Genomic DNA, 86,643 nt, shown 5'->3' on the forward strand with positions numbered 1-86,643 from the left:
CACAAGCGCCAATTGCCGAAACGAGCATTTGAACCGGCGAATATCCCTCTTCTTTTGCTAACACCCAGCGCGCTGTTTTCGTTTGTAATTCAAATTTTTCCACACCACGAATAATCGTCAAACGTTCTACCATTGCCATCTTCACTCCTTTTTACTCTTTCTTAAAAGATACTACAAAACAGCGCTAAAACAAACATTTCTAACTTCTCAACTTAGCAAGTCCTAAAAAAACAAAATTCTCACTTGACAAACAACGTAACACCTGATAATATACTTCCGTTCAAATCGTAACCATTACGATTTAGATTTTATAAATCCAAAAAGAAAGGAAGTGCCTTATGGCTAAAAAATCAAAAATTGCTAAAGCAAAAAAACAACAAGCAATGATTGCAAAATATGCGCCTATTCGCCAAGCCTTAAAAGAAGCTGGCGATTATGAAGGTCTTAGCAAATTGCCAAAAGATGCTCATCCAAGTCGCTTAAAACTCCGCGATCAAACAGATGGGCGCCCACGTGGCTACATGCGTAAATTTGGCATGTCTCGGATTCGTTTTCGTGAATTGGCTCACCAAGGCTTGATTCCTGGCGTCAAAAAAGCAAGCTGGTAACTCATTATTTCGATAAAGACAACTAGCGAGGACAGTCGCATTTGGGCTGACCTCGCAGCCCCCTTTATCTTTTATACGCAATTAAAAAAATCAAATTGGAGGACGGCACTATGCGCCAAACCATTACGTTAGCTTGCGCTGAAACTGGCGAGCGCCTTTACTTAACAAGTAAAAACAAACGAAATACACCAGAAAAATTACAGCTGAAAAAATATTCACCAAAACTACGGCGCCGCGCACTTTTCACTGAAGTCAAATAACAGGAGGAAAACTTGATGGGCATTCCAATCACCATTGTTTCTGGCTTTTTAGGCGCAGGAAAAACAACCTTAATTAACCATGCGCTTGCGCAGTCACCGTTTTCTAAAGAAGAAATTATTATTATTGAAAATGAATTTGGTCAAACAGGCGTTGACCACGCATTACTTTTACAAACCACGGAACGAATTATTCAATTAAATAACGGTTGCATGTGTTGCAGCTTACGAGGAGATCTTCTTGCCTATTTATCAGCAATCTTAGAAGTGTACCAAGAAGAACAACAACCCATTGCCCAAGTCATTTTAGAAACAACGGGCATTGCTGATCCGCAACCAATCATTCAAACAATTTTAACGACCCCGCATATCAAAAATCATTTCTATATAGACAGTCTCTTAACGGTCGTTGATGGGCATCATTGGCAACAGCAGCTTCAAGAAGCCGAAGCCATCAAACAAATGGCCTTAGCAGATCGCCTCTTTTTTTCTGTCAAGGAACCAGCAGACATCACTCAGCTACCAACGTTCCAAGAAACCCTTCGTACCATTAATCCTTTTGCTGATATTTTATCCTTTCAAGCCAACGAGCCTCTTTTGGCTAGTGACTTTTTTCAATTAAATAAGTTTACAGCAACACTTACAGAACACGAAATGACTCATTCCCCGCATGAGCACGCCCACGAGCATCATCACCATACCTTTCACTCCCTCACGCTAACGGCGTCCTCAGCCCTCAACAAACCTCTTTTCACTCGTTGGCTTGATTGGTTAATGTATACGCATCAGGAAAAGTTATACCGTTTCAAAGGGATTCTCGCCTTACAGGAGCATGACTTGGCCATTGCCATGCAAGGCGTCAACCAGCAAGTGGCCTTTCAAATGACGAATCAACCCCCTCAAGAAACGACAATTGTTCTGATTGGCAAAGAATTAGAGACAAAAAAAATTCAAGAAACCTTTCAAACCCTCAACAAAATAGCTACTCCGTAAATTAATTTTTTACGAAATGGAGGTCCTATATATAATGGAAAAAACTGACTTATCTAGCGCTTATCGTCGACTGAAAAGTCCCAACATCAAAACACGAAAACGCGCACTTAAAATCATTAAAGAACATAAGCGCAATAAACAAAAGAAAATTGCGTAATTCACTAAAGGAGCACACCTATGAAAAAATTTACTCTTCCCCTGTTAGCCGCATTATCGCTAATCCTTTTCGGCGCTTGCGGCAAAACAAACACCTCTGATAAAACCGCTGACGGTAAAGAAAAACTATCCATTGTCACGACTTTTTATCCTATGTACGATTTCACTAAAAATATTGTAGGCGATGAAGGAGACGTCAAATTGTTAATCCCTGCTGGTTCTGAACCACACGATTATGAACCATCCGCCAAAGATATGGCTACCATCCATGATGCGGATGTTTTCGTTTATCACAATGAAAATATGGAATCTTGGGTACCAAAAGCTGCTAAAGGCTGGAAAAAAGGAGCCCCGAACGTCATTAAAGGTACCAAAAACATGGTCTTACTTCCTGGCAGTGACGAAGACGGACACGACCATGACCACGAACATGGCGAAGAAGGCCACCACCATGAATTAGACCCGCATACTTGGGTTTCACCCCATCGTGCCATCCAAGAAGTTACAAACATCAAAGAACAATTAGTCAAACTTTACCCTAAAAAAGCCAAAACATTTGAAACAAACGCAGAAAAATACTTAACAAAATTAACAGCCTTAGACAAAGAGTTCCAAACAGCTTTGAAAGACGCTAAGCAAAAAAGTTTTGTTACCCAACATGCTGCATTTGGTTATCTTGCCTTAGATTACGGCTTAAAACAAGTGCCAATAGCTGGTTTAACACCTGAACAAGAGCCCACTGCAGGGCGTTTGGCAGAGTTGAAAAAATATGTCACAGACAATCAAATTCGCTATATTTATTTTGAAAAAAATGCCAACGATAAAATTGCTAAAACGTTAGCTGACGAAGCAAATGTTCAATTGGAGGTCCTAAACCCGCTAGAAAGTTTGACACAAAAACAAATGGACAATGGCGAAGATTATCTTTCTGTAATGAAAGAAAACTTAACTGCTTTGAAAAAAACAACAGATACAGCTGGGAAAGAGGTTCAGCCAGAAACCTCTGAAAAAACAGAAAAAACCGTGGCTAACGGCTATTTCAAAGACAGTGAGGTGGCTGAGAGAACACTGACAGATTACGCTGGAAATTGGCAATCCGTCTATCCTTTATTAAAAGATGGTACATTAGACCAAGTCTTCGATTACAAAGCGAAACTGAAAAAAGATAAAACACCAGCCGAATACAAAACCTACTATGATGCCGGCTATCAAACCGATGTCGACCACATCAACATCACTGATTCCACCATTGAATTTCTGGTCAATGGCAAACCACAAAAATTCACCTATAAAGCAGCCGGTTATAAAATTTTAAACTATGCAAAAGGCAACCGTGGCGTCCGTTTCCTTTTTGAAACAGACGATGCCAATGCTGGGCGGTTTAAATACGTCCAATTTAGCGACCACAACATTGCACCAACGAAAGCCGCTCATTTCCACATCTTCTTCGGCGGCGATAGCCAAGAAAGTCTGTTCAATGAAATGGACAACTGGCCAACGTATTATCCAAGCGACTTAAGTAAACAAGAAATTGCCCAAGAAATGATTGCGCATTAAACATTCAAAAGAGAGGAGGTAGCATTAGCTAAAATGCTACCTCCTCTCTTTTTTTATTTAGTCAAGCACACCATGTTCTGCTTCAAACGTCGCTAACAACTGGCGCACTTCATCCGTTGATTTTGTATTCATTAATTGTGCTCTTAAATCACTGGCACCTGGAAAGCCTTTGACATAAATTTTGAAGAAGCGATGCAGCCCAACGATGGAGCGAGGCACCAATTCTGCATACTTGTCTTGCAAATCCAATTGTAAACGTAGCAAGCCCAGCAATTCTTGTGGCGTATGCGTTTTGGGTTCTTTTTCAAAGGCATAAGGATTTTTAAAAATCCCCCGGCCAATCATGATGCCATCTACACCATATTGTTCTGATAATTCTAGGCCCTTTTGACGATCGGGAATATCCCCATTAATCGTAATTGTCGTTTGCGGTGCGACACAGTCCCGAATAGCCATAATTTGCGGAATGACCTCCCAATGAGCATCCACTTTGCTCATCTCTTTTCGTGTTCGCAAATGAATGGATAGATTCGCAATGTCTTGCTCTAATAAATGCGTGATCCATGCCTCCATTTCCGCCATTTCAGTAAACCCAATGCGTGTTTTGACACTAACAGGTAAGCCACCTGCTTTGGCGGCGTCAATCAATTCAGCCGCGACTTCTGGGCGCAAAATTAACCCGCTGCCTTTTCCACGCTCAGCCACGTTGGGCACAGGACAGCCCATATTTATGTCTAACCCTTGAAAGCCCATCTCCGCTACGCCGATACTCATTTCACGGAAAAATTCCGGTTTATCCCCCCATATATGTGCCACCATCGGCTGTTCATCTTCTGTAAAAACGAGGCGCCCGCGCACACTGTCTTTCCCTTCAGGATGACAATAACTATCTGAATTAGTAAACTCTGTAAAAAACACATCTGGTGCCCCAGCTTCTTTCACGACATGACGAAAGACCACATCAGTGACATCTTCCATTGGTGCTAAAACAAAAAAGGGCTTTGGCAATGTTGCCCAAAAATTCTTGCTCATCTTCATATACTCCGTTTCTGATTTTTTCTTTATTTTCAACGACAATTGTCGACATATTCTGGTGCGAAACATTGCTATTATACAGGGAAATGCACGAAGAATCAAAAAAGGCATACTTAGAAACAAGAAAACTGTCTGAATCTGCTCGCTAGAATGAGTGATTCAGACAGTGTAATCTTTTTACGGCTTAACTACGTAAACCACGCCCTGTTTCTACAAGGTACCAACAAATGCCATATAAAACGACAATAAATAAGATTAAAATGGTCATAGAAATACCAATTGGCACATCTTGAACCCCTAGGAAACCGTAGCGGAACCCAGAAATCATGTAAACAATCGGATTAACTTTCGAGACAGCTTGCCAAAATGGCGGCAACATGGAAATGGCATAGAAAACCCCACCCAAATAGGTTAAAGGCTGTAACACAAAGGTCGGCACAATCGATACATCATCATAGGATTGCGCAAAAATACCATTTAACAAACCAGCTAAAGAAAAAAGAATCGCTGTCATCAATAAAGTCATGATGACCATCAGCCAAGAAACAACGTGCAATGGCACAAAAAATAGAGAAATGATGGTGACTAACGCACCGACCAAAATACTACGACCAACGCCCCCAATCACAAATCCCCAAATAATCACATGAGTTGGAACTGGCGCCACGAGAATTTCTTCGATATTTTTCTGGAATTTTTGTGAGAAAAAGGAAGATGAAACATTGGCGTACGAACTTGTAATGGCTGACATCATAATTAAACCTGGCACGATAAATTCCATATAAGAAAAACCGCCCATGTCGCCAATTCGCCCGCCAATCATTTTCCCGAAAATCACAAAATATAAGGACGTCGTAATTACTGGCGGTACCAGTGTTTGGACCCAAATCCGTAAATAACGGTTGGTTTCCTTCACAGCTAAACTTTTTAAAGCAGTAAAATACAGACTAAACATGTTGATCCTCCCTTTGGTACGTATCCTCGGTAATCTTCAAGAAGAGCTCTTCCAAACGGTTGGACTTATTCCGCATTGACAATACTTTGATTCCTTGTTGACTTAGCTGTTCAAACAAGTGATTGACTCCTTGGTTTCGTTCCACTTCCACCGCTAACGTTAACTCGTCCTCAAATACGCTTTGATAGCCTTCAATAACTGGCGCCTGCGTATAAGGTGCTAAATCAAAAATAAACGTTTCAAATTGTAATTTTGCTAACAAGTGCTTCATGCTGGTGTTTTCAATCAATTCACCAGACTGAATAATCCCAATGTTGCGACACAACATCTCAGCTTCTTCTAAGTAATGGGTCGTCAAAATAATCGTGGTTCCCTGCGCATTTAACTCTTGTAAAAAGGCCCACATTTCACGGCGCAATTCAATATCGACACCTGCAGTTGGTTCATCTAAAATCAATAACTTCGGCTCATGCATCAGCGCGCGAGCAATCATCAAGCGACGTTTCATTCCGCCAGAAAGCATTCGCGCCCGTTCGTTCCGTTTTTCCCATAAATTGGATTGTTTTAAATACTTTTCACTCCGTTTCATGGCTTCTTTACGAGACACCCCATAATAGCCCGCTTGATTGACCACAATCTGCTGGACCGTTTCAAACGGATTGAAGTTAAACTCCTGCGGCACTAACCCAATCTGTTGCTTCGCCCGCACCATTTCCGTATCTAAATCATACCCAAAAATTTTGACTTTCCCCGAAGTCTTATTAACTAACGAGGTCACAATCCCAATCGTCGTTGATTTTCCTGCGCCATTCGGTCCCAAAAGAGCATAAAAATCGCCTTCTTCGACTGTTAAATCAATCCCCCGCAACGCTTCAACACCTGAAGCGTACACTTTGCGTAAATCTTGTATCACAAGAGCATCAGTCATTCGTAACTCTCCTTAATGTATAAATATTCATGAATATTATTGTAACACTTCTCGATAAAAACGGGGGTTATTTTGATTAAATTTCACAGTTTTGCTTAGCTATTTTTCAACAACAAACTAGCCAACGATTAACGTGTTTATTTTGACTTGAAACTGTTTAAACAGTTTCAAGAGCGTCAAAACCCTTTCAAATCAAGGATTTAGAGTTCTCTTTTTTTGGCACAGAACTTGCTTTATATAAAAGTGAGGTGAAAAGAATGAAAAGAAAATTTTTAATTGCTAGTCACGGAAACTTAGCGAAAGGCTTCCAAAGTTCCTTGGATATTCTCGCAGACAAAGGAAAAGAGCTGGCGGTCATCAATGCCTATGTGACTCCTGAGGACTACACGCCAATTATTCAAACGTTTCTTCAGTCCCTTGGCGCAGAAGAACAAGCTATTATTTTAACAGATTTATATGGTGGTAGTGTCAATCAAAAAATTGTTCAAGAAGTCATGACGACAAAACCAGACAATGTTTTTATCATTTCCAATGCCAATTTAGCCATTGCCTTGTCGCTGATTTTCTTAAAAGAAGGCGAAAAGCTAACCAAAGAAGATATTCAAGCAGCAATTGCTGAAGCACAAATTCAATTCGTTGAATTAAACCCATCAAATGAAGAAGAAAACTTTTTTTAGGAGGAAATTAAAATGATTACACAAGTACGAGTAGACGACAGATTAATTCACGGCCAAGTAGCCGTAGTTTGGACCAAAGAATTGAATGCCCCCTTATTAGTTGTAGCGAATGATGAAGCAGCCAAAAACGAAGTAATGCAAATGACGTTAAAAATGGCTGTCCCTAATGGCATGAAACTATTAATTCGCTCAGTTGATGATGCGATTGATGTCTTCAATGATCCTCGTGGCAAAGACAAACGAATTTTTGTAATTGTGAACAGTGTAGCGGATGCTACTAAAATTGCGAAAAACGTGACAGATATTGAAAGTGTGAATGTTGCCAACGCTGGCCGCTTTGATAAATCAGATCCAGCCACCAAAACAATGGTTTTCCCAAGTGTCCAATTAAACCCTGAAGAGTTAGAAGCTGCCAAAGAATTAGCCAGTTTGACTCACGTGGAAAGCTATAACCAAGTCCTGCCAACCAACTCAAAATTAAGTCTAAAACAAGCCGTCAATTAAAAGGAGGAAATGAACAATGCTTATGCACGCAACAATGGCAGCCTTAGCTGTATTTATCTGTTTTGCTGGGAATTATTTAACTGGTCAAAGTATGATGGAACGTCCCTTAGTCGTTGGATTAGTCACAGGAATTTTAATGGGCGACATGAAAACAGGGGTTCTAATGGGGGCCTCTCTGGAAGCAATTTTCTTAGGAAATGTTAATATCGGTGGTGTTATCGCAGCGGAACCTGTAACTGCGACTACTTTAGCCACAACGTTTGCAATTATTTCAAATGTCGAACAAAAAGCCGCCATGACGTTAGCCGTACCAATTGGGATGTTAGCCGCTTTCGTGGTGATGTTTTTAAAAAATGTCTTTATGAATATCTTTGCTCCTTCTCTTGACAAAGCAGCACGTGAAGGCAACCAAAAAATGGTTGTGACACTGCATTACGGAACGTGGATTATTTATTATTTAATCATCGCTTCGATTTCATTTATCGGAATTTTAGCAGGAAGCGGGCCAGTAAATCTGTTTGTTGAAAGCATTCCACAAAATTTGATGAACGGCTTAAGCGCAGCTGGCGGACTTTTACCTGCCGTTGGGTTTGCTATGTTAATGAAACTGTTATGGGATAATAAATTAGCCGTCTTTTACATTTTAGGCTTTGTTTTAACCGCATACCTACAATTACCAGCCGTTGCGGTGGCGGTTATCGGGACAGTAATTTGTGTCGTGAGTGCCCAACGGGATGTAGAATTCCGCGACATTCTAAAAAGAAAACCTGCGGCGTCTTCTGCGGTTGAAGGCAGCGCAAAAGAAATCGAAGAGGAGGACTTTTTCGCATGAAGTTAAAAGAGAATTTATCTAAAGAAGAGAAAAAAATGATGCGCTCTGTTTTCTGGCGTTCTTGGACGATGAACGCTAGCCGGACAGGAGCTACACAATACCACGCAGTGGGTGTCATGTACACTTTACTCCCAGTTATCAATCGTTTTTATAAAACCAAGGAAGAACGGGCCGAGGCATTGGTGCGTCACACCACTTGGTTCAATGCAACCATGCATATCAATAACTTCATCATGGGGCTCGTTGCTTCGATGGAAAAACAAAACAGTGAAGACGAAAATTTTGATGCTAGCTCTATTACAGCAGTTAAAGCCTCACTAATGGGGCCACTTTCAGGCATCGGTGATTCCTTCTTCTGGGGCATCTTGCGTGTCATTGCTGCCGGTATTGGGATTTCATTAGCCAGCACTGGTTCGCCATTAGGGGCGATTGTCTTCTTACTTTTATACAACGTTCCTGCGTTCCTGATTCACTATTATGCGTTGTATAGCGGCTATTCAATCGGTGAAAGTTTTATCCAAAAAATGTACGAATCAGGCGGAATGAAGATACTCACAAAAGTATCAAGTATGCTAGGCTTAATGATGATGGGCAGTATGACTGCTTCAAATGTAAAATTCAAAACGATTCTTGAAGTTTCCGTTAAAGGAAGCGAAGACGTAGTTAAAATCCAAGACTATTTGGATCAACTATTCGTCGGTATCGTACCATTAGCCGTGACGTTACTTGCTTTCTGGCTATTACGCAAAAAAGTCAATGTTAACGTGGTGATGTTTGGTATCATGTTCTTAGGCATCTTGCTAGGATTACTAGGCATCTGTTAAAATTGAAACAATAAACATTTAATTATTAAACACTTAGAGCCTGAGACAAAAATCCAAAGTGATTTTTATCTCAGGCTTAAAAGCTGATAAACGGCGGGAACAGAAGCAACCCCTGTCCCGACCTCTCTTTTGGAAGGACGATGAATCATGCGCTTGGAGACCTACCAACACTTAGTTGATATTTTAGAAACCAGCAACACCCCGATGAGCACACAAGAAATTGCCACAAAAATTCAATTAAGCCGCTCGGTAACCAGCTTATACTTAAATAAATTATTGGAAAAAGGTGAAGTCCAACAAACGGGAAAAAAACCCGTTTATTGGCAATTAACCCGTGCAACAACCCCCACGACCGATGTTTTTCGACAATACATCGGTAGCCAAGGCAGCGCCAAAAAAGCCATCGAACAATGCAAAGCCGCTATGTTGTATCCCCCATTGGGTATGCCTTTATTAATCCATGGAGCCAGTGGCGTCGGCAAAAGCTTTTTGGCAAAGCTGATTTATGAGTATCTGAAAAATGAACAAATCATTGGCCTGGAAAAATTCTACACCTTTAACTGTGCCGATTATGCCAACAATCCCGAATTACTGTCATCCATTCTCTTCGGCCATACCAAAGGCGCATTTACTGGAGCTGAATCAGAAAAGCAAGGACTCTTGGCCCAAGCCAATAATTCCGTACTCTTTTTAGATGAAGTACATCGATTATCCAACGAAAACCAAGAAAAACTCTTTCAGTTTATGGATACAGGAACCTTCCGCCCTATTGGTGAAGAAGGAAAAATGGTGCATTCCAAGGTCCGGCTACTATTTGCGACCACCGAAAACCCGAAAAAAGTCTTATTACCAACCTTTTATCGCCGAATTTCCGTAATCGTCTCACTTCCGAACTTCAAAGAGCGCCCCATTCGAGAACGGATTGCGATTTTAAAAAACTTATTCCACCGAGAAGCGAAACGAATGACCAAAGACATCAACGTGGACGAAGAAATCTTTACGGCATTATTAGAAAATGACGAACCTGGCAACGTGGGAAGTTTATCCAACAAAGTGCAGCTCCTTTGCGCGTCGCAATTACGAAAAACTTTGCCCAATCAACCCGTCGTCATTGGCGATGCGACTCAACCAATGATTGCGATTCCTTTAGACAAAGAAGTGTTAGAAGAAGACACACTTTCTTCCGATATTTTCGCAACATTTGAAGCCTTATTTACAAAAGAAAAAACACTGGCCCACTTAAAAACTGAACTGACACAATTCATTAAATATTGTTTAGACGATGAAATAACCTTAGAAAATGATTACTTTTTACAAAACCTAGTCACGGAAGTCCAAACCAAAAACAAACTAATTATTAACCAACCTGAACAAACTGAAAAACCGATGAAAGATGTTGCTAAATTGCTGAAAATTTTACCGCCAACATTTAACGAAACAATGCTCCTTCCAGTCCAAGCACAGTTAAAAGAACACTATCCGCGAACGGTTTCCCTCGTGAAAAACTTAGTCAGTCCGCTGCCAGAAGAATACCGTTTCTTGACAGAGGTACTCTTATCTGTATTACTCAGCGGGGAAATTTCTGAAACGATTCCTTACCAAGCGCTCCTCGTGGCGCATGGTGAATCGACTGCCACAAGTATTCAAGCCGTTGCCAACAAATTATGTGGTACCTATATTTTTGATGCGATTAACATGCCCTTAACCTCTTCGGTCAGAGATATCGTCGCCGAAGTTAAAGAGTGGCTTTCTCAGCGGGACACATCACAAGGCGTCATTATGCTCGTCGATATGGGTTCCCTGACACAACTTTATAAAAGTTTGAAACCGCAAATTCTTGGAGAACTCTTGGTGATCAACAACCTGACCACTGCCTATGCGTTGGAAATTGGTCATCAATTAATGAACGAACAACTTTTCTATGGTATTGCTAAAACCGCTGAAAAAAAATTTAAAACCGATGTACAGTACTTTGAAGGCTTTTCAGTGGAAAAAAATATCATTGTCTCTAGTATTTCAGGTCTGGATATTGCCAAGCAAATCAAACAAATCTGTCAAAAATACCTGTATACTGACATTAAAGTCATTACCTTAAAATACAAAGATTTGGTAAACACGTTAGACATTGCCAACGCCGAAGAAAATTATTTAAAAGAAACCTCGCTCATTTTGACGACGTCCTACTTAGACAATCATACGAATGTTGCTAGCGTGAATCTCTTAGACATGTTAGACGAAGATGCAGGAACCCAGTTGATGGAACCTTTCCAAAACTTGATGCATCCCAATAACATTGATAGCATGATTAACGAATTTGTTCACTTCTTCTCGAAAGAAGGCTTGTCAGAAAAACTAGAATTTCTAAATCCTGACGTCATTATTAAACAAGTCGAAAACGTTACAAAAAACATTGAAAAACGCTTCGACCTCACACTCAGCGGCAAAATGAAATTTAACTTAATGATGCACAACGCGCTCATGGTAGAACGGACAATGCTCGGCGTTGAAGACTATGAAATCCCTGCTAACCTAGAGGAACTAACCATTAACCAAAAACCATTTTTCCAAAATGCTAAAAACATTTTCTATACCCTAGAACAGTTTTATCGAATAGAGATTTCCAACTGGGAACTCTATGTGATTTATGAAATTTTGTCTTCTCGGTGATTGAGGGAGATGGGAAAGAGCTTGGGCCGTAAGTTATTTCGACTTATGGCCCAAGCTCTCTTTACTAAAGGATCTCAATAGATATCCTTTTTATTTTTCTTCACTAACAGCAAATCACCGATTCAAACTTTCTCCATTTGTAGAAATAACCTCTTTATACCAATGAAATGAATCTTTTTTACTTCTTTCAAGCGTTCCATTCCCTGCATCATCACTATCCACGTAAATAACACCATACCGTTTAGACATTTCAATGGTTCCACATGAAATGATATCGATGATTCCCCACATAGTATAGCCTAAAAGCTCTACACCATCAGCAATTGCTTCACTCATTTGTTGTAAATGCTTTTCTAAATAGTCAATCCGATAAGAATCATGAATTGCGCCATCCTCTTCTACTTGATCATAAGCACCTAACCCATTTTCAGCAATAAACAGCGGCAATTGATAGCGATCATACATCTCGTTTAGAGAAATTCTCAAACCAATTGGATCAATTTGCCATCCCCAGTCACTTGTTTCTAAGTAAGGATTTTTCATCCCACTTAGTAAGTTTCCGCTGGTAATTTCATAATCAGGACTGACACTAGTTATCATTGACATATAGTACGAAAATGATAGGAAGTTTACTTTATTCTCTGCTAATAATTCTAAATCTCCAGGAGCGACTTCTATCGTAATTCCTAACTCATCAAACATTCGCTTTGTATAGCTAGGATATTTCCCTCGTGCTAAAACATCCGTATAAAAATAATTCTTATAGTTCTCATCCAAAATGCTTTGCATTACATCTTCTGGCTTACAGGTCGCAGGATATGTTGTAAATCGTGCAATCATTCCACCAATCATTGGTTCGCCTAATATTTCTTTTGCAGCTTTAATTGCTCTTGCATTTGCCACGAACTGATTATGTCCTGCTTGAAAAATACTTTGGTTATAGTTTTCTTCTTGATCTTCAATAACGGCACACCCATTGTACGGATTAAATCTATTACAGTTAATTTCATTAAAAGGTAGCCAATAGTCCACTAAATCACCTAAACGCTCAAACAATGTACGTGCATAGACTTCAAAAAAATCAATAGTCTTTCTACTTTTCCAACCACCATATTTGGTCACTAAATTAACTGGAATCCCATAGTGAAGCATTGTAGCAAAGACTTTCATTCCTCTTTTTTGGCATTCAGTAAATAGATCAACATAAAATTGTATTCCTGCTTCATTAGGTCTCTCGTCATCCCCATTTGGATAAATGCGCGACCAATCAATGGATGTTCGGAAAATATTCATCCCCATTTCTTCAAACAACGCTAAATCCTCTTTATATCTATGATAAAAATCAATTCCTCTTCTAAAGGGATAATTGCGATCGCCTTCTGCAACTAGTGCTTGCTCGAAACGCTCACTGGTCATATTAATATCTCTGTTTCGATTCCGTTCTTCACGGTTCCAGTTAGGGTCAAAGTAACGCATTGATTGTGTATCCACACCTTTGCCATCTTCTAAATAACCACCATCTGCTTGACCACTCGAAATAGCCCCGCCCCATAAAAAATCCTTTGAAAATGTGTAAGTCATTTTACTTTTCCTCCAATTCATTACGTAAATACTGGTCCTTATAAACTAGACCACTCGTTATAATAAAAGCTAAAATAAAACTAGCCACTGCACAGACAATTGCAAAAATAAAATTCCATTGATTCGTTGGATCAATAAAAATAGGCAATGTCGTAATTCCTGTTGGCGCAAAAGTCATTCGCTTAACATTCAGAAAACCCGCAAGTAAACCACTTATTGCACCAGCAATAATCACTGCTAAAAACGGTTTTTTATATTTTAAATTCACGCCATACAAAGCTGGTTCGGTAATTCCTAACAGTGCAGTAAATCCTGAAGAAAAAGCCAACCCTCGTACTTTCTGACTCTTTGCAAAGCGACCTACAGCAATTGCTGCGCCTGCTTGAGCAAAATTAGAAACTAAAAACCCAATTCCTAACATATCAAATCCATTGGAACTGATAGATTGTAAAACGAGAGGAATTGTTACCGCATAATGCATGCCAGTCATAATGAAGACTGGCGATAACGCACCAAAAATAAATGGTAGCACCCAAACAGCATAATTTTGAACTAAATTTAAGACAATTCCTAATCCTTGTCCAACCCAACTTCCTAATGGACCAATAATTCCCAAAGCTAAAGGAATCATAATAAAAAATGTCACTAATGGCCGCAAGAAAAACTTTACTGACTCAGGACAAAAACGTTCGACATAACGATCCACATAGGAAGCTACCCATATAATTAAGATAATTGGAATCACAGTTGAACTATAATTAGCTAACGTAATTGGTAAAAAGCCAAACATCTTTAATGGTTTACCTTCACTTACCAATGAAACAAAGGTCGGATGTAGCAGTAGCATACCTATAATTGTTCCTAAATAAGGATTCAAACGAAACTTTATTGAGGCAGAATAAGCGACTAAAACAGGCATAAAATAAAAAGCAGTATCGCCAGCAAATGTCAAAATTTGATAAGTACCACCTGCAGGATCAATTAAATGGAACAAATCTAAAAGCACCAGTACTGTTTTTATCATTGCTGCAGCGGTGATTGCAGGTAACAGCGGTGTAAAAATACCTGTAATTGTATCTAATACTTGTGGAATAATCCCTTTTTTTGATGGTTTACTTGGCTCGGCCATTTCTTGATGACTCAGATCACTTTCAGACTCAGTTGACAGCAACTGAGTAAAGTGTGCATAAACAGTTCCGACACTTTGACCAATAATTATTTGATATTGTCCTCCGGTAACAATACTGCCCATTACGCCGTCTAAATCATTTATAGACTCTTGCTGTATTTTCTCTTCATCATTTAACGTTAAACGCAAGCGAGTTGCACAATGAGTAACACTTTTCACATTTTTGGCTCCGCCTATGTTTGACAAAATGCTTTGACATAATTTTTGAACATCCATCAATAACCCTCCTATTCAACTTGTATTTCAATACTTGTACAAATATCAATCACTAGTTATACTTGAATTATACAATTATAAAAAACGCTTTCAATAATCGTTTTCCAGAACATTTATAACAAAAGGTAAGGTGATAAAATTGTTAAATCAACTCCCATCAGACTTATTTCTGTTAACCCACAGCGAACACCATTATTTAGAGGATCCCAATTATCATAGCCCTATTTATGAACAACTAGACAAAATTCTTTTGCATGATCAAGAAGTCTATCAGTTTCAATTACCAAATTTAAAACAAAACCTTATTGAAATTAGAAGAGATTCGCGATTCACAGATGTACCATTACATGTACATACTAATTTAAATCTTAATTATGTCTATTCTGGAAGCTGTCATTATCAAGTAAACGGAACCGAGGTATTACTAAAAGAAGGAGATTTATGCATTGTTGATCGGCATGTTCTTCGCTCAAAAGGCAGACTAAGTGAAAAAGATATTGTCTTTAATATTAGTCTAAGCAATGACTTTTTTTCACGAGCATTTATTATGGGCTTAGGTGAAACAAGCATTTTAAGTACTTTTTTATTTTCAGCAATTACTGAAAATAACCACCATGACGGCTATATGATTTTTCAGAATAACCATAAGAATACAATTGCTTTTCTCAATCAACTAATTTGTGAATATTTCCAAAATGATACTTTTAGTAAACATGCGATAGAAGCACTCTTTTCATTAATTTTTATTCAGCTTATCCGTGATTATCAGAAAAATTCCACAAAGAAAGTTGCCCCTATTAGCAATAAAACCAGCCATATGTTAGAAATTATCGATTATATAGAAAAAAATGCTCGCACCTGTACATTAAAGGAAACCGCATTATTATTTAATTACCATCCAAAATATTTATCTCAGTTAATCAAGCAGACTTTCAATAAAACCTTTAAAGAAATTCAAACAGAACAAAGGATGAAAAATGCGATACAATTATTGCGTTATTCAGAATTATCAATCGCTGAAATCTCTCAAAATGTTGGTATTTCAAACGTAAGCCAATTTTATAAAAATTTTTCAGCTCTCTATACACTCTCTCCTAATGAATATAGAAAAACATTGACGAAACACTGAAATACTCACTTACTCCATTAATGGTATAAAAAAACACTTTCTATCAACAGAAAGTGTTTCAATAAATATTTCGTTTAGGCAGCGCCATTTCCTGTAGTGTAAACGAACAGGACAGTGAACAGGATGGATACGCCAACCATTATTAATTTTTTCGTTTTGTTGGGGTCCTCTTGAAGTAGCCATTTAATCAACAGACTGCCTCTAATCCGTTGACTTGCCTTCTCTTTTTCAGTCGCTGACTTTGTATAACGCCAACCACAAAAGTGCCAACGAAGTAAATTGGCGTACCAAGCTCGATAGTTATTAGATAGAAAACCACCACAGATGAACAAAGCTCCTAATAAAATATCCAAATACAACCAAACAATAAATGTTAACGGAATATCGATTAATGAATAATTCTTCACTTCAATCACTTGATCTTTCAAACCAAATTGATGAATAATCCGTTCTTGGTATTCAGAATCCGTCTCCGCTTCTTCTTTTCCCCCAACAACTTTTATGGCTGACTCGACGCCCATACCTTTTATAAAAGCTTGTTTGGAATGACAATACTTACATTCCACCACTTGATCAGCGGTATCATACCATCTAAACGCATTCGCCCCACAACTTTGACAAACCACACTACTCATTTTTTGCCTCCGATATTTGTTATTTTTTATGGTTATGTTTCATTACTTAATAATACCATTTTTTGGAGAGGGTTGGGTTAGAGAGATTGATAAAAAAGACACTTTCTCATTGCGAGAAAGTGTCTTGAAACATTGTAATTGATTGGTAAGCGAACACGTTCGCAACGACTCCAAGTAATTAACGTTTTGAGAACTGTGAAGCTTTACGGGCTTTTTTAAGACCTGGTTAGCCCAACCATTTTTCCAAACAGCTTCACAATGCTTTAATAGCAACGATTTAGAGAGACTGAAACATGAAAAATTTTATTGACTTTCATTTTATTTGAGAGTAGTGGTGTCAATTTTTTGCGAGCCGATTCGATACTATAAAATACATATACCTATATTATGGACAATAAATAAAGGTCTCTCATATATGACTGATGAGTCTCTGTAAATCAGAGTTTCCCAATAGATTAAAGTACTTGATTCTGATAAAAAGCTCCTCAAAAAATTTACTAATTTCTAACAGTAGTATGTTTATAGGCTTTTGTTATCGATTGAATAATTAGCCATTACCAATATAGCTTCAGATTTTTCAACAGTAGCAATCCGTTTTGTTGGTTCATTTTTATTAATTCGTCCACTGTTCAATTCAATATTCTGTAAATCAAAAGCGTCGACGTATTCCTCAAAATTCATCCAAAATTCTTGAACATCATTTGCGATATTTTGAACATAATCATATAGATCACTGTCTGAATCAATAAACTCAATGCGCTTTGCTAACTCCTGAACTTCTTTACCAGATAAACCAAAAGCTTCAATTTTTGATTTAATTGTTCCCCTTAGTTTGGGATTTTTAATACTATCTATAATATTAGATGCAGCTTTCTTAGAGGTTTTATCGGCTATACCATCAAAATTATCTCTTGTTTTTTGATTATCAGCATTGATTTTTTCAATATGCCGCTCTAAAACCTGTTGGAATTTTTGACGATAATCACGTATTTTTACCTCGGCTTTAGCTTGACTATATTCCTGTGTTGAATAAACACTCACTGCTTTTGATTCATTCAATCGTCGCTCTGCATCAGAAATCGTGCATTCTTTAATTTTATCCATATCAATAATAATTGTTTCATTACTGATGTCCTCACCATTAACATCACGATAAATCATTTTTAAAACAACGATAGCATTACCAATATTTTTTGAAAAACTGATATCATCATAAATTGGATCAAGAACTCGATGAACTCCTTGTTGAACAGTATCGTACATTCGTTTATTCGCCATATCATAATCAGCAGAATGAGAGTCAGCAGATAAACCAACATTCATGATTTGTTTTGATTCGTTATCCAATACCATTTTTTCCGTGGCTTTGGAAGCTTTCGTAGCATTTTTCTCTTTCAGTAAAGCTTCAGCATATTCTCGATACTCAGGCAGAACAAAATCATCAAATTCAGTATCACTATAAATACCTTTCATCTTTTCCCCTAAGCGCTGTGTCATTTTCAAAATTGATTCAATTGCTGAATAAGTTGGGAAAGTGTAGATATCAATCTGTTCTACTTGACCATACTCACGAGGACGATCGATTCGACCGATTCGCTGTTCTAGTTGCATTGGATTGTATGGCACATCCAAATTCATTAAAACAGTCGCATCTTGCAGATTTTGCCCTGTAGAAATCGTGTCTGTTCCAAGCAAAATATTGATTTCGTTTTCTGAATTAAATAATTCTGTCTGCAATTTTGATTTTGGTGAAAAACGATTTAAAATAGCATTCTTAGAGTAGTGATCCATGCCAATTTTATTATCATCAGGATTACCAGTTACTACACCGATGTTCTCTTGGTCAAATTTTTTCGATTCTTTGATCTTATCAGCGTAATACAGAATTGTATCGCGGAATTGGCTTACTAAAATGACTTTATGACCTTTTTCTCGCTCAATGATTAAACTTTGTAAAACCGTTTCAAATTTTTCATCTTTACGTAAAAAATTCTTTTCAACTTCATCAATCATGCTTTGCAAAACAGCCAAATCCTTAACTGCATAAGCTTTTAGCGTATTAAAAACTCTCTTAGAAGATTTAACTGTCAAACTTTCTATTTGACCAGTAATTCGCTCGATATATTTTCGACGATTTCGATTTGATTTTTCTTGAAATTCACGAAATTGATTTGGCAGTTGATCTTCGTCTTCTTCATTCTTAATGTTCAACAACAATCCCAAATTATTTGAAAAATATTCATCTACCTTATAAGCATGGGATAGATAATTTTTCAATCGATCTAAGTACTTGCCGGATGTTTCAATTGCGTCAAAATCCTTAACAAACTGCTGAGTCTTAGTTTGAATCGCCTTCAAAGAATTTACGAAAGACAGCCAACTAGAATCAGCACGTTTTAATAGCATTAATTTCAATCTGCCTGGCGTCAATTCATTATTACTATCTTGAACAAAGAAACGTAGTGTATCCATATATGGGAAATGTAGATTATCGATTCTTTCAAAGTTATTGCTGAAAATTTGTTCTTTCACCGGCTCGAAGGGAACTTCAATCGTTGGAAAAAAACGTTCAGCAAAAGTAACAGATTCGCCACCGTATGTTTTCCTTGTCCGCTGCAAGAATAAATCTTCCCAAAATTCAGCAAAGGCTTTATTATCATTTGCCAACGCTTTAACTGCTTTTCCACGTGCTCCGAAAGCAAAATAAGTACGATAAGCACGATCAAGTGGGATATGATCTACTTCTAGAAATAGTGAACCGATATTAATCACATCTTCACGCTTGTTGTTCCAAGGTGTCGCCGTCAACATGATTCCTTTCATATTATGAGCCGAATGCGAAAAGATGTATTCCGCATGACGATATGCTGCAGTAGTTCTATTTTTAAATCCTTGATGCCCCTCATCAATTACAATCATTTGATAAGTTGCAGCAATCAGATCCAACTCAGCTGGTTTCATTAGAGCAAATGTTTCCCGATTGATGAATTTAAAATTACTGTAGTCAACATCTACAGCATCTAAATCCGCTTGCCATTGTTCATGTAATTTTTTATCTGCAATAATGATCACTTTTAAATGAGGATTAATTTTTTTCTCTAAGCGGATTACGCCAGCTGTTGTTCGTGTCTTACCTAACCCTACACCATCGGCTAATGTTGCAGTACCAAACTGCATCAGCTTGTTCTGAATTTTTAAAATGCCTTCACGTTGATGCGGATATAAAGTTTCCCAAATTTTATCGTCATCTAATTGAGCATATGGACGAGCAAACATATTCGCAAAATCATAATAAGTTTCAGAAACTGATTTATAGCGTTTAGATTGCTGTATATCTGGATAGATTTGTTTGATTGTCTTGATTAGTTCATCTGAAAAAACATCGACTTCATCTGAGAACCAAATCGATTTGAACCACTCATGCAAAGCATTAAAACTATCAGCGGAATAGACATTTAATTCGGTATTGCCTTGTAAACCATTTCTAGAAAAGTTTGAAGAACCAACTAACGATTCACCAGAGTAGTCATTTTCTTTACCATAAAACATATAACTCTTCGCATGGAAATAATTTGCTTTACCAGTATAAACTTTGACTTCAATCCGCTTTTGTTCCAGCCAATCAATAAATTTCATCAAAAACAGCTGATCCTCTTCGTTCAAATACCGAATTTCGTCTTGAAACTGATTTTTATAGTCATTTTTCAGTTCATCATCATTCAGTTCACTGATATAAAAACCAGCTTGAACAGTATTTTTGGTCAGTTCATTTGTCTCATTTCCCATCAAAATGCTCATGTGACCATCACGTACTTCCATAAACTCAGTGAAAGTATCTTTGATTAGTAGCAAGCCGGATATATAAAAATATCCGACTGCTAAATCAAACCGATCAACTTTATTTTGGCTGAGTAAATGATTGACCGCAATTTCCATGGAAACCTTGCGATTATCTACTACTCGATTTTTGTATATCTCGTAGAGCGCTTCGTTTTTTTCTGTCACGATGCTTCACCTACTTTCAGGCGGTCATATACTTCGATAATGCGTTGAGCTTCTTCTTGGACGGCTTGCTTATGATTAGCTGATTCAAAAGTTCTAAGCAAATTAATTAATTCGTCACGATTTAAATCGAATCCAATCGCTATACGAGCATTTAGTTCTGCCACTAGTTGATTGTAATTTTTCCTTTTGAATTTGGTACCTAAAACCAATGAATCCAGTTCTTCAAATCCGTTATCATTCAACATCAACAATTCTTTTGTAATCTGAATCAAATCATCTTCATATACGAATTGGCCATGCGGAGGTATCGGTAGCTGTTTTAAAAATGTTTGGCTGACGTGTTTATCAATTAATTTACGCATAACAAAATCCAAAACATATGAATTAAGCATTGCTAAGTAAAATAATCTTGCCAATAAAGTCGTTTCATTTGCATTGATCTGCATAAATAAACTATTAGCAGCTACTGCTTTACGAGGAAATATTGTGGCAATTATCGTCCTTCTATTAGTAGAACTGCTGATATCGCGGTAACCAATCCGATATTCGTTCAAGTCGTCTCCTAGTTTCTTGTATGCATCAACTTGAGTAACACCTTCTTTGGGAGCTGCAACTAAACGAAACTGCCCTATAAGTTTTCCTTCATAAAGCGGAACATCACCTAATTGATACTCCTTAAAATACTTAGTATCATTTGTTCGATGAAAATCATTAGACATCTTGAATAATCTTGTTTCTCCCAAAGAAGGATACTTCAATTTAATCTTTTGATACAAGTCTAATTCAACTTGACTTCTTGGTGTAATTAGGTTGTATTTTTCAGGTTCCGAATCAATAACTAAAGAAAGCGGATAATCAAGTTTTATTTCTTCCTTTTGTAAATCACTTAGAAATTTTTTAGAAAAGAAAGCCTTAAAACTATGCCAATCGCGTTTCCCATTCTTTATTGTAAGGATCGCAAATTTATAGCTTCTATGAACGACAGGGAATATTCCTTTTGAATTTTCAAATGATAAGAATTCAAAAACTTGCATCTCATCAAATATTAAGTGTCTTAATCCTGTAGAACCTAAATCTGTCATCAAATTTTCTGGCATTAAAATCGATAGTATAGATTTACTATTTATAAGTTGAGAAAAGCGCTCCATAGCAATTTTATACAAGTTTAAATCAGATCCTGTACTTCTTCCCTCTACTTTCCATGATTGATAACAATAATTTTTTATATTTCTAAAATATTTTGAGCCTTTTTTGATTCGATTGTTCATTTCATTCCATTTCTGTTCAATTTCTGGGAATTGATTAAATAATTTTTTTTGAATAGCTTCTTTTGCTTTCTTATTATTCACAGCCAAATAGCTTTTATCGTATTTATAAAAAAATTCATCCGAGTTCGGTTTCCATATTTCCCAAGGTGGATTTCCAATTATACAATCAAACCCAGCATTCTCTTTCAACTTGCCATTTTCACCAAAGAATACTTCAATCAAATTAATCTCCAAAGCCTCCACATTCAAAAAGTGTGTCTCACCATTCAAAATTGGCTGTACGTATTGCAGCAAAGTCCGCTGAAGCTCTTGTCGTTTGTTTTCAAAATTTTGTGATTGCTCACGTTTCAGCTTCAAAAGTGTTTTGATTTCCTTCTGATAGTTCGCATAGATCTTTTCACGCTCATAAAACGGTACAGAGTTCATCAAAGAGTTTTGATGGATCAAAGTATTACCGATTAATTCAGGTAGTTTTTGGTCAATAGGACGATGTTGCAACGATGAAAGCATTAGAGTCAGTGAAGAAATTAAAATTGCTTTATAGTCGATATCAACGCCATAGACCATATTGTGCAGAATATATTTTTCCCAAGCAAAAGTGCCCTCGTCACCAGCTTGCATCATCGGATATTTTCCTCTAATCGTATCAGTTACTTTTAATCCAACAAGTGCATCATGCTTATCAGCCAGCTGTCTAAAAGCACCACGTAAGAATGAGCCCCCACCAGCCGTCAGATCTGCCGTTTTCATGTCAAACATATGATCCAAGGTTTTGATAACTTCAGATTCATTATCTTCTTTGATAGCTTCTTTGACAGCTGCGATGCGGTTTTGAAACTCAACTTCAACGGTCTGCTGTACCATGTACTGGACGAATTTTTCGTCAGTATAGTAAGCTCCTTTATTCTTCTGTTCTTGCAAATCTTCACCATAGAACACAATTGGCTTACCATCTTCAATTTTTATTTGGACATTTTGCGACATGGAATTTTCGTATTGTTTTTCCAACGCTTCCGGTGGCACATCTTCAAAGCGGAAAGAATAATTTTCACTCGATGTATCGATCCAAAACTTCGCCCACATTTCAGCATCATGTTCAACAATTAAGTTTTCAATCCTTGTTGTTACTTCACCAATTGACGAAGCAAACAAATCGCCACCATAAACTGTTTGAAATTGTCGGGTTGCTTTATCATGTAGTTCAATCAGACGTTTTTTGCTATCATCTTTCATTTTGATTTTACTAGTAACATTATATTCATCTTCATCAAATAAGCTAATTTCAACATAATCATCGTATTTCTCAATTACGCTTTTCTTTTTGTTCAGCTTATTGATTGCCGATTCAGTCGAGTTAGTCAAATTGGAATAAATCTCAACCGTTTCTTTGATTGCTTCATCTAACGTACCTCGCCCAACACCTAAGGCAATACCACTTAATTCAAAAGGATGTACTTCATCTTTACCATAATAAGCTTCGATAAAACGTCTCATCAACTGCCGCAAAATTATCGTATCAACCACATTTGACAAGACTGCTGTATAGGACTCATCTTCTACCAACTGTGTTAAAGCATTTTTAATAATATATGCTCGAGCATTATCAGAAACCAATGGAGATAGTTCGTTTTTATAAGGTTTAGATGTGATTAACTCTGATAATTTTTTTCGATACAAAGCTACCATCATCAAGAAGTGATTCGTTAGTTCACGTTTGAATACATCTTTCAACCCGTGAATAACATACTCACCCCAAAAAGCATCTTGTTCAACTGTGATAGAACTATTTTTCAGCATATTGAAATTGTCTAGATATAAGACTTTCTCGATTGTTTCTTCATTAAGATCCAACCGTTCATCACGATTGCCGTTTCTCAGCCGAAATAATACAATTCTTTTTTGTCCGACAAATCCGGCAATTTCCGCATCAAACGATCCACCAAAACTCACTGCAAGTTCCTCTACTCGTTTATGCAACTTCCGAATATCCATTGTTTTTGTCTCTAGAGTCAAGTCAGATACAGTTTTTAAAGCCAATACCGCGCTTGTTTTATCTGGGATTTTATCAGTAAATAACATACGCCATTCACTTTCTGGTTCGTTTGGATTACGTCCTACCGAGTAACCCAAGTAATCGGCAACTATCTGTATTGATTGCTCATCTGCGGTCAAACTTTTTAACATATCCTCGATTTCCATTTTTAGTTTGCTCCTCTGCTCCTATTCGTTCAAATAACTTTCAAATTTTATTTTCTGGATTACCTATCTTTATAGCTGGCTATTCCCAGGTCAGATTTCTTACCACATCCTATGGTCAACCTTGAAGAACTTAATATTGAGTCGAATTGTAACTTCCTCCTGAGGCAGCCCTATCCGTTGTCGGGTTAGCCTCGATTGATTTCCTAGCGACATATCATCAATCCCTAATTTAAATTAATTATACTTTTCAAACCAATCCTCAAGCTGATCAGCACTAATTTTATTGGACAGATTAATTAACGCTGGTCTTAACGTCTGAATCGTTTCTACCAACTCTTCCCCACCAAACAATCCTGTAAATGGCCTATCTGTCAACTCTTCAGATAAATGATTGATTAATTCGCTGGTTTTTTGTTGATCTCCCAAGATATTAATTAGTTTCCCCACTAAATACCGATCTTCAAAATTACTATCCGCAAAAAAATCGTACTTATCGATTTCTCGCTTAACCATTTTAATCATATCATCTTTCTTTTCATAATTGTACTCGCCGGCTACATCCAGGTATTCGATGATACGACTCGTAATAACAGTGACTGCCTCCTCTTTTTTCTGTTTAGATAATTCATCAATAATCGATAATTTTTTTATCTGATTACGTACCATTTTTTGAATTTCTTCTTTAATGACTTCTTGTTGCAGTTCATAAAAATAATCATCCATAAACTCTTCACATGGATAACCAACTTCATTTTCCCAGGCAGAATTTTTAAACTTCCCAGTGTAAAATTCTTCTTTGATTGCTTTCACAACTTCTGGATGTTCTTGCACAATCCTATCCTGCCCTTTTAACTGCAAGTAGTCCGTAATATATTCTTCAATATCACCAAAGTAAAACCAGCCTACCGGTTTCCCACTGATACTAGACAATTGGTTAATGACACTTTCAGGGGCTAGCGCATAGCCTTGAACATAGGAGCTGATTGTTGGTTTCTTTATCCCCAAGCGATTCCCCAACTCCGTAAAGGACAAATTCATACTCTCTTTGATTTCCTTAATTCGTTGTCCTACCTTCACTTTATCAGGTTGTAATAAACCAAACATAGATTACTTCCTCCTTGTCATTTTTCTCCATTATACCACTCGTATAAAATTCCGTATATACCTTTCATTAAAACTCTTGACCTCGTATAAACAAGCGTATAAAACATAAATTGTAGATGGCCGTCTATATTTTTTTAAACTTATCGTATAAAATATCGTATATCAAAAAAAGGAGGGCTATTATGCCAATTAAAATCAACGATCTCACTTTACCAAAAGAAAAACTTGAAAAAGAATACCAAGTTGTCAATGTCACTCGCTGGCAAAAGGATGGCGATATTCTAGGTTGGAGTTATGAATGTATACTACCAAAACTTCGCTACGAAAAAATCAGTGTCAAAGTCAAATCTGAAAATCCCGTAATTACCCCGGAAGAACTTACTCAACAAGGTTTGGCCATAGTTACATTTACCAATTTGGTGATTGCACCTTGGGGACGATCAAACGGTCAATTCGTCAGTTATGGCTTATCGGCCACGGCAGATGTAGCAACTTTGATTCCGAAAAAACAAGGTAACACTGCACAAAACTAATTTTCTATGGATTTGTTGGGTGGTTAGGACGAAACGGCGGGGCAGCGCCATAGAGCCGCTTCTGTCCGTTAAGACCACTCAAATAAATCCATAGGCTGGAAGGACTGCTTTGCAGGACTTCCCTTTAACTTGATTTATAGAACACTATCTGGCGAAAAGCCAAATGTTTTACCCTCGTTCTTTGATAACTGAATAATCAGTAAGAACACTCAATTTCTGTAGTAGGAGTGATTGCGATTGCCGTATGGATACAATCAAAAAATCATTGAAACTCCTGCGTACATTGAAATTTGGGAATACGAACAACTCATACGAGTGAAAAGAAAAACGAATACGGATGAAAAGAAAGAAAAACCTGATTGGCTAAAAAGTACAAAACAAACATTTGATAATTTAAATGCACAAGGACAATATGATAGCTTAAAACGAAAACAAAAACATTACAAAAATCAACGCTTTGTCGTTGCTCGACTGATTGATACGAACTTTGATGACCAAACGAAATTTCTAACCCTAACCTTTAAAGAGAATATAACCGATATAACCCACACAAATAGTGAGTTCAAAAAATTTATGAAACGATTAAACTACCATTTATATAAGACAAAGAAATCCCAAATTAAATATTTAGCTACGTGGGAGAAACAAAAACGTGGCGCTATTCATTATCACGTTGTTTTATTTAGCTTTCCCTATCTATCCCATAAAGAACTAACAGCAATCTGGGGGCATGGACTAATCAAAATCAACAAAATTGATGTGGATAGCGCTGAAAATAGAGGTCGGTATGTCAGCAAATATTTCGATAAGGATTTAGAGCTAAAGGAACATAAGAAAAAAGCTTTCTTTAAATCTCAGAATCTAAAGCAACCGATCGAGATAAAAAATCTAACAAACCAGCCTTATGAGGTAAAAGACCAAGAAGTCTTATTTACCAACACCTATGTAAGTAAACAACCTATCTTCTTTCAATCATGGGATGAGCAAGGTATTCCAAACAAGGAAATAGGCTTTGAAGAACAAAATATTCGTTACACAAAAATCAAAAAAAATGGAGGAAATCATAAATGAACGAACTCACTATTTTACTGTCCGACGCTCAAAAACAAGGGTTACAGGAAACCATACACCAGTTATTAAAGACTGAAATTACACACTTTGAAGATGAGTTAGGATTAAACAAGCGTTACATCAAAAAGTGTCAATTGTGCCAATATCTTAATCTGTCCAACAATACCATTGATAAATTAATTACAGAAGGACTACCCAAAATTAACATTAGCGGTGTGGTCCTTTACGATAAATTAGAAATTGATAGCTGGTTAAAAAATTATGTTCAACCAGCTTAAACCATGCTACACTCAAAAAATAGTGTTCTCATATTCTGATGTGCAAAAGAAAGTGAGAAGATAACATGGCTATACAGGAAATGGATAATGGAAAATACAAAGTTAATGTCTACATGGGAGCAGGCTTTTCAAGGTTTGTTTCCTATGCAGATACTAAAAATGAAGCTTTAATTATGGAACAGGAAGCAAAACTTCAAAAACTAAAAGGAGAAGTGAAAAAGAAAAAAGGTGATTACACTTTTGAAGAAGTTTATAAAATTTGGTGGCAGAAAAAATATATCGTAACTAAGCACCATGAACAAAGTACACTCGATCGGACAGAAAGCATTTTCCGTCTTCACATCCTTCCATATCTAGGAACTAAAAAAATAAAAGCTGTTTCTTTCGATATCCTAGAAAGCATTCAAATCCTATGGGCTTTTGGTGATAAAGAGAAAAAAATTAAGCCTTATACTAATTTCAAATTTTGTGTCTCTTACACAAAGCAAGTAATGAAATATGCGTTACTAAAAGGATATATTTCTAGCAATCCTTACGATCTACTTGAAATGCCTGTAAATGAAGCTCTTAAACGGAAAAAGGAAAATAAAAGACAACAAAAATATTATTCTGTTGAAACTGTTCAACAATCACTAGAACTAATGAAAAAGGAACACGGCTTCCAAAATTACGTTCTGTTAGCCTTGACCTACTATCTCGGTGCAACAAAAGGAGAAATTTATCCTCTTGTGTGGGCTGACATCGACTTCAAGAAACAGCTAATCTCTTTATCTCACAAGTTAGTAAAGAATCCAGAAACTAAGCGATATGAGCGTGTGAGAGGCATGAAAAATGGCTATCGTTTTCGTGACGTTCCGATTAATGAAACCATCGTAAATTTATTGAGGGAATGGAAACAAAAACAGGCTGTTGAGTTAAAACAATTGAATATCAAACAAACGCAACAGCAATTTTTATTCACTTATGTAAATCAAAAGGGTGACGTTAATCAACCGCTTCACACAGATTGGTTAAACAACAAATTGAATCAGTTAGAGAAAAAATATAGCCTTCCGCATATCATTCCTCATGGTTTAAGACATACTTTTGTATCAGATTTACTAAATCAAGGAATCGATGGCTTAATTATCAAATCTCTCGTGGGTCATGCAGAAACTTCAAATATGATTCGAGACGTTTACGGACACACGAACGACCAGACAAAAATAGACACGCTTAAACTCTTAGAAGAATACAGAAATGCCAATCAAAATGAATAGCTGGTTACGAGGTACGAAAAAAGTCGTCACCAAACTCGTTACCAAACAAAAAAAGACACTCTCCAAATGAATGGAAAGTGCCCTGAAATCCTTGATATAAAAAGGATTAACGTTTTGAGAACTGTGAAGCTTTACGGGCTTTTTTAAGACCTGGTTTTTTACGTTCAACCATACGTGCATCACGAGTAAGTAACCCAGCGCGTTTTAAAGCAGAACGGAAGTCAGGATCTACTTGTAACAATGCACGAGCGATTCCGTGACGGATAGCTCCTGATTGTCCAGCATAGCCACCACCGTTTACGTTTACGATTACATCGTAAGCGCCTTTTGTTTCAGTTACGCCAAATGGTTGGTTGATAACTTCACGCAAGTCAGCATGTGGAATATATTCTTCTACGTCTTTTTTGTTTACAGTAATTTTACCAGTACCTGGTACTAAGCGTACGCGGGCAACTGCATTTTTACGACGGCCTGTGCCGCTATATTGTACTTGTGCCAATGAATTTCCCTCCTTAAATTAAGTTCGTGATATCTAATACTTCTGGTTGTTGTGCAGCATGTGGATGCTCAGCTCCACCGTATACGTTCAATTTAGTAAATTGTTTACGTCCTAAAGTGTTTTTAGGTAGCATACCTTTTACAGAAGTTTCGATAAGACGGCGAGAGTTTTTGTCGCGTAATTCACCAGCTGTCACTGATTTTAATCCTCCAGGATACATTGAGTGACGGTAGTAAATTTTGTCTGTAGCTTTTTTACCTGTTAATTTTACTTTATCAGCGTTAATTACGATTACGAAATCTCCAGTATCCACATGTGGTGTGAATGTTGGTTTATTTTTACCACGTAGTACAGAAGCAACAACTGCTGATAGACGTCCTAAAGGAACATCTGTTGCATCTACTACGTACCATTTACGTTCTACTTCGCCAGCTTTGGCCATATATGTTGTACGCACGTTTCTTTCCTCCAATTTTGTTTTCGATGTTTGACATACACTTGAGTTTCCGGGGCTCATTGTGGGGCAAACAATACCATTTAATATTTTACCTTCAATCACTGATAAAGTCAATGTTTTTCTGCGCTTTCAGAAAATAGATTTTCACTTATTTTTTTGTGCCTTTTAAACAGAAAAAAACCGCCAACGTCAACGTCAGCGGCTTTGGGAGTTGTTTTAAATTATGCGTCAATACCAGGCGCTTTGCCAAGTTTGGCTTGTAACATCCAAATATTTTTTTCGATGTCTGTTTTGTTTGCGATGAAAATGTCTTGTGTGCAGTCGTCGCCTTCTTCACCAGAAACTTCGATTCCTTTTGCGTAAAGGTCTGCTAAGTAACGGTAGCCTGCTACTAATTTTTCCATACGTTCTGGAATAGTGCGGTCCCAGTTACCAATTTCATCTTCAATTTTTGTATTTTCTGCGAATTCACGCAATGTTGAGAATGGAGAGCCGTCCAATGTGATTAAACGTTCTGAAACAACATCTAATTGCTCATTGATTTGATCCATGTATTCATCCATTTGTGGGTGAAGTGTTAAAAATTCAGGTCCACGCATATACCAATGTGTTTGATGAATTACCACGGAAAATTGGCTTAAATCTGCAACGAGTTGGTTCAAAATTTCTTTTGTTTTTTCAAATTTCATTCTTTGTCATCCTCCTAAATATTATTTCTACACTCTTAGTGTAATATGAATTGTGAAAAAAGTACACTGAAAACCTTTCTTTTTTAAAATTATTATCAAATTATAATAATTACAATTAAGAATCTAATTAATTTCCTGAAATCGCTGTTTTTTCATCCGCAGTGACGACTTTTTGTTCCGCTTGAGTGAGGATCGTGTCGAGTGCCTCTGTCAACTGGTCAGTATCTTCTTTTCCTGTGACGAAAGCTAAAAAAAACTGATTCAGTCTCAGTTGCTCCACTGCCGGCAAGTACCATTGTCCTTCTACTTGCTTAACCGTTAATGGCAGTTCAACTGGCTCATGGCTGACATTGATTTGTTGGATTTCTTTTTTTAAAACGGCTAACGTGTGCTGCATGTCTAGCGCTTGTGTCGCCTGTTGCGTTTGCTGAAGAAGAGCAGTGGTTGTATCTTCAATCGCCGTCACAAAATCTAAGCCCTTAATCTGAAAAGTGATTGTCGCTTGCCCATTCAATTCTTTCGTGGCTACTAGTTGATATGACGCTTTTTTCTTCACTTGAGCCAGTAATTCTGCGCTAAGCTTCTGGGCTTCAGTCTCGGTGACTTCAGCGTTCATTTCTTTTAAGCTATTGAAAAATTGCTTCTGGAACTGTTGACGGCTCATCTGCAAATGCTCCGCTAAGACTTTCGGTTCACGAAAAGTTTGAGAGAATGTCTCTGGCTTTTCTTGATAAATAAAGTAATCTACCAACTGTTGCGCTGCTTTTTCGCCGGAACGAGACGGTGCACTGCAGCTTGCTAACGCCCCAATGAATAACAGAAATAGTGGTAGTAGCTGTTTCTTCATTCCTCATCCTCATTTCCTCAAGTCTTCGTCTCTCTTCTAGTTAAGCAACTTCTCAGCCATTTGTCAAAGCTATTTACTATCAATTATTTGCGGAATTCTGCTAATTTTTGATAACTTTGTGCTAAAATTTGTTGGGTTTCTTGAAAAACAGGATACAGTTCTTGATAAACTAGCAATTGATCCGCTCGTGGCGTGACCGTTTCATGAATCAGCACCTGTTGCGCCGCTGCTTGTAAATTTGGTAACTGACCTAAGCCTTGCCAACCTAGCAAAACAGCGCCTAATGCCGAAGCTTCGGTGCTATCAGTGAACGATAACGTTTCTCCCAGCACATCAGCCATGATTTGACGGAACACAGGGGAATCAGCAAAGCCGCCTGTCGCCCGAATCTCCTGAACGGGTCCAACGAGTTGTTTCAAATCCTCTAAAATAGTTTTTAAATTGAAACAGATTCCTTCCACCACCGCTCGAGCTAAATGTCCGGCGTGGTGATTTTTGCGCAAGCCAATAAAACTTGCGCTCGCCTCTGCATTCCACAGCGGTGCTCGTTCACCTAGCAAATAAGGATGAAACAGTAAGCCATTTGCCCCAGCTGGCACGGTTGCAATTTTGGCCATAATTGGGTCATAGAGATTGGTCCCGTTTTGGATAGCTTGCTGACGTTCTTCTGCAAAAATCGTTTGGCTCGCCCAATCTAACGCAACTGCACCATTACTACTTGCGCCACCAATCACCCAGTGCTGTTCATCTAGAGCAAAACAAAACGTTTCACCTTGCGGATGCAAAAAAGGTTCTTCGACAATATACCGAAGTGCGCCGCTCGTACCAACGGTCAAAGTCGCTACACCCATTCCTAGCGCTCCCAAACCTAAATTAGACAACGGGCCATCCGCACCACCAAGAACTAAAACCGTTTCCTCCTCAACACCAAGCATCTCTTGCCAAGAAGGCGCTAACGCTGGAAAAATGAACGTTGACGGGGCAACTTTTGGCAACTGTTCCTCCTCAATAGATAAATACGCCAAAATCGACGATTCCCATTGCCGCGTGTGAATATTAAATAAACCCATCCCCGAAGCACTACTATAATCTGTCCAGTATTCGCCAAAGAAACGGTAAAAAATGTAGTCCTTAATCCCAATAAACTTGGCCGCGCTCTGCGCAACGGCTGGCTGATTTTCCTGCAGCCAGCGAATCTTGTACAATGGCGCCATTGGATGAACTGGCATGCCTGTCAATTGATAAAACAATTGGGCCGCTGGCGTTTCTTTTAACGCTTCCGCATAATCAGATGCTCGTGTGTCAGCCCAAGTAATCACTTGGGTCAATGGGCGTCCTTGCGCATCCATGGCAATTAAGCCATGCATCGCTGAAGCAAAAGAAATGAGCCCAATTGGTTGATTCTTCACTTGTTGTGTGACGGTTCGAATACAGTTCACCACAGCTTGGAACAGCGTTTCTGGGTCTTGCTCCGCCATTCCTTCAGTCTCTTGAATTAATGGATAACGCACATAGCTAGAAGCTACGACTGTGCCATTGGGTTGAAAAGCCACTGCTTTGGCTTGCGTAGTGCCAACGTCGACACCAATCGCTAATTTTTCCATTTGATTCCCTCATTTCTTGTTTCTTTTATTATTCCTAACAAAAAAAGATTTGTCTAGTCAAACGAAAAAGTTTAAAAAAAGCGTAGTTTATTTTTAAGGAGGTAACCTATGTTTTTCTTGAGTCTCTTTTTGATTGGTGCCTGTTTCGGTTCTTTTTTATGCTTAGTGGCGGAGCGCTTACCAATAGGGCGTTCTTTGTGGTGTCCCCCTTCCCACTGTCAAGGTTGCCACCAGCCTCTACAACTCTATGAATTAATTCCAGTTGTTTCGATTTTGCTGCAGCGCTTTCGTTGTCGAAAGTGTCAACAGCCAGTAGCTAAGAGTTATCTTTTAGCAGAACTTGTCATGGGCGGGTTAACCGCAAGCTGTTTTTCAGCTGGCCTGACGATTGATGCTTTGATTCTCTGGTGGTGGCTGACGAGTGCTTTCACATTATCTTTGATTGATTACTGGTATTTAGTGGTTGAACCGAAGATTCTTTATCCTAGTTTTTTTGTGCTTTGCTTACTGAAAGTGGCGGGTCAGCATTCGTTTTACTTACTGACTGGTCTTTTTTGTTTTTGTTTTTTCCAAGCCGTCTTACATTATTTTCCGGAAGCCATGGGGCGAGGGGATCTTTTGTTACTGGGTTTGTGGGGCTGTTTTTTACAGGTACCTCAGTTGCTGATGCTACTATTTTTTGCCAGTAGTTATGGCCTAATCTATGGCTACAGCTGTAAATTTTTGGGGTATCCAGTTGAACAGACACTTCCCTTTGTCCCCTTTTTAAGTTTGGGCTTACTCACAATCAGTTGGTTATAGCAAATAAAAAAAGCCGCAAGGAGCATGCTCCTTACGGCTTTTTAGGGTTTATTTATTGATGTTTTTCATCGCATCTTCAGCAGCCATTTGTGCTTCAATGTCTGAAATACTATAAACGTTTTCGCTAGCTACGCCAACTTCTTTTGGTTCCATGTTACGGTAACGAGCCATACCAGTACCAGCTGGGATGATTTTACCAATGATAACATTTTCTTTCAATCCAAGTAATGGATCTTTTTTGCCACGGATAGCAGCATCTGTTAACACGCGTGTTGTTTCTTGGAAGGATGCAGCAGATAAGAAGCTGTTTGTTTCCAATGACGCTTTGGTAATACCAAGTAAGACTGGACGACTAGTAGCAGGGACGCCACCAGCAACTAATGTGTCGTAGTTACGGTCTTTAAATTCTGCGATGTCCATTAATGTTCCTGGAAGGATTTCAGTGTCACCTGGATCCATTACGCGGATTTTACGTAACATTTGACGAACCATTACTTCGATATGTTTGTCGCCAATTTCTACCCCTTGCATACGGTAAACACGTTGTACTTCACGTAATAGGTAGTTTTCAACAGATAAAACATCACGAACTTGTAATAATTGTTTTGGATCAATTGAACCTTCTGTCAACGGTGCACCACGGTGGATGATGTCGCCTTCAGCAACTTTCATACGTGCAGTGTAAGGGACAGTATAGGTACGTGTATCTGTTTTTCCTTTGATGGTTACTTCTTTTTGACGTGTGGCAGGATCTTCAGAAATATCGATAACTTCACCGGTTACTTCTGTAATCACTGCTTGCCCTTTCGGATTACGTGCTTCAAAGATTTCTTGGATACGAGGTAAACCTTGAGTGATATCGTCACCGGCAACCCCACCGGTATGGAACGTACGCATGGTTAACTGTGTACCAGGTTCCCCGATTGATTGAGCGGCGATTGTACCAACTGCTTCTCCGACTTCAACGTCAGAACCAGTTGCAAGGTTACGTCCGTAACAGTGCTTACATACACCATGTTTTGTGTTACATGTAAAGACAGAACGGATGGTTACTTTTTCAATACCAGCGTCCACGATTTCTCTTGCAAGATCTTCAGTGATTAATTGATCCGCACCAATGATGATTGCACCAGTTTCTGGATGAACAACTGATTTACGTGTATAACGACCTAATAGACGTTCGTCTAATGGTTCGATAATTTCGTTACCTTCACGAATTGCTTCGATTTCAAGACCACGGTCAGTGCCACAGTCGTCTTCACGAATGATTACGTCTTGGGCAACGTCAACTAAACGACGTGTTAAGTAACCTGAATCGGCTGTCTTCAAGGCCGTATCGGTCATCCCTTTACGAGCTCCGTGAGTTGAGATAAACATTTCTAAGACAGAAAGTCCTTCACGGAAGTTTGAGATGATTGGTAATTCCATGATTCGTCCATTCGGAGCGGCCATCAAACCACGCATACCAGCTAACTGTGTAAAGTTGGAGATGTTACCACGGGCTCCAGAGTCAGACATCATGAAGATTGGGTTACGAGCTTCCATACTTTCGATCAGTTTTTGTTGGATTTCGTCTTTGGCACCGTTCCAAACGCCGATTACACGTTCATAACGTTCGTCATCAGTAATTAAACCACGACGGAATTGTTTAGTAATTGTTTCAACTTGTTTGTGGGCAGCGTCAATGATTGCTTGTTTTTCATGAAGAACCATGATATCGGCAATCCCTACCGTCATCCCAGCATAAGTTGAGTGTTTGTAACCTAAGTCTTTCATGCGGTCAAGCATTTTAGAGGTTTCCGTAATGTGGAATCTCTTGAAGACTTCAGCAATGATATTTCCAAGATTTTTCTTCTTGAATGGTAAAACTAATTCTTGCTCTTTAATGTGTGCAGGAATGTCTGTACCAGCTTCTACGAAGTATTTATCTGGTGTTTGAACAGTTAAGTTATAGTCTGTTGGTTCGTTCAAGTAAGGGAACTCAACAGGCATGATTTCGTTAAAGATGATCTTACCAACTGTGGTGATTAAGATTCGTTCTTTTTGCCAATCAGTAAATGGTTTGTCACCTAAAAGTGTTGTTTGAACCCCAATCCGTGAGTGTAAATGCACGTAGCCATTTTGCCATGCTAAAACAGCTTCGTTCATGTCGCGGAAGATCATGCCTTCCCCTTCACGGCCTTCTTCTTCCATTGTTAGGTAGTAGTTACCTAAGACCATATCTTGAGATGGTGTAACAACTGGTTTACCATCTTTCGGGTTCAAGATATTTTGAGCAGCAAGCATTAACATACGAGCTTCTGCTTGTGCTTCTTCATTTAGAGGCACGTGAACCGCCATTTGGTCTCCATCGAAATCGGCATTGTAGGCTTCACAAACTAATGGGTGAAGACGAATCGCACGACCTTCAACAAGAACAGGTTCGAAAGCTTGGATCCCTAATCTATGCAACGTAGGTGCCCGGTTAAGTAAAACTGGGTGTTCTTGGATAACTTCTTCTAAGATATCCCAAACTTCATCTTCGCCACGTTCGATTTTACGTTTCGCATTTTTAATGTTTGTCGCAATTTCACGTTGTACTAATTCACGCATTACAAATGGTTTGAATAATTCAATCGCCATTTCTTTTGGTAAACCACATTGGTACATTTTTAAGAACGGACCAACGACGATTACGGAACGACCAGAATAGTCAACACGTTTACCTAGTAAGTTTTGACGGAAACGACCTTGTTTCCCTTTCAACATGTGAGAAAGAGATTTCAATGGACGGTTACCTGGCCCAGTAACTGGACGGCCACGACGACCATTATCGATTAAAGCATCGACCGCTTCTTGTAACATCCGTTTTTCGTTTTGAACAATGATGCTTGGCGCATTTAAGTCTAATAAACGTTTTAGACGGTTGTTACGGTTGATAACACGGCGGTATAAGTCGTTTAAGTCACTTGTTGCAAAACGACCACCTTCCAATTGAACCATCGGACGTAAATCTGGTGGAATAACTGGGATAACATCCATTACCATCCAGCTTGGTTGGTTACCAGAAGCACGGAAGGCTTCTAAGATGTCTAAACGACGGATGGCACGTGTCCGTTTTTGACCAGAAGCTGTTTTCAATTCTTCTTTTAATTGCGCAACTTCGCCATCTAAATCGACGTTATCTAATAATTGTTTCACGGCTTCGGCACCCATAGCAGCTTTGAAGGCTTGGCCATATTGTTCACGTTTTTCACGATATTCGCGTTCCGTTAACAATTGTTTTTTCTCTAATGTTGTGTCACCTGGTTCGATGACAACGTATGAAGCAAAATAAATGACTTCTTCCAATGCACGAGGGCTCATGTCTAAAACAAGACCCATTCGAGATGGAATTCCTTTAAAGTACCAGATATGTGAAACTGGTGCGGCTAATTCAATATGTCCCATACGTTCACGACGTACTTTTGAACGAGTGACTTCAACGCCACAACGGTCACAGACAATACCTTTATAACGGATACGTTTATATTTACCACAAGCACATTCCCAGTCTTTGGTTGGACCAAAAATGCGTTCACAGAATAACCCTTCACGTTCGGGTTTTAATGTACGGTAGTTAATTGTTTCGGGTTTTTTAACTTCCCCATAAGACCAGCTTCTGATCTTTTCTGGTGAAGCAAGCCCTATTTGCATACTTTCGAATTTATTTACATCGATCAAAAGGAATTCCCTCCATTTCCTTATTTAGAGAAGCTGAGTCAGCAACTTGTTAGCAAATGGCAAGCATCACTTGAAAGAAGGTCTGACGACACTTGGAACAAGTAATGGCTTGCGCAGTTGCAACAAAGTCGCAGTTGAATCAACTCATCAGAGTGGTAGCGACAAATTAGTCTCTGTCTTCGGCTGTTTCAATTTCTTGAACAACGTCTTGTGCTTCTTCTTTCACGACTGATTCTGCTTCTTTTTCCAGCTGTTTCGCTGATTGTTGTTCCGCAAATTTGGTTAGTGCGTCAACGGTGATTAAATCATCATCGTCATCGTCCATATCGCGTAACTCAATCTCAGCTTCCTCAATGTCCAAGACACGCATGTCTAAACCAAGTGATTGTAATTCTTTCACTAATACTCGGAATGATTCAGGCACACCTGGTTTTGGAATTGGTTCACCTTTAACGATGGCTTCGTATGTTTTCACACGTCCGACAACGTCATCAGATTTGTAAGTTAAGATTTCTTGTAATGTGTAAGCAGCACCGTAAGCTTCCAGTGCCCAAACTTCCATTTCCCCGAAACGTTGTCCACCGAATTGAGCTTTACCACCCAACGGTTGTTGCGTAACAAGAGAGTAAGGTCCGATTGAACGAGCATGCAATTTGTCATCAACCATGTGGGCTAATTTAATCATATACATGACACCAACGGAAATGCGGTTATCAAATGGTTCACCTGTACGTCCATCGTAAAGAACTGTTTTAGCATCGCTAGCCATACCAGCTTCACGAACAGTTTCCCAAACGTCTTCATCGGTTGCCCCATCGAAAACAGGTGTTGCGACGTGAATACCTAATTGGCGAGCAGCCATACCTAAGTGTAATTCAAGTACTTGTCCGATATTCATACGAGAAGGTACCCCTAATGGGTTCAACATGATATCAACAGGTGTTCCGTCAGGTAAGAATGGCATATCTTCTTCCGGCATAATACGGGAAACAACCCCTTTATTTCCGTGACGTCCCGCCATTTTATCTCCTTCGTGAATTTTACGTTTTTGAACGATATAGACACGAACTAACATGTTGACACCTGGTGATAATTCATCGCCAGCTTCACGAGTAAAGATTTTCACATCATGAACGATACCGCCGCCACCGTGAGGTACACGGAGAGACGTATCACGAACTTCGCGGGCTTTTTCCCCGAAGATTGCGTGTAATAAACGTTCTTCTGCAGATAATTCTGTGACCCCTTTAGGTGTGACTTTCCCAACTAGTAAGTCGCCATCTTGAACTTCAGCACCAATGCGGATAATCCCCATTTCGTCTAAGTCTTTCAACGCGTCTTCCCCAACGTTTGGAATTTCACGGGTAATTTCTTCAGGTCCTAATTTTGTATCACGTGCTTCTGATTCATATTCTTCAATATGCACAGAAGTGTAGACATCGTCTTTAACTAAACGACGGCTCATGATAATGGCATCCTCGTAGTTGTAACCTTCCCATGTCATGAAGGCAACTAAGACGTTTTGCCCTAAAGCCATTTCGCCTTCTTCCATAGAAGGTCCATCCGCTAAAGTATCGCCTTTTTCAACTTTTTCACCTAAGTGAACAATTGGGCGTTGGTTGTAGCTTGTTCCTGAGTTAGAACGACGGAATTTTGTAACCATATATTTGTCTAATGCGCCATTGTCGCGACGAACGCGAATTTCTTTTGCATCGACGAATTCTACGACACCGTCATGTTTACATAGTAAAGCAGCACCTGAGTCATGGGCTGATTTATATTCCATACCTGTACCTACCCACGGAGAGCGTGGTTGAATTAACGGCACCGCTTGACGCTGCATGTTGGCACCCATCAAGGCACGGTTGGAGTCATCGTTTTCTAAGAAAGGAATACATGCTGTTGCGACTGCGACTACTTGTTTTGGTGAAACGTCCATGTAGTCAACTTTGTCTACGGCAACTTCTAAGTTTTCACTTTGTAGACGCGCCATAACAACATCATTGGCAAATGTGCCATCTTCATTTAAAAGTGAGTTCGCTTGCGCTACGATATAATGGTCTTCGATGTCTGCTGTTAAGTAATCTACTTGATCAGTAACACGGCCTGTCGCACGATCAACACGGCGATAAGGCGTTTCGATGAAACCAAATTTATTCACTTTCGCATAACTAGATAAGCTATTGATCAACCCGATATTTGGTCCCTCAGGCGTTTCAATTGGACACATACGACCATAGTGAGAGTAGTGAACGTCACGAACTTCATAACCGGCACGGTCACGAGTCAAACCACCAGGCCCTAAGGCTGATAGACGACGTTTATGGGTTAACTCACCTAATGGGTTTGTTTGGTCCATGAACTGTGATAACTGTGAAGAACCAAAGAATTCTTTGATACTTGCTACCACTGGACGGATGTTGATTAATTGTTGTGGTGTCAATGTTTCTGTGTCTTGAATAGACATTCTTTCACGAACCACACGTTCCATACGGGCTAAACCAATACGGAATTGGTTTTGTAATAATTCGCCTACTGAACGGATACGACGATTACCTAAGTGGTCGATGTCATCGACATTGCCGATATCTTCCATTAAGTTGAAGAAGTAGCTCATTGAAGCAACGATATCTGCTGGACGAACTGTTTTTACGCTGTCGTCTGGATAGCCGTTACCAATCACATTTACGATACGTTCAGGATCTTTTGGTGAAAGAACTTGAATCACTTGGATTGTCATTGGTTCAGTTACTACCGCATCTTCACTTGGATAGTAAGTTACGCTGTTTAAGCCGTTGTCAATGTATTCGCCTAATGTTTCCATGATTTGGTGTGTTAAAACCGTGCCTTTTTCGACAATGATTTCACCAGTTTCTGGATCAACTAGCGTTTCAGCTAAGGTTAAGTTTAATAGACGTGTTTTTAAGTCTAATTTTTTGTTAACTTTGTAGCGACCAACGTTTGCCAAATCATAACGTTTTGGATCAAAGAAACGTGCAGTTAACAAGCTACGTGAGCTATCTGCTGTTTTTGGTTCGCCTGGGCGAAGACGTTCATAAATGTCTTTCAAGCCTTCTTCTGTACGAGAATCACTTGCGTTTTTGTGTAAATCTTTTTCAATTGTGTTGCGTAAGCTTTCGCTGTCGCCGAAAATTTCGAAGATGGTATCATCTGAACCGAAACCTAAAGCACGAACTAACACAGTTAAGGGAATTTTACGTGTGCGGTCAATCCGAACATAAGAAATGTCTTTCGCATCTGTTTCCATTTCTAACCATGCACCACGGTTAGGAATGACTGTTGAGCCAAAACCTTCTTTGCCGTTTTTGTCCACTTTTCCATGGAAGTAAACACCTGGAGAACGAACTAATTGGGAAACGATAACACGTTCTGCCCCGTTGATGATGAAGGTACCCATTTCTGTCATTAATGGGAAATCGCCGAAGAAGACTTCTTGGGATTTAATTTCACCTGTTTCACGGTTGGTTAAACGTAATGTTACATGTAATGGCGCAGAATAGTTGGCATCATGTGCGCGGGCTTCTTCTACTGTGTACTTTGGTTCTTTTAATTCATAGTCAACAAATTCTAAGGATAAGTTTCCTTGGAAATCATCAATTGGTAAAATGTCTTCAAACATTTCACGAAGTCCCTCATCTAAAAACCATTGATAAGAGTCTGTTTGGATTTCAATTAAATTTGGTAATTCCAATACTTCACTGATACGTGCGAAACTTCTACGTTCGCGATGCTTTCCGTATTTTACTACGTGTCCAGCCAAGCTCTTCACCCCTCTAGTTATAAGTCTATCAAAACACCGATCCGAAAAATTACATTTACGTTACATATATTAAATATATGTAACAAAAAGCATTTTTTGCAGTTTTTAAGCAAAAAAAAACCAAAAATAGAACATGCTTCCGAAAAATTTTCTGGCGTTTCTACTTTTGTTTTCCTATAAAAAACCGGAACGGACAATATTTCGCTCCTGCTTCGTCACTTTCAGATAGTTTTTGCTCTATAGATTCTACTACCTTTGTCCAGAAAAGTCAAGGGTTTCTTTAAGGTTTTCTTTTTCATAAAAAGGAGTTTTTTTGTAAAGGGTTTAAATGAAAAAAGGCGTAATAAATAATTACGCCTTTTTTCAACAACTAGAAAATATATTCAATTATTTGGTCAATTTTCGCCATATCTTTTAATGGCAAATGCTCAATTTGACTTAATTTTCTTTCAGTGAAGTCCAAAGATTTCAGTTGTGAGATCACTACTTGTCCATGGGTTTCTATGTCATCGGGCAACGTATATCGCGTGGGAATATTTTTAATGGTGGAAGTAATCGGGCAAATCACAGCAAACATGGTTTTCCGATTAAATTCATATCTTGACACGACTAAACCAGGCCGTCTCTTCTGAATCTCTTTGCCTGCAGCAGGATCAAAATCAATCCATACAATATCTCCTTTTTTGGGAATGTACTTCTTTTCAACATTCATTAAAAAAGTTCTCTCCCCTCAGGTGCAAGATCATGCCACTCATCTTTTTCATAATACTCACCTTCTGGACCTTCACTAAATGGATCCTGAATTTTAGGGACTAATGTAATTGTACCGTCGTCAGAATACATCACAATATATTCTTGGTCGACTTTTGGTTTTTTACCATTATCAGTGGGTAAAGTTAAAACGACCGAGCTTCCTTGTCTTCTTGATTTAGTTGTTAGCATGAAATCACTCCCTTCGCTTCATTATACTATGCCTTTGCAATGATGGAAAGAATTTTAAATCACACTTAATGTGACTGAGTTTACTGTATAATGCGTGTGGGACAAAGATCACTTTGGATTTTTGCTCCACGCTCAAAAACTGATAAACGGCGGGAACAGAAGCAACACTACGCGTTGCTCCGATCTCAACAACTTCTAAGGTGTTTTCTCGACATGCGTCTCGTCACAGTACAGCCTTCAAAAGAGCTACAGCTCTAAGAGTTGCGATGTTTCACTGTGAAGCATGAACAGATGAAATCATCGTACCTACTTGGTTCTCGGAGTTAAACGCTTCTGGCCCGACCTCCTTTTCCCCTATCTTCCTCTTCACACAAAAAAACGAATGCAAAGATGCATTCGTTTTTGACTAACCGCCACCTAATAAAAAGTCTAGGACATTCATGCCGCCGCTTGTTTGGCTGCGGTAAAGTTCGGTGTAGCCGCATTGGGTACAGCTAATTGTAATAAATTTTTTATTTTGAACATCAAAAATTTTCGCAAAGTTCCCACCTGTTGCTTGAAATTGGTCCGACACATAGTGCATGTTGCCACATTTCTCACAAACATATTGTTGCTTTTCCATTCCCCTCACTCCTTCTCAATAAAATAAGTATAGCAAACGCCTGCTTCATTTTCCTCCATCCTAAGATGGATTTTTTCACTAGTTGACCAAGCCTTTTCCTTTCCGCTACAATAAGTATAACGAATCGGAGGAAAAAATATGTCGACAAAAAGCCAAGTCCTAACTTTATTGATGAAACAAACGCCCGCATTCCTTTCGGGCGAAGAGATGGCACAAAGTCTGTCCTTATCTCGCACAGCTATTTGGAAAGCGATTAATGAATTGAAAAAAGATGGCTATCAAATTACTAGCGTGCAAAATAAGGGGTATCGCCTTGAAAAATCAGATGTCCTTTCTGCAGAAGGCATTCAGTTGGCGTTATGGTCACAAACACCGCCTTTAACAATTACCGTCCTAGAAACATCTGAATCTACCATGACCGATGCTAAGCGGGCGATTTTAGACCAGACGCCCGACAATACTTTGATTGTTGCTGACATGCAAGAAATGCCGCGGGGCAGGTTCGGCCGGCCGTTTTTCGCTACGCCAGGTAAAGGGATTTACATGAGCATGGTGCTTCAACCGAACCAAAATTTTGAAGAAATCGCCCAATATACTGTGATTATGGCCGTAGCGGTCGCTCGAGCAATGGATGCTCTGGCAGGCGTTCAAACAGAAATTAAATGGGTCAACGATCTTTATTTAAACGGCAAAAAAGTTTGCGGGATTTTGTCGGAAGCCATGAGCAATGTGGAAACAGGGCAGATTTCTAATGTTATCATCGGCATGGGAATTAATTTTTCAATTACAGAAACCGAATTTCCTGAGGACATTCGGCAGAAAGTGACTTCTCTTTTCCCAGATGGTGAACCGACGGCGACGCGAAATGAATTAGTCGCCAACATTTGGAATCATTTTTATCAAATTTTAGACGAACGTTCAACGAAAGACTTTTTAGAAGAATACCGACAACGCTCCTTTGTGATTGGCAAAGACGTCGCTTTTACCCAAAACGGGCAAGACTTCCGCGGCGTTGCGACAACCATTAATGGAAATGGAGAATTGATTGTCCAGTTGCCTGATGGCACGGCCAAAACGTTGTCTTCTGGGGAAATTAGTTTGGACCAGATTGGTGAATGGCGTCGAGGATAAGTGGGGAAGTTTAGAAAAAGAGCAAGAAAGCATCTGTCTAAATTTAAACAGATGCTTTCTTGCTCTTTAAAAATCAACTTCTTTTTGTGCTAACATTTCGCACAATTCTTTTGGGAAATTCGTATAGGGATTTTCATTGATTTTCATTTCTTCTAAAGGAGACAACCAGTTTTTATTCGTATTCTGAAAAGCAATAGCTACTTTTTCTTCAAGATACTTACATACTTCTGCGCCTTTAAAATTTCGATAACTGTCTTTTAAATGCAGAACTTTCTCTAATCTCCCATATAAATTTTCTCTAGTCATGTATCGATTGACTTCCTCAAAGTGAAGTAATAACCAGAGTTCAAAGCATTCATTTGAAAAAATTGTCTTGATTTCAGGACGATGTCGTTGTGCACATCTTACCGCGTTTTCAATCGATTCTGTGGTTTGTTCGTCCTTGTCATACATAACATAAAACAAATCATAATTGTCTCGCTCCGCTTTTCCCATACTCCGAATACAGGAAACGGCGTATTCGACCAACGCCTCTCCTTGACGTCTACATGTTTTTACTTTGAGTTTACTTTTAATATTGACTGCAGAATATTTTCGTTTAATCAATCTAAGGTAAGCTTCTTCTGTTTCTCCTTCGCAAAAAATCATGACATTTGGTTTTAATTTCTTTCCTTTTTTTACCCTTTTTATTTTTGGCATACCAACTTCTACTCCTTTACCTTCACTGCCTGAACGATTTCACTTCGATCAATATGAGGAACACCACCGAACAGACCATTTAAATAACGGCGATAATATGTGATATCTCCGCGACCTTTTTTTGGGTCTGCTTCAAAGTCATACAAAGCGTATAATTCGCTGGCGCCACGATAATTCTTATCTGTGAAGTAAATTTGATCCTTTCTCAATTGATTATCCATCAAATGAAGTTCATGGGAGGTCAAGATAAATTGTGTATTCGTCTCCATGGCATTGAACGCTTCTAACAATGTTCCTGACAACTCTTGATGAAACGCATCATCAAATTCATCAAAAACAAAAACTTTTTCTTCTGGATTAAATAAAATATTTAGCGCTAAGCCAATTAATTTTTTTGTCCCAGAAGATTCCAAATCATAATGAATACGTTCCTGTCCGACCACTTGATTCATTTCGTCATATTGATTATAAACAGAGTACAGCGAATACAGACTTTTCTTGACTCGACCAATTTCAATGGTCGGGTCTTTTTCTTGGATAATTCGTTCTAAAACAGCGGCTAATTTTTCTTGTTTCGAGTAATCTTCCTCTTTGTCTTTCACAGGAACCAAGTCAACCATGTTCATATCCGCAAGTTTCAAAAAGTTCAAGACTTTCTCTTTGTCTTTTTCATTGCTCAGCCGTTCAATATTCCGTAAAGACCCATCAAAAATAACTAACTGATTGGCAAACCAACGAACGACATTCGTAGCGTGCTGATCATTTTTTGATTCCAACGTATGGATAACTAACGAATTAGACTTAATTTGTGTTTGGTATTCTTGATATTTTTCTGGAAAAACGGAAGATTCCGCACCGTCTCTCTTAAAATAATAAACAAAATCATCCTGCGTTTTGTCATAAATCTCTAAAGATTCCTTAACTACTTCGCGCGCTGTGTTAGCTAACGAATAGCGATACAAGACACTGTCATTAATAAATTCAATGGTCATAACAGATGGGCTCTGTTTAGTGAGAGGGTCTAACGCAAAAGGTTCATATAATAAAGCATCATTAATCGAAGCTTGTTCTCTTAAAACTAATGTTTTTAATGCATTTAACCCACTCACTAAATTTGATTTTCCTGAACCATTTCCCCCAAAAACAATGGCACTCTTCAGTAACCTTAGTTTTTCTGGGTAATTTTTAGGTTTCACTTCGAAACGATTATTGACATACTTTCGTAAATACGCACCTGTTTGTAGGGAAAGTGTTTGTTCCTCTTTAAAAGATAGAAGATTTTTGACTGTAAAATTAACTAGCATGCTGTTCACCTCCTCGTTTTTTCATCTATTCTTTTATTATATCGTTAAAGACTGATACTGTAAAACGTTTTTCCGTTTTTAAAATAAATTTCTCGAAATAACGCTTTTCCCCCACACCTTTAAATTTATTTAAAAAACAATAAATTTTCTTAAACTTCATTGTGAGAACTGCTGCATAAATTCTATACTTCTAGCGTTAGATAAAATAACCTTGTTAGGTGAGGCTCCTATCCAAACATAGGCTATTGCGCAGAAATGTCGAAAGACACCAATGTGTAAAACAGGAATGGTCGAATTAAGGCTCTTCTAAAAATAGCTAAGAGAAATCTTTACGTTGGATAGTGCTAAAGCTCAGACGATGAGAACCGATTGGCTTGCTGTGTCCTGTTTAGTCGCAAGCGCTTATTTACGATCGATGCTGGCTTAGTCTACTCTTTCAAGGGAAAAAGAAAGGGATTCTCATGCAAACATCGAATAAAAAATTTCCACTTTATGCCCTAACAACGCTTGGTTTTACTTTCCTCACTTTGTTAGTGGCGGCTAGTCCAAATTGGTTTCAACAAATGGACGAAGCTATCTATCACATCAAATGGCAATTAAATGCCCCACTTTTAACAGCGGTCAATTTGTTAGCAAAAACAGCCACAATTGGACCAATGCTGCTATTCTTCTTATTATTGATGGTATACCTTTTACGCAAAAAAGAAAAAATCCTAGCCTTTTGGGCTGTCAGTAACCTATTAGCTGTCGGCTTCTTAGGGAGCGTTTTTAAACATGTGGTGGGTCGGGCTCGACCAAACCTAGGCGCTTTAGCTGACCGGAGCTCTGCTAGCTTTCCCAGCGGACATTCATTATTAGCAATGGCGCTAGTCTGTACGATTTTGATCATTTTGGCCTATCTTCATGTCGAAAAAACCAAAGGCATCAAAATTTTCTTACTCACTTATTTAGTTTTGATTGTGTTAGGTCGCTTAATCTTACGCGTTCATTATCCTAGTGATGTCATCGCTGGGATGCTCCTAAGTTATAGCTGGATCAACTTTTCATTTCAAATTGTTCAACGTTATTTGCCGGCACCTGAACCAGAGGAAGCAGAAGTACCGACACAACGCCGGCGCCGCCATTCTCGTAAAAGAAAAAGCTTATTCGTGGTCTTCAGTTTAACCCTTTTATTTTTAGGCACACTTTCTGTTTCAGCTTACGGCGTCAGCATGTATCGTAATTTGCAAAAAACGGCGAACACCATGTATAAACCAAGAAAATCTTCCACGAAGAGTCCCGATTTAGCCAAAGGTGAGCCGGTTAGTTTCTTAATTATGGGAATTGCGAATGACTCAAAACGCAAAACCGATTACCGCTCCAACGCCTTAATGGTGGTCACAGTGAATAATCAATTACAAAAAACTACCATCACCAGCATCCCGCGCGACTACTATGTGGAAATGGCTGGCACCAATGGCGAATACAATAAAATCAATGCGGCCCACGTTTTCGGTGGTGCCGATATGCAAATTAAAACGGTTGAAAATGTCTTGCACATCCCAATCAATCATTACTTTTCAATTGATATGGATGCTATGAAGGACCTTGGCGATGCGGTGGGCGGCGTCACTGTTGACAACGCCTTTGCTTTTGACGCTGAAGGGATTCATTATCCGAAAGGCAAACAGCATTTAGGGGGCTGGGAAGCTTTACAATACGCGCGCATGCGTTACGAAGACCCTGAAGGCGACTATGGTCGTCAACGCCGCCAACGAGAAGTTTTAATCGAATTAACCAACAAACTACTTTCTTTTAACAGCTTGCTAAAATATCAAGAAATTCTGGACGTAATCGGCGAACATGGCGAAACCGACTTATCCTTTGACCAAATGATGGCAATGCTAAAAAAATACACCCCCGCACTAAAAACGATTGAAACCGATCAATTAAAAGGCTACGATTACACTGGCGATGGCGTGACAGGGATTGAAGGTATTTCTTATCAACTTGTGGAAGAGAGTGAACGCCAACGTGTCGAAAATGCTATTAAAGAACAAATGAACCTCTCTACAAAAGACACTGAACAATCGCAATAACGACTAAAAAGCAGCGCCCCTTAATGAAAGGGGCGCTGCTTACTTTGGCTAGTTAGACGGTCATTTCAAAAATATTAATTTTTGTCACCGTTAGTAACGGCTCTACATCAGAGAGGTATGTTGGCGCATAGCTCTCTTTTCATTGCTATTATAGCACAATTACCTAAAAAAATATATTGGAAACTAATTATTTTTTTAGCCCTACATGGTATAATCTAAGTGTAGAGAAGTTATGGCGGCGGCAAGCGCACAGGAACATGCGCTTTGCGACGAGAATCGCAACAAAGTGAGAAGCGTAGGAGCAGAGACTTTCCCTTTCGGTGGTGGTGCTTATGAATGTAAGTACTAAAATCTATGAAAGGAGAGGCCTTTTGTCTATCGCAGAAGCTTTAGCTCTGATGATTAGTTTCGGTTCTTTTATCGCAACGTTAATCTTCGGAATCCTAGAGGCTGTTAAAGAAGACAATAAAAAATAACCGTCAACTTTAGCGAGCACGGTTATTTTTTATAAATCACTAAAAATCGCTACCGTCTGAAACGGCTCTACACTAGAGAGGTATGTTGGCGCATACCTCTCTTTTCATTACCATTATAGCACAACGACCCTCAAAAGACCATCAATAAAAATGCACGAGCCTTAGAAAAATAAGAGGCTCGGGCATTTTTATTTTTATGGGCCAGTCACTAAATTCCAAGTGACGGCGGCTTGGTATTGTTGGCCAGACATGCCTTGATTGGCGGGCACTTCTAGTTTGATGTTAGCAAACGTGAAGTCCAACTGATAAACGTCACTACCTGTGAACTGTTGGTTCGCGACCACCGCTGTTGCGGTATTGTCGGCGGTTAAATTCACGGTACCAGTCTTGCCAAGCGGTGTCTTGGTTTCTGTTGGTTGGTTGTAATCGGTAAAGCTGGCAGCAGCGGCCGTTCCTAGCAACAAGCGGGTCGTTGTCGGCAAGCTGTCTGTCGCTGATTTCGGTTGCGACAGTTGCGCTGTTAGGCTCCAATTCGGTTGGGTTTTCTTGATCCGCAGATAGGGATTGCGTGTGCCGTTACCATAGTAATCAGCGGCTTTTTTCAGACCATGCTGTTGCGTGCTTCCCGCTACCCCAACTTGACCAAAATTGAAGGTTGGAACACTGATGAAGCCTTCTCCAGTCGGTTCCTTTGTTTCTTGATCTAAATCTTTAATCCGGACCGTATCTGAGGCAGTCAGTTTGTTGAAGTTCCCTGTGACTTCCACAGCGGCTTTTAGCACTTGGTTTGGTTGTCCAGTAACTTTTGTTCCTAGGAGATTAATCGTTAGTTGGCCGCCAACAGGAAGACTACTGTCTAAAGGAATCTCAAAACCTGCTTCCCACTGCTCTTTCGTGATTGGTCGAACTTTCGTATTTTGACCAGTACCTAAAATAAATAGTTCCGTGGGCGTACTAATTCCAGCCGCCCAGTCAGTGGTTGGTTTAATCTTAACTGAAGTTAAAGGTGCTTCTCCAGTATTTTTTAAGAGCACTTCCCAATATTCCATGGCTGCGCCATTGTCAATGACATCGACTGCACCACGCATCGTTAAGTTAGCGCTGATGCTTGCTTCTTTGTAGACTGCCGTCATGTCGTCATTGCCATCAAAAGTTGTATTGTATGTTGGCGTAGTGCTGGTTGTTAAAGTGTTAGGCTTCGTTTTACCTTTGTACCAGCCTTGGAAAATGTAAGTTTTACCACCTGTTGTATAACTAGCTGGTAAGGCTCTTGCGCTCGTATACTTGAAAGTGTTGCTCGTCATGGGAATCTGGTTCCCCTGCGTGAAGCCTGTTGGTGGCGTGATTTTAGTGCCGTTGGTGTCCACGAAGTTTTCGGTGACTTGTTTACGGGTGACTGTGTAGACTAATTTGGATGCATTTACTGGATTTCCACTAAAAAGATTCATGGTAATTAGAGGCTTACCTCCGTCACTCGCATAACCCATCAATGTATTGAATACTCCACTACTTTCCTTTGAAAAATATACTCCATCTGTATCAAAGCCTAATAAGGCGATATTTCCAGCACTCAGGTTATATTCTGTTGGCACTTGATTAGGATCTATAATTGTGGCGCTACCACTGGTATAGTTATAGCCATACATTTTCATAACACTTTTCACCGTATCTAATTCAATACTATTGACATATTTTAATTGTTGATTGATCGCTAGTTTATCTAGAGAAAAATTAAGTCTGTTCGTACCATTAATTGGTTTGTCATTCCCATAAACTCGCAATAGCTCTGGTGATAATGGCATCGTACCATTGTTAAGACTTAGTGTGTATTGTCCGCTACCTTTGCTTTTGGAGGTTAAATCGTACAAATCTGTATAAAGCCTATCACTCGTTCTTTGCACACGATATTTACCGCTAAAAGTTAACGCTGGCGTGAAGCCAACCCCTTTTTCGTCTACAAAGTTTACATCTAATGATGGATACAACGTTGTGACTGTCTCTTCCTCATACACCACCGTCAAATCGTCATTCCCATCATAGGTCACCGCATAGCTTGGCGCTTTGGTCGTGGTCAAGGTATTTGGCTTGGTTTTGCCTTTGTACCAACCTTTAAATTTGTAGGTTTTGCCGTTGCTTGCTTTGTAAGTGTCTGGTAAGGTGCCAGCTTGTTTGAAGGTGAAAGCATTGCTGGTCATTGGTGTTTTCTTGTTTTGGGTAAAACCTGTTGGCGGCGTGATAGCTACGCCGTTAGTATCTACGAACTTTTCGGTGACTTGTTTCCGAGTGACTACGTAATTAAGTGTTTCTCGGTACGTTGCAGTGCCATCAAAACCTATTAATATTGGTCCACGTTCTACAGAATCTGTGCGCAGCATCGTTAATACGTCAGTAATTTCTGGAGCCAAAGCTAATGAATTTAGAGAAAAGATATTTGCACTATTTTTAGAAAATATTCTATCCCTCTGAGTCAAATTCTGTTTAACATAATTACCAAATTGAGCTGCTTCAGATGTTTGTTGCACACTGTATCTGGTCATGTTTATACTACCAGGCGGGGCAACAATACTGTCGACATACTTTAACGTGTTATCAATCTTTAATTGTTCAATTGCGTACAAATTATGAGTGTAACCTGCTGGTAAATTTGTGAGAAAATCGTACGGCATAGGAATCGTTGCATTGACTGCTACTCGATATTGACCACCGCCTGCATTAGAAGAAACAATTGGATATCTATCAGCGTATGGTCGCCACTGACTAGTTGCCGTGTGGCGAGCTAATTTATAATACGTCCCTGATAACGTTAAGTTTTCATCAGCAAAAGCTTTTCCTGTTTCATCAGTAAAGCCAAAGATCATTCTCGGATAAATCACTTGATCATTCGGCACCCAACGTGGCGAAATGCTCTTTTGTCGGTCATTTTCACTACTATTTTCTGGTACTGATTCTGTTGTTTCAGTTTTCACCTCTGGTATTTCTGCTTGTTTCTCTGTTTCCTGTGTTCCTTCTTCCCGACTCGTTTCAGTCGTTTCTTGACTGCTTTCCGTACTTTCTTGCGTTGCGCTACTTGCTACTGTCGGACTACTTTCACTCGTGACTGTTTCCGCAACTGCGGTCGCGCCAGAAAAGGCGTTAATCACTAAAGAACTACACAAGCCAATGGTTGCTAAGCGTTGCCAGTTAATTCTCTTCATGTCGTCCCTTCTTTCTATGTACCATTTTGATTCATGCTATTCTCTTTCTTTATGTATTGGTTTATTGTTCATTGGTATATGTACCGCTTTTAATTTTCTCCATTCTATCAAAAAAAGGTGACCTTGAAATTTCAAATTTTGCTACAGCTAAGTGACTTTTCCGACGATTCCTATTATACCAAGGTAGAAGAGTCCTTTTTTACTAGAAAAATGCGCGAAAAATCAAGAAAATCTGCCATTTTGCTTCTGATTCTCAGCCAAATTCCTTAATTTCCATAAACAAAAGCTCAAAATGTTAGTATCAGACACTAACATTTTGAGCTTTCCTCATGATAACTTAACTATTTTAAGGACCTGTAACTAAGTTCCACGTAATTGCGGCTTGGTATTGTTGCCCCTTGACCCCTTGGTTGGCTGGCACTTCAAGTTTGACATTGTTGAAGGTGAAGTCCAATTGATAGATATTACTCCCAGTGAATTGTTGGTTGGCAATAATCCTAGTGGCCGTGTTGTTGGCATTCAAACTAATGGTACTCGTAGTACCGACCGCATTTTTCAACTCGGTAGGTTGGTTGTAATTTGAGAAACTCGAAACAGGCGCCGCCCCTAATAATAAGCGGGTCGCTGTCGGCAAGCTGTCTGTGGCTGATTTTGGTTGCGACAGTTGCGCTGTTAAACTCCAATTCGGTTGGGTTTTCTTGATCCGCAGATAGGGATTGCGTGTGCCGTTGCCATAGTAATCAGCGGCTTTTTTCAAGCTGTGCTGTTGCGTGCTTCCCGCTACCCCAACTTGACCAAAATTGAACGTTGGAACACTGATGAAGCCTTCCCCAGTCGGTTCCTTTGTTTCTTGATCTAAATCTTTAATCCGGACCGTATCTGAGGCAGTCAGTTTGTTGAAGTTCCCTGTGACTTCCACAGCGGCTTTTAGCACTTGGTTTGGTTGTCCAGTAACTTTTGTTCCTAGGAGATTAATCGTTAGTTGACCGCCCACAGGAAGACTACTGTCTAAAGGAATCTCAAAACCTGCTTCCCACTGCTCTTTCGTGATTGGTCGAACTTTCGTATTCTGACCAGTACCTAAAATAAACAGTTCCGTGGGTGTACTAATTCCAGCCGCCCAGTCAGTGGTTGGTTTAATCTTAACTGAAGTTAAAGGTGCTTCTCCAGTATTTTTTAAGAGCACTTCCCAATATTCCATGGTTGCGCCATTGTCAATGACATCGACTGCACCACGCATCGTTAAGTTAGCGCTGATGTTTGCTTCTTTGTAGACTGCTGTCATATCATCATTGTCATCAAAGGTTGTGTTATACGCTGGCGTGGTGCTGGTTGTCAACGTATTCGGTTTTGTTTTGCCTTTGTACCAGCCTTGAAAGACGTAGGTTTTGCCACCTGCTGAATAACTAGCTGGTAAAGCTTTTGCGCTCGTATACTTGAAGGTGTTGCTCGTCATGGGAATCTGGTTCCCTTGCGTAAAGCCTGCTGGCGGCGTGATTTTAGCGCCACTTGTGTTCACAAAGTTTTCGGTGACTTTGCGGTTGGTTAAATGATAATAGACAGGTCCACTGATTGTTTGATATAGGGCAGTGATACTTCCAGAACTAGAATAAGAAACTGTTCTACGTAAGAAAGGTGGATACCTAACACTAGAATCAATACCTGAATATGTTTCTCTTGGTGTAAAACTCCCATCTGCTCGTTGTGTCAAGGTTAACTCAGCAATTACATTTGCTTCAGGTTGCACCGTATCATTGGATACCGAAGAAACAGTTGTCTTTACTGGTAGAGGATACTTAGGATCAATTTTTCCAGTTTTATCATAAAGATTCAACGATTTATAGTATTTAGGCAGGTTAATTGAGAAATTTGCGAATGCTTCACCATTCCAACCTACTACGGTAGGTTGTGCAATATTCTTTGCAGTTAACGTCACTTGCCGTAAATTACCAACTTTTACGCCACTCTGATTATTAGCAATTGTGCCAAATGATACCGTAGAGCCTGCTGCCCCAGTTCCTCTATACACAATACTCTTATAGTCATACGTAAGACTAATATCGTCAGGATTCACCAACTGTCCCGCTTCATTGACAAAACCAAATTGGTATGTAGTTTCTGGGAAATTGATTTCCTCATATACAACGTTCAAATCATCATTATCATCATAAGTCACCGCATAGCTTGGTGCTTTGGTGGTGGTCAAGGTGCTAGGCTTGGTTTTGCCTTTGTACCAACCTTTGAATTTATAGGTTTTTGTGCCAGCTTTATAGGTGTCAGGCAAAGTACCAGCTTGTTTGAATGTGTATGGGTCACTATCAATCCCTGTTTGTTTCCCTTGAGTGAAACCTGTTGGCGGTGTAATTTTAGCACCCGTGGCATCGACGAAGTTCTCGGTGACTTTGCGTTGAGTCAAATGATAGTAGACTGGTGCGTCCAAGCTGTAATAATAAGTATATCCTGTTACCCCTCTCCTCATCATTGGAAAAGATGAGTTTACAGGTTCTGGACTTGTTAGTGCCTCCTTATAAACATACGAATTATCCGCTGCTTTAGCTAGTGTTAACCAGCCTGGAAAAATAGCATCTGTTACTAACCCTATCACTTCTTGATTATTTGTATAATAATGTCTAGGGGGAAGTGGGTAATTGCTATCTATTTTACCTGACTTATTATAAATATTTAATCCTGTATAATACTTAGGTAGGGAAAAAGAAATATTAATCATTGCTTCCCCATTTGATTGCGCTTCCCCAACGTGTAGTGGCATACTACTTTTTGGCATGGTTATTTTTTTTAATTTCCCATCTGTAATAGCTTTTTGATTAAGATCTATTCCATTCCAAGTAGTGGTACCATTGCTCGTTAAATATCTAGAATAATCATAAGCAATTGTAATATCATCTGATTTCACTAACTGACCATCCTGATTTACAAAGCCAAATTGAAAGGTTTCTTCAGGAAATTCAAAAGCTTCCTCATACACCACATTCAAATCGTCATTATCGTCATAAGTCACCGCATAGCTTGGTGCTTTGGTGGTGGTTAAGGTGTTTGGCTTGGTTTTGCCTTTGTACCAACCTTTGAACTTATAGGTTTTGCCGTTGCTTGCTTTGTAAGTCTCTGGCAAGGTGCCAGCTTGCTTGAAGGTATAGTTATTGCTGGTAATACTGGTCTGCTTGCCTTGGGTGAATCCTGTTGGAGCAGGAATGATTGCGCCTGCTGTGTCTTTGAAGGATTCGGTGACACGTCTATTAGTTAGATAATAATAAATTGGGGTTGTAGTACCAAAAATTAAATTAGTTACTCCTGAAGCATCACCGAGGTAATACCCAAAAGAAACCGGAGATTTATCTACTCCATAGGATGTTCGATTATCATAATTTTCTCTGAAAGTATTTGGTTCAGCTGCTTTAGTTAGTTCATACAGGCTTCCTGACGAATCTGATGACTGCACAGTACCAGATAGTAAAGAAGTAGTTGTGTATACAGGTAGTGGATAGCTTTTTGAACTACTATAGTAATTCGTTGGCTTAACAGTTAAATCGCTATATTTTTTTGGAACCGTAATTTTTATATCTGATACTCCACGAAAATTTCTTGGAAAGACAGAGTTAGTTGAATACGTGTAACTTGCTGCCGCAACATCAAATTTTTTATGGTCTACTGCATCAATAATAGATATGGGTTGTCTAATAGAAGGTGAATATACACTAGGGTCTGTACCTAACGCTGTTTGGTTAAAAGTCATTATGTTAGCACTCATATTTATTAATGATGGGTCTATAAATGAGCCATCTTCGCTAACGAAGTATATCGTAAATGCTCTGTATGGCATCTGAGCTAAAGCTCTGGTCCCAGACGATCTAAGACTATTATTATCTTTGATTTGCGACTTGTTTCTTAGTTCATCTTCTCTCAATTCTTCTGGTTTCTCTGTTTCCTGTGTTACTTCTTCCCGACTCGTTTCAGTCGTTTCTTGACTGCTTTCCGTACTTGCTGGCGTTGCGCTACTTGCTGATGTTGCTTCCTTAGCGCTACTTGCTACTGTCGGACTACTTTCAATCGTGATTGTTTCCGCAACTGCGGTCACGCCAGAAAAAGCGTTAATCACTAAAGAACTACACAAGCCAATGGTTGCTAATCGTTGCCACTTAGTTTGCTTCATGTCGTCCCTTCTTTCTATGTACCATTCCCGCCAAGCCGATTAAGGATACGCCGAGAATGCTAAGATTTGCCTGACTCTTGCTCCCTGTACGAGGGAGCTGCGAGCCAGTTGTGGTGGTCTGTGTCGAACCACCACTTCGTTGATCTCCTTGCGGAGGACCAGCTGGTTCCTTGGGATCAGCAGCTGGCGCATCTGTTTTCGGTGGGGCATCTTTAGGAGCGGGTGTTCTCGGATTTTGGTAAAATTCAATCCCCACCGAACTAGAACCACCATCAGACGCTTCAACATTTATAAAAAAACTAGGAGAAGATAGTAGACACACAATCATTAAATAACGCTTTTTTTTCATTTAAAAACCTCCTTTAGATTCACTTGGATTCGTTGATCTTTTATACAAGGAATGTGTAACAACCTTTTTTCATACCTCTATAATAACAAAGAACCCCCCTTTAGGAATTGACGTTTTTTTCGCACCTCTTGCGAAAATTTTGAAAGTTCTTGTTATACTAGGGTTTACAACGTCCGTTATTTAATAATCGTTACTAAAAAAAGGCGATTTTAGTCAATTTTTATCAAAAATCCCCGACAAAAGTTTAAGGTTTCTAGCCATTTAACGAGAAAAGCTCAAAAAGTTAGTAATTGATACTAACTTTTTGAGCTTTGTGTAACACTTTTGAAGAAGTCGCTTGAAAAAAAACAGTATTTTTTTCGTATTTTCTCTACTTTTTTAAGAATCTAGCCAAGCAACGCACTAATTAATAGCCCTAAGGCATAGGTGCCATTGAAAACCATTAAGTTTTTAATGGAATGACGGAAACTTTTCGGCTGCGGCAATTCTTGTTTAAACGTTTGAATATTTTTCCAAATGACAGGCAAAGTAGCAAATGTAATTAACACTGGCCATTGATAAATACCACTAATGAAGCCGAATAAAATCACCAGATAACCAGCTAACGCTAACACTTGAAACAGCACAATCCCTGCTGGGCGCCCGATATAATAGACTAATGTATAACGGTGGTTCTCAATATCCGTGTCTAAGTCCCGTAAATTGTTGGCGAGCATGATGTTAGCAATCGAACAGACCAAGGGCAAGGACGCCACGACAATCGCAAGCACCGCCCAGAGATTGCCGTCTAAGCGAAAGGCGCCGCTAGCAAAATCGACCGTTAAGTAAAACGGCGGATTGGTGACGACGTTCAAGTAAACGGTTAAGACGAAGATGCCTAAGCCCATCGTGAAACCACTGAAAATTTCCCCCAAGGGCATGCGGGATAACGGAATCGGTCCATACGTGTAGAAAATACCGATGAAGCAGCAAATCCCGCCTAATACGAGGAAGAGCCAGCCGGTTTGAACCGTTAAGTACGCACCCACAACGGCAGTGAAGGCAATCATGGCGAAAATCATGTTGCGGACCAGTTGTGGTGAAACGCCTGATTGTCCGATAATATTTTCTTCATATTTATAGACGTCAGATTTGGCTTTTTTGAAGTCCATGTAATTGTTAATGGCGGTGGTGGCCATATCAAAGACCACCATGCCAATGAAGAAAACCAGCGTGTTGCCCCACTGAACTTCCCCGAAATAGGTCATTGAAAACAAGACCCCGATAATGAAGGGAAAGAGACTGGCAAGCTTCGTCTGAATTTCCACTACTTTTAAAAACACATTTAAAGACATTTTTAGTCGCTCCTTATTTCAAATCGGCCCGATTCCCCATCGTATAGCCAGAGTCTTTGCCGATTTCAAAGTTGCCTTCGATATCTTTGCTGATGTAGACTTTGTCGTCTTTTGTGACGAAAATGGCATCGGTTCCTTTCAGACTTTCGACATATTCTAGTCCTTTTTTGACGCCCATTGAGAAGACGGCTGTTGAGAGACCATCACCATCGATGGATTTGTCGGTGATAATGGTGACACCTGCGATGTCGTTATCAAACGGATAGCCAGTTTCACGATCAAAGAGATGGTGGTAGGTTTTGCCATCGACTTTTAAGTAGCGTTCATAAATTCCTGATGTGACTAAGGTTTTGTTGCTTTCTTTGACTTGACCTAAAACAGTGTTGCGGGCTTTATTCGGATCTTGAATCCCAACTGTCCAATCCATGTCTTTGCCACGTGGGCTGTGCCCTAAGACGTAAACATTCCCGCCTAAATCGACGATAGCGGTGGTGACACCGTTGTCTTTGAGGACTTTCACGACTTCGTCGGTGATGAAGCCTTTGGCAATTGCGCCTAAATCCAATTGCATGCCTTTTTCTTCAAGGTAAACGGTTTGCTCTTTGTCGTTGAATTTGACTTTCGTGTAATCAACGAGTTTCAAGGCTTGATCAATTTCGGCTTGGCTTGGTTTGCGTGCATCATCGAAGCCAATGTGCCACATAGAAGTGATTGGGCCAATTGCCATGTCGAAGCCGCCGCGGGAGTCTTTGCTGTATTCATAGGCTTTTTTCAACAAAGGATACAGGTCATCTGAGACTTTGACTGGTTTTACGCCTGCTTCTTGGTTGATTTCATCAATTTCTGAACCTGGTTGGTTGACGGTGATTTTATCGCCTAGTTCTTTGACACGGGCAAAGGCTTTCGGTAAGACGTCTTCTTTGCCATCATCGTAGATGCGAATTTGAACGTAGGTACCAAGCATTGTTTGACGGTCAGAGTATGGTTCTGTATTAATTTTCGCTTCTGGTTTTGAGGAACAAGCAGCTGCCACAAACAGCACTGCTAGAACACTCACCATGAGCAGAAGTTTCTTTTTCATAGGATTCCCTCTTCTTTCCTTCTTTAATTAAAAAATAAGTTCTCTTGCATAGTAGCCTTTTTTGGAAAAAATGAAAAGTCTTTCTCTTGGAAATTCACAAATTTCTGTGAAAAAAATTTGTGAAATGATGGACAGAACTAGCGAAGAAAAAGGGGCGGGAAAGTCAGCTAACCGACTTTTTCCCAACCCCTCAATGGTGTCAAGTAATTGCTGAAAAGCGTTTCAGGAACTACTTCACGATTCATTTATTATTACTTATTTTGTTACGATGTTGTCAACAACGATTTCAGTTGTGTCGCCTTTTTCAGCAGCGTTCACTAATTGTTGTGCGTAGTTGATGAATGAATGTGTGCTGTGTGTTGCACCAGTTACCACTTCAACACCTGCAGGTGAGCCGTCTTCTTCGCCCATTGCTTTAACAAATTCTTTGTTTAATGTTTCGATATATTCTTTTGGTCCAACGCCAGCAACGTCTTTCATTTTGCTTTCGTATTCAGTGTCATCTTTTTTAGATTTGCCGTCAGCGTTCACGTTATCGTAGTTAGATTCAGTCACTTTACCATCTTTCACAGTCATTGAGAATGTTGTGTGGTAGCCGTTTGAGTCATTTTTTTCTTTCAATGAGTACGTACCATCTTTCAATGTTGCCCCATTGTCGATTTCGATTGTGTCTGTGTTACCAGCTTGTGCTGCTTGGATTAATTGTTGTGCGTAGTTTTGGAATGATTCAGATGAATGAGTCGCACCAGTTACTACTTCCACACCGCTTGCGCTTTGTGCTTTAACAAAAGAATCGTTTAATTGTTTGATGTATTCTTTTGGTCCAACACCAGATTTTGCTTTCATGCTTTCTTCATACTTAGTGTCTTCTGTTTTAGATTTGCCGTCAGCATTGATGTTGTCATATTTAGATTCAGTGATTTTGCCGTCTTTTACAGTCATTTCAAAGACTGCACGGTAACCATTTTTTTCATTTTTTTCTTCTAATTTATACGTACCATCTTTTAAATCGCCACCGGCAACTTTTTTCGCTGGTGCTGATGATTCAGTTGATTTTTTCGTTTCTGAAGATGCTGCGCTAGAAGAGTTCGTTGTGTTGTCTTTCTTGTCTGCACCACATGCTGCTAAGACTAAACTTGATAATGCAATTGCCGCAAAACCTTTAACAAATTTATTCACTTTCATTGATAGTCACCTTTTCTTTCATGATTTTCACAAACATAAAAAGTTTGTGATACATTACACATTATAATGGTTTTAAAAACGTTGTCAAGACCATCCCCTAAAAATATTTACATTTCGGTCTTTTTTTCATCAAAAACTCATCGTTGGAGTAAATTTGTTGACAATTAAAATTTATATTAGACAAATTCGTGAAATACTTATATAATGTTAGTCGATTGTGTACTTATTAATCATTATCACTATTTTACTACTTACAATATTAAGGAGCGGATTGTCAATGACAAAGCAAAATATTGTCGTTGTAGGTGCTGGGTATGCTGGCGTTTCAGCTACTAAATTTCTAGCAAAGAAATTTAAAAAAGATACGGACGTAACAATCACATTGATTGATCGCCATTCTTACCACACTATGATGACCGAATTGCATGAAGTAGCAGGCGGACGTGTTGAACCAGAAGCAATTCAATACGACTTACAACGTTTGTTCTCACGCAAGAAAAACGTAAAATTGGTAACAGATACTGTTACTGGGATCGACAAAGAAAATAAAGTTGTGAAAACTTTAGCAGGTTCTTATCCATTTGACCAGTTAATTCTGGGTATGGGTGGCGAACCAAACGACTTTGGAACACCAGGCGTGAAAGAAAATGGTTTCACCTTATGGTCATTTGATGATGCAGTGAAAATTCGTCATCACATTGAAGCAACCGTTGCTAAAGCAGCCATCGAACCAGATGCTGAAGTACGCAAAGCAATGTTAACATTCGTTGTCTGTGGTTCTGGTTTTACTGGGATCGAAATGGTCGGCGAATTAATCGACTGGAAAGATCGTTTAGCGAAAGATGCCAAAATTGATCCAGACGAAATTACATTAATGGTTGTTGAAGCAATGCCAACCATCTTAAACATGTTATCTCGTAACGATGCTGCCAAAGCAGAACGTTATCTAGAAAAGAAAAATGTTCAATTATTATTGAACTCACCAATCGTTGAAGTTGCAGCAGATCACATTAAATTAAAAGATGGTTCTGAAGTACCAACGCATACGTTAATCTGGACAGCTGGTGTGAAAGCAACTTCTGATGCCGCTGACTTTGGTTTAGAAGCAGCACGTGGTAGTCGTTTAGTTGCGAATGAATACATGCAAGCTAAAGGCTACGAAGACAAAAACATTTATATCATTGGTGACTTGGTTTATTACGAAGAAACACCAAATACACCAACTCCTCAAATCGTTCAAGCAGCTGAACAAACAGGTCATACTGCGGCTGCCAACATCGTTGCAGATATTAAAGGCGGCGAAAAACACGCCTTTAAAGGAAACTACCAAGGATTCATGGTTTCCATCGGCGCAAAATGGGGCGTTGCCAACTTATTCGATAAAATTCATTTGAGTGGTTTCTTAGCCATCATTATGAAACATATCGTTAACTTGAAATACTTCTTTGATATTCGTTCTGGTTACTATATGTTCCAATACATTATGCACGAAATCTTCCATATTAAAGATGATCGTTCTGTTGCTCGCGGACATACGTCTCGTTACGGCAATGTTTTGTGGAGTGTTCCGCTACGTGTTTTCTATGGTATGGTTTGGTTAGTCGAATCAATGAAGAAAATTGTCGGCAACGGCGATTACTTGAAACCAAGCACTTGGTTTGGTGACGGTTCTTGGTTCACAGATAAAGTCGTTTTCCCATTCCCTTGGTTACAAGAACAAGTAACAACAGGTGCTTCTCAAGCAACTGAAACAGCAACAACTGCTGCAAGTGGTGCGGCGGATGCGGCGGCAAGCGGTGGTGCCGATGCGGCAACACAAGCAGCGCACTTTGGTTTAAGCTACGCTTACGGCGAAACACCAATGCAAGTGTTTGATCACATGCCTAAATGGTTCGAAAGCGTAATGAAATTTATGATGCCAAACCAAGAAGTTGCTTTGTTCATGCAAAAATTCATGACAATCGTTGAAGTATGTATTGCTTTAGCATTGATTGCTGGTTTATTCACTTGGTTATCAAGTGCTGCTACAATTGGTTTAACAATTGCCTTCTGTTTATCTGGCATGTTCTATTGGGTAAATATCTGGTTTATCTTTGTCGCTTTTGCTTTGATGAACGGTTCAGGCCGTGCTGTCGGTTTAGACCGCTGGGTAATTCCATGGATTCAACGCAAACTTGGTAAAGCGTGGTATGGTACCCCGAAAGCTAGATACGGCGGTAAGTAAGCAATCGATAATCGATTGACAACTACGAGCAAAAGCTGAGACACATGTCTCCAGCTGACTATCATAGGATTTAGTATGTGGGACAGCAGTCAAGCATGACTTTTGTCCCACATATTTTCTTTTATATAATATGGTGGCTCAACTGGAAAAGAATACTTCTTTTCCGTTCATTATGTTATGATAGACAAGAAAAAAACACCAAAGGAGAGAGAAGAAAATGACGATCAAAGAATTCATTAAGAAAAGTCGCTTGAAAACATGGGACGTTATTATTATTGCTATTTTAGTTCTTGGTTCTTTTCTGCCCCTTGTTGTTTTTGCCATGCAAAACCGTGGTCAAGAAGCGGCTACGTATCAAGCAGTCTTGAAAGTAGACAACAAAGTAATCAAAGTCTTTGACTTAAAAAAGGACGGCCCGCATTATACATATAAATACGAAGCAAAAGACGGTGATTACAACCTGATTGAAGTAGATGGTGATCGTATCCGCGTGAAGGAAGCCAACTGTGCTGACTTAGTGGATGTTCGACGAGGCTGGATTTCCAAACCTGGTGAAACCCCGATTGCCTGTCTACCCCACAATTTGTTTATCACCGTGGAAGCTTCTGATGGGAGTGAAGACGGTAGCTTAATTTATTAAGCACGACAACTATGAGCAAATTACACAAGAATATTTATATTGCTATGCTCGTTGCCCAAGGGGTCATTATTGGTTTAATCGAAAATATGATTCCTTACCCTTTCGCATTTGCTCCTGGGGCAAAGCTCGGTCTAGCAAATTTAATTACCATTATTGCGATTTTCACCATGCGTAAGCGTGATAGTTTTTTCCTGGTCTGTTTACGTTTGATTTTAACGACATTACTGGGCGGCACACTTTCGACCTTTTTCTATAGTGCCAGTGGTGCCTTATTAAGTTATTTCGGCATGTTGCTTGTCAAGCAGCTTGGGCCAAAACGGGTCAGCATTATTGGGATTAGTGCCGTTGGTGGTTTCTTACACAATGTTGGTCAGTTGCTAACGACCTCTTTCTTTGCTCATTCGTGGGCGCCGATGCTGTACTTACCATTTTTATCTCTGTTTGGGTTACTCTCAGGGATTGCCATTGGGATTGCCGCTAATTATTTACTACAACATGTCCAGACGTTACGAAAATTCCAACTGAATTATGAACAAACAACGAAACATAAGTGGAGTCAATTTTTCTAATTGAAAACCTGTCCGCCACAATTAAAGGAGTCATCTTATGAATATACATCCTATGTGGAATACCTATCCTACGTTATCAAAAGAATTAACAACTACTCTTCGCTTGATGGAACAAGCGGTTCAAATCGATAATCAAGAGATTCAAGCTGCTGTCCATGACATGATTCATTCTGGCGGCAAATTGCTACGTCCAGCCTACCAACTGTTGTTCTCTTATTTTGGTGAACAGCGGGACCCTAAAAAGGCGACAGCGTTAGCGGCTTCCATTGAATTACTGCATACCGCCACGTTAGTTCACGACGATATTGTCGATGAAGCCGATACGCGTCGTGGCTTGCCAACATTGCGTTCGCGCTTTGGAAATAGCACAGCCGTGTATACAGGCGATTATCTTTTTGTTTGCTGTTTCAAGCTCTTATCTGATTATTCTTCTTCATTAAAAAGCATTCAATTAAATTCGCGCAGTATGGAAAAAGTCCTGACTGGTGAGCTTGGTCAAATGGACAATCGCTATAATTTCGAGGTAACGATTGACCAATATTTAAAAAACATTTCTGGGAAAACAGCGGAATTGTTTGCGCTAAGTTGTTTTGTCGGTGCCTATGAAAGTGGCACCTCCCAACGTTTTGCCAAACGTTGTGGTGAAATCGGCGAAAATATCGGACTGGCTTTTCAAATTATTGATGATATTTTGGACTATACACAAACTGCCGATGCTATCGGCAAACCCGTCTTAGAAGACGTACGTCAAGGCGTTTATTCTTTGCCCTTGATTTATGCACTTGAAGCCAATCGTGAAGTCTTGTTGCCACTTTTAATGAAAAAAGAAACCTTGACCGATGAAGAAACACAGGAAATTTATCGTCTTGTCCATGAACTAGGTGGCGTAGAAAAGGCCCAACAATTAGCCACTCATTACACAGAAAAAGCGCTGAAAGAAATCAGCAAACTTCCTGAAACAAAGGCCCAAGCGAAAGAACAATTGTATGAAATTACACAAACGATTTTGACAAGAGAAAATTAAAAAAGCCGCTGGATCCTATTGAGGATTTAGCGGCTAGCTTTTTAGGTGATACCTTGGTATAATAAACACGAAGAGAGCGTACTAGACATACGCTCTCGGGTAGACCGTTTAAGACGGTAGCTTGATTTTAATACGGAAATAAACCCGTCAATCCTTGCTAAAGATTATGACGGGTTTATTTTTTGTCGTTTTTATTACTGATTTTGACAATTAATGTTGTTACTTATACAACTTAACTACTTTTGATGCTTCATTCCATCTCTAATTTGTATTACCTAGTGAATACATGTTATACTAGTTAAAAAATGGAGGTGTTAGCTATGACATCAACAAAAACAAGAAAACAAGGAAACTCATTAGTTATAACAATTCCTGCTACTTTAGGAGTTAAAGAAGGAGAAGAATTTGTTATTCTTCGCAAAAATAATGGCTCCATCGCATTGATTCCAAAAGTAGAAGATTTTTTTGAAAATACTGCTGAAGGAGAGTTTTATCTTCCTGAATTAGCGATTGATTATTCACCTAGCGGAGGAGAAGTTGATGGGCTATAAACCAACTCAAAGAGATATTGTTATTATCGACTTTGCGCCTTCTAAAGGTTATGAAATCAGAAAACGACGACCTGCTCTCGTAATGAGCAAAGACAGTTACAATATTTCAACAAATTTAGTTATTGTCTGTCCAATAACCTCGTTGGATAAGGAACGTCCTTTTCTTGTCCCTATTTATAGCGAAAAACTTCATACCTCCGATAATGCAGTAAGTAAAGTGAATACGCTCCAAGTCTATTCACTCGACTATACAGAACAGGCACAACGCAGAATAAAATATGTAGATACGTTAGACGAAGAAACATTTTACGAAATTGCTCAAAAGTTTTTACAAAACTTTTCTTTTGCTGTTTAATTCGGCTTCAACTGAACACGCATATATGATTTACTATTCGACTTTTCCGTTTCAACTTGCTATAATAAACACGAAGAGAGCGTACTAGATATACGCTCTCGGGTAGACCGTTTAAGACGGTAGCTTTAATTGTGGATAAATAAACCCGTCAATCTTCGCTAAAGGTTATGACGGGTTTATTTTTTGTCGTTTTTATTACTGATTTTGACAATTAATGTTGCGAAAGCAATCGCAAGCATCAATGCTTCAAAGACAGTCACTACTATTCCTTTCTAGGGAAAGAGCAAACAAGCAAAAACATTGGCAGTCCCCCTTTTTTTGAGAAATTGCCACCGTCATAAACTTCCTACTTGTGTAGTATAACACATTTGTACCTTCCCAGAATACGCTTACTTTCCTGATTATTCAACAGCCGCTTTCTTTTGTAATAAAAATCGCGCACCGTTTACTGGGATAAAACGATTCAGCCAACTAAAATTTTTTAGACTAAACAGACCGACCATCTTTTTTGATGGTCGGTCTGTTTAGTCTATTGCTCCGCCTTTACTCCTTCTCCGACAATGCTCGCCAGACATCAAATGTTTGTTTTAAGCCTTGGACATTATGAACACGTAAAATTTCTACGCCTTGTTGTGCTGCATACAAGGAAGCAGCGGCTGAACCAAAATCACGGTTGGCTGGTTCTGGTTCGTTCGTTAAAGCGCCGATAGTTCGTTTGCGAGAAACGCCGTACAGTAACGGATAATCTTGGTAGCGAAAGGCGTTAGGATCTTTTAACAGTTGAAGGTTTTCTGCGACAGTTTTATGAAAGCCAATCCCTGGATCGAAACAAATTTTTTCTAAGGAAAGCCCATATTTTTGGCATTGTTCAATTTTTTCTGTATAAAATTGGTGCAACTCTTCTTTTAAAGAAAGGGATTGGTGTTTTCTGGAATGCATAATCACAACTTGGACTTCAGGATATTGTGCGAGGACTTCTGCCATCCCCGGAGTGTCTAATCCTTTGATGTCATTAATCATTGTGGCACCAGCTTGGATCGCGGCTTCTGCTACTTCGGGATAGTAGGTATCCACAGAAATCGGCGCTAGAGAAGTCTCACGTATTTTTTTAATTAACGGTAATACTCGGTCTGCCTCAACTTGTGGAGAAACTTCTTCGTAGCCAGGACGTGTGGATTGGCCGCCAATGTCTAAAATATCGGCCCCCGCTTCTAGTAGATGAAGCGCATGTTGATAGGCCACGTCGACCGTTGTGTAGCTACCGCCATCAGAAAAAGAGTCGGGGGTCGTGTTGACAATCCCCATAATTTGGTAATTCTTTTTTAAATCAATCATTGTCACATTGCTCCTTTATCTGCTGAATCATCTTTCGTAAAGCCCGCATTCTAGGACTTATCTTCATTCGTTCACTCGTGGACAACTCCGCTAAGGTTTTGCCTCGATCTGGTAAATAAATAATCGGATCAAAGCCATAACCACCTGTACCGCGCGGTTCAACTAATTCACCAGTCAAAGTGGCTTCCGTTTGCAACAGTTTGTCGTCATCGAGTACATAGACCAACGTGGCTGATAAGGTTAACTCTCGGGTCGACTGTTGCCCTTCAAATAAGTGCAACAGTTCGCGGTTCTGTTCTTCCGGATTGGCTGAATGGAAAAAGCGGCTTGTATGAATACCTAATAAATCAGGAAAAGCAGTTAACGTTAAGCCGCCATCATCACCTAACACTGGGCGGCCAATTAATTGTTGGAAAAAGCGAGCTTTTAGATAAGCATTTTCAGCATACGTAGTGCCAGTTTCTGCAGGTTGTTCTTGACTGGTTGTATACTTTCGATAAGAGACAAGTTGAATAGCGGGGTCCTTAAGTCCTGATTGCATTTCTTTTAACTTACCTTGGTTATTCGTGCCAACAATGATTTCCATTTTCTAACGTATCTCCATTAAAAATTGATTTTTCCACTCTTGTTCTTTAAATAGTCCGGTAAATTGAAATGTTTTGGTGCTACTTTGTGGTGTTTTCACGCCGCGCATCGTCATACACATATGTTCCGCTTCAATGGCTACTGCAATGCCTTTGACGGGAATATTTTCTTGGAGTTTGCGGGCAATTGTCACTGTTAAATCTTCTTGAACTGTGGGACGTTTGGCACAATGTTCTACTAATCTTGGTAACTTGCTTAGTCCCAATACTTTGCCACCTTCTGGCAGATAAGCGACATGTACTTTTCCATAAAATGGCAATAAATGGTGTTCACACATTGAATAAAAGGCAATATCTTTTACTAGAACCATTTCGCCTTCATTTAAGCTATCAAATAATTTATAATCGTCAAATTCAGGTTCGGTTAATCCACTAAAAACTTCTGCATACATTTTAGCTACGCGTTTGGGTGTATCAATGAGTCCTGCCCGTTGAGTATCTTCCCCCACTGCTTCTAAGATTGTGGTAACTGCCTGCTCAATTTGCGCTTGTTTTTCCTGCTCCATCTCTACCATTCCTTTTCGCTTACTCGCACTTCTTCTTGATTGCCACTGCGCTGAATCCACGTAGCTATTGGCGCGCCCAATAGTTGTTCCTCTGCGTAAACATCACTTAAGGGAATCAAAACAAATGACCGTTTTGTTAATTCTTGATGAGGAACTTGTAAGTGGGGCAACGTGACTGACTGCCCCCCTAATAATAAAATATCAATATCAATAATCCGCGGACCCCAGTGAATTAATTTTTTACGTTTCATTGCTTGCTCAATCCCTTGGGTAACAGCCAATAACTCTTCAGCGGTATAGCTAGTATCAATTTTCAATACGGCGTTCAAAAAATCATCTTGGTCTGTATAGCCGTAAGGATCCGTTTCATAAAGTTTTGAAGAAGCCACGACCTGAATCTGCGGGTCTTCGTTTAAATAATTGCGGGCTTTCACTAAATTTGCGTATGGATCGCCGACGTTACTACCTAATGCTACATAGCCAATCATCTATACTTCTCGCTCCATTTCAATTTCAATATTGTCAAAAAGGCCGGGCATCGGCACACTATATTTTCTAATTTTAATGATAATTTTGTTCAATTGTTCTTGATAATCTGCGGAAATATCATCTAAAATAGCACTCGCTAACCCTTCGATTAAATCGTACGAGTGATTGTTTACTCGTTGGGCAATCAATTCATTCACTTCGGCATAATTGACAGTTTGAGTGACATCATCTGTTCGCCCTGCTTCGGCTAGCGACAACTGCATTTCAAGGTCGATTTCTACTTGCTGTCCTAGACGTTTTTCTTCTGCCAAAACACCATTTTTTGTGAAAAATTTCAAGTTGTTAATTCTAATTTTATCCATCCTCTAACTCCCTACCCTCTGTTTTGCTGATTTTTTTAATCATAGCATATTTCTTGGAAAAGTCAGTAGTTAAAAGATGTTATTGTTTATTTAATAGCAATTATTTGCTTATCAACCACTAGTTGATTGAAACATATAGCGGAATAGACTACTCTAAAATCAAGGAGGTAACGAATAATGTTAATCCAAACTATTTTAAAAACACGGAGAATAAATAATCACTATACGCAAGAACAAATTGCCCAAAAATTACATGTCACTACACAAGCTATTTCCAAATGGGAAACTGGACAATCCATCCCTTCAATTGATAATTTACTGATGCTTTCTGATTTGTACAATGTTTCTATTGATGAGCTAATCCAAGGTAGTCCTTATTTTAAAAAGCCTCAAGTTGTTGGAAAAATTTATAATCTAAAAAAAGGAATTTTATTTTGTATTGTTTGGACTTGTTTCTCTTTGCTACTTACTGGTTTTGGTTATCAACCTTTTTGGTTGTTTAGTGCAATCATATTTATCGGTCTACTTTTAGTTTTTCCAATCATCTTTTCAGATTATTGGATAATTAACCAACAAGATATTATGGTCCATCAATTCTCCAGAAACCCGATTCTGAAAATCATTGAATGCATAAAAAACAGTTCTACACAAATAAAAATTCCTTATTCTGAAATTGAATCCATAGAAATCATTTATACCAAAAAGATAAGAGCGTCCGCTTTTGATAGTAGTCCCGACTATTTTTACTTACTAGTCACCTATAATAATCAAACCACAAAGTTATATTTAGATATCTATGCCAAAAGATTTTTACCACAATTTATTGCGTTTTTATCTCGACAAAGAATTACTATTATAGATAAATCTGAAATCATTGAATTACTCGTTTCTGATACTTCCTTATATCAACATTTTAATGAAAAAAATGTTGCAACTGATAATAGAAAATAGCTAATTTCATCACGTTTGCCAGCACCCAATTGGTTATAAATTGAATGAAATAACTCGTGTATTCAAAAAAGAGCGTTGCTGATGCAACGCTCTTTTTTGGGGTTTATTCGCCTTTTATCGCATTGTTACAAATTCTTCTGAGCCTGTTGGATGAATCGCAACAGTATTATCAAAATCTGCTTTGGTCGCGCCCATTTTAATAGCGACTGCAAAGCCTTGTAGCATTTCGTCAACACCGATGCCGATGCCATGCAAACCGACAATTTTTTCTTCTTTGCCGACACAGATTAATTTCATGTCGCATTTTTGACGGTATTCTCCTAAAGCGAAATACATTGGCGTAAAGCTAGAGCGATAGATTTTCACTTGGTCTTTACCATATTCTTCAAGCGCTGCTTTTTCCGTCAAGCCAATTGTCGCAACTGGTGGATGGGTAAAGACCACCGTTGGTACTAAGTTATAATCCAAATATAAATCGGTTTGTCCGTTAAATAAGCGTTCAGACAGGCGCCGACCAGCGGCAATCGCGACTGGCGTTAAGTCGATTTTCCCAATGACATCGCCGACTGCGTAGATGCCATTTTGCGTGGTATTTTGGAATTTATCTACTTTGACGTAGCCTTTCTCATCAAGGGCTACTTTCGTATTTTCTAAGCCTAATTGATCCGTGTTCGGCTGACGGCCTGTCCCGAAAATCACGGCATCTGTCGTGATTGATTCACCATTTTCAAATGTAATAACGTACTCATTCTGCGCCGTTTTTTCAATTTTAGCTGGTGTTGCATTCGGATGAATTTGCATGCCCATTTCTTGATAGCGTTCTACGACTTTTTCAGAAAGCATGTCATCAAAGCTTCGTAATGGTCGTTCGTGACGGAAGGCCCAATGTGTTTCTGCGCCTAAGCCATGTAAGGTTCCTGCTAATTCGGCTGCGATGTAACCCGCACCGACAAAGACCACACGTTTTGGCATTTCTTCTAACGCAAAGAAGCCGTTTGAATCTAAGGCATATTCTTCTCCTGGAATACCTAGTTTTTTCGGACGACCACCTGTCGCGATTAAAATGTGCGGCGCCGTATATTCTGTCCCATTGACTTCAATTGTTTGCTCCCCAGTAAACGTAGCGTAACCATGGATACGTTCAATGTTGTTACTGTCTAAACCACGATTATACGCACCATGTAAGAAGTCAATATATTTTTCACGATTTTCAACTAATTGTTTAAAGCTAAAATTTTTGATTTCAACATCAAACCCATAGCCTGCTGTGTCTCTTTCCATCATTTCCATCATGCTGCTGGCTTGCCACATGACTTTTTTAGGCACACAACCAACGTTGACACAGGTCCCACCAATTTCGTTGCCCTCAATTAAAAGGACGTTGGCTCCGTGCATTCCTGCGCGGTTAGCAGAAGCAATCCCGCCACTACCGCCACCAATAACAATATAATCATAGGTTTTCATTTATTCTGGCTCCCTTTCAATTTGAACTTTCTCCTTTATTATCGCAAAAAATAGCAAAAAAAGACAGTCGTATTACTTACTTTTGTTTAGTTTTCTGCTGCTTCTGTTTTATGGATTCGTTCCATAAAAGCGCTGGGGGAAAGGAATTCAATCGTAGTATTGTCGAAGGAAATTCCTAAATCTTCTTTCGTTACGTTTGGATTCATTGTAATGACATAAAGTGTTTTGCCTAAGGAAAGTGCAATCCCAATTTCTAAATAACTTAGTCGGTCAAAGTCACCATTAATAAAAACGTAGGTTGCTTCGTGAAGATACCGTTTTATCACTTCAATATCTGTAAACATTCCGGTTTGAACACAATCTGCTAACCCGAAGTCCACACCCCCCGCACAGCCATGCTCATCTTCAAACAGCTGAGGATCTACCAAAAGGTCCGTTTGAATACGAGGGTTTTGACCAATTTGGTAGGCGAATAATTTAGCCATAGTTATTCCTTCTTCTTTTACTATAGCACAAAAAGGAAACCCTCATATGCCAGAGGATTTCCTTTCTTTTAATACATATTCCCAACCACTTTTACTCGTAAGCGGGTTGCATTTTCTGGATGATAGGCGAGTGGTGTTTCTTCCACCTCGACTAACTCGATTGTGCCAGGGACTGCACCCGCAAGTTCAGCTTGTTGGACGGCTTTTTCTTGGGCATCGGCCAACGCCGCATCCCGTTGGATTTTTGAATAGACATAAATTTGTTCGTATTGTCCGCTAATCTGAGCGATAGAGGCACCGATGGCATTCGCCACTGCTCCGTTTTCGTTGCGAATTAGCGCTTTAACGCCTGTCAATTCTTCGGGGATGATAATACTCCCACCACCAACTAAAACGACCGTCACGTCTGCGGAACTGGTCTTCATGCGATCAATCGCTTCACTGACCAATTCGCCAATTTTTTGGTACACTTTTTCCGCAAACGTTTGGTCTAAATGAGCCACTTTGCTAGGATCACCGACTTGGGCATGACCTAAGCGAACCGCAATATCAGTGGTCGTTAATTGTGTGCCGCCAAAAACAAGGGCCTCTTGTGTAATACGGTAGCCGACACTGTCGGGGCCAACTGTCACAGAACCATCTGGTTGTTCACGCACTAGACTGCCGCCGCCGACACCGATTGACACGATATCTGGCATTCTAAAATTGGTCCGTACTCCGCCAACATCAACGGCCAGTGAAGATTCTCTTGGAAAGCCATCCACTAACACGCCAATGTCTGACGTTGTGCCACCAACATCTAAAACAACCGCATCTTTCAAACCAGCTAAGTAAGAAGCGCCACGAATACTATTTGTTGGTCCACAAGCAATGGTTAAAATAGGAAACTGTTTGGCATACGTTAACGACATTAACGTACCATCATTTTGACATAAGTACACTTGGGCGTGATGAATTTTTTCTTGTTCTAAGGCTTGTTCAAAGCCTTCGCTGGTCACTTTAATTACTTTGTGCAACGCAGCATTTAAAATTGTCGCATTTTCCCGTTCGATTAAACCGACAGACCCAATCATTGAGGAGCAAGATACAGGAACATCTGCCCCTAACACTTCCTTAGCAAGTGCTTGAACAAACAATTCTTGGTCATTTTTTAAAGAAGAAAAAACGCCAATTACTGCGATTGCCTCTACTTCTCCTCGCCAAGAGGCCAAAATCCCACGTAATTCTTCTTCGTCCAGTGCAGTCAATGGTTGTCCATCATATTCGTAGCCGCCATGTGCTAAAGCATACGTTTCTGAAAGAGTGGCCACTAAATCCTTGGGCCAAGCTGTGTAAGGCAAGACCGAAGCGGTTGCTGGATAGCCCAAACGAAGGACCCCAACTTTTGCTAATTTTTTTCGCTCAACAATGGCATTCGTACATTGGGTCGTGCCCAACATTGCATGTGTGACTTTGGTTGGGTCCACTGCTGATTCTGCCAAGACTTTATTTAAGGCACCGGCAATCCCTGTTTGAATATCATCGGTTGTTGGAACTTTCACTGAATGAATCAAGTTTAATTGATGATCTAAAATAACAGCATCTGTATTTGTGCCGCCGACATCGATACCGATTTTATACATTTATTTGTCCTCCTTCGCTACTAAGTTTTCTAGTGGTTGATAATCCATTTCGTAGCCGAAATACCGAGGACCCACTGTTTCGATACCTTTTTTCGTTCGCCAAGCGGCATTCGCTTTCAAGCCCATTACTTGGACACGTTTGCCGTATTTCAAGCTTTCTGTTGTCACAGGCGTTAAAGTTTCTAAATCTACCATACAAATCAAATCAGGCGTCATCGCAATCACCTGACCATCTTTCTCGGCAATTAAATTTTCATTTTGAAAATGGACGACTGCTTCTGAACCAGCATCACTGTTTAAGCCACTCAATTTGACACGTCCCAAATTGAAGCCACCTTTTACTTCTCGTTCCACATCTAGAATTTTTCCTTGGAACAATTCAAAGCCATCCGTAACTTCTACTAATGCTTGCCGTTTTTCTTGTTCATCTGCATAGGTACCTCGAATCACTTTGCCAATTTCTTCTGATAATGTCACGATGTTGTGAATACCATAGTCTTGTAATTGTTTGCCTGTCGCGGGATAAATGCTCACTAAAGCACTGGCGCCCATTTCAACCGTTTGAACACGAGCAAGACGTTCTGTCCAAGTATTATCAATCGTTTCCATAATGCCAATATTTCCTTTTTCATCGGTAATTGCCATAGGGGTCGCTGACATCCCATTCAAATGGAACGTTACCATAGGCAATTCTGGAAAGGCCCGACCCATACCATCACAATCCACCAAGGGAATGCCTAGCTTCGCTGCAACAACAATTGGAATCATTGAATTGACGCCCCCAGCTTCCATTGGAAAGGTTCCCGCAATCGTTTCTTGGTCTAAATATTTTCCTAACTTCTCAAAGACACGGACGAATTCGTCGCCTTTGGGAAATTTTTCAATTGCGACAGATGGGGCACCCATCATTGCGGCTGGTAGGAAAAAATCCTCCGCGGCAATTTCTTCTGGAGAAACCAGTTTGACAGGTCCGTTTTCTTCGATGGCGGACAAAGCCATCATTTTACCAATATAGGGATCACCGCCACCTCCTGTCCCTAAAAAAGCTGCTCCTGTAGCTATATTCTCAATTGCTTCTGCATCTAAATAACGCATTCTCCGACACTCCTCTTCTTCATTCCATTTCTAATGATTCGGTGTTCGTCTGTTGACGTTTTGCACCGAAATAATAAATAACAAACGATAAAACAATGCCAATTAGCGGTTGGTTAGGCAATTGAGGGGCATTGGGAAAGAAACTCATAATCACCGGAATGCCCCCCACTGCAGCACCAATTAGCCATGAAAAAACACCTAATTTATTCACGCCAGGCGTTGGCTGCCATTTGGTTCGATCGCCTTTGTTAATCAACCAATAGGCAGCAATCATTACACCAGCCACTGGTGGCACCATCGCAGAAAGGACGGACATAATCGGCGTAAAGTAATTTAAAATCCCCACAACTGCTAATAAGGTTCCAATGGCGCCGGCCGCACCGACAGCGACTTTTTCTTTTTCTTTTGGAATATCAAAGACATTAATCAAGGCCAATCCGCCAGAAAAAGCATTCACGGCATTCGTGGTCCAAGTTGCTAAAATTAGCGCAATAATTCCTAAAACTGGAAAACCGAGATTCATAAAAACTTCCGTGATATCTGCGGTGTTCGATGCAATGGTCAAGACCGCACCAACGCCAATCATCAACAAGCCTGTCGGTAAAATCCCTAAGGTGGCCGCTTTGACCACATCTTTACGAGAAGAAACATATTGAGAGTAATCTCCAGCAATTACTGCGCCTAATGCAAAAGAACCGACAGTCATTGAAAGACCTGACATAAAGCTTCCTGCTGTTTGAGGGGTATATTGACTAACAGCCGCCCAACCGTTGTTTCTTAACGAAGCCACCAAGCCATAAAGACAAACCAGAACTAACACAGGAACCGCAAAATAATTCAGAATTTTCAATATTTTTATGCCATAAAGAGCCGAAATAAGCATGATAATTCCCCAGATTAAGGAAGAAAGCGACACAGGTAAATCAATGCCGTAAATTTTTAAAAAGTTCGTGAAGGCGCCGCCGCTGACATTGGCTTGCAAACCAAACCAACCTAAGCAAGCAATCGCTAGAATAATAGAAATGATCTTTTGCGAACCTTGAATGCCAAACACTTGAGAAGCGACTTTGACAGAAGGTTCTTGTAAGTCGGAACTTTGAATTCCTTGTAAAATCATTAAAATAACAATAATACCGTAACCAATAAATCCTGTTAACAAAGCTTCCCATAAAGGCATGCCTGCAACTAACGTTCCTCCAATAATTAATCCTGGCACGCTAATCATTGCGCCCGCCCAAACAAATGCTAAGCTAAGCCACGATTGTTGTTGCTCGTTTTTTAATTTCATTCTCATTCCTCCTTAATTATTTTTTCAATTATAACGAAAAATCAGTCATAGGTCTTTTTCAAATTGAAAAAAATATCGAGGAAGTTTTGGCTTAAAATAAAAAAGCAGACAATCGGCAGTAGCCGATTGTCTGCTTTTTTCATTCATTCGTGACCAAGCGATATAAGATCATCGCCAAATAGACTTCATAGGCTTCGGCGGCGTTGGTCATATCATAGCCGAGCGCTTCATTAATTTTACTGATACGATATTTGACCGTATTTTTATGAACAAATAGGCGTTCGCCGCATTCTTTAAAATCACTACTTGCATCTAGTAAAAACGTTCCTAATGTCATTAACTGCTCTGATTCTTTTAAGAGAGGTTGGATAACTGCTAAGCGTTGTTGGATTGCTTCTTCTCCTGCTTGGAGACACGTCATCATTTGTTGAACTGTACGAATTTCCGCGATTGATAACACTTTTCTTTGTGGATAGACGCGCTTTAAAAACGGCGCGACTTGATTAGCGGTTTGGTAGCTGACACGCACTTCAGTCGTGTTACGAACTTTCGGACAAAGGATGATTTCACCTAAATAGTCCTGATAGTCTGTGGCTTGCAAGTATTCTTTACTAATCGTGGCTTCAGGTTGTTTGTGTAAATAATTACCTAAGAGAACAATCAGGTAATTTTCTGTTTGTTGGACAATCGTTGTTTGGTAATAGTAACGTAGGAAATCTTTCAAATCTTGCTGAATAGCGTGGATTTCTTGTCCTTGTTGCCAAATAGGCAAAAGCCACATCGTTTCGACAGAAGAAATATCAATCATTAATTTTTTGGCTAATTGGTACATCTTATCACTTTCATCGTTAATGATTGCTTGGACTAAGGCATACTCACTGACTTCGTCATAGTTTTTCCCCCATAAATTCAGAGCCATCTGAACGACTTCCACCGCTTGATTCATCTCAAAAGAGGTTAACTGCTCTTCTTCTCGAATGAAGTAAAGCTTCAATGTTTGTCCATCTTTCTGAGGAAGTTTTTGCGAGGTAATGAAGTAGGTCGTTTCTCCCAGCGCTACTTTCTCTTGTGATTGATAAAGTAACTTGGTTAAGGGCAATTTCGTGCTTCGCGGCCAATTGATGGTGCTGATGATTTCATTGGTATAGGTGGTTAACGCAATGTTGACTTTTAAAAAATCGGATAGGATTTTCAAGGTCATTTCCATACTGCGGTTTTGTTCAGGCAAAAGGGAAACTTTTTCCAAGAGGTCCGTTGCAAAAGAAGCCATTTTATTTTTATTGACTAACAATTTCATGACTTCATAAATGACTTCGTTGTAGCGTAATGTTGGATCGTTTTTAGGCATTTGGATTAAAATAAAACCTAAAGAATCCGCTAATTGAATCACTTCCTCTGCAACTTTCGATACGATAATCCCAACGTAGTACAAGATTAGGCCTACTTCGCCTAATTCATGGAGATGCCGAATCGTTTCACATTGCTTCACCACATCATGACGAATGGCACAAAATGAACCAATCAAAATTTCGCCAGCATGGTATTCATTTGTTTTGTGAAGTTTTTCCGAAAACAAAGACATATCAGAGACTTCTAAAAAAGAAAGAGAAGCAACAGATGTGTCCAATTGGTTTTTACCAGAAAGTACCGTTGCTTCTCGCAAAGACGGTAATTTTAATAAATCATTCACGCGGACACTCATAATTACTCCTCCTTTTGGCTGGTTTATTTTTTCTTACGAATCATATCGCCGACTGCAACAGGTTGCGTCACTTCCATTGTTAATAACATCATGGGATTAGGTGCCCGATCGATCGCTTCACCGTCTTCATTATACATCTCTTTAACGGTTTGGTGGAAATGGGTAAACCCGGGACCATAAAATTCAATTTCATCGCCGACACTGAAAAGGTTCCGTTGACGAATTGTCGCGACTTGCGTCTTTTCGTTGTACGCAATCACTTCGCCAACAAATTTATATTGTGGAATTTTACGACGTTCGCCGAATAATTGTTCATTTTCACTTGGTGTATTGTAATAAAAACCAGTTGCTAATTCACGTTGTGCTACTTTCCATAATTCATCAATCCACTCTTGTTGGCAGACATAGTTTTCAGGGTCTTCCATGTAAGAATCGACGGCTTTTTTATACACATTAGCGACTGTCGAAACATAGTGAATGGATTTCATGCGGCCTTCAATTTTAAAACTATCGACACCATTTTCAATTAATTCTGGAATATGTTCAATCATAGACATATCTACGGCGCTCATTGAAAACTCTTCTTCAACTTCCCCTTCGCTGGTTTTGCTCCGACGTTCTGTCCCAAAAGGCATATCAAATAACTCGTATTTCCAACGACAAGATTGAGAGCAACCGCCACGATTGGCATCCCGCATCGACATATGGTTGGATAAAGTACAACGTCCTGAATATGAAATACACATTGCTCCATGAATAAAGGCTTCAATCTCAATGTCCGTATTTTCACGAATCGCTGCAACTTCCTCCATTGAAACTTCGCGCGCTAATACCACACGTTCTAAGCCTTCATTTTTCCAAAATTCTAATGTTTCATAGTTGGTTGCTGAAGCTTGTGTCGATAAATGGATAGGTAAACCTGGTGCTTCTGTCGCACAAATTTCGATTAAAGCTGGATCGGAAACAATCACAGCTGAAATTCCGATGTCTCGCAATTCTCTGAAAAACGCTCCTGCCCCTTCCTGGTTTCCTTCATGAGTGACCATATTGGCAGCGACATAAACTTTCGCATTATGTTCGCGGGCAAAGGCTACGCCTTCCGCCATTTCTTCTGGCGTGAAATTTCCTGCGCGGCTACGCAGACCGTAGGCATTCCCTCCGATATAAACGGCATCGGCACCGTAACGAATTGCGACTTTTAGTTTTTCTAGCGTCCCGGCTGGAGCCAACACCTCGGGACGCTTCAATGTTCGTTCTGTCATTACTTTCATGTTCTTCTTCCCCTTAAATGAATCAATTTATTTTATTGCATCGGCACTTAAATCAAAGAAACCATTGTCTAAGCCACGACCTGTTGGATGTAATTTTTCAATTTCAGCTGTTGCATGAGCTGCTTGATCTTCTGACCAAGTTCCCGCTTCAAGTGCTGCTTTCGCTTCAGCAAATAAGCGAGCAATCGCGACAAAATTTTCACCTGGTGTGTAAAGGCCATCGAGCTTCCATGTGCGATAGTGATGGTCATACAAGTTTGTTAACTCATTCATCAAGTTCACATCGTTATTGGCAAAAATATGCGTACCATGACTATCTTCATAAATGGAATAGTGGGTTTCTGGTTTTTTGGGTTCAGAAATAAACAGCCCTTCGTCTTTCGTAACCCCTTTGTCGTTCTTTGTGTAATTGTAGTAATTTTGAATTAATGGGCGTTTCGATTGATGAATACAGGTCGCCCCATAGACAAGAATTTCAGCTGGAACTGCTAAGTTTTCTTCCATTGCGACCATTTCTTCAAAAGGTACTTCCCGAGCTAGGACAGCTCCGATGGCTCCTCGTTTACTCCAAAAATTGATTTGACGTGAGCTCGTTACTAAGGTTTCACCATCATAAACGTAAGGAATTTCTAATCCATCTCGTTGCATAATAAACACAATACCTGGATCACCCAAAGTAATTTTATCGACGTTGATTTCTTTTAAAAATGTCAGATACTCTGGGACTAATTTCATTTTTTCAGGGTGCATAATGCCATTTACTGCAACTAGCACTTGTTTGCCCATTTCATGTGCACGTTTCACAATCTTGCGTTGTTCATCTCGTGTAAAAGATACGGGCAAACGCAACCCGAATGTTTCTTCTCCAATATATAATGTATCCACACCTGTTGCGAGTAATTCTACAGCCTGCTCAACAGATTCTGCAGTTGCAATCAGTTCAATCATAAATATAGCCTCCTTCTTTATGACCGTTTAATAGTATCATACGTTCACAAACTTTAAAAGAGCCTATCTGTATTAAACGTACATTTTTCACAATGTTTCCGAAAAAATTTTGGTAGAAAAGCGCCAACCGCTTACCTACCAAATGTTCTTTTTTTTAATTACTGGTCATCTGTTCTTTGGTCACTCGTTCAAGTGATATTTTCGTTCATAAAACGTTACTACAACGGTGAATAGCCACGCTGCCGCTAAGCCTAACAAGCTGCCTAAAACAATCCCCAAAAAGCGGAATTGAATCAACGTTATCACATACTGCTGACGAACGAGCAATGAAAGCATCAGAGCCATAGGCGTTGTGAAAAATTGCGCCAATCCATAATTACGACGAATAAAATACTCAACGGTCACAAATAAGATTGTAATCACGACAATCGATTCAAAAGTTGTCAAAGCTAAATTAAGCAGAAAAGCGGAAATAACCAATCCAATCGTTGTGCCAAAAATTCGCTGAATATTTCGCTGCTTAATCGCACGTAAATTGTCTCCTTGTAAAATGGATGCACAGGAAACGACTAACCAATACGGATTCTGTAAATGTAAACTTTCGCTGATATATACAGCAAAAAATAAGACAAAGCTATAATATATGCTATCTAATGGTGCTTCTGGATGCCGATAAATTCGTTCCCGTAATGATTGCTTAGCTAGCGGGGCACTGATTTCCTTCTCTGTAAAATGCAACACTAGTGCAAACAAAATAGAAAAGCCAATACCTAATAACATACAGCCACTCATGAACGGAATTTTTGCTAACGGAATACTCGTACTGGCACCCATCGCTGTCACCATCACACCAAAGAAGGCCCCTGGTTTTGAAATATCGTAGACTTCAAAGAAAAAGCGGCCACCAAAACCGACCAGGGCAACAACAATGGGAATGAGCCATGCAATATGGGTCGATAACATGCCTAACAAATTTCCTAAAAAAAGGTAACTACCGACCACAGATAAACGAGTCATTAACTGTTTTAATGGTAACGGCTGATAATATAAAAAAGTAAAAATACCTAACGAGCCAAAGCTTGAAATCAATAATTGATGATTGATATAGCCCAAAAAAAGAATGCTGAACATAACCAAGCCAGCAAACACTAGTCGAAAAGGATTATCCTTTGGACGTTGATAATGTAGTAATTCTCGAAAAAAAGATTGTTCCATTCCATCACCCCTCCTTATTAACGTAGCACAGAAAAATCAATCTGGCAATTCTCAAAAAGAAATCGCCACTGGAAAATAGAAAAAGGAGCGTGGGACAAAAATCACTTTGGATTTTTGTCCCACGCTCAAAAACTGATAAACGGCGGGAACAGAAGCAACCCCTTCGGAAATAAGCCGAAATTCTCCAAAAATTAAAGAACAATTTTCGGAAATTCCTTCTTATTTCTCGGAGTTAAACACTTCTGTCCCGACCTCCTTTGCATCTCATCTATACAGTTTGTAATTCTTTCGCTTCTGTCTTTGGTGCTTTTGGTGCCCGCACATTTAACGTAATTTTGCCTTTGCTAGCGCCTAAAGTTACTTTATCCCCTAACTGAATTTGACCAGAAAGAAGGGCTTCACTTAAACGATCTTCCACTTCTTTTTGCAAGGCCCGACGAATTGGACGTGCGCCATATTCTGGATCAAACCCGACTTTACCAATAACTTCAATTGCAGCTGGTGTGATTTTCACTTTAACCTCTTGTTCGGCCATCCGTTTCACGACAGATTGACTCATAATTTTTACGATTTCATGAATTTCCTCTTGTTTCAAGGAATGGAATACAACCGTTTCATCAATTCGGTTTAAGAATTCTGGACGGAAGGCTTTTTTCAATTCTTCCATGATTCGTTTTTGCATTAATTCATGATTTTTAGAAATGTCTTTCACATTGAAGCCAACATGTTTTTCTTCACGAATCGCTGTTGCCCCTAAATTGGAGGTCATGATTAAAATCGTGTTACGAAAATCGACTTTTCGTCCTTTGGCATCCGTTAAATGGCCATCATCTAAGACTTGTAATAAAATATTAAAGACATCTGGATGGGCTTTTTCTACTTCATCTAGCAAAATAACGGAATAAGGACGTTGACGAATTTTTTCAGTTAGTTGACCGCCTTCTTCGTAGCCGACATAACCTGGAGGAGAACCGATTAAACGGCTAGTACTGTATTTTTCCATAAACTCAGACATGTCCACGCGAATCAAAGCTTCTTCGCTGCCAAACATCGCTTCGGCTAAGGCTTTGGCAAGTTCTGTTTTCCCAACCCCTGTTGGTCCTAAGAACATGAAGGAACCAATCGGTCTTGCTGGGTCTTTCAAGCCACTACGCGCACGACGGATAGCGCGTGAAACAGCTTCAACTGCTTCATTTTGGCCAACGACCCGTTGATGTAAAATGGTTTCTAATTCCATCAATCGTTCGCTTTCTTTCTTCTCTAGCTGCTGCAAAGGAACGCCTGTCCATTGTGAAACAACCCCAGCCACGTCTTCTTCTGTTACTTGTGTACTGTAACCAGACAGACTTTTTTCTTTCACTGCAATCAATTCTTCTAGTTTTTCCATCACTTGTTTTTCTTTTTGACGAATCCGAGCAGCACTTTCAAATGATTGGTTTTGAATGGCCTCTTCTTTTTCCGTAATTAATTGAGAAATTTCGGTACGCAATTCATTAATTTCTGAAGGTTGATCTGCCTTATCTAAACGAACTTTTGCTGCAGATTCGTCCATTAAATCAATTGCTTTATCTGGTAATTGGCGGTCATTTAAATAGCGAATCGATAATTGAACCGCTGCATGTAGAGCTTCATCTGTAATTTCTACGCCATGATGTTTTTCATAGCGGGAACGCAAGCCTTTTAGAATTTCTTCTGCTTCTTCTGGGGTTGGTTCTGCTACTTGAATACGGGCAAAACGACGTTCCAAAGCGGCATCTTTTTCAATATATTTTTGGTATTCATCCAGAGTTGTCGCACCAATTGTTTGCAACTCGCCACGTGCTAAAGCAGGTTTTAAAATATTTGAAGCATCAATCGCCCCTTCTGCACCGCCAGCACCGATCAAGGTATGCAATTCGTCAATAAATAAAATGACTTGTCCATCTTGATAGATTTCATCGACAACTTTTTTCAAGCGATCTTCGAACTCACCTCGATATTTGGTTCCAGCAACCAAGGCACCCATGTCTAGCATCATTAAACGTTTGCCTTGCATATCTTCAGGGACTTCTCGGTTGACAATTTTCTGGGCTAACCCTTCTGCTATCGCTGTTTTCCCAACACCTGGTTCACCGACTAAGACAGGATTGTTTTTGGTACGGCGACTCAAAATTTGAATCAAACGACGGACTTCGGTACCGCGACCAACTACTGGATCCAAGCTTTGTTCTCGTGCTAACTTGGTTAAATCTCTTGCTAAAGAATCCAATGTTGGCGTCCCTTGTGGCGCATTTTTATTTTGACCATTCCGACGACGTTGTGCGCCATTGGGTTCGGAAACGCCCATTTTTTTCAATAATAATTGACGCATTTTGGATAAGCTTAATCCTAAATTCACTAAAATTCTAGACGCTAAAATTTCTTCGTCTCTTAACAAGCCTAATAATAAATGCTCGGTACCAATCTTTTGAGCCCCTAAGCGCTTCGCTTCATCTCCAGCATAGGCAAAGATTTGTTTGGCTCTTGGTGAATAAGGTAAGTATAAGTTGTTATTTCCCATTGGACTTTGCATGGTGCCATAGCCACTTAAATGCTCAATTTCTTCACGGATGTCTTCTGTGTCAGTATTCAATTGTCGTAATGTTTTTCCGGCAATCCCATTTGGTTCTAAAACGAGTGCTAATAATAAATGTTCAGAACCGACGGATTGGTGACGAAAATACTTCGCTTCTTCTTGGGCAATCGCCAGTACGGCTTTCGCACTTTCTGTAAATAGTTCATCCATAGTTATTCCTCCTCATAGCTCAAGCGCTCTAAAAATGAACGCATTATTTGAGCTCTTAGAAAATCTTCGTGATTCCCCAGACCATTCAATGTGCTTTTACTTAAAGCAGCTAGCATTAAATTGCCTTCCTTTTTCGTAATCACTTCTTCTTCATACAATGTTTGAATAAATGTTAGCGCATCTTTTTCTGTTAAGGTTGCGCCAATCAATTGATCCATTTGTTTTAGTAATTGATCGTTATCTGAAATTTGTACTTTGACAATGCGAATATAGCCGCCTCCACCACGTTTACTTTCAACTGCGTAGCCTCGTTGGATGGTAAAACGTGTATTAATTACATAGTTAATTTGTGAAGGAACGCAATTAAATAAATTAGCCATTTCCGCCCGACGGATTTCAATTTTATTACTTTCTTCTAAAATCTTTTTTAAATAAGCCTCGATTAAATCTGACGTATTTTGATTACTCATAGTCTTCCATCCTTCTTCTCTCTTGACTAATATTGACCATTATTATATCGAACTTTGCCTATTAAATAAAGAGGAACGCTTTGACTTTAATAAAAAAATGCAAAACAGGAGGAGCAACCTCAGTCAAACTGACTTAAGTCCCCCTCCTAAAATTGAAAATATGTTATTGAATCACAGAGGCTGAGACAAAAGTGTTTAGCTCCAAGAAATAAGAAGAAATTTCCGAAAATTGTTCTTTAATTTTTGGAGAATTTCGGCTTATTTCCGAAGGAGTTGCTTTTGTTCAGCTGATTATCTTAATGTCTCACAAAAGCGATTCTTCGCCATAGGCTTGATCCAAGGCTTGTTGAATATCTTCGATAATAGATGTTGGCTCTTCCAAACCAACGTACATGCGAATGTGCGCTGGCGACAAGCCTCTTTTCTGAACAGCCGTCAAGTTATTGCCTTTAAATACAGGCAAGGCCAAACTTTCAAAGCCACCCCAACTGACCCCAATTGTGACCAGCGTCAATGCGTTCACAAATGTTTTCAAACGTTCAAAATCGGTATCTTTTAAATCAATCGCAAACAATGAGCCATAACCTGTTAAATATTTTTCTGCTAACGCTTGTTGTTGTTGATTTCCTACAAAAGGATGATATAAGCGGCTGATTCGCGAATCCTTTTGCAAAGCCGACAGCACCGTTTGGATGGCTTGAGACTGATGCGCCAACCGAACAGGCATGGTACGAATACCACGTAACGCTAACCAAGAATTGAAGGGACTATTGACTGCTCCTAAAGCTTGATGACCATGTTCAAAAATTTGATCCACAAGCGCTGCTTTGCCAATGACAGCCCCTGCTACAATATCCGAATGACCACCAATATATTTGGAACAAGAATGAATCACCAGGTCCACATTATGGCATAAAGGATGCTGAAATAACGGTGACGCCCACGTGTTATCAATGACAGTGTATGCGCCGATTTTTTGTGCTAACGCAGTTATTTTTTCTAAATCTAGCAGTTCAAACTTTTGTGAGGACGGACTTTCAAAGTAAATGACTTTGGTGTTTTCCTGAACAAATTGAAAAAGTTCTTCTGTTTCTGTAACGTCTACTTTGGTCAAGGATACGCCAAATTTCTCTAAATATTGCACAAACGAAACAGATTCGCCATAAATTGTGTTGACCATTAAAACATGATCACCTTGTTGGAGCAACGTAAACAGCGTTGCCGAAATAGCGCCCATTCCTGAGGCAAAAACTTTACATTTTTCTCCACGTTCCAAACGAGCAATTTTTTTCTCTAAAATTTCTGTTGTGGGGTTGGTGCCACGTGTGTAAACATAATTATTTTTTTCATCTATACTCGCTGCCATAAATTCTTCGTAAGTTGGAAAATAAAAGGAAGAGGTTTGAACCAACTCGGGCACCATCGGATGATACATTTTTTCCATTCCTTTTTCCACTTCACAGCAAATATTTTTATCATTCTCAACATGCATTTCCTTCACTCCTCTTTCTCTACAATGTTTCTGGTACTTCATGGGCTTCTTCTTTTTGATATTGTCGATCTAAGGCTTTTACAAATGGATAATAAATAACGACACTAGCGGCAACAGCTAAAACTTGCGTCACTGCACCTTGCCATTTTCCCACTAAAAAGCCCGAAAACAGAAAGGGCGTAGCCCATGGTGCTTGAATGTTTGTAAACATTGGCATGAACCCAATTTTCATTGACAGAAAGGCAATCAAGACCGATACAATCGGCGCGACCGCAATCGGAATCAATAATAAAGGGTTAAAAATAACTGGGAGTCCAAAAATCAAGGGTTCATTAATGTTGAAAAATGCTGGAACAAACGAAATTTTCGACATGGCTTTCATTCTAGATGAATGTCCGACGATGGCCATTGCAATAGCCAAGCCAATCGTACAACCAGCGCCTCCAATTGTGGCAAATTGATCGAGCATTTGGACCGTGCCAAAGTTGCCACTTTGAGCAGTTAATTGTCCTAATTCCGCTAAGCTTTGGTTTTTGTCTGCATTCGCATATAAAATAGGATATAGCATGGAATTGATGACAGTTGGATGAATCCCAAACCACCAGAACAGTCCATTTAAGCCAGCCACAATAATAATTGCAAAAGGGGTTCCGATTAAACCTTGCAGTGGCGCTTGAATCACCGCATAAATTAATTGTGGGAAGGAATCCGCAAACGAAAGCCCAATCCCATTAATCAATAAAGCCACCGCTACCACAAAAATCCCAGGAATCAATGCACTAAAAGCTTGGCTCACCATAGAAGGCACGCTGTCAGGCATTTTGATGACTAATTTTTTCTTAATACAGAAACGAGTCAACTCAACCGAAAGAATTGACATAATAATGGCCGTAATCACCCCTTGCGTTCCTAACCAATCAAACGATAAAACTTTCGTCACAACTTCGCCTGATTCAGTGGTCACCGTTTTCGGTAAAACGACTACGTAAGCAACAATTCCTAAAATTAATGAAGTTAAACGATCCATTTCGTAACTTTCCGCCAATTTATAGGACATCGTCCCGGCAAAAATAATTCCCATCATGTTGAAAGTTGCTCGATAAGCGGGTGAAATCATATCCGCCCAACCTGCACCGAAAATTCCAGCCATAAAATCGCCATACCCTGCTACTGGAAAATCTGTAATCAACATAAAAATCGATCCAATAATTGTTAACGGCATAATCGCAAAAAAACCATTTCTTAAGGCTTGAAAATAACGTAAACTTGTAATCCTTGAAACTTTAGGCACTACGGCTTGCTCCACCCAGTTTGTTAACTTATCCATTTCACTTCTCTCCTTAATCCTTTGTGATATCCTCATCATAAAGAAACCGCTTTCTTATGTAAATACGACTAACTAATTCTGTAACTATGTTTCATAATTCATACGCTTAAGGTATACTGAAAGCGAAACAAAGTACCACAGAGAGGTGAACCCATTGAATCTAATCGAATGTTTAGAACAAAAAGAACGCTATACATATAACGAAGGGCTAATTATTGATTTTATTTTATCTCATACTGAACGAGTCCTGCATATGTCGATTTATGAACTAGCAGAAGCCACCAACTCTTCAACTTCCACGATTGTTCGTTTGTGTAAAAAAACAGAGACTAGCGGTTTCAAAGAATTTAAAATCCGCTTGTCCCGCGACTTAGAAATTCACTACCAAGCAATCCGGAATGTTGATGCGAATATGCCTTTTTTAGCGCAAGATTCTGATTTACTAAT

73 protein-coding genes and 1 riboswitch (2 of these 74 only partly in view) are annotated in these 86,643 nt (G+C 39.4%); of the genes, 27 read left to right on the top strand and 46 right to left on the bottom strand.

Annotation, left to right across the window (positions count from 1 at the left end):
• Positions 1–139, bottom strand: the beginning of a protein-coding gene (locus tag IGK72_RS12780) for an OsmC family protein (RefSeq protein WP_002386234.1). It extends 260 nt beyond the left edge of the window; the window shows 139 of its 399 coding nt (coding positions 1–139); its start codon is at positions 137–139; its stop codon lies off the left edge, out of view.
• A 199-nt stretch (positions 140–338) separates the two neighbouring features.
• On the opposite strand from IGK72_RS12780, the gene rpsN reads away from it, so the two are divergent.
• From rpsN to IGK72_RS12805, 5 genes are all read left to right on the top strand, one after another.
• Positions 339–608, top strand: a complete 270-nt coding sequence (gene rpsN / locus IGK72_RS12785) for a 30S ribosomal protein S14 (RefSeq protein ID WP_002354822.1) — start codon at positions 339–341, stop codon at positions 606–608.
• 110 nt (positions 609–718) lie between these two features.
• On the top strand, positions 719–868 hold the full coding sequence (gene rpmG, locus IGK72_RS12790; protein WP_002354818.1) for a 50S ribosomal protein L33: 150 nt from the start codon (positions 719–721) through the stop codon (positions 866–868).
• A 15-nt stretch (positions 869–883) separates the two neighbouring features.
• Positions 884–1,858: a CobW family GTP-binding protein gene (locus IGK72_RS12795; RefSeq protein ID WP_070416061.1), complete on the top strand. Its 975-nt coding sequence runs from the start codon at positions 884–886 to the stop codon at positions 1,856–1,858.
• Between the two features lie 34 nt (positions 1,859–1,892).
• Positions 1,893–2,015, top strand: a complete 123-nt coding sequence (locus IGK72_RS12800; RefSeq protein WP_002383181.1) for a putative metal homeostasis protein — start codon at positions 1,893–1,895, stop codon at positions 2,013–2,015.
• Between the two features lie 20 nt (positions 2,016–2,035).
• Positions 2,036–3,571 carry a zinc ABC transporter substrate-binding protein AdcA gene (locus IGK72_RS12805; protein WP_023895431.1) on the top strand — a complete coding sequence of 512 codons (1,536 nt, stop codon included), beginning with the start codon at positions 2,036–2,038 and terminating at the stop codon, positions 3,569–3,571.
• 57 nt (positions 3,572–3,628) lie between these two features.
• Here the strand turns inward: IGK72_RS12805 and IGK72_RS12810 are convergent, their stop codons facing one another.
• From IGK72_RS12810 to IGK72_RS12820, 3 genes are all read right to left on the bottom strand, one after another.
• On the bottom strand, positions 3,629–4,603 hold the full coding sequence (locus IGK72_RS12810) for a tRNA dihydrouridine synthase (protein ID WP_430608826.1): 975 nt from the start codon (positions 4,601–4,603) through the stop codon (positions 3,629–3,631).
• Between the two features lie 187 nt (positions 4,604–4,790).
• Entirely contained in the window at positions 4,791–5,561 is a 771-nt protein-coding gene (locus IGK72_RS12815) for an ABC transporter permease (RefSeq protein ID WP_002354811.1), read from the bottom strand.
• Entirely contained in the window at positions 5,554–6,489 is a 936-nt protein-coding gene (locus IGK72_RS12820) for an ABC transporter ATP-binding protein (protein WP_002354809.1), read from the bottom strand. Before IGK72_RS12820 ends, IGK72_RS12815 begins: the two co-directional genes overlap by 8 nt.
• Before the next feature lie 257 nt (positions 6,490–6,746).
• On the opposite strand from IGK72_RS12820, the gene IGK72_RS12825 reads away from it, so the two are divergent.
• From IGK72_RS12825 to IGK72_RS12845, 5 genes are all read left to right on the top strand, one after another.
• Positions 6,747–7,166: a PTS sugar transporter subunit IIA gene (locus IGK72_RS12825; protein ID WP_002354802.1), complete on the top strand. Its 420-nt coding sequence runs from the start codon at positions 6,747–6,749 to the stop codon at positions 7,164–7,166.
• Positions 7,167–7,178: 12 nt separating this feature from the next.
• Positions 7,179–7,670: a PTS system mannose/fructose/N-acetylgalactosamine-transporter subunit IIB gene (locus IGK72_RS12830; RefSeq protein ID WP_002354800.1), complete on the top strand. Its 492-nt coding sequence runs from the start codon at positions 7,179–7,181 to the stop codon at positions 7,668–7,670.
• Between the two features lie 16 nt (positions 7,671–7,686).
• On the top strand, positions 7,687–8,502 hold the full coding sequence (locus tag IGK72_RS12835) for a PTS mannose/fructose/sorbose/N-acetylgalactosamine transporter subunit IIC (RefSeq protein ID WP_002365419.1): 816 nt from the start codon (positions 7,687–7,689) through the stop codon (positions 8,500–8,502).
• On the top strand, positions 8,499–9,326 hold the full coding sequence (locus tag IGK72_RS12840; protein ID WP_002360964.1) for a PTS system mannose/fructose/sorbose family transporter subunit IID: 828 nt from the start codon (positions 8,499–8,501) through the stop codon (positions 9,324–9,326). The genes IGK72_RS12835 and IGK72_RS12840 overlap by 4 nt, the downstream gene beginning before the upstream one ends.
• Before the next feature lie 147 nt (positions 9,327–9,473).
• Entirely contained in the window at positions 9,474–11,993 is a 2,520-nt protein-coding gene (locus IGK72_RS12845; RefSeq protein ID WP_033627001.1) for a sigma 54-interacting transcriptional regulator, read from the top strand.
• A gap of 114 nt (positions 11,994–12,107) precedes the next feature.
• Here IGK72_RS12845 and IGK72_RS12850 read toward each other — a convergent pair whose 3' ends face one another.
• Positions 12,108–13,574 (bottom strand): family 1 glycosylhydrolase, encoded by a 1,467-nt coding sequence (locus IGK72_RS12850; protein ID WP_023895436.1) that lies wholly within the window; start codon positions 13,572–13,574, stop codon positions 12,108–12,110.
• Position 13,575: 1 nt separating this feature from the next.
• Positions 13,576–14,979, bottom strand: a complete 1,404-nt coding sequence (locus tag IGK72_RS12855; RefSeq protein WP_010819094.1) for a PTS transporter subunit EIIC — start codon at positions 14,977–14,979, stop codon at positions 13,576–13,578.
• 130 nt (positions 14,980–15,109) lie between these two features.
• Between IGK72_RS12855 and IGK72_RS12860 the strand changes: the two genes are divergently transcribed.
• The gene (locus IGK72_RS12860) at positions 15,110–16,108 is read left to right on the top strand and encodes an AraC family transcriptional regulator (RefSeq protein WP_002396794.1); all 999 of its coding nucleotides are present in this window, start codon (positions 15,110–15,112) and stop codon (positions 16,106–16,108) included.
• Between the two features lie 74 nt (positions 16,109–16,182).
• On the opposite strand, the gene IGK72_RS12865 is transcribed toward IGK72_RS12860, so the two are convergent.
• From IGK72_RS12865 to IGK72_RS12880, 4 genes are all read right to left on the bottom strand, one after another.
• Positions 16,183–16,743: a hypothetical protein gene (locus tag IGK72_RS12865; RefSeq protein WP_023895437.1), complete on the bottom strand. Its 561-nt coding sequence runs from the start codon at positions 16,741–16,743 to the stop codon at positions 16,183–16,185.
• A gap of 519 nt (positions 16,744–17,262) precedes the next feature.
• On the bottom strand, positions 17,263–20,748 hold the full coding sequence (locus IGK72_RS12870) for a helicase-related protein (protein ID WP_023895438.1): 3,486 nt from the start codon (positions 20,746–20,748) through the stop codon (positions 17,263–17,265).
• Entirely contained in the window at positions 20,745–24,215 is a 3,471-nt protein-coding gene (locus tag IGK72_RS12875) for an Eco57I restriction-modification methylase domain-containing protein (RefSeq protein ID WP_430608828.1), read from the bottom strand. Before IGK72_RS12875 ends, IGK72_RS12870 begins: the two co-directional genes overlap by 4 nt.
• Positions 24,216–24,449: 234 nt before the next feature.
• On the bottom strand, positions 24,450–25,319 hold the full coding sequence (locus IGK72_RS12880; protein ID WP_430608830.1) for a helix-turn-helix domain-containing protein: 870 nt from the start codon (positions 25,317–25,319) through the stop codon (positions 24,450–24,452).
• Positions 25,320–25,501: 182 nt separating this feature from the next.
• On the opposite strand from IGK72_RS12880, the gene IGK72_RS12885 reads away from it, so the two are divergent.
• The 4 genes from IGK72_RS12885 to IGK72_RS12900 all read left to right on the top strand — a co-directional run bounded on the left by IGK72_RS12885 (position 25,502) and on the right by IGK72_RS12900 (position 28,460).
• On the top strand, positions 25,502–25,852 hold the full coding sequence (locus tag IGK72_RS12885) for a hypothetical protein (protein WP_023895442.1): 351 nt from the start codon (positions 25,502–25,504) through the stop codon (positions 25,850–25,852).
• A 315-nt stretch (positions 25,853–26,167) separates the two neighbouring features.
• The gene (locus IGK72_RS12890; RefSeq protein WP_430608831.1) at positions 26,168–26,923 is read left to right on the top strand and encodes a rolling circle replication-associated protein; all 756 of its coding nucleotides are present in this window, start codon (positions 26,168–26,170) and stop codon (positions 26,921–26,923) included.
• The gene (locus tag IGK72_RS12895; RefSeq protein ID WP_010713680.1) at positions 26,920–27,201 is read left to right on the top strand and encodes a helix-turn-helix domain-containing protein; all 282 of its coding nucleotides are present in this window, start codon (positions 26,920–26,922) and stop codon (positions 27,199–27,201) included. The genes IGK72_RS12890 and IGK72_RS12895 overlap by 4 nt, the downstream gene beginning before the upstream one ends.
• Before the next feature lie 65 nt (positions 27,202–27,266).
• Complete coding sequence (locus tag IGK72_RS12900) at positions 27,267–28,460, top strand: tyrosine-type recombinase/integrase (protein ID WP_010713679.1); 1,194 nt, start codon at positions 27,267–27,269, stop codon at positions 28,458–28,460.
• A gap of 106 nt (positions 28,461–28,566) precedes the next feature.
• Here IGK72_RS12900 and rpsI read toward each other — a convergent pair whose 3' ends face one another.
• The 5 genes from rpsI to IGK72_RS12925 form a co-directional block, all read right to left on the bottom strand.
• Complete coding sequence (gene rpsI, locus IGK72_RS12905) at positions 28,567–28,959, bottom strand: 30S ribosomal protein S9 (RefSeq protein ID WP_002354786.1); 393 nt, start codon at positions 28,957–28,959, stop codon at positions 28,567–28,569.
• Positions 28,960–28,972: 13 nt separating this feature from the next.
• The gene (gene rplM / locus IGK72_RS12910) at positions 28,973–29,401 is read right to left on the bottom strand and encodes a 50S ribosomal protein L13 (RefSeq protein ID WP_048670019.1); all 429 of its coding nucleotides are present in this window, start codon (positions 29,399–29,401) and stop codon (positions 28,973–28,975) included.
• 236 nt (positions 29,402–29,637) lie between these two features.
• Complete coding sequence (locus IGK72_RS12915; protein ID WP_002354782.1) at positions 29,638–30,105, bottom strand: Dps family protein; 468 nt, start codon at positions 30,103–30,105, stop codon at positions 29,638–29,640.
• Between the two features lie 127 nt (positions 30,106–30,232).
• Positions 30,233–30,952 (bottom strand): DUF5105 domain-containing protein, encoded by a 720-nt coding sequence (locus IGK72_RS12920; protein WP_033627002.1) that lies wholly within the window; start codon positions 30,950–30,952, stop codon positions 30,233–30,235.
• Positions 30,953–31,035: 83 nt separating this feature from the next.
• Positions 31,036–32,556, bottom strand: a complete 1,521-nt coding sequence (locus IGK72_RS12925) for a gluconokinase (RefSeq protein WP_033627003.1) — start codon at positions 32,554–32,556, stop codon at positions 31,036–31,038.
• A gap of 108 nt (positions 32,557–32,664) precedes the next feature.
• Here IGK72_RS12925 and IGK72_RS12930 point away from each other — a divergent pair, with 108 nt between their 5' ends.
• Positions 32,665–33,357 (top strand): prepilin peptidase, encoded by a 693-nt coding sequence (locus tag IGK72_RS12930; RefSeq protein ID WP_023895679.1) that lies wholly within the window; start codon positions 32,665–32,667, stop codon positions 33,355–33,357.
• A gap of 48 nt (positions 33,358–33,405) precedes the next feature.
• Here the strand turns inward: IGK72_RS12930 and rpoC are convergent, their stop codons facing one another.
• The 5 genes from rpoC to IGK72_RS12955 form a co-directional block, all read right to left on the bottom strand.
• Positions 33,406–37,059 (bottom strand): DNA-directed RNA polymerase subunit beta', encoded by a 3,654-nt coding sequence (gene rpoC / locus IGK72_RS12935; RefSeq protein WP_002354777.1) that lies wholly within the window; start codon positions 37,057–37,059, stop codon positions 33,406–33,408.
• A gap of 166 nt (positions 37,060–37,225) precedes the next feature.
• Complete coding sequence (rpoB, locus tag IGK72_RS12940; protein ID WP_002389470.1) at positions 37,226–40,840, bottom strand: DNA-directed RNA polymerase subunit beta; 3,615 nt, start codon at positions 40,838–40,840, stop codon at positions 37,226–37,228.
• Positions 40,841–41,210: 370 nt separating this feature from the next.
• On the bottom strand, positions 41,211–41,552 hold the full coding sequence (locus IGK72_RS12945; protein ID WP_002360937.1) for a type II toxin-antitoxin system PemK/MazF family toxin: 342 nt from the start codon (positions 41,550–41,552) through the stop codon (positions 41,211–41,213).
• Positions 41,552–41,782: a type II toxin-antitoxin system PemI/MazE family antitoxin gene (gene mazE / locus IGK72_RS12950; RefSeq protein WP_002354773.1), complete on the bottom strand. Its 231-nt coding sequence runs from the start codon at positions 41,780–41,782 to the stop codon at positions 41,552–41,554. The genes IGK72_RS12945 and mazE (IGK72_RS12950) overlap by 1 nt, the downstream gene beginning before the upstream one ends.
• 406 nt (positions 41,783–42,188) lie before the next feature.
• Positions 42,189–42,404, bottom strand: a complete 216-nt coding sequence (locus tag IGK72_RS12955) for a zinc ribbon domain-containing protein (RefSeq protein WP_002354768.1) — start codon at positions 42,402–42,404, stop codon at positions 42,189–42,191.
• Between the two features lie 138 nt (positions 42,405–42,542).
• Here IGK72_RS12955 and IGK72_RS12960 point away from each other — a divergent pair, with 138 nt between their 5' ends.
• Positions 42,543–43,535 carry a biotin--[acetyl-CoA-carboxylase] ligase gene (locus IGK72_RS12960; protein ID WP_023894581.1) on the top strand — a complete coding sequence of 331 codons (993 nt, stop codon included), beginning with the start codon at positions 42,543–42,545 and terminating at the stop codon, positions 43,533–43,535.
• Between the two features lie 66 nt (positions 43,536–43,601).
• On the opposite strand, the gene IGK72_RS12965 is transcribed toward IGK72_RS12960, so the two are convergent.
• Both IGK72_RS12965 and IGK72_RS12970 read right to left on the bottom strand, forming a co-directional pair.
• Complete coding sequence (locus IGK72_RS12965; protein ID WP_002358972.1) at positions 43,602–44,234, bottom strand: RloB family protein; 633 nt, start codon at positions 44,232–44,234, stop codon at positions 43,602–43,604.
• Between the two features lie 8 nt (positions 44,235–44,242).
• Positions 44,243–45,538 carry an AAA family ATPase gene (locus IGK72_RS12970; RefSeq protein WP_010820355.1) on the bottom strand — a complete coding sequence of 432 codons (1,296 nt, stop codon included), beginning with the start codon at positions 45,536–45,538 and terminating at the stop codon, positions 44,243–44,245.
• Positions 45,539–45,741: 203 nt separating this feature from the next.
• Positions 45,742–45,908, top strand: a riboswitch (M-box (ykoK) riboswitch).
• A gap of 91 nt (positions 45,909–45,999) precedes the next feature.
• Between IGK72_RS12970 and IGK72_RS12975 the strand changes: the two genes are divergently transcribed.
• Positions 46,000–47,616 carry a phosphatase PAP2/LCP family protein gene (locus IGK72_RS12975; RefSeq protein ID WP_002372620.1) on the top strand — a complete coding sequence of 539 codons (1,617 nt, stop codon included), beginning with the start codon at positions 46,000–46,002 and terminating at the stop codon, positions 47,614–47,616.
• Positions 47,617–47,948: 332 nt separating this feature from the next.
• Positions 47,949–48,092 carry a putative holin-like toxin gene (locus tag IGK72_RS12980; protein ID WP_002396786.1) on the top strand — a complete coding sequence of 48 codons (144 nt, stop codon included), beginning with the start codon at positions 47,949–47,951 and terminating at the stop codon, positions 48,090–48,092.
• Between the two features lie 194 nt (positions 48,093–48,286).
• On the opposite strand, the gene IGK72_RS12985 is transcribed toward IGK72_RS12980, so the two are convergent.
• From IGK72_RS12985 to pplA, 6 genes are all read right to left on the bottom strand, one after another.
• Positions 48,287–51,286 (bottom strand): WxL domain-containing protein, encoded by a 3,000-nt coding sequence (locus tag IGK72_RS12985; RefSeq protein WP_430608845.1) that lies wholly within the window; start codon positions 51,284–51,286, stop codon positions 48,287–48,289.
• A gap of 346 nt (positions 51,287–51,632) precedes the next feature.
• Positions 51,633–55,454 (bottom strand): WxL domain-containing protein, encoded by a 3,822-nt coding sequence (locus tag IGK72_RS12990; RefSeq protein WP_070416058.1) that lies wholly within the window; start codon positions 55,452–55,454, stop codon positions 51,633–51,635.
• The gene (locus IGK72_RS12995; protein ID WP_033626993.1) at positions 55,441–55,803 is read right to left on the bottom strand and encodes an LPXTG cell wall anchor domain-containing protein; all 363 of its coding nucleotides are present in this window, start codon (positions 55,801–55,803) and stop codon (positions 55,441–55,443) included. The genes IGK72_RS12990 and IGK72_RS12995 overlap by 14 nt, the downstream gene beginning before the upstream one ends.
• 386 nt (positions 55,804–56,189) lie before the next feature.
• Entirely contained in the window at positions 56,190–57,137 is a 948-nt protein-coding gene (gene menA / locus IGK72_RS13000; protein WP_002358958.1) for a 1,4-dihydroxy-2-naphthoate polyprenyltransferase, read from the bottom strand.
• Between the two features lie 13 nt (positions 57,138–57,150).
• The gene (locus tag IGK72_RS13005) at positions 57,151–58,218 is read right to left on the bottom strand and encodes an FAD:protein FMN transferase (protein ID WP_002354751.1); all 1,068 of its coding nucleotides are present in this window, start codon (positions 58,216–58,218) and stop codon (positions 57,151–57,153) included.
• A gap of 255 nt (positions 58,219–58,473) precedes the next feature.
• Positions 58,474–59,403: an extracellular electron transfer flavoprotein PplA gene (gene pplA, locus IGK72_RS13010; protein ID WP_002378870.1), complete on the bottom strand. Its 930-nt coding sequence runs from the start codon at positions 59,401–59,403 to the stop codon at positions 58,474–58,476.
• 277 nt (positions 59,404–59,680) lie between these two features.
• Here pplA and IGK72_RS13015 point away from each other — a divergent pair, with 277 nt between their 5' ends.
• From IGK72_RS13015 to IGK72_RS13040, 6 genes are all read left to right on the top strand, one after another.
• The gene (locus IGK72_RS13015) at positions 59,681–61,627 is read left to right on the top strand and encodes an NAD(P)/FAD-dependent oxidoreductase (RefSeq protein ID WP_002354747.1); all 1,947 of its coding nucleotides are present in this window, start codon (positions 59,681–59,683) and stop codon (positions 61,625–61,627) included.
• 217 nt (positions 61,628–61,844) lie between these two features.
• Positions 61,845–62,267 (top strand): NusG domain II-containing protein, encoded by a 423-nt coding sequence (locus tag IGK72_RS13020; RefSeq protein ID WP_002354745.1) that lies wholly within the window; start codon positions 61,845–61,847, stop codon positions 62,265–62,267.
• Positions 62,268–62,278: 11 nt separating this feature from the next.
• Positions 62,279–62,836 carry a Gx transporter family protein gene (locus IGK72_RS13025; RefSeq protein ID WP_002354743.1) on the top strand — a complete coding sequence of 186 codons (558 nt, stop codon included), beginning with the start codon at positions 62,279–62,281 and terminating at the stop codon, positions 62,834–62,836.
• 37 nt (positions 62,837–62,873) lie between these two features.
• On the top strand, positions 62,874–63,860 hold the full coding sequence (locus tag IGK72_RS13030) for a polyprenyl synthetase family protein (RefSeq protein ID WP_002354740.1): 987 nt from the start codon (positions 62,874–62,876) through the stop codon (positions 63,858–63,860).
• A gap of 305 nt (positions 63,861–64,165) precedes the next feature.
• Positions 64,166–64,411: a type II toxin-antitoxin system PemI/MazE family antitoxin gene (mazE, locus tag IGK72_RS13035; protein ID WP_002385128.1), complete on the top strand. Its 246-nt coding sequence runs from the start codon at positions 64,166–64,168 to the stop codon at positions 64,409–64,411.
• Entirely contained in the window at positions 64,401–64,766 is a 366-nt protein-coding gene (locus tag IGK72_RS13040; protein ID WP_002370162.1) for a type II toxin-antitoxin system PemK/MazF family toxin, read from the top strand. Before mazE (IGK72_RS13035) ends, IGK72_RS13040 begins: the two co-directional genes overlap by 11 nt.
• A gap of 543 nt (positions 64,767–65,309) precedes the next feature.
• On the opposite strand, the gene folP is transcribed toward IGK72_RS13040, so the two are convergent.
• The 5 genes from folP to folB are packed head-to-tail and all read right to left on the bottom strand — an operon-like array spanning position 65,310 to position 68,102.
• Positions 65,310–66,101: a dihydropteroate synthase gene (gene folP / locus IGK72_RS13045; protein ID WP_002385125.1), complete on the bottom strand. Its 792-nt coding sequence runs from the start codon at positions 66,099–66,101 to the stop codon at positions 65,310–65,312.
• Entirely contained in the window at positions 66,094–66,687 is a 594-nt protein-coding gene (locus IGK72_RS13050) for a non-canonical purine NTP pyrophosphatase (protein ID WP_002354736.1), read from the bottom strand. The genes folP and IGK72_RS13050 overlap by 8 nt, the downstream gene beginning before the upstream one ends.
• 3 nt (positions 66,688–66,690) lie before the next feature.
• A complete protein-coding gene (gene folE, locus IGK72_RS13055; RefSeq protein ID WP_002383148.1) occupies positions 66,691–67,260 on the bottom strand; it encodes a GTP cyclohydrolase I FolE in 570 nt (189 codons plus the stop codon).
• A complete protein-coding gene (gene folK, locus IGK72_RS13060) occupies positions 67,254–67,739 on the bottom strand; it encodes a 2-amino-4-hydroxy-6-hydroxymethyldihydropteridine diphosphokinase (RefSeq protein WP_002354734.1) in 486 nt (161 codons plus the stop codon). The genes folE and folK overlap by 7 nt, the downstream gene beginning before the upstream one ends.
• Positions 67,740–68,102, bottom strand: coding sequence for a dihydroneopterin aldolase (gene folB, locus IGK72_RS13065; RefSeq protein WP_002354733.1), 363 nt, complete (start codon positions 68,100–68,102; stop codon positions 67,740–67,742).
• A 177-nt stretch (positions 68,103–68,279) separates the two neighbouring features.
• On the opposite strand from folB, the gene IGK72_RS13070 reads away from it, so the two are divergent.
• Complete coding sequence (locus IGK72_RS13070) at positions 68,280–69,053, top strand: helix-turn-helix domain-containing protein (protein WP_002394626.1); 774 nt, start codon at positions 68,280–68,282, stop codon at positions 69,051–69,053.
• A 114-nt stretch (positions 69,054–69,167) separates the two neighbouring features.
• Here the strand turns inward: IGK72_RS13070 and gor are convergent, their stop codons facing one another.
• The 13 genes from gor to IGK72_RS13135 all read right to left on the bottom strand — a co-directional run bounded on the left by gor (position 69,168) and on the right by IGK72_RS13135 (position 86,196).
• Positions 69,168–70,517 (bottom strand): glutathione-disulfide reductase, encoded by a 1,350-nt coding sequence (gene gor, locus IGK72_RS13075; RefSeq protein WP_002381009.1) that lies wholly within the window; start codon positions 70,515–70,517, stop codon positions 69,168–69,170.
• A gap of 86 nt (positions 70,518–70,603) precedes the next feature.
• On the bottom strand, positions 70,604–71,002 hold the full coding sequence (locus tag IGK72_RS13080; RefSeq protein WP_430619606.1) for a hypothetical protein: 399 nt from the start codon (positions 71,000–71,002) through the stop codon (positions 70,604–70,606).
• A 68-nt stretch (positions 71,003–71,070) separates the two neighbouring features.
• A complete protein-coding gene (locus IGK72_RS13085) occupies positions 71,071–72,624 on the bottom strand; it encodes a hydantoinase/oxoprolinase N-terminal domain-containing protein (RefSeq protein WP_002358944.1) in 1,554 nt (517 codons plus the stop codon).
• Positions 72,625–73,719: a DUF917 domain-containing protein gene (locus IGK72_RS13090; protein ID WP_002354727.1), complete on the bottom strand. Its 1,095-nt coding sequence runs from the start codon at positions 73,717–73,719 to the stop codon at positions 72,625–72,627.
• 19 nt (positions 73,720–73,738) lie between these two features.
• A complete protein-coding gene (locus IGK72_RS13095; RefSeq protein WP_002381011.1) occupies positions 73,739–75,013 on the bottom strand; it encodes a cytosine permease in 1,275 nt (424 codons plus the stop codon).
• Between the two features lie 133 nt (positions 75,014–75,146).
• Positions 75,147–76,709 (bottom strand): PucR family transcriptional regulator, encoded by a 1,563-nt coding sequence (locus IGK72_RS13100; RefSeq protein WP_070416056.1) that lies wholly within the window; start codon positions 76,707–76,709, stop codon positions 75,147–75,149.
• Between the two features lie 23 nt (positions 76,710–76,732).
• Complete coding sequence (locus tag IGK72_RS13105) at positions 76,733–77,980, bottom strand: peptidase U32 family protein (protein WP_002368523.1); 1,248 nt, start codon at positions 77,978–77,980, stop codon at positions 76,733–76,735.
• A 27-nt stretch (positions 77,981–78,007) separates the two neighbouring features.
• Positions 78,008–78,928: a peptidase U32 family protein gene (locus IGK72_RS13110; protein ID WP_023895547.1), complete on the bottom strand. Its 921-nt coding sequence runs from the start codon at positions 78,926–78,928 to the stop codon at positions 78,008–78,010.
• 180 nt (positions 78,929–79,108) lie between these two features.
• Positions 79,109–80,143 (bottom strand): FUSC family protein, encoded by a 1,035-nt coding sequence (locus IGK72_RS13115; RefSeq protein WP_002358941.1) that lies wholly within the window; start codon positions 80,141–80,143, stop codon positions 79,109–79,111.
• Positions 80,144–80,411: 268 nt separating this feature from the next.
• A complete protein-coding gene (locus IGK72_RS13120; RefSeq protein WP_002378875.1) occupies positions 80,412–82,907 on the bottom strand; it encodes an ATP-dependent Clp protease ATP-binding subunit in 2,496 nt (831 codons plus the stop codon).
• A 2-nt stretch (positions 82,908–82,909) separates the two neighbouring features.
• Positions 82,910–83,377, bottom strand: coding sequence for a CtsR family transcriptional regulator (locus IGK72_RS13125; protein ID WP_002354715.1), 468 nt, complete (start codon positions 83,375–83,377; stop codon positions 82,910–82,912).
• A 304-nt stretch (positions 83,378–83,681) separates the two neighbouring features.
• Complete coding sequence (locus tag IGK72_RS13130) at positions 83,682–84,911, bottom strand: aminotransferase class I/II-fold pyridoxal phosphate-dependent enzyme (RefSeq protein ID WP_025186717.1); 1,230 nt, start codon at positions 84,909–84,911, stop codon at positions 83,682–83,684.
• Positions 84,889–86,196, bottom strand: coding sequence for a PTS sugar transporter subunit IIC (locus IGK72_RS13135; RefSeq protein WP_002391542.1), 1,308 nt, complete (start codon positions 86,194–86,196; stop codon positions 84,889–84,891). The genes IGK72_RS13130 and IGK72_RS13135 overlap by 23 nt, the downstream gene beginning before the upstream one ends.
• A gap of 145 nt (positions 86,197–86,341) precedes the next feature.
• Here IGK72_RS13135 and IGK72_RS13140 point away from each other — a divergent pair, with 145 nt between their 5' ends.
• Positions 86,342–86,643 carry the 5' portion of a MurR/RpiR family transcriptional regulator gene (locus IGK72_RS13140; RefSeq protein ID WP_002354705.1) on the top strand. It continues 556 nt past the right edge of the window, so only the first 302 of its 858 coding nucleotides appear in the window; it begins with the start codon at positions 86,342–86,344; the stop codon falls past the right edge of the window.

Source organism: Enterococcus sp. DIV0183, from assembly GCF_050541505.1.
Classification (GTDB): Bacteria; Bacillota; Bacilli; order Lactobacillales; family Enterococcaceae; genus Enterococcus; species Enterococcus faecalis.

What these genes read in the sequence shown, in the direction of transcription:
- IGK72_RS12885 (WP_023895442.1), top strand. Translation starts at nt 25,502, where the DNA reads ATGCCAATTAAAATCAACGATCTCACTTTACCAAAAGAAAAACTTGAA.
- IGK72_RS12945 (WP_002360937.1), bottom strand. Translation starts at nt 41,552, where the DNA reads ATGAATGTTGAAAAGAAGTACATTCCCAAAAAAGGAGATATTGTATGG.
- IGK72_RS12855 (WP_010819094.1), bottom strand. Translation starts at nt 14,979, where the DNA reads ATGGATGTTCAAAAATTATGTCAAAGCATTTTGTCAAACATAGGCGGA.
- IGK72_RS13050 (WP_002354736.1), bottom strand. Translation starts at nt 66,687, where the DNA reads ATGGAAATCATTGTTGGCACGAATAACCAAGGTAAGTTAAAAGAAATG.
- IGK72_RS12930 (WP_023895679.1), top strand. Translation starts at nt 32,665, where the DNA reads ATGTTTTTCTTGAGTCTCTTTTTGATTGGTGCCTGTTTCGGTTCTTTT.
- IGK72_RS13030 (WP_002354740.1), top strand. Translation starts at nt 62,874, where the DNA reads ATGAATATACATCCTATGTGGAATACCTATCCTACGTTATCAAAAGAA.
- IGK72_RS12995 (WP_033626993.1), bottom strand. Translation starts at nt 55,803, where the DNA reads ATGAAAAAAAAGCGTTATTTAATGATTGTGTGTCTACTATCTTCTCCT.
- IGK72_RS13070 (WP_002394626.1), top strand. Translation starts at nt 68,280, where the DNA reads ATGTTAATCCAAACTATTTTAAAAACACGGAGAATAAATAATCACTAT.
- IGK72_RS12900 (WP_010713679.1), top strand. Translation starts at nt 27,267, where the DNA reads ATGGCTATACAGGAAATGGATAATGGAAAATACAAAGTTAATGTCTAC.
- IGK72_RS13040 (WP_002370162.1), top strand. Translation starts at nt 64,401, where the DNA reads ATGGGCTATAAACCAACTCAAAGAGATATTGTTATTATCGACTTTGCG.
- folP (WP_002385125.1), bottom strand. Translation starts at nt 66,101, where the DNA reads ATGATTGATTTAAAAAAGAATTACCAAATTATGGGGATTGTCAACACG.
- mazE (WP_002385128.1), top strand. Translation starts at nt 64,166, where the DNA reads ATGGAGGTGTTAGCTATGACATCAACAAAAACAAGAAAACAAGGAAAC.
- IGK72_RS12845 (WP_033627001.1), top strand. Translation starts at nt 9,474, where the DNA reads ATGCGCTTGGAGACCTACCAACACTTAGTTGATATTTTAGAAACCAGC.
- IGK72_RS12865 (WP_023895437.1), bottom strand. Translation starts at nt 16,743, where the DNA reads ATGAGTAGTGTGGTTTGTCAAAGTTGTGGGGCGAATGCGTTTAGATGG.
- IGK72_RS12880 (WP_430608830.1), bottom strand. Translation starts at nt 25,319, where the DNA reads ATGTTTGGTTTATTACAACCTGATAAAGTGAAGGTAGGACAACGAATT.
- IGK72_RS12970 (WP_010820355.1), bottom strand. Translation starts at nt 45,538, where the DNA reads ATGCTAGTTAATTTTACAGTCAAAAATCTTCTATCTTTTAAAGAGGAA.
- IGK72_RS12965 (WP_002358972.1), bottom strand. Translation starts at nt 44,234, where the DNA reads ATGCCAAAAATAAAAAGGGTAAAAAAAGGAAAGAAATTAAAACCAAAT.
- IGK72_RS12975 (WP_002372620.1), top strand. Translation starts at nt 46,000, where the DNA reads ATGCAAACATCGAATAAAAAATTTCCACTTTATGCCCTAACAACGCTT.
- IGK72_RS12810 (WP_430608826.1), bottom strand. Translation starts at nt 4,603, where the DNA reads ATGAGCAAGAATTTTTGGGCAACATTGCCAAAGCCCTTTTTTGTTTTA.
- IGK72_RS13095 (WP_002381011.1), bottom strand. Translation starts at nt 75,013, where the DNA reads ATGAGAATGAAATTAAAAAACGAGCAACAACAATCGTGGCTTAGCTTA.
- IGK72_RS12830 (WP_002354800.1), top strand. Translation starts at nt 7,179, where the DNA reads ATGATTACACAAGTACGAGTAGACGACAGATTAATTCACGGCCAAGTA.
- mazE (WP_002354773.1), bottom strand. Translation starts at nt 41,782, where the DNA reads ATGCTAACAACTAAATCAAGAAGACAAGGAAGCTCGGTCGTTTTAACT.
- rpsN (WP_002354822.1), top strand. Translation starts at nt 339, where the DNA reads ATGGCTAAAAAATCAAAAATTGCTAAAGCAAAAAAACAACAAGCAATG.
- IGK72_RS12835 (WP_002365419.1), top strand. Translation starts at nt 7,687, where the DNA reads ATGCTTATGCACGCAACAATGGCAGCCTTAGCTGTATTTATCTGTTTT.
- IGK72_RS13085 (WP_002358944.1), bottom strand. Translation starts at nt 72,624, where the DNA reads ATGTATAAAATCGGTATCGATGTCGGCGGCACAAATACAGATGCTGTT.
- IGK72_RS12915 (WP_002354782.1), bottom strand. Translation starts at nt 30,105, where the DNA reads ATGAAATTTGAAAAAACAAAAGAAATTTTGAACCAACTCGTTGCAGAT.
- IGK72_RS13025 (WP_002354743.1), top strand. Translation starts at nt 62,279, where the DNA reads ATGAGCAAATTACACAAGAATATTTATATTGCTATGCTCGTTGCCCAA.
- IGK72_RS13100 (WP_070416056.1), bottom strand. Translation starts at nt 76,709, where the DNA reads ATGAGTGTCCGCGTGAATGATTTATTAAAATTACCGTCTTTGCGAGAA.
- folK (WP_002354734.1), bottom strand. Translation starts at nt 67,739, where the DNA reads ATGATTGGCTATGTAGCATTAGGTAGTAACGTCGGCGATCCATACGCA.
- IGK72_RS12925 (WP_033627003.1), bottom strand. Translation starts at nt 32,556, where the DNA reads ATGGAAAAATTAGCGATTGGTGTCGACGTTGGCACTACGCAAGCCAAA.
- IGK72_RS13135 (WP_002391542.1), bottom strand. Translation starts at nt 86,196, where the DNA reads ATGGATAAGTTAACAAACTGGGTGGAGCAAGCCGTAGTGCCTAAAGTT.
- IGK72_RS13080 (WP_430619606.1), bottom strand. Translation starts at nt 71,002, where the DNA reads ATGGCTAAATTATTCGCCTACCAAATTGGTCAAAACCCTCGTATTCAA.
- IGK72_RS12795 (WP_070416061.1), top strand. Translation starts at nt 884, where the DNA reads ATGGGCATTCCAATCACCATTGTTTCTGGCTTTTTAGGCGCAGGAAAA.
- IGK72_RS12840 (WP_002360964.1), top strand. Translation starts at nt 8,499, where the DNA reads ATGAAGTTAAAAGAGAATTTATCTAAAGAAGAGAAAAAAATGATGCGC.
- IGK72_RS13005 (WP_002354751.1), bottom strand. Translation starts at nt 58,218, where the DNA reads ATGAAAAAGAAACTTCTGCTCATGGTGAGTGTTCTAGCAGTGCTGTTT.
- IGK72_RS13125 (WP_002354715.1), bottom strand. Translation starts at nt 83,377, where the DNA reads ATGAGTAATCAAAATACGTCAGATTTAATCGAGGCTTATTTAAAAAAG.
- IGK72_RS12895 (WP_010713680.1), top strand. Translation starts at nt 26,920, where the DNA reads ATGAACGAACTCACTATTTTACTGTCCGACGCTCAAAAACAAGGGTTA.
- menA (WP_002358958.1), bottom strand. Translation starts at nt 57,137, where the DNA reads ATGTCTTTAAATGTGTTTTTAAAAGTAGTGGAAATTCAGACGAAGCTT.
- IGK72_RS12955 (WP_002354768.1), bottom strand. Translation starts at nt 42,404, where the DNA reads ATGGAAAAGCAACAATATGTTTGTGAGAAATGTGGCAACATGCACTAT.
- folE (WP_002383148.1), bottom strand. Translation starts at nt 67,260, where the DNA reads ATGGTAGAGATGGAGCAGGAAAAACAAGCGCAAATTGAGCAGGCAGTT.
- IGK72_RS12820 (WP_002354809.1), bottom strand. Translation starts at nt 6,489, where the DNA reads ATGACTGATGCTCTTGTGATACAAGATTTACGCAAAGTGTACGCTTCA.
- IGK72_RS12875 (WP_430608828.1), bottom strand. Translation starts at nt 24,215, where the DNA reads ATGGAAATCGAGGATATGTTAAAAAGTTTGACCGCAGATGAGCAATCA.
- IGK72_RS13130 (WP_025186717.1), bottom strand. Translation starts at nt 84,911, where the DNA reads ATGAAGTACCAGAAACATTGTAGAGAAAGAGGAGTGAAGGAAATGCAT.
- IGK72_RS13020 (WP_002354745.1), top strand. Translation starts at nt 61,845, where the DNA reads ATGACGATCAAAGAATTCATTAAGAAAAGTCGCTTGAAAACATGGGAC.
- rpmG (WP_002354818.1), top strand. Translation starts at nt 719, where the DNA reads ATGCGCCAAACCATTACGTTAGCTTGCGCTGAAACTGGCGAGCGCCTT.
- IGK72_RS12815 (WP_002354811.1), bottom strand. Translation starts at nt 5,561, where the DNA reads ATGTTTAGTCTGTATTTTACTGCTTTAAAAAGTTTAGCTGTGAAGGAA.
- IGK72_RS12805 (WP_023895431.1), top strand. Translation starts at nt 2,036, where the DNA reads ATGAAAAAATTTACTCTTCCCCTGTTAGCCGCATTATCGCTAATCCTT.
- IGK72_RS13015 (WP_002354747.1), top strand. Translation starts at nt 59,681, where the DNA reads ATGACAAAGCAAAATATTGTCGTTGTAGGTGCTGGGTATGCTGGCGTT.
- IGK72_RS12850 (WP_023895436.1), bottom strand. Translation starts at nt 13,574, where the DNA reads ATGACTTACACATTTTCAAAGGATTTTTTATGGGGCGGGGCTATTTCG.
- IGK72_RS13120 (WP_002378875.1), bottom strand. Translation starts at nt 82,907, where the DNA reads ATGGATGAACTATTTACAGAAAGTGCGAAAGCCGTACTGGCGATTGCC.
- IGK72_RS13110 (WP_023895547.1), bottom strand. Translation starts at nt 78,928, where the DNA reads ATGATTGAACTGATTGCAACTGCAGAATCTGTTGAGCAGGCTGTAGAA.
- IGK72_RS12990 (WP_070416058.1), bottom strand. Translation starts at nt 55,454, where the DNA reads ATGAAGCAAACTAAGTGGCAACGATTAGCAACCATTGGCTTGTGTAGT.
- IGK72_RS12800 (WP_002383181.1), top strand. Translation starts at nt 1,893, where the DNA reads ATGGAAAAAACTGACTTATCTAGCGCTTATCGTCGACTGAAAAGTCCC.
- IGK72_RS13115 (WP_002358941.1), bottom strand. Translation starts at nt 80,143, where the DNA reads ATGGAACAATCTTTTTTTCGAGAATTACTACATTATCAACGTCCAAAG.
- pplA (WP_002378870.1), bottom strand. Translation starts at nt 59,403, where the DNA reads ATGAAAGTGAATAAATTTGTTAAAGGTTTTGCGGCAATTGCATTATCA.
- IGK72_RS12825 (WP_002354802.1), top strand. Translation starts at nt 6,747, where the DNA reads ATGAAAAGAAAATTTTTAATTGCTAGTCACGGAAACTTAGCGAAAGGC.
- IGK72_RS12985 (WP_430608845.1), bottom strand. Translation starts at nt 51,286, where the DNA reads ATGAAGAGAATTAACTGGCAACGCTTAGCAACCATTGGCTTGTGTAGT.
- IGK72_RS13090 (WP_002354727.1), bottom strand. Translation starts at nt 73,719, where the DNA reads ATGCGTTATTTAGATGCAGAAGCAATTGAGAATATAGCTACAGGAGCA.
- folB (WP_002354733.1), bottom strand. Translation starts at nt 68,102, where the DNA reads ATGGATAAAATTAGAATTAACAACTTGAAATTTTTCACAAAAAATGGT.
- gor (WP_002381009.1), bottom strand. Translation starts at nt 70,517, where the DNA reads ATGAAAACCTATGATTATATTGTTATTGGTGGCGGTAGTGGCGGGATT.
- IGK72_RS13105 (WP_002368523.1), bottom strand. Translation starts at nt 77,980, where the DNA reads ATGAAAGTAATGACAGAACGAACATTGAAGCGTCCCGAGGTGTTGGCT.
- IGK72_RS12960 (WP_023894581.1), top strand. Translation starts at nt 42,543, where the DNA reads ATGTCGACAAAAAGCCAAGTCCTAACTTTATTGATGAAACAAACGCCC.
- rplM (WP_048670019.1), bottom strand. Translation starts at nt 29,401, where the DNA reads ATGGCCAAAGCTGGCGAAGTAGAACGTAAATGGTACGTAGTAGATGCA.
- IGK72_RS12980 (WP_002396786.1), top strand. Translation starts at nt 47,949, where the DNA reads ATGAATGTAAGTACTAAAATCTATGAAAGGAGAGGCCTTTTGTCTATC.
- IGK72_RS12920 (WP_033627002.1), bottom strand. Translation starts at nt 30,952, where the DNA reads ATGAAGAAACAGCTACTACCACTATTTCTGTTATTCATTGGGGCGTTA.